Here is a 115,343-nt window from a genome sequence, read left to right as displayed (position 1 = left end):
CCAAGCCAACACTAGGGCCGGATGCAACCGGTGTGGGCTGGGTTTACAGCTACGTGTTGCAAGACAAAACTGGTCAGCATGACTTGGCCGAACTTCGTAGTTTGCAAGATTGGTTCTTAAAGTATGAATTGCAAACCGTAGAAGGCGTGTCTGAAGTGGCGACCGTTGGCGGCATGGTGAAGCAGTACCAAGTACAGATTGATCCTGCCAAGTTACGTGCTTACGACCTAACGCTTCAGCAAGTCAACAAGGCAATCCAAGATGGTAATCAAGAAACAGGTGCGTCTGTTGTTGAGATTGCGGAAGCCGAACATATGGTTCGGACTACGGGTTACCTCACAAGCATCGAAGACATTCAATCTCTGCCGCTAAAAGTGACCGATAAGGGAACCCCGCTGTTATTGGGTGATATTGCTGACATTAATCTTGGCCCGCAAATGCGCCGTGGTATCTCTGAGCTGAATGGTGAAGGTGAAGCGGTTGGCGGCGTTATCGTGATGCGCTTTGGTGAAAATGCCAGTGAAGTGATCGACTCGGTGAAATCCAAACTCGCTGAACTGCAAGTGGGATTACCTGATGGTGTCGAGATTGTCGCGACTTATGACCGTTCGACTTTGATTGATTCAGCCGTTGAAAACCTATGGAAGAAGCTGGCTGAAGAGTTCATCGTGGTTGCGATCGTGTGTGCGCTGTTCTTGTTCCATATCCGTTCGTCGTTGGTTATCGCTCTAAGTCTGCCTGTCGGTATCTTGGGTGCATTCATTGTGATGCATTGGCAGGGTATTAACGCCAATATCATGTCTCTTGGAGGGATTGCGATTGCGATTGGCGCCATGGTAGATGGTGCCATAGTAATGATCGAGAACGTTCATAAACACATTGAACGGACTCCGCTCACTGACAAAAACCGTTGGCAGGTAATTGGCAAAGCGGCAGAAGAAGTTGGTGCGCCACTGTTCTTCTCGCTCATCATCATTACCTTGAGTTTTGTGCCTGTGTTCGCGTTAGAAGGACAAGAAGGCAAGATGTTCTCGCCACTTGCGTTTACCAAGACGTATGCGATGGCCGCCGCCGCTGGTTTGGCTATCACGCTTGTGCCTGTGCTAATGGGTTACTTCATTCGCGGCAACGTGCTACCTGAACACAAAAACCCGGTGAACCGCAGCCTAGTGGCGATGTACAAGCCGCTTCTAAACCTCAGCCTAAAATATCCAAAGGTGATGATTGTTATCGCACTTGGCTTAATGGCGTCTGCCTATTACCCAACCAGCAAGCTTGGTAGTGAGTTCATTCCTCCTTTGGACGAAGGGGATTTGATGTACATGCCAACCACGTATCCGGGTATCTCAATAGGTAAGGCTCGTGAGTTGTTGCAACAAACCAACAAGCTCATCAAAACCATTCCAGAAGTCGAAACCACATGGGGCAAAATTGGTCGAGCAGAGACGGCAACCGATCCTGCACCGTTAACCATGATTGAAACCGTGATTCAGCTTAAACCGCGAGATGAGTGGCGTGACGGTGTCACTACGGAGTCGCTGCGTAAAGAGTTTGATGATCTGATTCAGTTCCCCGGTTTAACCAATGCGTGGGTGATGCCAATCAAAACCCGTATCGACATGTTAGCGACTGGTATTAAAACCCCCATTGGTATCAAAATCGCAGGCCCGGATCTGAGCGTGATTGAAGATATTGGTTCGCAACTTGAACCTATCTTGAATGGTGTCAGTGGTACGGCTTCTGTGTATGCCGAACGTGTGGCTGGTGGTCGTTACGTGACGATAGACATTAAACGTCGCTCGGCTGCGCGATATGGCTTGAGCATTAAAGAAGTGCAACAGGTTATCTCGACTGCGGTTGGTGGCATGAATGTGGGTGAAACCGTTGAGGGGCTAGAGCGTTATCCAATCAATGTCCGTTACCCACAAAGCTATCGTGATTCTGTCGTTAAGTTGCAGAACCTGCCGTTAGTGACACCAAATGGAGCGCGAATTGCTTTGTCTGATGTCGCGGATATTCGTTATGAAGATGGTCCACCTATGATCAAAACAGAGAATGCGCGTCCTAATGGTTGGGTGTTCGTTGATATTGATGGTCGCGATCTTGGCTCTTACGTGGCAGAAGCGCAAAAAGTCGTTACAGATCAAATCGTCTTGCCTGCTGGATATTCATTGGCATGGTCTGGTCAATACGAATACATGGAACGTGCGAAGGAGCGTTTGAGTGTCGTAGTGCCAATCACCATCGCCATCATCATGTTGTTGCTCTACCTCAGTTTCCGCCGCGTCGGTGAGGTGATGATGATCATGCTGACATTGCCACTTGCGATGGTTGGTGGCCTATGGCTGATGCATATCCTCAATTACAACTTCTCCATTGCGGTGGGTGTGGGCTTTATCGCCCTTGCCGGGGTTGCTGTTGAGATAGGTGTGATCATGTTGGTCTACCTAAACCAAGCATGGCACTACAAAAAAATGGATGCGGATCAGAACCAACAAGCACTTCAGGGTGAAGACTTAACGGATGCGATTCGTGAGGGCGCAGGACTGCGTGTTCGCCCAGTGATGATGACAGTACTTACGGTGATCATTGGCCTCATTCCAATTATGTATGGCGAGGGAACGGGCTCTGAAGTGATGCAGCGAATTGCAGCGCCGATGATAGGCGGAATGGCGTCTGCACTATTGCTTACCCTACTGGTGTTGCCTGCAATCTTTAAGCTCTGGAAACAGCCTGAGATTACGCATAGCCAAAATGAGACAAACAAATAACGTATTGATTATTAGCCCTTACTGACCAAAACAGAGTGGGTAAGGGCGCACCATATGAACATGTGAAACTAACGAATAAATAACTGAATTAATCTAAGGAACGATCATGAAAAAGACACTTATTGCGATTGCACTGACGTTAACTACTGCAACGGCTTTTGCTGAAATGGACCATTCAGCTGTTGACCATTCAAGTATGGATCATTCAGGCATGGATCACTCAATGATGAAAAATGGAAAGATGGACCATTCGATGATGAATATGGAAGGCATGTCTGAAGTCGGTATGCCTGCGACAGGCGCTAAGCCGGATAAAGTGGTTCATGTTTTGCTAAGTGACGATATGAAAATCACATTTAAGAACAAGGTTGATATTGAGCCGAACGATGTGGTGCAGTTCGTTGTGATGAACACGGGCAAGATTGATCATGAATTCTCGATTGGTTCTGCTTCAGAGCAGTTAGAGCACCGTGAAATGATGAAAAACATGGGTAATCACGCTCACGACTCGGGCAGCACAGTTACAGTTAAGCCGGGTAAAGCGAAGCAATTGCTGTGGCATTTCCATGGTGATAATAACGTAGAGTTCGCGTGTAATATTCCTGGTCACGCTGAAGCGGGAATGCTGAAAAAAATTGAGCTGTAGTATCGATTAATAAAGCGCACCAGACTTATATTGATTAGTTTGGTGCGTTTTCTTGTATTAGACGATTAACTTTAATAAGTAAATAGAAAAATTTTAGTTAGAACAAGTAAGTAGGAGTTTAAGGATGAACAAAACAGTACTAGTCGTTGCCGTATCAAGTGCTTTATTAGCTTGGTCTAATTACAGCATTGCTGCTAAACCTGAGTGGGCTGGTAAAGGTAAGCCCGATTTAGAAGAAGTAAAAACGCTCGCTGAGGCTAAAAAAGTTGAAGGCGAAATTGATGATCGTGAGAAGCAGCTTGATTCAATGATCGCAGAGAAAAAGAAGAAAGCGAAAAAAAGTAAGAACAAAAAAGATAAGCAGAAAATAGATAAAGAACTCGACGATTTGGAAGACGAGAAAGAAGCCCTCGAAGAGAGTAAAGAGAAGCTCAAAGATAAGAAAGAAAAGCTTGAAGATGATATGGATAATGACGAAGAAAAGTCGGGATTAGAAAAGCAGAAAGACAAGAAAGCGGAACAAGAGCGTAAAGAAGAAGGAAAAGGGTCAGAAAAAGGCCAACAGCAGCGTGAAGAAAACAGCAAAAAGTGGTGGAACTTTTGGGAGTAATCCGAGGGCCTTACATCACCTATTCATTTCAACCAATCAGTACAGCTTTGTGTGACCGCTAAGTCATTGATTAAATGCTATGTTCAGTTAAAGATAAGTCTCAACCTGTTCAGGAATACATGAACTAACTTGTATCGGCTGAGGCTTATCTATAGCTAGAATCACTGTAGCAAGATAGAAGTTTCAAGCAGGTGGTGTGCTTCGCCGCTCAGGTGCGGTAACTCTGACATGATCTTTTTCAGTTTGTCGTCGATTGATTCAGCTTCATTTAGCGATCGAAAAGCCAGTACAGCCTGTTCAGGTTCGCTGTTCACATAACCTTTCAATGTATCTAGCTGAATTTTATTGGCATTCTCAACTTTTGCTAGAGCAGTGTTAATTGCTTCGATGTTTATGATCAACTCATTGCTTTTAAACATTTTTATTGTTTTTTGGTTGTTTATAATTGGCGCACATTAACATAACTATTTTTTCGGATATTGACCAAGGTTATTAAATTAGAACAATTTTGAAATCTAATATAAGTATTAGTAGTGCAAAGATGACTGACAGCAGGGGTCAAATGTGGAGCGATATAGGAAGTTAACGGGCTTAATTTTAGGGCAATAGATAATTTTGAAGAGGGGTAGATAGAGCTTTGGCTGTATAAAGCTTAAATAGAATTGGAGCGTGCAGCGGGAATCGAACCCGCATCATCAGCTTGGAAGGCTGAGGTAATAGCCATTATACGATGCACGCACACTGTCTTATGAGTAAGACTGAGGCATTAAGGGACTGGAGCGTGCAGCGGGAATCGAACCCGCATCATCAGCTTGGAAGGCTGAGGTAATAGCCATTATACGATGCACGCACATCGTCTTAACGAGTTTGATAATGCCACATCTAACTGAAAACGAAACCTTTTTCTTTCATTTTTATTCTAAGTGCTCGCATAACCACCACTCCGCTAGTTTTTCCATCATGTTCGGCATTTTCAGAGTGAATAAAGTGTGACTAAACTCTCGTTAAACAGAGGGCGAGAAATAGCAGAACATGCTCCGTTATTTTTGAGACAAATTTGGGCTGATTTATAAACCTGATTGGCGGCACTAGCCTGTAATAAAATCCGTGTAAATTAAGGAATTTGAAGTGTTAACATAAACTGCTTTTTATTCGTGTTTTGGCGTTCACTAATAACAATCTGAATGCATAAATTTAACTTATCAGCCGGTCAAAACATTCAGTAAACTAATCCAAAATGAGTAGAGTTATAGGCACTTCTAAGCCTTTGCAGAAAAAAGTAACGAGTTTAGTTGATAATTTACGCAAAAGTCTCGTCATTCCGTCTATCGTTTGGTACATTTGCCGCACATTTTGTCTCCCCTAAAATACCCATGCCTTCTCAGTTCCGAATTAACAAAATTGTTGAAATTGGTGACACTCTTCACCGCAGTGGCTGTGCTCCTTATAAGCTAGAGAAATACACCCAATTCTATGCAAAAAAGCATGGTGTTGATGTGATGATCCAAGCTACGCCAACGGCGATTAACTATCAATTTCCAGACGATAACAACGCCGTTATTCTTAAGCGTCTAAAGCCTGCGTCAATTAACCTGAGTTTGTTGGCCAATACGATCATTCGTATTAACCAACCGAGTAGTGAACCTGTCCCTGAGCCTGTCGGTTACTCTAAATTTGTAACTGCACTTGCTAATATGGGTATACCGCCTGCGTATTTAATGCTGGTGGGCAGTACGCTGGAAGCGGTTGGCTTTTCTGCGTTATTGGGTTTGATGGTTTGGGTATGTCAGCAAGTTCTTCATTCACGTCGCGCTATCGCGGTTGAGTTTATCTCGGCACTGTTAACGGGTATCTTTGTGGCATTTTTGGCAAGCACAGGGTTACCGATTCCTGTGTGGGCGCTGTGTATCGCCTCGATTGTCTTGTTCGTTCCCGGGTTATCCATAGCCAACGCATTAGAATGTTTGGCGTTTAATGACTTGGTCTCTGGTACCAGTTTGCTCGGGCAGAGCGCCTTAACTCTGATTAAGCTGTTTGTTGGGATAATCATGGGGCTCAATATTGGTGAAGCAATATGGGGACAAGCGGTCTCCATCGACTATACCAATGCGGTACCGATGTGGATGCATATATCTGGCTTGGTGCTGATCTCTGTATCTATCGGTGTGATGTTCAACGCACGCCCTAAAGACATCTTGCTTGGCTTACCAGTTGCGGTTCTCGGTATGTGGGGACCGTTCTATCTAGGTTTTGATAGTGGTTGGGTTGTAGGCACTTGGGTAACCACAGTTCTTATCACTTTATACGGTACTTGGATTGCCAAGAAGATGGAGCTCACGGGCTCTATTTATATCGTGCAAGGGATCATCATCTTGGTTCCGGGTAGCCGAGTATTAGTGAGTGCTAGCCAGTCAGTGTTTGAACAATCGATTTTGCCTATTCCAAGTATTGGTTTGTCTGCGTTATTCATGTTCTCGGCAATCGTGGCAGGGCAAATCACCGCTTACTCCATTTACTCCCCAAAAGTTGAACGCTAAGCTGTTCTGCTTCTCAAACCTTTAAACAAACACAGCTTAGCGGCTGTGTTTGTTCGTTTTGGGTGCTTAAGATAATGAACTCTCAAGGAAACTTGTTAGATTTATGCTCGCTAAGCCTAACAAGAGTCATTAAAATGGAACAAATTCTATTTAAATGAAGTATTAACGTATGTCTTTACCTCCTTGCCCGCAATGCCAATCTGAATATGTCTATCAAGACCAAAATCACTTAATCTGCCCTGAGTGTGCCTACGAATGGAACCCAGAAGAAGAGCGTCTAGAAAGAGAAGCCGCGCGCGTTAAGGACGTTAACAGTGCAGTGTTAGATACCGGCGATAAAGTTACTTTCATTAAAGATCTAAAAGTGAAAGGCAGTTCTAGCGTATTGAAAATCGGTACTAAAGCAGTGATTCGTCGCATCAATGAAGGCAAGGACCACCAGTTAGATTGCAAGCTTGATGGTGGTGGTGAAATGCTCGTTACGGCGAAGTACGTTAAGAAGCAATAACCATTATTTCAAATAATTGTCGTAAACCTTCAATAAGCTTAAGTGGCTTCTCGGCCATACTGATTAGCATATTAAACCGCAATAATTTCAGAGAATTAAGATGATCAGAGAATACCGCCCAGCCGATATTGAATCCGTTTTAGACATTTGGTTAACCGCCTCGATCAAGGCGCATGATTTTGTGGCTCCTGAGTTCTGGGAGTCCCAGGTTGGTAATATGCGCGACCTATATATTCCTGCATCACAAACCTATGTGTACCAAGTCAATGGTGAGGTTCGTGGCTTCTATTCACTTTACGAAGAGATACTAGCGGCGATCTTTGTCAGTACAGAACATCAAGGCAGTGGTATTGGTAAGCAACTAATCCAACACGCAAAGCTTGAATGTCCGAACTTGTCTTTAAATGTATATAAAGAAAACCAAACGACGATTCAGTTCTATTTGTCCCAAGGTTTTTCTATTGTGAGCGAACAATCTGATGAGCATACTGGACACCAAGAATACACCATGCACTTAGCTTAAGCTTGATAGCTAACCCCGGAAGAAAAGTAACTAGGAATCAACATTATATGGACATGGTTAAAGCTGCTCTTTCACATTCAACCGCCTTTCATCACTATGTGAATGCCTGTACTGAAGATGGGTTAGATATTTACACGGGTATTTCTGATGGCAGTGATGCCTATTTGGAAAGACGAATTGCTTATTCAAAAGGTGAGGGATTGCCAGAAGGGTGGACGCCTGCTTCTACTTATTTTTGTTTCGAGTCTGGACGTATTCTTGGAGTGATAAGAGTTCGTCATGGCACCAGTCCGTACATTCACGATGTCATAGGACATATCGGCTACGAGACTTTGCCACAAGCGAGAGGGCGGGGTATCGCAAGTCATATGTTGTCTTGGGTTCAACAGCACGTATTGTCCGAAAGCGCTATTATTACGTGTGAGAGGGGCAATATAGCTTCGCAAAAGGTGATTGAGAAGTGCGGTGGACAATTCCTGAATACCTTTTACTCGGAGCAAGATAAACACGAAGTCTTACGTTACCAACTAGAACGAAAATGAACATTTAAGCGTGGCGTTTTGGGGTTTTATCGGGGTTACTATGTCCCGGTTTAAACGAAAATGAGGCCATAACCAATTATTGTTGGAGGTATTTTGAAGTATTCAACAAGACCTGCTCAGTTATCAGATTATGAATTTCTGTTCGAGCTTAAGAAGGCCGCTGAGTTTGAGGCAATCAAGGCCGTATTTGGCTGGGATGAGCAAACTCAACGAGATATACACGCCGAAGAGTGGGCAGAAGAACGGCCTGAAATCATCGAATATCAAGGTAAAGCGATTGGTAGTGTGTTGTTGCAAGACAAAGGCGGACACTTCTATTTTTGCCGCTTCTTCTTACTGCCTGAGTATCATGGCAAGGGCATTGGTAGCCAAGTATTGAAAGATTGTTTAACTAAGGCTGACAGCCTCAATAAACCCGTCGAACTTTGTTACCTACAAGGTAATCGAGTTGGGGAGTTGTACTTGAGATTTGGCTTTGAAATTACCTCGCAGAACGAACAGTTTGTTTATATGTGGCGCAAATAGACATTCCCCAAAAAGATCACACCATGTCCGTAACTTGATAGGCACCTGACACCCATCTAACGTAAAACCTTGTAAAGCTCCCTATGGAACTAGGTGGGTCACTCACGCCAATCAGGGTGGTGTAAATGGAAGGTTGAGCAACCAACTTAAAACTCTGGATGCAGGATTAAGCCCAAAGGATCTGTATCAAGGGCGAGAATGCGAGGTGTAATTAAAGGTGTACTTGGTCAACACCTATCTATAAAAACGAAGCAGCTAGACACCATCTTCCCTGATAGTGAAATGATAAAGCCACTGGATATCATCTAGTAGGGCGCTTCTATCAACAATTAATGTAACTTGGGAGCAGATTTAATGTCGTTTAACCTTGAAATGAGCTGTTCTTCAGTTTGCTTGAGCCAATCATAGCGTTTTGTGTACAAGCGACGTTTGGTCTTTTTCAATGTGTCAGTGTCTTTACGAAGAGGCTTAATGGGCAAGGAAAACCAATATTTATCGACCAAAGAGGCGCCATTTTCAGTCCATAGCGTGTCGTAATCAAATGTTATAGCCCCACGTTTAGAACCGATATATCGCATCGCTTGATAGATATGACCTTTATTCGAAACGGTTAAAATTTCATTAACTTTCATGTAATTAGCAAACATAGTTGCGAGTTCAACCATAAGTGACTTTGGTCTTAGCCCGTGTAACGAACGCGTCAGTTCTTTGATTTTGTCTTGGCTGTTGGTGATTCGCTTGTTTGTACCCTGTAGGCAGCCGATGTGCATGGTGCGACGCCCATTATTATCAGATATATTGAAGGTGACCGAGTAAATAGTCAGCCCGGTATTGGCCTCGACGAGTCGGATCCCCAAGGAACCTTCACGAGATTCCCCCGAGAAAGTCTCAATCCTGAACTCATTTCCATTTCGGTCAGCAAAGGTCAAAAGCTCAAAGTTAGAAAGGTGCAGATGCACTGTATTTGGACCAAATGTTCGTTCTAAGAGTTCGAAGTGAGAATGCAGTAACGAAGCACGTGTTTTAGGTTTGATGCCAATACAGATGAATGGTTTGAGTGGCTTTTCAAAGATTTTAGGATTCTGCTCAAGAAGGTTTGAGAGATTGCTTTTCTCTTTAAGCTGATGCACTTTGCGAATGACCTTAGGATTCATAACGCCCCATAGTGTAAAGCGCAGATTTTTCTTGATTCGGGTTAAACCTTTGGTGTTTGGGTGCACAGCATTGGAAAGCTCAACGATTTGACGAAAATTTTGCACGTTTACCTCAACTTAGAAAACAAAAAAGCATCGTTGAAAATAAAAAACGATGCTCCATAAAATGATAAGTAGGTGTTAGTGAAAAAATCGTGAAACTTGAATAAGTTGGTTTTTATCAACCACGAAAGTTAAACGCGATTAGGGAGAGCTTGCTTGGAGGGAACGTTAAATAAGAGAATTGTTAGTATTCCTATAAAATAATGCCAACCATATCAATATTTTATGAATTCACGTTTTCGGTTTGATTTTTTAATGATAGGGTCGCCGGATAATTATATTGATAAGAATAAAGGCTTTATATGAATAAGTTTCTGATTGTTGCATTCGCTGCAGCTGTAAGTATTTCGGGCTGCAAAAGTATCCCTACTTCGGCTACCGACACCTTGTCAGAACCAAAAGGTAACGGCGCATTAGCTATCGCGACCAACATCTCTAAGTACGATTCAACTTACCCATGCGTAACGTTTTCGTTTGATATACAAGAAAAAGTCGATGGTAAATTAGTTGATTCTGAACCACAAACCTTACGTGTATTTGTGTATGAAGACACGAAGTACGCACTGTTTGATGGTATCAAACCGGGCAACTATGTATTAACTCAGTTTCGATGCAATATGCGTCGTGGCCTTGTTGCTAACGATGGTAGGTCGTACCTCAGTCTTGACCTAGAAACTGAACATACCATCAAGGCGAACACAATAACGATGTCTTCAAATTTTATTCACGCGACTCAAGATGAAGATCGGTCTTTTGCATTAAACGTTGGTATTTGGCAATCGCAAGATGTTGTGCATTTCCAGAATCTACTAACGAACGAAGTGAGTAATAAATGGGAAGTGGGAGGCTTTGAAGGCTAATTAAGTTCATCACTATGGCAGCTTTTATTGCTGCCATAGTTTGACTCATCGGGTTATTTTAATGCTAGCGCTAAGCCAAAAGATACCAATCCAACTCCACACGCTTGATTGAGCCTTTTCTTGGCTTTCAACAAGTGTTTTTGCAAAGTCGTTGAAGTAAACAACATTGCGACAATTCCAAACCACAATCCATGAAGAACTATCATGTACAACCCATAACTGAGAGCGACATGCTGGTTCTCAGCTTCGGGTGAGATGACTTGGCTGAAAATGCTTAAGAAGAACAACATGGTTTTTGGATTCAGCACGTTACACAAAAATCCTTGTGCTAAATAGCGCCAAACACTGGTGCTTCGCCTTGTTCCTTCCAAAGGTGCAAGCTTGTTGTCCGCACTCAAGATACCTTTTAGTCCTAGATAAATAAGGTAGGCTGCACCTGCGTATCTGATCATGTCAAACAGCTGCTCATTCTGTGAGATTAAGTAACTGATCCCAAGCATTGAATAACTGATGTGAACACAAATCGCTAAACTCACACCTATTGCAGTCCAAATTCCTGCTTGTCGTCCTTGATTGATACTGTTTTTCAAAACTAAAACAAAATCCGCGCCTGGGCTTATAACAATTAATAGTCCCAATACTGCTAGGCTTAACCACTCCATAATGACTCCAACTCTTTATATTTGATGAGCTAGCATTGTATGGTTTTTTATTGCTGTCTATAATCGAAATGAATTCCACCTATCTGTGAGAAAAAATCACACATGAGACATTTGAAAGCATTTCATATTTTCCATGTAGCAGCGCATTCGAGCAGTTACAGTGAAGCGGCGGATAAACTCAATATTACCCATGGCGCGGTGAGTAAGCAGATCAAGGTATTGGAAAATCACTTATCCCAAGTTTTGTTCTACAAACAGGGCAGGAATGTGTGTCTCACCAAAGAAGGGGAATTACTCAAAGGTTACACATTGCAAGCGTTCCAAGCCTTGGAGACAGGAGTCCAAAAACTTAATCAGCTGAATCATCAAGCGTTGGAAGTTTCATGTGAACCCACATTGACCATGCGTTGGTTAATGCCTCGACTCGGTGATTTCTATAACGAATCCGGAATTGATGTTCGCTTGTCTACGGCGGGTGGGCCTGTGACGTTAGGTGAAACTGGATTAGATATGGCAATTCGCCGAGACGACTTTAACGTAACCGAGTACTACAAACAGATTCCGCTAGTCGAAGAATGGGTTGGCCCTGTATTCTCGCCTGGCTATTGGCAACAAGTTAAAGACAAGTTAGCCGATGTGAAATTACTGCACAGCAGCACACGACCAAACGCTTGGAACCATTGGGTATCCATCACCAAAGGTAGTGAATTTGATAGCCGAATGGTGTCGCAAGCTCGTTCAAACCAGACCTTTGCACACTTCTATTTTTGCTTTCAAGCGGCCGTTGATGGGCTAGGAGCCGCTCTAGGGTCTTATCCACTTGTAGCCGACGATATTGAAAGAGGTAACTTGATCGCGCCGTTTGGCTTTGTGCCTTCAGGTCATCAGTACATACTGCTCACACAAGATAGCAACCATGATGAGCCAGAAAGCCCGTTTGTTGTTTGGCTGAAGAATGAGTTATCGCAGTGTGTTCCAACTTTATAGGAACGACATCCGACCTAGAGGTTTGCTTGTCTTATGTCAGACTCTAGTTCATTATTGTGGGAATCACTCAATAGGCAAAGACAGCACGCCACCATTGAGTTCGATTTGGTTCAGCCATTCTGTTGGAATCGCGCCATCTTCTTCGTAGAAACACGCCGCTAAGACTGCTCCAATTACAATCGCACGACCGCAGCTATCACCGCCACATAAGATATTGTCGCGAATGCCTTGTTTATAACTCTGAGCACCCGCGATGATGCGAACCAGTAGTGGGAACGCAGCACTCAATTCACAATGTAATCCGAACTTCTTCGCGGCATCTGTAATCGAAAGCTCCGGATCAGCCAGTGCTTCGTCGATTTGATCATGTATAAATTTGCTACAAGTTTGTCGCACCATTTCTACCGACTGCAGTGGCGAGTTGCCTTGAATTGCCGCTTGAACCAATAAGGTGATGGCTTGTGCCCATTCCACGGCTTTGTCGTTGTTGTTGGTGACTCGCACCGCACTCTCTACCATCGCGGGTAAGGTGTGAGAGGTATAAGTACATGCCACTAATGGAATGATCTTTGAGACTGCGGGAAGTTGTGTATCGTCGGCGCCACATGCAGTAATCGAGGCGTTCTCTAGTTCTAATTGATGGATGTTCAACAAGCTCATACGCGTTGCTTTATCAATGTAGCCTCGCCAACTGCCACCAAAATCAAACCAGAAGCGGAAGTGTTTGATGTAACTTGCTTCATCGTAGTGTTGATTGTCGACTAGGCTATCGACCATCGCCAATAACTGAGCACCGTATTGCGATTGGTCGCCAGCGGTTTTTCCTTGGTGGGCAAAGTAACCTTTGTCTTGATAATCGAACTGGTTTGGTGAACGAAATTCTGGTTCAAAACCAGCCACGTGTAAGATCCTCTCTTGGTCATACAACCAGTGCAGCCCCATGGAAGCGGCGTCTCCAACCAATGCGCCAACGACGGCGTAAAAAGCTCTTTCTTTATGATTGTCCATGTTGAGCGATGTCCTTGAGATGAATCAACGTAGTTCGATACTTTAAGTATAGCGATTGGATAAGTATTTTGCTGTGTTTCGAAGAAGAGATTGGAGGGGATTAATCCTGATTGGTCAATGGCTTAAACCAATCAGGTGGAATTGATAAGGGTGATGAATAGTCTGGTGAATCAATGTATTCAGTTGGTGGTGTTACTCGTTCTATTATTGATGATTAAGGTAGGCACTAGAACGTTGTTCAATCACTTTGAACAGACGCGAAAGTGCAAAGCACAAAGCAAAATATACGAAGCCTACAATCAACCAGATCTCGAAGATCAAACCGGAAGAGTTCGCCATTTCAGTACCAACAAACGTCATTTCTTGAATCGAAATCAGCGACACAATCGAGGTGTCTTTGACTAGCGAAATTGCCTGACCAGCCAAAGGTGGCGTAATTGCTGTTAATACCTGTGGGCCAACCACAAATCGATACTTAGACAATGCAGATAAGCCAAGCGAATCGGCCGCTTCCCATTGGCCTTTAGGAATACCTTCTAAACCCGCTCGAATCACTTCCGCAATATAAGCCGAAGAGAGCAAACCAATACAAATAACACCAGACGCTAAGTTTTCCCAAAGGTTAGCAGGGCCAAATAAGAAGGCTTGAAGTTGATTAATCTCACCATTATGTTCACGTAAAAGACTTTCTAAGCCAAGCAGAGGGATCAGCTGGTTAGAAACAAAGAAATAAAAGATAAACACGAACACCAGTGGAGGAATGTTTCGAACCAATTGGATGAAAATCAGTGCCGGTGTTTTGAAGAAAGTGATCTTAGAGTGTCTTGCTACCCCTAACAGTGTGCCGAAAGTGAGCGCTAATACCATGCTCCATAAGCTCAAACGCAATGTTGCAACCAAACCTTGAAAGAAATAAGGAATACTGCCTTGAGAAGGTGGAATAAAGATTAACGTGAACGCGTCTTCCCAGCGCCACTGATAGTTAATACCGACAGAAGAACGATAATAGAGCCAACCTGCAAACACACAAATAACAGCGAGTAACACGCCATCCAAAAGGTTGAGGCGTTGATACCAAGGCTTCATATGAACGTTGGGCTTAGGTGTTGTCAATGCGCTAGTACTACTCACGTCATTCCTGTTTAAACATTAATTATTATTGGGGTGTTACATGGATCTAAAGCGATTTAAGCTGTCGATGAGAAGGCAGTGCAAACAGTGCACTGCCTTGATTTAGATTCGACAGATTAGCTCATATTAAAAAGTGAGCTCAACTTCAGATTATTGACCTTGAGCAATCTGGTCTTGCCAATCTAAAGTAGAGAACCAGTACTCGTAACGCTCTTTCAACCAACCGTCTTCAGTACGTGCTTTGATCCATTCGTTGAAAAATTCTGCCTTGTCAGTTTCACCTAGGCGAACTGCAAATGCTTCGTTACCTTTGGATAGACGCTCTTCAAATGGAATAAATAGCGTGTCTGCGTTTTTGATCGTTTCGTGTTCTGGTTTCGGGCTAGACGCGATAACCGCGTGTGCGTTGCCGTTCAATACTTCTTGGAATGCTTGAGCATCGTCATCGAACTGCAGAACTTTCGCTTTAGGGAAGGTTTCACGAGCCACTTGAACCGTGAATGCTCCACGACGTGCTGCAATTTTTACGCGGCGAGAATCAAAATCAGAGATCTGAGTAAAACCTTCCGCTAGCTCTTTGTTAGCCGCCAGTTGAACGCCAGAGTGCGAGTAAGGTTCAGTGAACAATACGCTTTTAGCACGAGCTTCAGTGATAGACATACCGCCGATGATCACATCAAACTTCTTCGATAATAGAGAAGGAATAATGCCATCCCATGCCGTCGGTACGAATTCGACTTTCCAGCCTGAATCCTCAGCAAGACGTTTCGCCACATCGATTTCAAAGCCGACAAGATCGCCTTGTTTGTTACGCATCGCCCAAGGAACAAATGTCGACATACCAACGCGCAGTGAGCCACGCTCGTTAATCTTGTCTAGGTTAGGCGTTTCAGAAGCAAGTGCAGGCAAACTCACGGCAAGCGCAAGTAGGGCTGTAATTGCGGTTTTAAATAGCTTCATGCTGATAAATCCTTATTGTGTTCGCCAGTTAGATCCGAGCTTATGCTCAAGCCAAGCAGCAACGGCAGAAAGTGAAAGTGTAAGAGCAAGATAAATGATCGCCACAGAGAACCAAATCTCGAATGGCATCGCGGTTTCAGAAACGATGTTTCTGGCTTCGGTTGTTAGGTCAAAGATAGCCATGACACTCACAATCGAAGAGTTTTTGATAAGAGAGATCACTTCATTAGTTAAAGGCGGCAAGGTACGTTGTACCACCTGAGGAAGAATCACATCCCAGTAAGTATAGGTTTTTGATAAGCCCAAAGATTGTGCCGCTTCAAATTGTCCTCTCGCAATACCGTTTAAACCAGCACGAAATATCTCGGCAGTGTAAGCACCTTGGAAAAGTGCTAAGGCTAAAACGGCAGTGCTAAAACGATCCAGCCCTAATACGGGACCAAATACAAAATAGAGCAAATAAATTTGGACCAATAACGGCGTATTACGAATCAACTCAACATAGCTGGTGGCTAGGGTGCGTCCAACCACTGAGTTGGAGTTTCTCAATAGCGCTGTGGTTAAACCAATGATCAGCGTCGCGACCAAAGAAATCAGAGAAATATTGATGGTAACCAGTAGCCCTTCAACTAATTCTGCAGGCCACCATTCACCATCTTCATAGAAAGCAATATAGTCTGGCACGCGCTCCCATTGCCAGCTGTATCCCATGGTTTGTGCGCCAGAATCGAGGATCCAGACAACCGCAGCCACGAGCACAATAATTTGTACCAAAGCGGATAGGGCGGGTTTAATAATTCGAATCAACATCAATAAGTTAGGATCTGATTTAGGAACGCTTGAGTACGTTCATGTTGCGGGTTTTCAAAAAGCGCTTGAGGCGTATTGGATTCCACAATTTGTCCTTCATCCATGAAGATAACGCGGTCGGCCACTTGTTTCGCAAAGCCCATTTCATGGGTCACACACACCATGGTGATGCCTTCGCTCGCCAGTTCAACCATCACATCGAGCACTTCGTTGATCATCTCCGGATCAAGCGCTGAAGTTGGTTCGTCGAACAAGAGTAACTCGGGTTTCATACACAGAGAGCGGGCGATAGCCACGCGTTGTTGCTGACCGCCAGAGAGTTGCACTGGGTATTTGTTGGCTTGTTCTGCGATGTGCACGCGCTCGAGATAGTGCATTGCGAGCTTCTCGGCTTCTTGTTTACTTTTTTTAAGCGTACGAATCGGGGACAGAGTTAAGTTCTCAAGCACCGTAAGATGGGGGAATAAATGAAAGTGCTGAAACACCATCCCAACTTGGCCTGGGGTGTTGAACTTGCTCGGAAGTACTTGCTCTAGCACAGAAAGCTCGCCACTCTCGAAAGGTTCTAGCTGATTGATACAACGGATCAAGGTTGATTTTCCCGAACCTGATGGCCCGCAAATCACCACTATCTCTCCCTGTTCAATATTTAAATCGATATCCTTTAGGGCATGAAAAGCACCATACCACTTGTTAAGTGACTTAAACTTAACCATTTCCTTGAGATTGTTCAAATCGTTGTTCATACCTAGTAAAGAGACAGGTTTACCTTACCAATATAGAAATCTGAATGCACATAAAATTAAGGACTTATGAGAATTTAATGGCATCTTGTAGGGCAAATTAAAAAGCAGCGCCTGATTTGGACGCTGCTTGAGGATATACGCAAGGGCAAAGAATTTGGTTCAGTTTCACGGAATAAATTTTTAGATTATGGTGATTTTCTTTAGAACCCTGTTTTCCTTGCTCTAATTTTGATCGCTATTGAATCGCAGACTCTAGAATCTCGCGTGTTTTCTCAGGTGTGATTGCTTGGTTTTCGCCTAGTTGCAGGTAGCCATGTGATTCAAGTTGAGCGACAACATTGTCGATCGCAGTTGCTTTGTTTGTTTCGTAACCGTCGAACATCGTTGGAACGTCTAGGCTGTGATAGAAAGCTTCGATTGCAGCAATAGTGCGCTCTGCCAAGTCAGCACCCGCTTCTAGGTCAAATACGTTACGACCCATTTGCTCTAGCTTGCCACGCTTCGCTTCGATTTGATTACGAAGTAGCGAAGGTTGAACAATCGCAAGAGAACGTGCGTGGTCTACGTGCCATAGTGCTGTGAACTCATGGCCAATCATATGTGTTGCCCAATCTTGAGGAACGCCAGTACCAATCAGGCCGTTAAGCGCTTGGTTTGCTGTCCACATTAGGTTTGCACGCCATGCGTCGTTGTCACGCTCGTCGTATTGCTTACCCAGTACAAGTAGGTTTTTAAGTAGTGTTTCTGCGTAACCGTCTTGAACCATCGCGTCTGTTGGCATTGTGATGTATTGCTCACACACGTGAACCCATGCATCAACTAGACCGTTGATCAATTGACGCTCTGGAAGAGACTTCATTACGTCTGGATCCATAACCGCGAACTTAGGTTGTACAGCAGGGTTCATGAACGCCAGTTTCTCTTGAGTCTCTTTACGAGTGATTACAGCACCCATGTTAGATTCAGAACCTGTTGCAGGAAGTGTCAGTACTGCACCAATAGGAGTAGCTTCAGTTACTTGGTGTTTGCCCGCTAGGATATCCCAACCGTCGCCGTCGTATTTAGCCGCTGCAGCAACGTATTTAGAACCGTCGATTACCGAACCACCACCAACAGCGATAATGAATTCTACGTCTTCTTCTTTAACAAGAGCGACTGCTTTATCTAGCGTCTCTTTCGTTGGGTTAGCTTCAACACCAGAAAACTCAATCCAAGCGTGATCTTTAAGAGATTCGACAACTTGGTCGTAAACACCGTTGCTTTTGATTGAACCGCCACCGTAGATGACTAGCACTTTCTTAGAAGTATCAACTGCTTGGCTGATAGCATTGATTTGGCCTTGGCCGAAGTGGATTACAGTAGGGTTAACATAAGTAAATTGCATTGTAGGTTCCTTGTGTAAAGCTAGATTTTTTATTCTGATGTGTTGCTTAATTTCTATATTTGCATATTAGTACAGGAATCTAGGGTGGTGAAGGCCAGTTCCTCCAAATTAATTGCCTATTTCTACAAAATTGATATTCTTCCTTTGCTTTAACTTACTTACTCTTAGCACTTAGAATGGAAAGTCGCCACTTATGCAAACACTCGCGCAGTTATTACAGTCTTATGTAGAACACAAAGGTTGGGATGATCTTGAAGGGATCAGAGAAACTGAAATTGGCGGTGTGTGGTTGTATAGAAGCAGTGGCGGCAACCAGCGTCAGCCATTCACTTATCAGTCGGGTATTATCATGCTCGGGCAGGGCAAAAAGAACATCTACATTGGCGACAGACCCGTTACTTACGCTGCAGGTGATTATCTTGTGGTAGGCGTGCCAATGCCATTGGAGTGTGAAGCCTTGCCTGTTAATGGCGAACCATTACTTGGTTTATCTATCAACATTGACTCTCAACGTTTGCACAGCTTGGTAAAAAAGTTAGAAGACCAAGGTTTTCTTGAGAGCTATTGCAATAAGCACAAACAGAATTCTAGCGGCTTAGAATCGACACCGATGGAAGAGCAAATGCTAGAAAGTTTTACTCGATTGGTGAAAATGCTGCATTGCGACATCGAAGCCAACATATTGGGTGATGCCATGGTCAGCGAAATTGTCTACCGCGCCTTAACCGGTTCAGAAGGGCGAGTGCTGTTTGATTTGGCGCATCATGATGGCCATTACGCACGTGTCGCGAAAGCACTATCTAAAGTGCATGAAGAGTACGACCAAACCATTACTGTTCAATCGCTTGCTGACGAAGCAAACATGAGTGTGTCTGCTTTTCATAATGCTTTCCGCAACGTGACGTTTGAGTCACCACTTCAATATTTGAAGAAGGTAAGGCTCAACAAAGCCAAGGAGCTGATCCAGTTAGAAGGCCTGCGTATTAGTGATGCCGCACGCCGAGTTGGCTATTCTAGTCCATCCCAATTCAGTCGCGAATTTAAGCGTCATTTCAACACAACCCCAAGAGCGGTTTAGTTCTTTATATTGTAGGCTGACGAGAGGAAGTAGAAGGCTTCACTGCACTTCGATACGAGTTAATATCATTTCCTGATAGTAAACATTGAAGCCAAAGACCTCACCGCTACAAAGAGTTTGTTTAGTTTAGCCCCATAAGAATCAATCTCTAGAAAGCCACACCAATAGATACGTTAAACGTGTCCTCATCAATGTCATAAGGTAGCTCCTCACCCTCTGACTCGCCGCTGTCCACTTGGTAGTTTCTCCACTCCATTTTTAGCTCTGCAAATTTCCATTTAGTAGATACACCGAGGGCGTTGAAATAGGTTGCGTCAGGGTTGGCCGCGTCATCAACCTCGTCGCTGACCTGAGCGCCACCGATGCCGAAATTATAATAAGGGCGAACTGTGATACGTTTAAGCGGGAAGCTGTAACCAGCGCCTACCTTTAAAAATGCCATGCCGTCACTGATCGCGTCTTGGTCGTAGTCTTCTAGCTTATCATCACGCTTTCTGTGCTGGTATTCACCGCCAATCTCCAATATGTCACCACGAAGCATCAGGTCGATGTATTGAGATGAGAGTTTGTCTCCCTCCTGATACCCCAAGCCGAACGCAATATCAGCCATAGAGGGAGCAGAAAATCCTGCTAATAGAGCAGCTAACATTCTTTTTTTAATGAACTTTGTCATTGCCGAATCTCCTTAGTTCAGGGCGTTGTATTTCTTATCAATCATGCAGTTTCTCAACACTGTCGCATACATCGCTTTGTTATCTTCTTCAGCCTGAGCCCCTGCTCGTCGGCCGCTAACTCTACCGGAGACTACACCAATCGCCGCGCCAGTCTTGGCAGCGTCAGAGCCTGAGCCACCAGAGATAGCGCCAACAGCAGCGCCAGCGGCCGCCCCTTTAGCTGCGCCTTTTACGCCGCTTCCTTTCTTGGTTTCAGTGGGGGCTGTCAGTGTTGATTCAGCAACACCTTGACATGTTGCGAGCTCTTTCTGAGCAACCTCAAGGGTCACGTTGTCGTAATTGAATGAAATGTGAGTTGTTGGGTCTGTAATGTAGCCACCACCAGCAAGGGCTGAGAGGGAGGTTATAGCTAAGCTCAGGCCTAACAGTTTCGTTCTTTTGTTCACTTTCTAATCCTCAAGTTGATTAAACTAATTAGTTTAATCATTGATATTGAACTTTCTTCTAGGTCGACAAATAGATTTAGACTTAATGAAGCTATAGGTGGTCTTCATGTTGGGGGCATACTATCTTGGCAGGCACATGTTGGATAATGACCTTGAAACATAAGAGTTATTTGTCTTACGCATATCATGGTTCATTTATGGATTGGCCGTTTTGAGTGGTTATGAGAGAGGTTGAATTTAAAAAGAGAGAGTTTGAACGATCACAACCTCCTTGTTAAGTAAGATGAGTAAATGTATCTAATGGTGGGCAATATTAGTGTGCTGGTATTCGATTGTAGAATATATTATTAACGTATTTATATAATTAAATGGCTCTAAAATAATTACTTATCTGGGCTAATAGTTTATGCACAAATCTAAGAGTGTGTTCTTCACAATTCATCTAGTAAGTGATTTTTTCAGGGCTTTAATGTGAACAACCTATCAAATGTTTTCTAAATTTTAAAAGTTATCTATATCTTTATCTGAGTGGGTATTCATGATTTTTGAATATATCAAAAGATAAAGGGGACTTATTACTCGGTTCGCCATCTTATTTGCGGATAATTAGGCGTTTGATGACTAATTATTCTATAAATCACTGGTTTATAGTCAGGTAATAGTCTGATGGATATCACGTTTACCCTAAAACAATTCACTTAATATGGCGCTACTTTAATCATTCTTCCAATACGATTGTTAAATATAAATACGTATATCTTTATTATTAAAAGGATAATTCCGATGAGTAGCGATATCATTAAAATTTCAAGAAATACTGAAAATGCACCAATAAACTCTGTATCTACACAAACGGTCGCTTTTTCTCATTATAATAATTTTTCAGCTCAATTACCTATTGAACCTAAAACAGGTGAAGTCGTGATTGGCGATATTAAAGACCAAGCAGCACAATGCTTAAATAATATTAAAGCCATTGTTGAAAGCATCGACCATGTTATGGATGATGTCGTGAAGATTAATGTTTTCGTTAAGAATATTTCTGATATCGATGCTATTGATGAAGTCTACAAAAGCTTCTTCCACAACACTCTTCCTACGCGTACAGTCGTGGGCGTAACTGCGCTACCGCATAGTGACGCTTTAGTTCAAATGGATGCTCTGATTTCAAACGGCGAAGGCACTAAACCACAAGCACCTTGCGCGCTAGTAAAGGTATCAAGAAATACGGATAATGCGCCTCAAAGTACTGTATCAACTCAGACAGCGGCTTTCTCTCACTACAACAATCTTTCAGCTCAGTTACCGATAGATGTAACTACAGGTGAGTTGGTTGATGGTGGTATCGAGGCGCAAACAGCACAATGCCTATCAAACATTAAAGCTATTCTAGAAAGCATCGGTCATGTAATGAATGATGTGGTTAAAACCACTATTTACCTTAAAAATGTTGAAGATGCAGGCAAGGTAAATGAAGTTTGTGCTAAGTTCTTCCCAAGTTACGTACCAGCGCGAACGGTTGTTAATGCCGCTGAACTGCCAATGGGCGCTTTAATTCAAATCGATACGTCCGTTTCACATGGCGACGGTACACCGCCGCAATTACCAGAAGATACGCGCCTACTGGTTATTGAAGCTAATAATACTGTTGCTGCACCATTCATGCCTTATTCGCACACCGTTGCTTTCTCTCACTATAACCATATTTCAGGTCAACTACCTGTAGATCCGAAAACCAATGCAGTGATTGCTGGTGGTATAAAAGAGCAAACTGAACAGTGTCTTAAGAATATTAAGGCGATCATTGAAAGTGTTGACCATAGCATGGACGATACGGTGAAAATTAATATTCAACTTAAAGATATTTCAGATATTGATGCGGTGAACGAGGTCTACACTACGTTCTTTAATGCTGACTTACCGGCAAGAACGGTGGTGGGGGTTTCAGAGATTCCTATGAATGCACTGATTCAAATTGATGCTGTCGTTTCTAACTGCGAAGGCACACCTCCACAAGACGTTGTTGCTTAATTCACTGAACCCAATTCGATAATCTCGATCTAATGTCGGCTTTAGCTTCTGAATAAGGAGCTAGAGCCGATTCTCTGATTAACGAACCCATCTCAAGACGTAACTCCTTCGTTAAGCCTCACTACATAACTTACTCTAAACAAGCTTCTGCCCGACATATGGTGTTTATTGATGTGAAGTGTTTTAATATGAAAAACAGACGCTTAACGTAAGAAAACCAGTTTATGCAATTTCGAGTTATTTTAATGTTGTGCTTAGCTATGATGGGGTGTTCATCCAATCAAAAGTTAACTCCCGACCCAACAACCATCACGCTATTTTATGGTGATACATCCATCTCCGCGGGTGTTTTAGAAGATAAAACATTTAATTCTGTACTCGCGGATAGGGTTGAAAGTGTTACTTTTTCAGGATTAATACGAAAGCAATACTCTGGCTACTTGGTCGATCTGCTCGTGATTCGAGAAACGAAAGAGCCACGCTCAACTCGACAATTAAACACTTCACTTCATATGGAAACTGGAGAATTAGTGGATGTGGGTGGCGTGAATAATGATGTCTTTAGGGTCATTCTTGAATAATCGTTATAAGACGATAGGTGAGGGAAAGGTTATGCAGCAGAACATTATCACAGAACGATTAATCTTAAGGCCATTTAGGTTGAGTGATAGCGAGCGCGTCGCTGATCTCGCGGGTGAGAAAGTGATAGCGGATATGACAGCTGCCATTCCTCATCCATACAAACCAACGATGGCGGTTGAATGGATTAACTCGCACGAGTCTTTCTTTAATGAAGAAAAGGGTGTGATTTACGCGATAACTCTTAAAGCTAACGATGAAATCATTGGTGCGGTCAGCTTCCCTAGTTTAGTCGATGGCGTTGGTACTCTTGGCTATTGGCTTGGTGTTCCGTTTTGGGGGCAGGGCATCGCGTTTGAAGCTTCTTCTGCGCTAGTAGAATACGGTAAAGCTCATTTGGGACTCACTGAGTTGGAAGTGATGCACTTGTCTGAAAATAAACGCTCAGAGTCTGTTATCCGAAAACTCGGTGTTGAGTTCGTTGAGAAACAGGTACGCAAAATTCATGGTGAAGATCGTGAGTTGTGTGTGTACCGATCTCTGCTCTAGTCTTCTTGTCTGTCGTTTACATTCCTACACTTACAAACATTAAAAGGTCGAGCGAAATAAAGTGTTCAATTAATCTGATTTTTTGCTTTACCTCAACCTAACTTCAAGTCTTAAGCTTCTCTTAACCATTGAAAAGGAGCTTATTATGCAAAATAACTACGTAAAAGAACTCGCCGTCAAAACTTATCAAGAAGAGCTTCAGATAGAGTACGTAAAATCTAAAGCTCGCCCATTTCATGCGCCTAGCTTTATAGGTGGGGTACTGATGTCAGTCGTGTTGGTTGGGCTGTTTTAGTTATCAGACTCATGGAATCTTTGATCCACTACCAACTCTCTTTCTTACAATTTGCTTGTACTTAATTGCTTACGGCACAATTGTTTAGATTGATATATGGTGTTGATCTTAGAGGAAGCATGGCAAGCCCTAGAGTTTTAAAAGCACAGATTACTGATATTACCTGTGGTGAGAATGTCACTATCATCGAGCCAAGCAACGTTTATGGCTGTGAGCTTAAAGATGATGTATTCATTGGCCCCTTTGTTGAGATTCAAAAGAACTCGGTGATAGGCGCGAGAAGTAAGATTCAATCTCATACTTTTATTTGCGAGTATGTGACTATCGGCAGTGACTGCTTTGTTGGTCACGGAGTCATGTTTGCCAACGACTTATTCAAAGAGGGCAAACCAGATCCCAATCCTGAAAGCTGGGGTCGTACCTTGATAGCTGACAACGTCATGATTGGTTCTAACGCCACGGTTCTGTCTGTGAGCATTTGTGAAGGTGCAGTAATCGGTGCGGGCAGTGTGGTAACGAAAGACATTACTGAGAAAGGTATCTACGCAGGTAACCCGGCTAAGAAGTTAAGGGATTTACCTTAAATTCAGAAAAAGCCGTGTTGTATGAATCATCAGGCGCGGCTTTTTAGATAAGCGACAGAGTATTGATTATGGATGTATTTTTACACTTACTTCACTTAGGCGATGTCAGTGCATTATTGGAGTTTGAAGTCGAAAATAGAGAGTGGTTTGAGCAATTTGTCCCAGCTCGGGAGGACAGTTTCTATTCTTATGCGGGCGTTGCTGAGCAAGTCACGAGCTTCCTCACAGAGTATGACAATGGCGAGATGATTCCTATGTTGATAAAAGACGCTAATGGCAATATTTGTGGGCGAATCAACGTTCGCGATATCGACCAGATCGCTGGAAGTGGAGAGCTAGGCTATCGAGTTGGTCACTCCTTTGGCTCTAAGGGTATTGCGTCTAACGCGGTGAAGAAGTTACTTGTCTACTTGGCTGAGCACTCTTCCATTAAATATGTTGATGCCTATGCGTTAGTGGGTAATGTTGGTTCCAACAAGATCTTATCCAAGGCCAGTTTTGACCTAGTTGAACGTGTAGAAAACTACGCAGTATTCAAAGGGCAACATCAAGACGCCAATTATTATCGAAAGGCGATATCTGCTTAAGTGAATGTTAGATATCTATTATTTGTTCTATGATCAATGAGATAATAAATTTAGACAAGATGAGCTCACACCAATATTGGTGCGAAACAATACAGAGATCAGTTTATGAACATTGTGACAGTCTATAGCGGTAATCAACAGGTATACGCGAATTTGTATCAGGGGTATGCGGCCGAGTTTTCAAAGATCATTGGAGATAAACCAGACGAGTACGGCTTGTTTGAGATCTATCCGACGCTTGGTGATAGCGTTACGGGTTACTTACTCTACATTGATGGAGTTCCTGCCGCATTGACAGCCATTGAAACCAAAGCGCCAAACGAGTTTGAGATTTGCGACTTCTATGTAGTGCCTTATTTTCGAAAAAATAAAGTAGGAAAACAGTTTATTTCTGAACTGTTTGAACACCTAAAGGGCAGTTGGGAGATCAAGCAAGTACTAGGTGCAGAGCATGCTGTTAAATTCTGGAGAGAGGTGGTCAATGACTACACTTCAGGCAACTACGTTGAAGACCAGTATCAGGACGAAAAATGGGGCTTAGTAACGAGACAGTGCTTTAATCACGATGGTATTGCCAAGTAAAACCTTATACATCAGAAGCTGGCAGCGTCCTTCTAGCCAGCTTCGAGCCTTTTTATTTAAAGGTTTACGTTACGGTTACTTCTGAGGTTTGTTACGTTCGATTACACTAATCGCGATAGCCAAAAACAGGATGTCTTTCACGAGGAAGAAGTTAGTGACTAAGATACCATCTGATACTTTCCAAGCGTTTGGCGTTGTAATAAGGAAACTGAGTGTCACAACAAAGATAGCCGCTGCTGCAATGCCTGAGTAGAAGGCAACCGTCGGTTTCTTAAATCCAACTATCAGTCCAATCGCTACAATGATCTCCGTGCCACCCACCATGTTAGACACAGCTTGTACCGAGAACAGACTGTAAAGCCAGTTCATTGCAGGATGATTTGCGATTAGCGGTTCTATAAGCATTGCTTCGGTTGGCGTAAACTTATAAATACCAATCCAAGCTAGCACTAATGCCACGCCAACCACACCAAGGTTATATCCCACATTACTCTGTTTTAAATCATAGGTTTGAACATGCATAAAAGTACTCCATTTAATAAAATCCCTGAATATGACCGCAAGAGTTCAGATTAAATTTCGCGTCGAGAATAATAATTAATATATTTATCTAGGGATTTAACAGGTGGCGACTAATTGTCTCGATATGAACCGAAAGACTAGTGGTGTTGAGAACTGAAGCAATAGGTAGGCGATCGTGCTGTTCAAAAGGAGCTACGAGTTTTCCAATTTTTGTTTTCAATATTTGCGATTTGGATTAAATTACGCTGATGTTCCCCCTAATTATAAGAAGAGTATAACCAGTGAAAATTCATAGAATTAACCCGACCAAGCGTTGGTCAGATGTCACTGTTTTCAACGGTATCGCAAGTTTTGTGGAAGTTGCTGAAGCGGATACAACGGCAGGTATCAAAAGTCAGGTTCAGCAAATTTTTGGTCAAGCTGAAGAAATGATGAGCTTAGTAGGCAGTGACAAATCTCGCGTGTTGTCCGTAACGATTTACCTAACGGATTTCGCTAACTTTGATGCACTAAATGAAGTTTGGGAAGCGTGGTTCCCTGAAGGCTGCGCGCCAAGCCGAGCATGCGTGAAAGCAGAACTTGCTAATCCTGAGCTATTGGTTGAAATGTCATTCATGGTTGCTGCGGGTGAACAGTTTCAATAAACCGAACTATCGGTAGAAATAAGCTTCGTCGATACATTTAACGAGCAGATAAAACAAAGCCACTCAGGTGAATCACTTGAGTGGCTTTTTAGTGTCTACGCTATCTGAAACTAAATCGGATTAGGTATTAAGCGATACCTTGATCTCTTGCCATCTGTTTCGCGATCTTTGGTGCGTGCCATAAACACGGCAGCAAGATGAACGATACAGGAACGGCTGTGATTACAATGAACGACTGTAGGGCAGAGATGCCGCCTGAGCCCATCGAGATAAGTGCAATGGCTACCGCACCCATGATGATACCCCAAAAGGTACGTACGGCTGCGTTCGGCTCTGTCGTGCCTGTCATTACCACACTGATTGTGTAAGTCATTGAGTCACCTGTTGTCACGATGAACGTGGTCGTCAGGATCAGGAACAGAATCGCAATCAGAGTAGGGAACGGCAGTTGCGCAGTAATGGCCAGTAGCACAGCAGGAAGATTAAAGCCTTCAAACGCGTTAGAAATGACACCTGGGTTCTCTAGTTCAAACGCTAAACCACTGCCACCAACGATGCTGAACCAGAAACACGTTACAAGCGGTGCAACGATGCTGATAGAAACGATCATTTGGCGAATAGTACGGCCGCGTGAGATGCGAGCAATGAAGATAGCCATCATTGGACCATAACCTAAGAACCAACCCCAGAAGAACACAGTCCAGCCACCTAGCCACGCTGTATCTTGGCGGTATAGCGCCATTGGGATGAAGTTATCAACCATTTCACCCATACCTTGCAGGTAGCCATCAACAATGAAGCTCGTTGGGCCAACAAGAAGGATGTAGCCGATTAGACACACAGACAAGATGATGTTGTAACGGCTTACCAGTTGGATACCTTTGTTCACGCCGCTCAAAGCAGAAAGCGTGTACATAGCGATAGCAAAGATAATAACAACACTTTGCGTTGCGAATGTATCTGAAATGCCAAACAGTTCGCTCAGCGCGTAGCTGATTTGTAGGCCAAGGAAACCAATCGGGCCGATAGTACCAGCAGCCACTGCCACAATACTACATGCATCGACTACATTGCCAACCCAGCTGTTAATCGCTTTGTCGCCAAGTACTGGGTAAAGCAGAGTACGGGGCTTAAGAGGAAGGCCTTTGTCGTAATGCAGGTGCATTAACACGATGGAAGATAAACCACCTAAGATTGCCCATGCAAGGAAACCCCAGTGCATGAAAGATTGTGATAGGGCGTTGAATGCCATCGCTTGAGGATCTGCGTTGCCATACAGTGGCGGAGCTGAAACAAAGTGAGCAATAGGCTCTGCAGCTGCCCAGAATACACCGCCACCCGCTAGCAGCGTACATAGGACGATAGACATCCATTTAAATGTGGTCATTTCTGGTAGGGCAAGTGTTCCTAAGCGAACATGGCCTGTACGACCTAGTGCAAGCACTAAACCGATAATGAAGTTGAGAAGTAGTAGGACTTGCCAGAAAGCACCGAACCACTTAGTTGAATAACTAAAGCCGATGTTAACAAGTTCGGACAACACGGAGGTGTTGGTGAAAGCGAGGATGACAAAGAGGGTTAAAAAACTGCCACTAAGCCAAAAGACTGGGTTTCCGAGTTCCAGTTTTTCACCCAAAGATTGAGCTTTATTGAAATCGATAGAAGTAGATTCTGCGTTGATGTTTTCGTTGGCGACTTGCGTCAAGTTGGACATTATTTCTTCGCTATATTTGGCTCTTTCAAGCCTATGTATTTCTCCCACACTTGCATAGAAATGTGAGGTTCGTCAAAAAAGCCGCCGATACTAACACATTTGTTATAAAAAAGTGGGCGAATTCCCAAATGAATCCTAAATCGCCTTTAAATCACTACTTTTTGGCTAGTTTTGATACGAATTTTTTCTCGAATCCAAATCACATTTCTGATTTTTGAGACGTTATTTTTTAGCTTTCCGAAATAAATTAATATTAGTTGTTGGTGCAAAATAAGTGTCGACTCATTGCATGCTATAAACAAATTAATGCGAGTCATTTTATAAATACTGAATATTTTAGGTGTTAAATTAGCGCTGTTACCTACAGTTGTTTTGCGAAGAGATTTAAGTGGCGAGGAAAATCCCATTTAAATTAAACATCTTGAAACAACAACTTAAGGGATAGCTAACATGCACCTAAATCAAGGAAGAGTGGCTAAGAAGGTTTTTACACTCAGTACGCTCACCGCATCATGCTTAATGGCGTTCAACAGCTATGCGGCTGTGGATTGCTCAACGTTAGAAACGTGGGATTCTGCCACTGTATACACAGGAGGTGATCAGGTTTCACATGACGGCAGTGCTTATACGGCAAATTACTGGAATCAAAATAACAACCCAAGCCAATTTGAAGGCGACTACGCACAATGGAAGAAAGTCGATGTGTGTAGCGGCGACGGAGGTGGTGGTACGCCTAATGAAGTACCAACAGCTTCATTAACGGCACCCTCTGCTTCTGACGTGATTACTGAAGGCGACAATATTGTATTGAGTGCAACAGCACTAGACGCTGATGGCAGTGTGGCTTCGGTTGAGTTCTTTGTTGATGGCGTATCTGTTGCGGTAGTCACAGCGGCACCTTTCGAAGCGACTTGGGCTGCAACGTCTGGTAACCATCAGGTTTCTGTTGTTGCAACGGATAATGAAGGTGCGGTAAGTCTAGCAAGCGCGGTTTCTGTCTCTGTCGATTCCGTTACACCTGGAAATGAAGCACCGACAGTTTCGGTTGCGCTTTCAGCAGCTTCGGTTGATGTTGGTGGTGTGGTAACACTTACCGCAACAGCAACAGACAGCGATGGCATTGTCGATAAGGTTGATTTCTACGTGGCTGGTGCTCTTGTTGGCACAGCTGCAACTAGCCCGTACACGTTAGATTACACAACAACTCAAGCAGGTTCTTTAGCGGTTTACGCGAGAGCAACAGACGACCAAGGTGCGACGGCAGATTCAGCACTGGCTTCTTTGACGGTGAATGGTGCTCCAACGGTGAGCACTTGTCGTCCTGATGGTTTGTATCAAACTCAAGGTGTCAATGTACCTTATTGTACGATTTACGATGATGAAGGCCGTGAGAAAATGGGCGCGGATCACCCTCGTCGTGTGATTGGTTACTTCACAAGTTGGCGTGCAGGGGATGACCCACAAGCTGCATATTTAGTAAATGACATTCCTTGGGAACAACTCACACACATCAACTACGCTTTCGTGAGTATCGGTTCAGATGGCAAGGTGAACGTAGGTGACGTAAATGATCCAAATAACGCTGCCGTTGGTAAAGAGTGGCCGGGTGTGGAAGTTGACCCTGCATTAGGATTTAAAGGTCACTTTGGTGCACTAGCAACAGCGAAGAAAAAACACGGTGTTAAAACGTTAATCTCAATCGGTGGTTGGGCTGAAACTGGCGGCCACTTCGCGACTGACGGAAGCCGAGTTGCTGATGGTGGTTTCTACACTATGACGACCAATGCCGATGGCTCTATCAACCATCAAGGTATCGAAACATTCGCGACTTCAGCGGTTGAAATGCTGCGTAAGTATCAATTCGATGGTCTAGATATCGATTATGAGTACCCAACCTCAATGGCAGGCGCGGGTAACCCATACGATAAAGACTTCATGGAACCGCGTCGTCAGTACCTATGGGCTTCATACCAAGTACTGATGAAAGTACTGCGTGAGAAGCTTGATGTGGCATCTGCTGAAGATGGCAATCACTACATGTTAACTATCGCGGCACCTTCTTCTGGCTACCTATTGCGCGGTATGGAAACATTTGATGTTACCAAGTACCTCGATTACGTGAATATCATGTCTTACGACCTTCACGGTGCGTGGAACGATCATGTTGGTCATAACGCTGCCTTGTTTGATACAGGTAAAGATTCAGAGTTAGCACAGTGGAACGTTTACGGCACTGCGGCTTACGGTGGTATCGGTTACTTGAACACGGATTGGGCTTACCATTACTTCCGTGGTTCTATGCCAGCAGGTCGTATTAACATCGGTGTGCCTTACTACACGCGTGGTTGGCAAGGTGTAACTGGTGGCGAAAATGGCCTTTGGGGGCGAGCTGCGCTACCAAATCAATCTGAATGTGCGGCGGGTACAGGCGAAGGCGAGAAGAACAACTGTGGTCATGGCGCTATTGGTATCGACAACATGTGGCACGATACCGATCCGAAAGGCAACGAGATGGGTGCGGGTTCAAACCCAATGTGGCACGCGAAGAACCTAGAAAAAGGAATTTGGGGCTCATATGCAGAAGCTTACAAGCTTGATCCTATGAATGATCCTTCAGATGTTCTAACGGGAACTTACACGCGTAACTACGACAGTGTGGCAGTTGCCCCTTGGCTGTGGAATGCAGAGAAGGGCGTATTCCTTTCAACGGAAGATAAACAGTCTATCGACGTGAAAGCTGACTACGTTATCGACAAAGAGATCGGCGGCATCATGTTCTGGGAACTTGCAGGGGATTACAACTGTTATGTACTCGATGCGAATGGCAACCGAACGTCTATCGATACGACTGAACAAGCGTGTAATAGTGGTAACGGTGAGTTCCATATGGGTAACACCATGACTAAAGCTATCTACGATAAGTTTAAGTCTGCGACGCCATACGGAAACAAAGTAGCGACGGGTGTTATTCCAACAGAAGCATTAGATATCGCGGTATCGGTTGGTGGCTTCAAAGTCGGTGACCAAAACTACCCAATCAATCCTAAGATCACGTTCACAAACAACACTGGTCAAGCACTTCCGGGGGGAACTGAGTTCCAATTCGATATCCCAGTATCAGCACCTGATAACGCGAAAGATCAATCGGGCGGCGGTTTGTCTGTGATTGCTTCGGGTCATACTCGTGCGGATAACATCGGCGGATTAGACGGTACTATGCACCGCGTAGCGTTCACGTTACCTGCATGGGAAGATCTTCCTGCTGGTGGTGTGTATGAGCTAGATATGGTGTATTACTTACCAATTTCAGGCCCTGCAAACTATGCGGTGAGTGTGAATGGCGTCGACTATGCCTTTAGCTTTGAGCAACCGGATCTACCACTAGGTGATATCAGTTCTGGTGGTGGTAACCCTGGCGATGGTGGTACAAACCCTGGTACGTGTGATACTGCAGGTTTAATTGTTTACCCAGATCTACCTCAGAAAGATTGGGCAGGTAATCCAAGCCATGCAAACACGGGTGACCAAGTCGTTCACAACGGTAGTATTTACCAAGCTAACTGGTGGACAAGTTCTGAGCCGGGCAGTGACGGTAGCTGGACCAAATTGTGTTCATAGTATTGATTTGTTGATAGAGGTGAGAGCTTTCTATCCCCACCTCCTTAAACAAACCACTTAACGTAGAGTCAAACGCCGAACTCAATCCTGTTCGGCGTTTTTTATTCATGGTCTTACTATGTTTTACGCCCGCTATGTCCGAACGGTGAAAAAGTAGAAGGTAGTGAGCGTGTAGAGGAATAACAGATAGAAAAAAGCCCAAATAGATCACTTTATTTGGGCTTTTTCAGAATTATTTGAAATGCTAATCGCTAATTTAAGCTTTCGCTGCTTTCATCGCTTCCGTTTTTTTTTCCTTTTGCATTTTTGCAAGAAAGTAGATGTTTACACAAGCGATGAAACCGTTGGTCGCGACAACTGGCCATGCGTCAATCATAACGCCGTATGCTGTAAAGAGTGTACAGCCAATAAAGTTAAGGACACGCAGACGAACGATATCTTTCATTGTTAATGAAATTGCGACCATAATAGACGCAGCGTAACCTAAAATTTCAACCATATTGAATTCCATTGTTTGACCCTCTTAAATTTGCCGATACTTTGTCGGTACCAATTCTTCTCTTCATGAGATGATTGAGGAAGCTCCGTGCCTCGAATGGTCTGGTTTTGTTTAACGGGGTAAACTATACCAACTCTGTTTTTGTGATAAAACCCCCAAAATGGACAGAAGTGAAGGTTAGCGATTACGCAAACGTTTAATGACCTTTCTATTAACATAATTACTATTTATGTTGGAGGTTGAATTGATAGTTATTCTTATATGGGTAAGGGAGTCACGAATGATAAAACGATCCATTTGTGCAACAAAAAGCATAAAAAAAGTAGCACTGTTGGCTTTGATGGCTATTGGGCTGACCGCATGTACTACGCAAGAAATACCACCCACGCATAATTATGGTGTGGTCACTAGCGGTGATTTTGATTTCATGAAACACGGCGTGCTGACGTATTCATGGCATCCTGAGTCAGAACAGGTTTACCTTTCTCAAAAATACGATGAAACCGTGGTTACTGATCTGGTGCGTGACGCGATTCAAGAACAGCTCTCTAGTAAGGGTTATCAGTTAAAACAGGATGGTGTCGGCGATGTTGTTGTAGGCTTTGGATTAGCGGAAGAATCGGAACTGAACGATGAGTCTATCTTCGATGCGATTAAGCTATCTACTGGTGTGCCATTTTACGATGGTGAAGGTAAAGTAGCGGAGAAAGGGTCTTTGTACATTGCCTTTTTCGTTCCTGAATCTGAAGTCGTATTGTGGCAAGCTCTAGCTCAGTCTGGTATCCAGCCTGACTTAGAGCCAAGCGAAAGCAAACAGCGCATTACTGGCTTTATAGATATGCTATTTAGACGTATGCCCGAACGCTAGAATTAAGCGATGTACACATTCATTGAATCAATATTTCCTGTTGAAAAAATGGTCAGATCGCAGATTCTGCTTTTTTATTTGTAACGAACGGTACAAATACGTAAAGCAACGTAAAGTTCGCGCTTCTTTTGCTAGCATTTGTCTATACTGCACAAAACGTTAACTTAGGTTTGATTCAATGAAACTCTTCTCCAAATACTCTCTCCCTCTATTAAGTATATTCATTGTAAGTAACGCAGCGATGGTAAGTAATGCAGCGATCGCAGCACCTTCTATAGTACCAAGCCCACCTAGCCTAGGCGCAAAAGGGTATGTGTTAATTGATTTTAATTCTGGTGATGTGCTGGTCGAAAAAAATGCACACACTAAGTTAAATCCAGCGAGTTTGACCAAACTGATGACTAGCTATGTGGCTGGACAAGAGATGAAGCGAGGCAATATCTCTGCTGACGATCAGGTACGAATCAGCGAAAATGCGTGGGCTAAGAATTTCCCTGACTCTTCAAAAATGTTTATAGAAGTAAACACTGATGTAGCTATGATGGATCTTTACCGTGGCTTGATTATTCAATCGGGCAACGATGCGAGTGTTGCGATTGCGGAACACGTTGCGGGCTCACAAGATGCATTTGTGGATTTAATGAACTCTTGGGCTGCATCTCTTAAACTAGAAAACACCCATTTTGCCAATGCACATGGTTTAGACGCTGACGATCTCTATTCGACTCCTTACGATATCGCGCTGCTCGGTCGAGCCATAATTCGTGACTTACCAGATGTGTATGGCTTATACAGCGAACGTTCTTTTAGTTATAACGGCATCACACAACACAACCGTAATGGCTTGCTACGTGATAGAAGCTTAACCGTTGATGGCATGAAAACGGGCTACACCTCTGGTGCAGGCTATAGTTTGGCGAGCTCAGCGACACAAGGTGAGATGAGGCTTATCGCGGTTGTGATGGGCGCATCAAGTGTTAAGAGCCGTGAATCAGACAGCAAACAGCTATTGAGTTATGGTTTCCGCTTCTTCGACACACTAAACCCGCACCAAGGCGGCGATCAAGTTGCTGAAGAGAAGGTATGGTTTGGTGAGCAAGACACATTGAAGTTAGGTGTAGCAGAAGACACGTTTATTACGCTGCCTAAGTCAGACAGCAAAAAGTTGACTGCATCTATCGAGCTTAACTCTGAACTGAAAGCACCGATTGCTGAAGGGCAAACTTTAGGTGTGGTTCACTACACAGTCGATGGCGAAGATGTTCAAACCCAACCTTTGATTGCGCTTGAAGCAGTCGAGCAGGGTGGTTTGTTCAAGCGTTTAATGGATTACGTTAAGTTGTTCTTCGCGAGTCTATTCTAGATAGCGCTTCTAGTTAATTAAACGAAAAATCTAACGGGCGTTGTGAGTCAATCACAACGCCCGTTTCTATTCTTGCCTGTATGAAAACAGTATTGGCAGCTTTCTTTATTAGCCGTAGCGAGCGGTTTCGATTACTATACGCAAAATTTAGCAGTGTAGTCACTTATGACCATAGAGATAAAGAACATCACCGAACCTGAAGTAACTTGTGCCAATTGTCAGGCGTGCTGTTGTCGTTTAGAGGTTATGATCATCACAGATACGGGCGTACCTGAAGAGCATATCGCTTACGACGAGTGGGGCGGTGAAACCATGAAACGTTTAGATGATGGTTGGTGCTCAGCGGTAGATAGGGAAACACTAATGTGTACTATCTACGAAAACCGACCATGGATCTGCCGTGAGTTCGAAATGGGCTCTTATGAATGCGTTGATCAGCGCAAGGATGTAATGGGCTAAGACTTTATCTTAGCTATCGATCTCAGTTGAGCTCTAGCTGTTCTTAGAGCTTTAACTATTCGTTGAGCTCAAATGCTCTGCAAGAAAATCGATAAACACTCGGATTCTTTGGGGCAAATAGTCGCTCGCATGATACACCGCATACATTGGTAACTGGTCATTACTCCAGTCTACCAATAACCGTGTTAATTCCCTTTTCTCAACAAATTCCTTACCCATCCAATTCGGCAAAGCGACAATACCTAAACCTTGACGAGCCATCTTAAGCAGCATTTCCGGGCTGTCTGAAGTGAATATTTGATTTACTTTAATACTGCTGGCTTTGTGGCTCTGGTCGGTAAAACGCCATTCATTCGCAGGCGTCATCAGTGAGTAGGTTAAGCATTGGTGTTTGCTCAGTTCTTGTGGCTGTTGCGGTGCTCCGTGTTTCTCTAGGTATTCAGGTGATGCGAAGTAGTGAACTTTGTTATTAAACAACAAGCGTGCTTTTAGCCCTGAGTCTTTAAGCTGTGATGCGCGGATGGCGACATCAATATTGTGTTCATTGAGATTAACGATGTGGTCGTCAACGCTGAGGTTAATACGTATCCCTGGGTGTTGTTCAATGAATGCTTGAAGCGGTTCACTGAGTAACATGGTTGCAAAGGCACTTGGAGCGGATATTTTTAATTCACCTTCTACGGACTCAGTTTCTCGCTTGAGCTGACTTTCTATTGCGGACATTTCTTCTAGGAAGCGGACACAATAAGTCAAGTAGTCTTTGCCTGCATGGGTTAGGGATATTTTGCGACTGTTTCGCTGAAACAACGTCATTCCTAAATCACTTTCTAACCACGCAATCTTTTTACTGACGGCACTTTGTGTCATATCGAGCTTATTGGCAGTAGCAGTAAAACTGTTCAGCTGTGCAGTTTCCACGAAGATACGAATACACTCAATTTTATCCATTCTACTTGCCTTATGTCTGCTATCTAAACTTAATCATTCCAAATTGGAATCTTAACTATCATAAAATTAGCATTTATCGTTCGATTTATGAATGATTAAATAATCCCATTGACGTTAATAACTCTTAAGAAAGGTGACAATATGATTACAGTGGTGAGTGTATTACTGGTGGTGTTCTTTTTATTGGCAAGCTCAATCAAGACACTTGCTTGGCAGCGTAAAGTGTTTGAAATTCAACTTGGCTTTTTTAAAAGCTATGGATTAAACCGAGTGATCATGTTTCTAGTTGGCATGGTTGAGTTTACTGGAGCTGTATTGTTGCTCTGTGCTTTGGTTGGTTTAGCACCTGAACATACGCAACTGATGGGAGGTTTGATATTAGCAAGTACTTCACTAGGGGCGATTTACTTTCATTTGAGATTCGATACGTGGAAGGATGGTATTCCCGCGATGGTGACACTGTTGGGTTCTGGCTTCTTGGTCATTGCATCGTACTAAGTTTATTCGTCTGCAGCGATAGAGATGAGAGCTAAAGAAAATAAGAGTAGGGCACGAAGCCCTACTAAACCGAAACCATTTAGAACTCAGAAGGGACTTCAAATTCCATCCATTCACCGGTTGTTGGGTGAATGAGTTTTAGGTAGCCCGCATGAAGGTGCAGACGTTCACGTTTGTAGCCATATAGGTCATCACCTCTAATCGGTACGCCAAGCCCTTGCGGATGAGCACAGTGAACACGCAGCTGGTGGGTACGGCCTGTTTTAGGGTACAAGTGAACCTTAGTTTTTCCGTTATTGGTGCTGACGGCTTGCCAATGCGTTTCAGCGTTACGCCCATGTTCATGGCAAACTAACTGTCTTGGTCTGTCGGTGATGTCACCGCGTAACGGCAAGCTAATATCTCCAGAATCACCGTGGATTTCACCATCAAGCAGAGCGGTGTAACGTTTCTCGACTGTTCTATCTATGAACTGCTTTTGGATGTGTTTGTTGGACTCGGCTGTCAGCGCTAAGATCAACAATCCAGATGTCGACATGTCTAATCTATGGATAATCAACGGCCCTGTGGCATCTGGGTAGCGTGCTTTAATACGAGTATAAACAGAGTCTTCAATGAACTTACCCGGAACAGACAAGAACTCCTCTGGCTTATTCACAACCACGATCTCGTCATCTTCGTAGACAATATCAAACGACTTACCCACCGCAGGGTTTACGATAAGCGGATTATCTTCTAGCTCAATGCCACTGAGTTGATGCTCAAGGATCTCAAAGCTCTTACTTTGGCAAACCGGGTAAAGGTTTCCGTGTTGTCGAATGATATCTGTTGGCGGCAATCCCCACCAAAACTCAGATAAAGCTAATGGTTTAAAGCCGTGCTCAAAGGCAAAGTTAAGCAGCTTGGGTAGGCAGCAGTCACCTGAACCTTCAAGCGCGTCTTTACCATCCAATAATTCAAGCAGGCTCTTTGGCTCTGCTGCTTGGTTGATAAAGCGATAATGAGACAAACGCTGCGTTTCTAACTCTGCAGAAATTGTTTGGTAGTCTTGCTTGCGACTTTTGAGATCGCTTTCTATGGCATCAACTTGTGACTGACGTTCTGCGATCTTTTGCTTCCACTCAATTCGAAGTGCTTTTAAGTCTCGCTTCTCTTGGCTGCTTTGGTTGCCCAACTGTTTAAGCAGGTCAGCCGCAGAGTCTAGGTTCCCCAGTTCTTTCTCTTGGTTAGCTTGCTCTCTAAGCTCATTACGCTGTGCTTTGTTGGCAGCCATAGTGAACTGAAATGCTTCGATTGCTTTGCTCGCGTCGTTTTTAAGTTCGCTCAGCGTTGCAGTCAGTTCATCTAGGTTGTGAGTTTTCTCTAGGTTCGCAATGTCGTTAGCTAATGTTGTTTTTTGGGCTAAGCCTTGCGTGTTCAGAACCTGAAACTGCTGCTTATCAAAAGCAGAAGGAACGAAGGCGATACTCGATAGCTGAGGTTCCAAAGACGAATCTAGCTGCAAACCTGAAAACGCAGAAAGGTAGCCCAACTCTTGAGTTTGAGGATGTTGAACCAGAAGAACGGCATAGAGGCTTCCTTGCGATGTTTCATTCACACCACAGTCAAGCAGAGACTGTTGAAGCTGCTGCATCGCTAATTCACACAAAGGATGCGGAGTATAGTAATACGGGAATGTAAAACGCTCTGGCAATGATAACGCTTGATTCGCTGTTTGGTTTAACGTGCGCAGTGGTGTGTATTGAGCAAGGTTTGCTGACATGAAGATCAAACTCTATGGGTATTCGGTTAGAGCTCGGTATTGTTGTCGAAATGGAGGCAAATGAGAAGCCAAAGCGGAAGATAAATCAGCTTTGGCTTCATTTAGATTGTTATGTTCATGCTATGGAAGCATTGGATGGAACAATCTTGATTAGTTAGAGTGTTCTAACTCTAATTGCTCCGCTTTTTGGTAAGCAGGGTGACTCGCTAAAAGATCACCGTATTTAGCAATGTTAGGGTAGAGTGCAGTCGCGCCAAAGTTACCCACGATTTCTACGATGAACGACATCATGAAATCGGCACCAGTGAGTGTTTCGCCTACAAGATAAGTTTTGCCTTCAAGTGCTTCGTTAACGAAGGTTAAGATCTTTTGATTTTCGTCGTCTGCGTAACCACCAAGGAAGTTTGTCTCGCAGCCGTCTTTCATCACGAAGATCTTAAGCAGCATTGGTAAAATGCCCGAGCTTTCAGCGAAGTGTAGCCACTGTGAATATTCAACATATTCAGCTGTGCCGCGCACTGGTGCGAATTTACCTTGCCCAAACTTGTCGATTAGGTACTCAGTAATTGCGCCAGATTCACTGATCACAATGCCATCATCTTCAATGACTGGAGATTTACCAAGAGGGTGAACAGACTTCAGTTCTGGCGGTGCTAAAAACGTGACACTGTCTCGTTGGTAAGGTTTGATTTGATAATCGACACCAAGCTCTTCCAGTAGCCAGATGATACGTTTAGAACGCGATTTATTCAGGTGATGTAAAGTAATCATAATTCTGCCTATTCTATCTTTGAGCTATTTTGGTTCGTTAGTTTTGATAACAAGTTTGCCGAAGTTCTGACCTTCTAATAGACCCATGAATGCTTGTGGGGCTTCGTCTAGACCTTCAATTAGGTGCTCTCGGTAGTGCATTTTTCCTTGAGACAGCCATTCGGTCATTTGAGTCGCAAACTCGTTGTAACGGTGTGCGTAGTCATCAAAGATGATGAAGCCTTGCATCTTAATGCGTTTAACTAGAAGAGTACCCATTAGGCTAGACATGCGGTCTGGCCCTTCAGGAAGTGATGTTGCGTTGTATTGAGATATAAGGCCGCAAACAGGGATACGAGCGCCTGTGTTTAGAAGAGGCATTACTGCATCAAATACCTTGCCACCAACGTTTTCAAAGTAAACATCGATGCCTTTGTCACACGCTTTCGCCAGTTGTTCTGCGAAGTCGTCTGCCTTGTGGTCGATACATTCATCAAAGCCAAGAACCTCTTTTGCGTACTGGCATTTCTCTTGACCTCCAGCCACGCCAATGACACGACAGCCTTTCAGTTTACCGATTTGTCCAACAGTTGCGCCTACAGGGCCTGTCGCCGCCGCCACAACTAACGTATCGCCTTCTTTCGGTTGGCCGATATCCAATAAACCCATGTAAGCGGTAAAGCCTGGCATACCCATGATGCCTAGTGCGTAAGAAGGGTGGCTTGGCTCTTTACCTAGCTTGATAAGACCTTCACCGTTAGAAACACCGTAATCTTGCCAACCTGTGTACGCCAATACCCATTCGCCCACTTCAAAGTCTTTGTTGTTTGACGCTTCAACCTGACACACGGTTGCACCAACCATTACATCATCGATTGCAACTGGGTCTGCGTAAGACTTCGCATCGCTCATTCGACCACGCATATAAGGGTCAAGAGAGAGGTAAACCGAGCGAAGTAACATCTCGCCGTCACTAATTGTAGGTGCATCCATTGTCTCTAAGCGGAAGTTATCTTGAGTCGGTGCGCCAACTGGGCGAGAAGCCAATACGATGCGGCGATTGTCTTGTTGAGTCATTGGATGTCCTTAATTTTATACTATGTTCATTTAGAATTAGACCAGTCGTCTAGTCTTGTTGTCTAAAAATCCCGCCGTCATCAAATTGATAAGAGGGCGGGTGATTTCTTTTAAGCTAAAGCAGTAAATGCCAAGAAGGCGCAGTGCGCGTTAGTGGCTTTCACCTCTTAAAATTTGTTCGGTAAGGCTTAATGCCGATTCCAAGCTCTGTGGGTTCTGGCTTAACTTACTCAATAAGCTGGCGCCTAACCACATTGAGTATAGATTCTGAGCTGCTTCTCGGCTGTCTTCAACCTTTATAGAGCCATCTGCAATACCGCCGACAATGCACTGTTCGATGGTATTCGTCACTTTCTCAGCACCTTTTAACAGCGCTTGGCGCATAGGATCAGAGAGATCAGAAACTTCCGCGCTGAGTTTAACGACTAAGCATTTATGAGCATTACAGGTACCGTTTTCGGTCTTCGCCCATAGCGAGAAATAGCTCAAGATTCGCTGATAATGATTACCTTCACCGTGTACTAAAATAGCTTCAATCTTAGTGATGTAGTTTTCAAAATAGTGCTGAATCAATGCCTCACCAAATTGCTCTTTAGATTTAAAGTAGTGGTAAAACGATCCTTTCGGCACGTCCGCTTCTTTAAGCAATTGCGATAGGCCAACGCCGTTAAAGCCGTTGTTTACTATTAGTTGATAGCCAACATCTAAAACATGTAGGCGTGTGTCATTCGTTTTTTCGTTCATGGGCGGTACTATAAGTTAAATTAGACCAGTCGTCTAGTTAGCGGTTTTCTAAGTTATATGCGGTCTTTGCGAAAGTGGTCAAAGTGCTTTTAAATGTTCAGATATCAAAAAGCCCCAACATAGCGCGTATGTTGGGGCTTAATCAGTCACTTCGATTATTTGATAGAGATGAGTTCTACATCAAAAATCAGAGTCGATGATGGTGGGATAGGGCCTGAACCGCCTTTACCGTAAGCTAGAGTGCTTGGAATGAATAGACGAACTTTTTGGCCTTCAACCATGTAAGTCAAACCTTCTTGCCAGCCTTTGATTACTTGCTTAAGGGCAAATGAGATTGGCTCGCCACGCTCAACAGAGCTGTCGAAAACAGTGCCATCGATCAGCGTACCATGGTAGTGAACTGTTACTTTGCTGTTCTTAGTTGGGTGTTCTGTGCCTGTACCTTCTTCAAGAACAAGGTATTGAAGACCGCTTTCAGTCGTAATCACGCCTTCTTTAGTGCCGTTTTCAATTAGAAATTGCTGGCCTTGTTCGAAGTTTTCTCCGCCAGACTTATGATTCGTCCAAGTACGGTAAATCATGAAACCCGCCAAAAGAAAGACAATGACCGGGATGACAAATTTAGACATAGTAAAACCTATTTATATTGAGTGCTGAATTTCGTAGTTAATGCAGAATGTGTTAATCCGCTGGCAAAGCAGCGATTATGGTTGAGTCAAAAGGTAGTTGATCGTTTTTGCGATACCAGCAACGTCTTGGTGACCTGCTGTTAGTACTTGGTATTTACCGTTGATGATAAAGGTTGGTACTGAGTTGATCTGACCTTTTACTGAGATCTCTTCTGCTTTTTTAACGTAGTCGAAAAGAGCGACTTGTTGTTCTTTGTTCAGCTGGTATGGGCTAATCAAACCACGAGCAGTAAACGCTGTCTCTAGTGCTTGTTGACGCTGCTCTGGTGTTGCATCTGCACCCATTTGAACGGCACCAAATAGGTCGTCCATAAACGCGTGGTCAGGCGTCGCATCAAGCTGCATCACTGCTGTGTAGTAGATCATTGCGCTGATTTGAGCGCTTTCGTTGAACGTCACGTGCATCTTGCCAATAGTTTGGTCTGTTAGAGATTCAATCTCTGGAATAGCACTTTCCATTTGACGGCAGTGACCACAGTTAAGAGAGAAGATTTCAGTGATCGGAGACAAGTTAAATTCTGTTAGAGCAGTTGGAAGCGCTTCGTATTGAACGCCTTTTTGTGGCTCGTCTGTTTCACTACAACCCGCGATAATAAGTACGGCAGCGAGTGCTGTGATGAATTTAGTAAATGGTTTAAACATAATGTTTGCTCTAGCGTTGAGAAGTCGTGAGATTCTAACTATTTAGTACGCATTGGAAAACAATTATAAGGTAAATAAATGCAAACAGTTGGAACTAGCGGGTGACGGCAGGCTAGTTGACGGTTAATTGTGATCAACAGCACTTTTTTTGTCTGGTTTCTTTTGGTATAAAGTTTTCGTCTAAAGTTTTTCCCTCGGTGCCGATATAGACATTAATGAATGGTTTATATGCATGAGTGGTTGGTGAAGTAATGAGATATTTAGCGATAATGTTAAGCATAGCTTTGGCAGGGTGTGAAACGACATTACCAACGGGCATGTTGGGCGATGATATGCTAGAAACTGCACCGCAAACCGATTACGACTTGATGCATCCTGAATGGGGTGTGGTTCAAACGACTCATGTAGTAAGCAATCGTGGATACTCGATTCAGAGCAGCACCCATCAACAAAGCACCATCACTACCAACTACGGACGTGGCGTATCGACTAACGATCCACTGGAAGTCTTTCTAAGACAAAACCGCATCGATTTTGAAGTATTGCCGGGTAACCATGTGATGGTAAAGCTTGAGCAGCACGTGAACTTTAAAACAGGTTCTGCTTTCCCTGAACCAGCTTATAACCAATGGCTAGATACGTTGGGCAGCTACCTTGCTCAGCGCCAAGATATTGATGTGGTGATTGAAGGTCACACCGATAATACGGGCACAGATCGAATCAACGATCCGCTATCAGAGCAGCGTGCAAAAGAAGTGAAGGCTCGATTAGAGAGTAACTACGTGTCAAGCCGCTCCATTTATACACGAGGCTTTGGCGAGTATGTACCAGCTTGTACGAACGCCTCTGCGCAAGGCAAGGCGTGTAACCGCCGTGTGGAATTGATGCTGATTGTCGCCAAATAGCCTCTGGCGTTTTTGCTCCAAACTAGACGAATTCACAAATAACAGACATAAAAAATCCCTCACATTCGAGGGATTTTTTATGTCTGGCTTTCGCTTAGCTTGTGAGCTTATGCGAATTGTTTTTCCAAGTAAGCAACGATGTCTGAAGACTCGTACATCCACTCAGTTTTGCCGTCTTTTTCAATACGTAGACAAGGCACTTTCACACGACCGCCGCCAGCTTCAAGTTCTGCGCGGTGTTGCTCGTTGTTTTTTGCATCACGAAGTTCAAATTGAACCGATTGACGTTTCATCGCGCGGCGCACTTTCACACAAAACGGGCATGCTTCGAATTGGTATAACGTGTGCGTTTTTGCTTGCTCATTCACTTTGCTTTGCTCTTCTTGAGAACGCTTCACACCACGTGGGCTGAAAACAAAGTTCAATAACAAGATGACACGACCTAAGAACCAACGGATAAACTTCATAACTCTCTCTACATATTTAAAATTAGCGTTACAATTTGCAGCATTATATACACAAGTTTTGTCAGATGCTCGCAACAAACCGCTAATATCTATTTTGTCCGTTCGATCGTGTGAGACTTAGCCACATTTAGCCCTAAACGCTTAGACAGTCGAGTCAGGTTTGCTCGGTCTGTTTTCAGAACACGGCCTGCTTGTGCCCAGTTAAAATTGGCATCTTCCAATACCTCAGTAATGATACTGCGTTGAAAATCATCCGTTGCACCACGTAACCCTGCAGAGAGGTCGATCGTTGGTGTTGATAATGGCGTGTTCTTCACCTGTGTAGTCGCAATCGGCTGATCTTGGTCGAGTGGACCACAATCTTCTTTAGTGATTGTCACGAGGTTTTTATTGGTGCTACGCGCCAATGCTTTCAATGCTGAACGACTGATCACGTGCTCAAGTTCACGAACGTTACCTGGCCAACCATAACGGTTTAGGAAAGAAAGAACGTCAGAGCGGAACTTAACTTGGTTGATACCAAGCTTACGACGCGCTTGTTCTAAGAAGAAACCAGCTAATAGGCTGATGTCGTCACCACGATCTTTCAGTGCAGGCACCGCGATAGGGTACACACTCAGTCGATGGTATAAATCGGCTCTGAATCGACCGTCTTCAACTTCTTGCTTTAAGTCTCGGTTGGTTGCAGCCAGAACACGAACATCAATGGTTTGAATATTGTCTTGGCCAACAGGTTGGATTTCGTTGTTTTGCAGCGCACGCAGTAACTTACTTTGCGCAGCTAAGGGTAATTCACCAATTTCATCTAAGAACAGTGTGCCACCATCGGCTAGAGCAAACTTACCTAAGCGGTTTTTGTCTGCGCCAGTAAACGCACCACGAACGTGACCAAACAATTCACTCTCTACTAAGTTTTCAGGAATTGCAGCACAGTTTACGTAGACGAGTGGGTTACGTTTACGCTGCGATTGGTGGTGCAGGGTACGAGCAACGAGCTCTTTACCAACACCAGTATCCCCATGAATCAAGATATTAAATTCAGACGGTGCGACAACCGCGATGTCGTTCTTGAGCGCGACCATGGTATCACTGTTACCAATCAACTCGCCGCCGTCACGCTCCCACGCTTCAACGTTTAACTCTTCTAATAGTTGCTTAGACTGTTTGGCTTGATGTTCAAGCTGAGAAAAGGTCAATGCCATCTGCATGCTTGAAGCCGCAATCGCTGCTAGTACTTCAAGGTTACGTGCTGGAATATTAGCGAAGACATCAGGTTTTAGGCTGTCTAGGGTTAGCACTCCTAATAATTTGTCACCAAACAGCAGAGGTAAACCCATGCAGGCGTGCATTGGCAGATCGCCATCATGATCGATCAGCAGACCATCAAAAGGATCAGGGAGTGAACTATCAGAATCGAAACGAACAGGAGAGCGAGATGCACATATCTCCGCAAAACGTGGGTGCTCTGAAATGATGAAACGACGACCGAACGTGTCTCGACTGAGCCCTTGCATTGCGATAGGTACTAGTGTGTCACCTTGAAGGCTTAAAAGCGCGACACAATCACACGTAATGGTTTTACGGATGGCATCGATAAGGCGATTAAAACGATCTTGATCGTTCACACCACTTGCAAGGCCAATGGTCATTTCCATGAGGGTAGATGCGGAGATATCTTGCATAAAAAACTCTAACTCTGTGTGTTTATATACATAATAGAGTCTTATTGACCTAAAAAAAAGGTCTTTTTGACATTTTTATAAGATGGGTTTTGAGATTAAAACCAGTAATGACGGGGATTGATAAACTTGGCATCGATTGTGCAAAAGAGTCATCGAAGCCCGATTATAACTCTGATTAAAAAGAGTATTCTTGATCTCAATCAATCAGGTGGCATTAATCAGGTTTTGCGATTTTTTGAAACGAAAACGAGTCAAAATAACTCAGTTTCTAAAAATAACTAAGGCTTCAGAAAATCGATAAGTCATTCTTAATTTTTCAAGTAGTCAAAATGACATATAGGTCATAAGACTCAGTGTTCGGAGTAAATTCATGCTTAACAACGCACATATCGAAATCATCAAATCTACTATCCCGCTACTTGAGAGCGCAGGCCCGGCTTTAACTCAGCACTTTTATCAACGTATGTTCACGCATAACCCTGAGTTGAAAGATATCTTCAATATGACTCACCAAAGAACAGGTCGCCAAGGCGTTGCACTGTTTGAAGCTATCGCGGCTTATGCAAAGAACATTGAAAACCTAGCAGCGTTAACAACAGCCGTTGAACGTATTGCTCAGAAACACACAAGCTTTAACATTCAACCAGAGCACTACCAAATTGTTGGTTTGCACCTGATTGAAACACTGCGTGAATTGGCAACAGAAGCGTTCACTCCAGAAGTGGAAGAGGCGTGGACAGCGGCTTACCTTTTCTTAGCTCAAGTATTCATCGACCGTGAAGCAGAGCTTTACCTACAGCGCAAGCAAGCGGTAGGTGGGTGGGAAGCAGCACGTACGTTCGTGATTGCAGATAAGATTGAAGAATCAGCTCTAGTAACTAGCTTTATTCTTCAGCCAAAAGATGGCGGTGACGTTCTGGATTACACACCAGGTCAATACATCGGTATCGAAGTGAAACCGGAAGGCTCTCAATACAGCGAGATTCGTCAATACTCACTGTCTGATAAGCCAAACGGCAAGCAATACCGCATCTCTGTTAAACGTGAAGGACAAGGTCAAGAGACACAAGGCGTTGTATCTAACCACCTACACGATACGGTTGCTGTTGGTGATGAGGTTAGTCTGTACGCACCAGCGGGTGACTTCATGTATCAAGAACGCAGCAAGCCGGTAACGCTTATCTCTGCAGGTGTGGGAGTTACACCAATGCAGTCTATGCTTGAGTTCCTAAGCACGGAAGATAAAAACGAACCAGTACTTTACCTTCACGCTTGTGAAAACGTAGGTCAACACTCGTTCACAAACCGTGTTAAAGACATTGTTGCCGACAAAGGTTGGGAAGCGAAAACGTGGTACATGAACAAAGATGAGTCTGCATGTGAAAATACGCATCAAGGTCAAATGGATCTAGCGTCTATCGCTGATGCAAAAGGCTTTGAAGAAAGCGACTTCTATATCTGTGGACCTGTAGGTTTCATGAAGAACATCGTAGAGCAGCTAGATGCATTGAAAGTTGACCGTTCACGCGTTCACTACGAAGTATTCGGCCCTCACGCTAACTTCTAAGATCTCCCGGCTGTTCTATTAACACCTGCCCGATCTATTAAAAACCTTGCCTATTCAAAAGGCCTCACAGTGTGAGGCCTTTTTTGTTTGGTGTAGCGCTGAATAGATATGTCTCTAGCAAAGAGGGCGCTCTTGATTAAGAGCGCTTCGTCTTTTTCGACATATAGTGAGTATCAAAAAACTCAGGCCAGTACATTTTCACGTAACCGCCTGCAACCCAAATCACTAGGATGGTTGCGATAGTTAGCTCAAAGAATCCGAATTTGTGCAGCCAATACCATTGTGGGTATTCCTCGCCGAAAAACGTGGTTAATCGATGCATGGCAATAGCGCTGATCACGGATGGGAAGGTGACGGCAGCAATTGAAGGTTGGAACTTCAGACGCATTAGGCGGATATAACACAAGTAGATCAGCAGTGTCATGGTGATAGCAATGCCAGCCAATGCGCCTGTCAGAATCGGGTCTGGGTTGTCGAAGTTAACCAAGTAAGCGGCTAAAGATAAGTTAACCGGAGCCGCCATGATAGCGAGTGTTGGTCTTGCTCTGCGAGGAAGATTACCTTCGAACACCAAGCGGTACAACACTACTGGCAGCATAAGGAAATAGATACCAATACAAGTGGCCGCAAGTGTTTCTGAAAAGACGGTGTGCCCGAACTGTGTACCTGCTAAAGAACTACTGATCAAACCCACCGGATATAGAAACCAACTCGGTACAATGTTCGACATTTTGAAGTTGATGATTTGAAAGCTAAAGAACAATACCATCATGGTAAAGTGCAGCAATAGCGCACAGAACCAAACTGGGTAGGCGATGACTGGCGATATCTCGGCTAAATAGTCGCACAGAATCAGAAGTGCCATACTCATTGGTGCCATTAAGCTACCCACTAGTGGGTGGCGTATGTCATTAAGGAAGGTATTAAAGCTCGTTAGATAACGGAGTAAAACAGGCAGCAATAATAGCGCGCCGAATGAAGCGAGGTAGGGGCGAATGATCTCACCAATGCCCGGGATATATAATGCCCAAGCTTGTCCTAACCCAATAACGCCAAGTGCTAAAGACGCCTGAGATGGCGGCACATTTTTTACTTGGGTCAATCTTCTCCAGTTCAACGACTTACTCCGACTTAGTTAATTACAGAATATTGCATTTTTTGCTTTAGTTAGAGTGTGTAGGTCACCCATCAATAGATTTTGAGGGAACTCAACTAATTTTGAGTGGATGATATCAAGTTTAACGTTTGCTTTTTTGATTTTGATACAGAATCGGGAGATTAAGCACGTTGAATGTGTGCTTTTGTTTCATGAGTCATTTGTAATTAACGCACTTCCTCTTGTTGAGGGAGGTCTTGTTGTCTTAGCTTCTCATTTTTCAGCGTACGGTTGAGTAATTGGCTGTAAATTGGCTGCCCACCAAACATTTGAGCAATGATTACCGCACCTAAGCAGGTGATGATCAACGGCAGTATTAGGTAGTAGTTATTGGTCATTTCAATAACCAATAGAATACCAGTGATAGGTGCTCGCACGGTGGCGGCAAATAACGCGCCCATACCAGCAATCGCAAACATGCCCGGCTCAATATTCAGTTCAGGGAAGAATGCCGCAGCGATAAGCCCGAACGCATAACCAAAGAGTGTTCCTAGAGCAAGCATTGGTGCAAAGATACCACCCGGTGCACCAGAGCCGAAACAAAGTAGCGTGGTGAGCACGCGCCCTAAGAAGATTAACAGCAGCACGTTTGCGCTGTAGTTGCCATTAGTGATGTTCGGGATGATACCAATACCACCCCCAGTCAACTCCGGTATATAGAGCAGCAATAAGCCAAAGCAACCGCCCAGCAGGGAACCTGTCATTAAGTAGCGTTTACGGTCATTCTTGTGTATTGCCACAAACAGGTCTTGCGAAAGTGTAATCAGTTTATTGAAAATCACACCAAACAGGCCGAACAATACGCCTAACAACAAGAATAACCACAGAGCATCCAGTTCAGGCGGTTGGTATTGAGGCATTGTGATAACGGCAGATTGGCCATTGATAGAACGAAACACAATGTTGGCTGAAATCGCTGAGATGATGACGGCTTTGATCGATATGAGTGAGTAGCGAAACTGTGGTCTCATCTCCTCGACTACAAACATGATGCCAGCCAGTGGTGCATTGAATGCGGCGGCTAAACCACCTGCGGCACCGGAAGCTAATAGTGAGTGGCGAGTGTCGTCATCTTTGACTCGAAAGATATCGGTGACCATGCGACCAATACTGCCGCCCATTTGAACGGTTGGTCCTTCTCGACCTAAAACCATCCCAGAACCTAATGCGCCCATACCGCCAAAGAATTTTACTGGCAATACTCTCCACCATCGAACAGGGCGCATACCGTCCATCGCCCCTTCAATTTCAGGGATGCCTGAGCCTGCAGCCTCTGGAGCAAAGCGATGAACGAGGAAGTAACCAATAAAGGCAAATGCAGCACTAATAAGGAAAGCGGCTAGCCAAAGGGGTAAATAGCTGCCGATTTCATCTTTAAGCCAATCGGTACGAGTTTCTGTGATGAAATGAACCGCGACTTCGAAATAGGTACCCACCACGCCAGCAAGTACACCTACAATACAAGAAAGAAAGAGAACGGAAGCTGGGGTTTTATCCCTTGAGAGAAATTGATTCATAGCATCCCTTGGCATTTTGGCTAGTAGGGACTGCTTAATTTTCTCTCTTCTGGTCATTGAGATAAGGCTCCTGAATAGGTTGAGGCGGGCTTGCCGTAAATTATACGCTTCCTCTGCATATCCTATAGCAACAAAGATGGAAAGTTGAATTTCATTTATGGAATGTGCGTGTTACATAAATGGAATCTATGGGCAATAGTGGAATCGCCGTCACAATTTTGATCGTTTCTCTGGTGGCGGCTTGAATATCCCCAAAAATGAACCATAGTTAAATCGTAAAGCAACATAACGAACCGCAAGGAGAAGTGAGGTTTTACACACAATTTGGATGGATTCAGAAACAAAGTTTTAGTTCCTCGTTAAATGTTCAGGTCGATATTTAAGGCTTCCTGATTCGCGAACTCACGATTGAGTAACGAGGGTGAGGCGTACTGAGTAAGTACGCCTTTAGTCTGTCTGGAGCATCCCATTTCCGCATTCTGCCTCTACTGTCTATCTCTTCTGATTATTTTCGCGCTAACCTTTATCAACGAATCTCAGTGTAAACAATCGATTGGGGTCAACTTTTTAGTGATTGAGTATATACTCCCTTAAAAAGGAGAACTGATATGACTAAAAAAGTTCCTACAAATATTATTACGGGTTTCTTGGGTGTTGGTAAAACGACAGCCATTTTGAACCTGTTAAAAAATAAACCTGAAAATGAAAACTGGGCTGTTCTGGTTAATGAGTTCGGGGAAATTGGTATTGATGGTGCATTGATGACAGATCAAGGCGCTTTGATTAAAGAAGTACCGGGTGGTTGCATGTGTTGTACAGCAGGCGTTCCTATGTCGGTGGGCATTAATGCCTTACTTCGCCAAAAGCCAGATCGTTTATTGATTGAGCCAACAGGGCTTGGTCACCCTAAACAAGTGATTGCAACGTTAACTTCAGAACAATACACACCTTATGTTGATTTAAAAGCGACGCTTGGTTTGGTAGACCCACGAAATCTATCTAATGAAAAGTACACGTCGAATCAGAATTTCAATGATCAACTAAACAGTGCAGATGTGATTCTTGGTACTAAGGTAGACCTTGTTCATTCTGAAGATATCGATGTGTTTAATGATTGGGTGACTGATCAAACGCCAGCAAAAGTCTTCCATAAGCTAATCCATGACGGCGAAGTGCCACTGGAAGTGTTGGACATTGAAAGAGTGTATGGCAGTGCTTCATCTCATATTGAAGCGCACCATCACGATCACGCTGAACAAGAACCTCAATTCCAACTTCCTCCCGGTGAAGCTTTCATCCGTAAAGAGAATAAAGGACAGGGTTATTTTAGTTGTGGATGGTTGTTTGGTGCAGAGCATAAGTTCGACTTTGATGCACTATTCTCAATGTTGTCTGATTTGACGGCTGAACGTGTAAAAGCCGTGGTGAATACAGACCAAGGTTGCTACGCGTTTAACGTGGCGAATCAAGTCGTGTCAGTCAATGAAATCACACTCGATGGCTTTGAATCTCGACTGGAAGTGATCGACTCACAGCTAATGCCATGGGGCGATCTCGAAAAGATTCTGCTCAAGCTGTGTGGCATCAAATAGCGCTATTTTTTCTGTTTTAACTAAGGATCTTGGTGTTTACTTCGTTTTAAGCGGTGCAAACACCAGATTAAATGAGAAAGTTTGCGTTATATCACGATAAATGTGAGATAAATCACTCTAATTACTTTATAGTGCTCGGCTGAAATAAGAATGTAGGCTGTCTGCTTAAGGAACCCGTAACAATGTCATTTTCCTCTCAAGGTTTTGCTCCTGAATTAGTCAAAGCGTTGACTGAGTGTGGTTATGAAAAACTCACTCCAATTCAACAAAAAGCGATTCCAATGGCTCGTAAAGGCCATGATATTTTTGCTACTGCTCAAACCGGTACGGGTAAAACAGCGGCATTCTCATTGCCTGTTATTCAGCACCTACTGAACAGCGGTAAAAAAGCATCTCGAGGAACGGCTCGCGGCCTTATTCTTGCTCCAACTCGTGAGCTTGCTGCGCAGATCGCTCAAAACATCAAAGACTACGTTAAATACACTGAACTAAGCGTTTCAGCGGTTTACGGTGGTAACAAGATGTCTTCACAGGTTCGTCAATTAGAGCTGGGTGTGGATATTCTGGTTGCGACTCCGGGCCGTTTAGAAGAGCACTTAGAAGCGGGTAACGTGTCTATTGCTAACCTAGAGTTCCTAGTGTTTGATGAAGCTGACCGTATCCTAGATATGGGTTTCATCAATGCTGTTCGTAAAATCATGCTGGATGTAGAAACATCGCCACAAATCATGATGTTCTCGGCGACAACATCGACTCAGTTGAATCAACTGTCAGTAGATATTTTACGTAAACCAAAACGTATTAGTGTTGAGCGTGAAAACTCAACGGCTGCTACTGTCGGCCACGTGGTTTACCCAGTGGATCAAGAACGTAAAACAGAACTGCTTTCTGAACTGATTGGTCGTAAAAACTGGCGCCAAGTGCTTGTTTTTGTGAACTACAAAGAAACAGCGAACGATGTAGTTAAAGAGCTTAAGCTAGATGGCATTAAAGCAGTATTGTGTCACGGTGATAAAGCGCAAAGTGCTCGTCGTCGTGCTCTAGACGATTTTAAAGAAGGTAAAGCGCGTGTAATGGTAGCAACAGACGTTGCGGCTCGTGGTCTTGATATCGAAGACTTACCACACGTAATCAACTACGACATGCCTTTCCTAGCAGAAGACTATGTTCACCGTATTGGACGTACTGGTCGTGCAGGTAAGCAAGGTCATGCTGTGTCTTTCGTTAACCGCGAAGAAGAGTTAACCGTGGTTCAGGTTGAGAAATTGATTCAACAACGTATTCGTCGTGTTGAACAACCAGGTTACGAACCGAAGAAGCGCGACGCTTACATTGAAAAGCTGAACACCAAGTCGGCTTACAAAAACCGCCAAGGTCGTAAGAACAACGCGAACGAAGAGCCTCAAGATCAAGCGAGTGCGGAACGTCGTTTGACTATGATGAAGCGAATTAAAAACCGTCGTAAGTAAAATTACGGTTGGTAATGAAAAAGAGCCACTGTATTGTGGCTCTTTTTCGTTGTGTCGCTAAATACAAGGTCGCTCCTTACAAAGACAGTTCAACAAGCTAAAACACTCAAATAAAAATAAGTCGATAAGGTAATAATATGGATAGCGCGCTACTTTGGGCTTTTATTCCCACGTTTTTCTTTGTGTCAATCACACCTGGCATGTGTATGACCTTGGCGTTAACGTTGGGCATGAGCATCGGTTACAAGCGTACATTATGGATGATGATCGGTGAACTGGCTGGCGTCGCGGTAGTTTCAGTGGCCGCAGTATTGGGTATAGCTTCGATCATGCTGAATTACCCATGGTTATTTACAGGCTTCAAGTTTGTGGGCGCAGGGTACTTGTTCTATTTAGGCGTTCAGATGTGGCGTTCAAGAGGCAAACTGGCGATCAGTACTGATAATCAAGAAGCTCAAGTGAACAATGATTGGGACTTGGTGGTTCAAGGCTTCGTGACTGCAATTGCGAACCCGAAGGGGTGGGCATTTATGATCTCTCTGCTTCCTCCTTTTATCAACAGCAGTAAAGATTTAGCGCCTCAACTGATGATTTTGGTGTCTATTATCTTGGCTTCTGAATTTGTTTGTATGACTCTGTACGCGACAGGCGGTAAGAGCCTTAAACACATGCTCGGCAAGGCTGACAATGTGAAGTTGATGAACCGTATTGCCGGCACGCTAATGATGGGCGTGGGTGTATGGTTGTTCGTGAGTTAATTCTGCTTTAACGACAACGGGTAGAGAGATCCTCGACTCAGTCGTTCCTCCTTCTCGAGGATGACGCGTGCTTGGGATGATGAGTACTTAGGATTACGGTGAGTTTTGAAAATTCGGATTCTTACTTAAACCAAAGAATGAATAGAATATAAAAAGAGCGATAGGGCAATTAGCCTTATCGCTCTTTTTGATTTTACTTAGCTAGCGAACAGAAACTAGATAGCAGTAAGATTGCTGACCTTAGCTAGATTTGCTTATTAAACCGCGATTTCACCACCGTCTTCACGGCGAATGACAACTGTCGATGCTCTCGGGCGAACATTGCCTTGAGTTTGAGCCGTTGCATCTTCAGACGATGGCCAGTTTGCTGGGTGTTGAATGTTGACGAACAGTGATTTGAAGTCTGGGCTGATAGTAAAGCCAGTCACTTCACAACCGTTTGGACCAACAAAAAAGCGCTTAAGTTGTGCTTGGTTGTTAGCATCGATCACCGTGCTGTTGCCTTTATCATCCGTTAACTGAGACGGAACCACAGCCAGCATTTGGTCGTTGGTGTAGCCCGTTACTTCGTCTGCGCCGTTATCAGTTTGAATCCACAGGATGCCACGAGCATCAAACGCTAAGCCGTCAGGGCTCGCGAATTGGTTCATGTCTGTTAGACCAGAGCGGTTGATAGATTTGTCTTCCACGGCTGGAGAGCCGAATACAAAGATATCCCAATCAAATTCGCCTGCCGTTTTGCCTTCGTCCCAACGGATAACATGACCAAACTTATTGTTTACGCGAGGGTTCGCTGAATTGGCTTCTTTACGCTTGTTGTTATTAGTTAGCGTTAGGTAAGCGGTACCTGTCATTGGGTCAACAGAGCACCATTCAGGACGGTCCATAGGGGTTGCGCCTACAAGGTCGGCTGCACCTGCGGTATTAACGATAAGTGCTGCTTGAGAGTCAAACGTATCACCTAGCTTGCCACCGTTGGTGGTTTTGCTGTTTAGTGTTAGCGGTAACCATGTGCCCGAACCATCATCGTTGAACTTAGCTACGTAAAGCGTGCCTTTGTCCATGTATTTGTCGCCCGCACTTAGTCGGTTGCTTGGCTCAGCGTCACGCGGGTCCCATTTCGCTTCAGAAACAAATTTGTATAGGTATTCGAAACGAGAATCGTGGCCAGAGTAGAATACGATCGGCTCGCCTTCGGTTAGCTTACCAAACGTACAACCTTCGTGACGGAAACAACCCAGAGCAGATCGCTTCTTAGCACGTGAGTTTGCTGTGTATGGGTCGATCTCAACAATGTAGCCGTGACCGTGTGCTTCGTTACGGTAATCGTCCATTGGAGAATCAGCGGTTGGTGTCACGTCAAAACGTGCAAACTCATCCAAGCGTTCTTGTTTGTCACCAGAAAGCGTGTCCCAACCGTAGCGAGTTTTGTCAGTAGCGATGCCGATACGTTCTTGAGCCGGTGTAGTTGCACCTTTATTGACAAAGTAACCCGGCCAGTTCTCTTCACAAGTTAGGTAAGTGCCCCAAGGTGTGTAGCCGTTGCCACAGTTATTTAATGTGCCGCGAGCTTGGCTGCCGTCTTGTGAGAATCTGGTTTTGGTAAACTCACTGTGAGCGACAGGGCCAGATAGATCCATGACTGTCGCGCCTGTGTAGCGGCGGTTAAGCGGATCGTCGTCGACCATTACCCATTGGTTGCCTTCAAGCTTAACGCGAACAACACTCACGCCGTGTGCGTTAATCTCTTTGCGTACTTCATCAATGTTAGGACGAGCGCCTTCATTGTATGTCGGGCCGTTAGCGTGCAGGGCTTTTTGGTCAATGTATTCGTGGTTGATCACCAACAAACCATCATTGCTGTTGCCATCAAGCGGGAAGAAGTGCATGCCATCGTGGTGCATTCCCAGTGCATTAGCTTGGTCTTGTGCGTTGTTTGTACCGTCTTTTAACCAAGCATTACCTTGCTTGTTAAGTGGCGTGCCCCAAGGAACGAGCACTTGTGCTGTGTAGCCTTTCGGTACGACAACACTGTCAGTCAATGAGCCTTTAACCGATTCAAACGCTAGAGTTGCGGTGCTTTTCTGCGCGCCCGTTGCTTGCATTGTGGCGGCGTTTGCTGTGCTGTGACCCGCTAAACCAAACGCGCCAAAAGCGGTCATTGCACTGATGCCTAATCCGCCTTTTAACACGTTTCTTCTTGAAAGGTTTGCATCTAGAACTTCTTCGAAGGGTTTGTTTTTACTCTTATTAAAACGAGTGCTATCAAATGTTTCCTTGCTCATTGCGACTGCTTCCTATTGGCTGGCTTTATTATTCGTTATTTATGACTTACCCGCGTACTAATGAATTGGTTAATAACTTGGGTAAAGTGTGTGACCAATCGTGAAGCAGTTAAGTGACAGATTTTTATAGTTTTTATTAAGCTTTTGTTTCTGTAGCACGATTTTTGCCATAACACTTCTCATGCAAGACAAAACACTTGGGGATTGGGTTAGAACTGTGTATAAATGCTTAATCAAATGAAAAGAGAGACAGTTATGAAATTAGATAAAATCGAAAACAAAAATCGTCGCCTACGCAAAAAGCTATACCTAGGTGAATTCGCGATTCTGGGTTTTGAAGTAAGCTGCAAGACATCGATTGCTGATTTTGACCAATACGATGTGTTCATTGACGAGTTCATCGATTTCATCGACAGCATCGGCTTATGCTTTGGTGGCGGTGGCCTTGAGCTGTTTGAAGGTTTCTTGTGTTCTATCGAGCGATACCGTTCAGTAACTGAAGCAGAGCAGCTGCAAGTTGCACAATGGCTTGAAGCGCGTGCTGAAGTGACGAAAGTTGAAGTCAGCGAGCTTATTGACGCAAACTACGCGTTCTAAATTGATGTTGTATTGTTAGCTTTGCTTAGAGGTCTACACGGCTTTTAGAACGAGCAACAATACACAAAAACAGAGGCCGAATCGGTATGTCGATTCGGCCTTTTTGTGTTTTCTTCCTTTCTTATTCTCTTTTTAATGTTTCCCTCTTGCTTTGTGAATCGATCAATTTCTCTTAGATATCAGCGTTCTATGGCTACTTGTCTGGGCTGTAATAAGTTTGGATAAACTTGTGAGACTTTTATGAGAATTCAATGAAGTTACTGATAGATTCGATCGCCATTCTTAGAGTCAACAACACCACAGTTCGTGGCTGACTAGATAACACGTATTTCGATGTTATTGATTCGCCAGTCACGAAAGGACTCGATAAAGGATGGAATCAATATGAATAAACGTACTCAAATCAGCTTAGTGATCAGCTCGGCTATGCTGGCCTTCGGAGCGGCTCAAGTTCAGGCTGCTGAGCTTGAAGTCACTGTCACTAATGCAACGAAAGGGATCTACTTTACGCCAATCTTGGCAGCGGCTCATGATTCAAGCTTGTTCATGTTTAGAACAGGGGAAACCGCTTCTGCTGAGTTGGAATCCATGGCGGAAGGTGGAGACATCTCGGGATTATCTGGTGTAATCGCTAATGCAGGTGGTGTCGTCGTTGATAACCCTGCTAGTGGCATTCTTGACCCAGGTGTCGCGACCACATTCGATATTGATACGGGTGATTTAGCTTACTTGTCACTAGGCGCGATGTTGTTGCCGACCAACGATGGTTTTGTTGGATTAGACAGCTGGAAAATCCCAACTCAAGCCGGTACCTATAAAGCCACACTGAATGGTTATGATGCAGGTACTGAAGCCAATGATGAGTTGGCTGGTAGTATGCCAAATCCGCCTTTCATTACGTTTGGCGCTGGTGGTACAGGTGTAGAAACTGCCGTGTCTAACGCTAAGGTTCATATTCATCCGGGTAACATTGGTGATAGTGATGCTGCAGGCGGTATTAGTGACCTCGATAGCAGTAGCCATCGCTGGTTAAACCCTGTGGCAACCATCACTATCGTCGTGAAGTAAGGGGGATGTATGAAAGCTAGAATTTTATTTATCGCTGCTTCAGTCGCCGTATTGGCCGGTTGTCCTGATGATGGCGATGATTACTACCGTTACGATGTGAGTGTTACTAACCTCACGCCCAACCAACCCATGTCGCCACTCGCAGTGCTGACGCACAACACCAGTTTTGATCTGTTTGAAATCGGCCAAAGTGCTTCCGTTGACCTTGAATACTTAGCTGAAGGCGGCAGTAATGCTGAACTCCTAGCGCTCAGCGACAGCGACGCTAATGTTTATCAGGGCATCTCAGGAAATGGGCTGATTCTTTCCGGAGAACAAGACATGGTGTCTATTCGTGTCGATCTAAATCAAGAAGGGTACATCTCCGTTGCTTCAATGCTAGTCAACACCAATGATGCGTTTGTTGGTGAATCTGGTTTATCGCTGAAATCGTTAGCGGTGGGTGACACGTTCACGATGAATATGAATGTGTGGGATTCAGGAACGGAGCTCAACGACGAGCTTGCAGAAACCATTCCTGGGCCTGCTGGTGGTGGGGAAGGTTTTAACAGTGATAGAAACGACACCGATGTCGTCAGCTTCCACTCTGGTGTCATCAGCCAAGATGATGGTCTAGCTACCTCTGCATTAAGTGGCAATCATCGTTTCCTTAACCCCGGTGCGCGAATCACTATTACTCGCACTGAGTAACTGGTTGAACACACGATGAAAGAATTCCTGCTCTGTTCCGGTCAATTGAAAGGTGGGCAGACTCCGAATAGAGCAGGGATAATGAACAGTGCTGCGGTAAATTTGATGGCAAACATATTGTTAGTTGAAGACGATGACGACTTGGCCGAGCTAGTGCAGATGCACCTCAAGTTCCAAGGGCATGACGTTGTAAGAACCAACTCAATTGAAAAGGCTCAAGCGCTATATCAGGGAAGCCAGTTTGATTTGATCGTGCTTGATCGAGGCTTACCTGATGGCGATGGTCTCGATTTCTGTCGATTGTTACGTCAGCAAGAAGACTGGAGGCCTGTTCTAATGCTTACAGCAAGAGATACTGAGCTAGATAAGGTGTCGGGTTTAGAAGCTGGGGTTGATGACTACATAACCAAGCCTTTCAGTGTGCTCGAGTTTCAAGCTCGAGTAAGGAACGTACTGCGTCGCTTAAGTCACTCTGAAGCAACAGTGAAAGATCCGCAATCACCCGAATCCGTAATGAACTTTGGTGGGCTTACCATCCAACCTGAGCGTCATCAGGTTTCTTTGAATAATCAAGATGTCCCACTGACAGCAACCGAGTTTACGTTACTGCACTTTTTAGCCACCCGACCGGGACGTGTCTATAGCAAAGACGAACTGCTCAATCACGTTTGGAATACCGATCATTCTGGATATCACCACACGGTGTGTAGCACGGTTAACCGCTTGAGAACTAAGTTGGCCATGCCGAATAGCGACGATGATTTCATTAAAACCGTTTGGGGTGTTGGTTATAAGTTCGAGTCGAAAGTTTAGACCTATGTGTCGCGTCCTAAGCTTAAGAGCCATCGAGGAGAGAACATGAGTTTCAAATCGCGTTTAGTGTTGTTTACCAGTTTGTGGTTTCTGCTCGTGAGTGTGGTGATTGCCTACACGTATCATTGGCAAAAAGAGACCATAGAACAAAGAACTAAACAAAGCTTACACAAAGAGCTCGCGGTTCACATGCGCGATGATAACCCTCTGATGATTGGGACTGACTACAACCCCAAAGCCCTTAAATCCATATTTCATACATTGATGTTGATTGGTCCCGATTTCGACATTTATTTTCTCGACAGCCAAGGAAATATCACGACGCACGCTGCGCCAGAAGGCACTGTGTTGGCAAGCCAGATAGACTTAGCACCCATTAGACAATTTTTAAATGACGAGCCTTATCCGATTCTTGGCGAAGACCCGATCAATCCTGATTCTCGTAAGGTATTTTCCGTTGCTGCGATTGAAGAGTTGGGTTCAACAGTTGGGTATCTGTATGTGTTGATTGGCAGTAATCGCCATACCGTGATTGCTAATTCGCAAGTCGACACACCTTATATGGCGCTAGCAGGACTTATGCTGATCTCTATCTTAGGTTTTGCGATTGGGGCTTACCTGCTCGTGAAACGCAGCCTCTTAAACCCTATCGAAGAAGTTACAAACAAACTGCAGCAGCAAGCAGAACAAGATTTCCGTCTTGACCCCAACTTCATTCATCAAGTACCGGAGTTGGTGCCGATTGCACGCTCTTATCAGTTGATGGCGAAACACATTCAACAGCAATTCTTACAGCTTGAATATCAGTCATCACATCGCAGACAAAGCTTATTGCAGCTCAGTCATGATTTGAAAACGCCATTGTCGAGCGTGTTGGGTTATCTAGAAACGTGGAAGATTCAAAACCCGCAATCAGACCCATTAATTGACGTTGCTTATCGCAATGGCAATAAACTGTCTGAACAACTTCACTCATTACTTGATAGTGCCAAACATGACAATCCTGTCCCGACTTATCAATACGCGTCGATAGATTTGAATGGGTTACTGAGTGAATGTTTAGACACGATTCAAAGTCAGTATCGCCATAAAGATGTCGAACTTAAGGTAGACATGCCTGATGGAGTAAAAGCGGCTGGTGACAGTGACTTGCTTGAAAGGTTGATTTTGAACTTATTAGATAATGCGTTGAGGCATAGCCCAAGTGGGACAGCAGTTTCACTGAGTGTGGATTTAGAACCGGATTCGAAGCGGGTGAGAGTCGTGATTCACAATGAGGTGGAGCAGGAAGCGCCGAATGGTTCATTGGGAATAGGAACCAAGATCGCTCAATCGATACTGATGTTGCATCACAGTGTGCTAGAAACAACAAAGGCAGAGAACTCATTTCAGCAAAGTTTTTATTTGCCTTCGATATAGCTCTTTCTGCCTTTGGTATTCGCTGGGCTGTTTTTGAATTGCAGCCAGCTAAAGATTAAGCAAGGTTACGCGTCTTTCTTATCTTCGTTGCCTTCATTTACTTTTGCGTAGAAGTGAAGCAACTCAGTTAACTCTTTAACCCAACCGAATGCATCTTTAGGTGCGTTCTTTAAGATCTTCTCTACTTTCTCGCAGTGCACTTCAATCGCAATAGCTTCTTCAAGGTTGAAAGAGATTGAGTAGAAGTGCCAAAGCAGTAGGCGAGTCATGCGCTCGATGTTTTGTTGTGAGTTATCCGACTCAGAAAACGCTAGGTTAACTTCGCCAAGTGCAATAGCCGTCATTCGTAGCATCGCATCGAATTTTGCTGACTGCATGCGCTCTTCGCTGGTCACTTCTTCTTGTTCGAACGTGAACAATTCTGTCATTGCGTCTTCAGGAACAAGGCGATGGATCATTCTTAAACTAAATTCTTCTAGTTCATGACGAGGCATGGTGATTAAACAATTTAAGGTGTAGTCGCGTTGCATGGTGTTCTCTTGAATCTGCAAAAAGGTCAGACAGTTTAATGGAGAAGCGAGCTTAGAAAAAGCAGATTTTAGATAAGCCTTCCTTTGTAGGCTTATCTAGATGTCGCATACCTGAAAAGTCGCCATCGAACTGCTTGAAATGGTGAACATTAAAAGCAATTACGCTTTGCTATGACTTGGTGGCTGATATTGCATGGATTGGTCGTTTCTCATGAAGATATTGCTCGCGACTAAGCTACCGATGCAAATAGAACCAAGGGCAAGCCAAGTCATTGCATCTGGTACTTCGTTAAACAGTGGAATTGCCAATAGTGTTGCGACGGCAGGTGTCGCGCTTCCAAACGCAGCAGAACGCTCTGCCCCTAAGGTATTAACCGCATATAGGTAAGTGAATGCGGCAATCAAACCCGCTCCAACACCTTGTACCATTGAATGAATGGCTAGCTCTGTAAAAGGCCAGTGAGCGATAGGGGTATCCATTAAATGGCTAGGGAGCTTTCCGGTGAGGATAAGCAGCACTAACAACAAAGTAGAGCAGAGAGAAATAAACCCTGCACTGACCAAAGCATCTAGGTTGGCGACACGGGCAGAGATAGTGAAGGTTGCCCACATCAAGCTCCCGCACAGGAACAGTAAGTGACCTTTGGTGTATTCAAAATTGAAGCTACTCAAACTGCTCCCCAAGAACAGCACAATACCAAGTAGCACCAAAGCTAGGCCAACGATTCGGTGTCGGCTGAGTGGTTGCTTAAAAAAGAGTACTGCAATTCCTGTGACGAACAGCGGAAGTGTCCCCGGAACTAACGCACTGCCATGTGATACGGGGACAAACTGCATGGCCGTTCCGGCAACAAGTAGATAAGGCAATCCGCTACCCACAAACATACCCGTTAGATATCGTTTAGGGACGACTGCAATGGCGCAGCGTGCTTTCCACATCAACGGTAATAGCACCAAAGCCGGTATGAGAAATCTTGTGAGAGCGATATCTGCAGGTGTTAAATCTGAATTCGCGCCGCCTTTAAGAGAAAGGAAAAAGCTCGCCCAGATCAGCAGAGTGACGGTAATTGATAGATAGCCAAGGTTCATAATAAACAATGAAAGTGAATGATGACTAATTATGGAGGAGAGCTCGTGCCTCAAGTTGGCAAGTTTCGTTCTAACTTGACCTATCATTGAGGATTTCTGCTAACATTCTTTCAATTGTTAACGAATTGAACTAATGAATGGCTTTCACTATGGACAGAATTGATAGACATCTTCTCGAGTTGCTGCAAAAGGACGGTAGATTGACCACAGCAGAGTTAGCTGATGAAGTCGGCTTATCCCCGTCACCTTGTGCTAGACGTATCAAAAGGCTTGAAGAAAAAGGCATTATCGACGGTTACCGCGTGAGCTTATCTCGAGAGAAGGTGGGTGTGGCGATGAGTGTGTTTGTCGAAGTGAGCCTAAACAACCACCAAGAAGTGTCGATCGATAAGTTCGAAGGTGCCATTGTCGAGATGGAGGAGGTGATCAGCTGCCATGTCGTTTCTGGCGCTTATGATTATCTGTTAGAAGTCGTTAGCCCGAACCTGATGGCCTATGAAGCGTTTACCAGAAAGCTTCAGCGTCTCTCTAACGTTAAAGACATCCATACTCATCTAGCGATAAGACAAGTGAAAGGCAATGCGCCGCTTCCTGTTTACACCGACTAAGCAGAGGGAAAGTGTGAGTGTTATCGAGTATAGTGAGCTGAAAACGAAATGGTTTGATCTTTGGATAACAATGCGAAGGTGACAAAAGATCTTCCACAAAATGACAAAATCACGGCAATAAAAAACGGAGCACCTCGTGAAAGGTACTCCGTATATGATAGGTGCAAAACTTAGTGATACTTAAAGTGAGAGATTGAACAATCCCCAGTTTGTGCATTAATTCTGAATGAAAAAGCATGTGAATGGTAATCCACACCATCATTCCAAATTGTTTCTCCAAATATCTTACATAGCTCTAGCTCACTTACTGAACCGAACTCTTCCATGTGTTTAGCTACAGATAAAAGTTTACCTCTTATCTCTGCAGTCCATTCCGTGTTACTCAAGCAGTTGAAAGCCATAGTCTTTTGCATATTACCTAGCCAAAATGTTTCTTGTTATTAAGTTATATGAAGATTCATGATAACAATTTTCTGGCGTTTGTAAATCTATTTTGTGATGAATATCTCACATACTCGCTTGCATTGGTCGGAAATTGAACTTCATTGTTGATAGTTAGCACATTAGTTTTACAACTTATTGATAAAACTTTGATTAGCGAGCTCTTAGAATATTATGAACTGGGTAGAACATATTTATCGGAAAAGTCCAGTCGAACAGTGAGGTGATCTAATGGTTTCTTCAGTTTGATACATCGCTTACCGGTTGGTTTGTGTGGCGTGCTTCATCAAGCATCGTAGCTTCTGTACGGTATATTGTAGACAGCTGCCGAAATTTTTCACTGAGTGTATAGAGATCTCGAGAGAGTGATTGTGAGCTTTGTACGTGCACCTGCGCGCTTTCTGTTTGTCTCGGTAGTTTTGCTCTAGCACAATGTTTAGCGACGGCTTGCCAAGAATGTGTGAGAGACTCTGCCCCATCTAACTCGGTAGACACAACGTATGCCTGTTTTAATAGAACCTCAGAGACATTGTAAGCGGTATTCATATGACTATTGAGCTGTACATTAAACCTTTGTTCGTACTTTGCCCAAAGCTTAATGATCTGCTTTTTGGTGAAATGTTTGGATAACAGCGTTTGTGACTTGTAGGTTGAGAGAACTTGGTTGAATTCTTTGGTGTATTGGTTGTAACGTCCTTCAAATGAGAGCTGGCGATCCAACAGTATTTGCCAGTTTTCACTGCTACATTGGTTTGCTAGCACGACATTAGTACTCAAAGGTACACACACAATGATAACCTTCACCCAAAAACTCATGACTTTCCTCTACTTACCGCGTTCTCTATATAGAGTATAGATGAGCAGCAGCATGAGTTGGTGTACACTTGAACCATACCTAAAACGGAAGAGCTGGTGGATTTGATGAAAAAAGCGCTGATCGCTTTACTTGTGTTGTTAATATTGGGAGGAGGAGCTGCGTATTACTTCTTGATCATGAATAAAGCCCCAATTCCACCAGAGAAAATAGAAGAGCCAGCTGTAGAAGTTACTCAGCAGTCAGAATCTGACCTTGCACCCATAATGGATCTTCAGCCTGAACCAGAACAGACGGAATTTTACGTTTTGGATAGAAAGCTTGAAGTGGTAGAACAGCCTGAAATTGATGGGTTGATAACAGATTATCTCTACAAAGGTGAAAAGATCGAAGTGTTAGAGAAACAAGGCGAATGGGCTCGTATCTCTGATTATATTGTTCTCAAAGAAGGTGGCCCGCAGACAGCTGAATGGGTGTCTATGTCAGGTCTATCTAATGATGAAGTGATTATCTCAGAAAAAGAAAGCAAAGAGATATTAGATTCCTATTTGGTTAAGTCTGATGACCTCAAGATTCATCAAGAGAAATTCCGTAATTCGGTGGCTAAACTGATCTCTGAAGGGGAGTGTGTCCCAAGTGATTTTGAAGAACTCGGCGGGTGGGTGAAATCGGTTAAGTACAGCAATCGAGATGTTTATTTTATTTATTGTGGTGGGTTGTCCCTTGAAAATAAAATTTATCTTGATGTAAATACAAATGAAATATTTATGAGGTAGAACCCCACGCTCTATTTATTAATAATGTTTACTTAAGCCCACTCATAGATTGAGTGGGCTTTTTTTGCCTATTCATAATGTTCAGTTTTCCAATCCAGAACGTTAATTATATTGAGTTTTATATGGAATGATAAGGAACCATTTATTAATGGCTAATAAGAGTTTTATTATTATTACCATGATCAATCGTTTCAAAATCTCACTTTGCATTCTTCTTGAAACAAGCTAAGAAATATGGGTTTATCTCTTGTTAACAATGACTTATCTACTTGGTGATAAAGTTGAAAGTAAATAAATCTTTTTGATATCAGCATCTTGCATTAGTTTACATGTTCGCAACATTTCATTGGTTTTGAGAGGGAAGTCAAGTTTTTAATCATAAGATATAAATATTTTCCATTTGTAATAATATTTTTTGATTTTGAGTTGTAGGGTTTAATTAAAGCAAAACGTAAAGTTTAATTATCAACTAAGACATTATCTTATTAACATCATTGTTATTTAATTGCTTGTAAGGGATGGAACCATTAATGAAAAAGCTTGCTTTAATTACAGGGTCAAAAGGCGGTATCGGCTCAGCAATTTCCTCTAAATTAGTTGCAGACGGTTATCGTGTCATCGCGACTTATTTTACAGGAAACTACCAATGTGCATTGGAATGGTTTAACGAAAAAAAATTCACCGAAGATCAAGTGAGATTGTTTGAATTAGATGTTACCAATACTGCGGAATGTGCGCTGAGCTTAAGCAAGTTGTTAGAAGAAGAAGGCACTGTGGATGTACTGGTCAACAACGCAGGTATTACTCGTGATAGCGTATTTAAAAAGATGGATGCTGAAGCATGGAAAGAGGTTATCGAAACGAACTTAAACAGTTTGTTCAACGTGACTCAACCTTTGTTCGCTCCTATGTGCGAAAAGGGTAATTGTCGAGTCATCAATATCTCTTCCGTCAATGGTCTTAAAGGTCAATTCGGACAAACTAACTACTCGGCAGCGAAAGCTGGAATGATTGGTTTCTCTAAAGCTTTGGCTGCGGAAGGCGCTCGTAGTGGCGTAACAGTGAACGTAATTGCCCCTGGCTACACAGCAACTCCTATGGTTGAGCAAATGAAGCCTGAAGTACTGGATTCAATCAAGAACCAAATCCCGATGAAACGCTTAGCAACACCTGTTGAAATTGCGGACGCAGTGGGCTTTTTAGCGAGTGAATCTGGCGCGTACATTACAGGCGAAACATTGTCTGTGAATGGCGGCTTGTACATGCACTAATTGGCGAAACTGAAGGGAATGGAATGATGGAAAAAGTATTTATTGTTGCAGCTAAGCGCACTCCTATTGGTGCATTCACCGGGTCACTAAAAAACGTATCTGCTGGTGATTTGGCTGGCGTTGCTATCAAAGGCGCACTTGAGTCTGTCGATCTTGCGTTGGATGCGATTGATGAAGTGATTGTCGGCAACGTGATTTCGGCAGGTCAAGGCATGGGGGTTGCTCGTCAGGCTTCCATCTATGCAGGGTTACCTGAGGAAACACCTGCATACGGCGTGAACATGATTTGCGGCAGCGGCATGAAATCAGTGATGGATGCAGCGGCGCACATCAAAGCACAAGATGCTGAAGTCGTTATTGCTGCTGGCGTTGAAGTCATGTCTCAAATTCCTTTTGTGGTACCAGCGAGCGTTCGTAACGGTCACAAAATGGGTGACATCTCAATGAAAGACTTACTGGTTGGTGATGGCTTAACCGATGCGTTTAATCACTACCACATGGGCATGACCGCTGAAAATATCGCGAATACGTTGAATATTTCTCGCCTTGCTCAAGATAACTATGCCCTAGAAAGCCAACAGAAAGCAGTCGCGGCGATTGAAGCGGGTAAGTTTAACGATCAAATTGTGCCTGTAGAAGTTAAGCAGCGTCGACAAACTGTCACTTTTGATACCGATGAGTACCCGAAGTCAGACGCAACCTTCGAAGGTCTACAAAAGCTTCGCCCAGCATTTGACCGTGAAGGGTCTGTCACTGCGGGTAACGCTTCGGGCATCAATGATGGCGCGAGTGCAATCATCTTAGCGTCTGAATCGGCGGTAGTGAAACATGGTCTAACACCTTTAGTGGAACTGACCAGTTACGCACAGTCAGGTCTGGACCCAAAGATTATGGGGTTAGGCCCAGTAGAAGCCGTTTCTAAAACGCTTGATAAGGCGAATCTAACTCTAGAAGAAGTAGATTTGTTTGAATTGAATGAAGCGTTTGCAGCACAAGCTCTTGGCGTAATGTACCAATTGTCAGAGCAGCATGACTTACCGCTTGATGAGTTCAAGCCAAAGGTCAATGTGAATGGTGGTGCAATCGCGCTTGGCCATCCTTTAGGTGCTTCAGGCAATCGAATTATTGTTTCACTCATCCATGAAATGCTTGAACAGAAAACGACTTATGGCGTTGCTTCACTCTGTGTGGGTGGAGGAATGGGAACCGCTGTTTTGCTAAAAGGTATTGAAGGTTAGAGCCTGATATATCGGTAGCAATCTTAAATATCGGATCAGCTTTTCAAAGCATCGTGAGTTAATCGATGAGCGTTGGCTGAAACGATAGTGACACAAATTTATTAAACTATGTATTCATCAGGAGTTACTTATGTACACGGATATTTTCAAAACAATTACTGACCAAACTGAAAAGCAATTTGAACCGTACTTAAAGTTCAACAAGTTGGTTGCAAAGAACGTCCAAACGATGACTGAACTGCAAATGAATGCAATGCAGACTTACACGGACATGGGTCTTGCGCAAATGAAAGCAGTGACTGAAATCAAAGACGTGGCTAGCCTAACGGCGTTCAACAGCCAGCAACTAGCAGCGCTAACTCAACTGTCTCAACAGATGATGAGTGATAGCTCAAAAATGCAAGCTGCTGCAAAAGAGTTCAAAGAAGATGTTGAAACACTAACAACTGAAAACTTGAAAACAGTTACACCTGCATAAATTTAATCGCCGTCGAGTTAGCGCAGTGTTTACTGTGAGGCTCGGTGGCGATTTTCCGATTATTGGAGTCATGTTATGTTTCAACACTTCTTTTCGGACTACCTTGTTAAACTTCAACAAACGAACCAGCAATGGTGGGAAAGCTTTGAACAAAACAAGGAAGCCGCGCAATCTCCCCTAAACCAAGCGATGCAAGAATTGAACTTTGATGATGCATCAAAAATCTTCGAGCAAGCCGCTAGCCAACCCGCCGTTCTACTTCAGTTACAATCTCAATGGTGGGAACAGCAACTTAAGATCTGGCAGAATGCCGCGCTGATGGGCAACACCGAGAGTGTTATCTCAGAAGACCGCAGCGACAAGCGCTTTATTGATGAAGCGTGGAAAAACGACCCGTTCTACAGCTTTATAAAACAATCCTATTTGTTATTCAGTAAAAGCTATATTGACACCATCAACTCGATCGAAGGTATTGACGAAAAAACCAAAGAGCGAGTGGCGTTCTTTTCTCGTCAGGCAATCAATGCACTTTCTCCAAGCAACTTTATTGCAACGAATCCAGAGTTGATGAAACTGACGCTTGAGCGAAATGGTGAAAACCTCCTCGATGGATTAGAGCAGTTACAAGCAGACGTTGAAGCAAGCGCCGATATACTCAAGATCCGCATGACCAACAACAACGCTTTCCGATTGGGTGTGGATGTTGCGAACACCGAAGGTGATGTTGTCTTTCAAAACGAGCTGTTTGAGCTGATTCAGTACCATCCAAAGACACCGCAGGTTAACGCGACGCCTTTGTTGATCGTTCCGCCGTTCATCAATAAGTACTACATTCTTGACCTTCGTGAGAAGAACTCGATGGTTCGCTGGTTACTTGAGCAAGGACATAGCGTATTCATGATGTCTTGGCGCAACCCTGGTGAAGCGCAGAAAGACACTGAGTTTGGTGATTATGTTACGGAAGGCGTGGTTAAAGCCGTTGCTGCGATTGAAGACATTACCGGTAAAGAGCAGATTAATGCAGCAGGTTACTGTATTGGCGGCACGGTGTTGGCTTCGACGGTGGCTTACTACGCTGCAAAACGCATGAAGAAACGTATTAAAACCGCGACGTTCTTTACCACCTTGTTGGATTTCTCGCAGCCGGGTGAGGTGGGCGCGTATATCAATGAGACAATCATCAACGCGATTGAGAAGCAGAACGATGGCAAGGGCTATATGGATGGTCGTTCGTTGAGTGTGACGTTCAGTTTGCTTCGTGAAAACAGTCTGTACTGGAACTATTACATTGATAACTACCTCAAAGGCAGCAGCCCGATGGAGTTTGATCTTCTGTACTGGAACAGTGACAGCACAAACGTGGCGGCTAAGTGTCATAACTTCTTGTTGCGAGAGCTTTATTTAGAAAACAAACTGGTTCAAGACAAAGGCGTGAAAGTGGGCGGTGTTTGGATTGATCTCAATAAGATAAAAATACCAAGCTACTTCATTTCAGCCAAAGAAGATCATATCGCTCTTTGGCAGGGGACTTACCGTGGTGCCTTGAATACCGGTGGCAACAAGACGTTCGTGCTGGGCGAGTCTGGTCATATTGCGGGTATTGTTAATCACCCAGACAAGAAGAAGTATGGATTCTGGCTTAACGATAGCTTAGATGATTCTGCAGACGAGTGGTTATCGAATGCGACTCACAATGAAGGTTCATGGTGGACACACTGGAATCAGTGGCTCCAAGGTTTTGAAACTGAAGAAAAAATCGAACCTTTCAATCAAGGCTCAGAGCTTAATCCTGTGATTGGCAAGGCTCCAGGTAACTATGTAAAACAGGTACTTCCTATCGTCGATAAAGAAAACGTTGATACAGAAGTTGCTAAGAAAGACGTACCGGAAAGTGAAGCTTAGAGTACGTATACGTATTTGAAAGTAAAAGTACAGAGTGTCAGATAATAAAAAAGCCACTGAAATCAGTGGCTTTTCCTATCAACGCATTATCAGAAGTAACTGGTAGACGTTGATGCAATCTCGATTATTAATCGATTTCTTTGTCTTTACCCATAGATAAAATCCAAAGAGAAACGGCTGCAACACCTGCGAAGCCGCCAAGAATGATAACTGGCATAGCGCTGTAACCTAGGATGTGCCAAATTACGCTTTCTAAAGTACTCATTCAATCGCTCCTTATTGCCAGCCTTCAACGCCGTGCATGTCTGGTAGTTTGTGTGCAATACCTTTGTGACAGTCTACACACGTTTTTTCACCAGAAGCTAGCGCAGTCGAGTGTTGTTTCGCGCTACGAGGGCTCTGCTCTGAGAAGTCCATGTAATCGAACTGGTGACAGTTACGACACTCAAGTGAATCGTTCTTTTTCAATCGAGCCCATTCGCGTTCCGCTAGGTGAGCACGACGTGCTTTGAACTTTTCTTCAGTATTGATGGTTTTCGCAATAAAGTGTGCGTATAGCTCTTTAGATGCTTGAACCTTACGAACAATTTTATCTGTCCATTCATGAGGTACGTGACAGTCTGAACAGATAGCACGAACACCAGAACGGTTAGAGTAGTGAATTGTCTCTTGGATTTCAGCAACGATAGGTGCGTGACAGCCAGAACAGAACTCTTCCGTGTTAGTTGCCTCCATACCCGTGTTGAATGCACCCCAGAACAAAAGACCACCCGAGAAACCCAAGAACAAAACAACGCCTACGGCTGCTTTACTTGGTGTCGCGAGTCTTTTCCAAAACGCTTTAAGTAATTTTATCATATATAGCCTCTCTTACAGTCCGGCTACGATTAACGCAGTGAATCTACAGGTTTGAACTCGTTCTCAACTAGTGGCTTAGCATTAGCTTGAGGTACGTGACACTGTAGACAGAAGTAACGACGAGGTGATACGTCTGCAAGTACCGCATCTTCACGGTTCATGTAGTGAGTTACACTCACTTTAGTAGCACCCATTTCTTTTGCGTTTTTCCAGCTGTGGCAAGAAAGACACTTGTTAGCGTTAAGAGAAACTTCATAGCTACGAATAGTATGAGGCACTAGAGGTGGTTGGTATACGTAGTCACTCTCAAGTACTTGGTCACGAGGGAACTTTTTGAAGTCATCTGCTGCGCGAGTTGCTTCAAGTTCACTTGCACCACGTAGAGATTCTACGCCACCAATGCCGCCTGGGTTATCCAGTTCAGCTTGAGCTTGAACTGCACCAGCTAGCAAAAGACCAGCTGATAGTAGAGCAGTAATCAGTTTTTTCATGGTTAATTTCTCCGCCTAAAGGCTAATTCTTTGAGAGGACTACTTTTTTCAAAAGCGTGAAAAAAGTAGCCGCAATATTAGATACTTAAGATCGTCTCTCTAAGCCTAGGGCTTAAGCGACTTTAGTGATCTTAACTGGACACTTCTTGTAGTCCGTCTGTTTAGACAGAGGATCCGTTGCATCCAAGATCAACTTGTTGATCAGAATTCTTGCATCAAAGAATGGTACGAATACCAAGCCTTGTGGTGGACGGTTACGGCCGCGAGTTTCAACACGCACACGAACTTCACCACGTTTGTTTTCGATAAGAACTTCATCACCACGGCGAAGACCACGAGCTTTAGCGTCAGCAGGGTGGATGTAACAAAGTGCATCCGGTACTGCTTTGTAAAGCTCTGGTACACGACGAGTCATAGTACCTGTATGCCAGTGCTCAAGAACACGGCCTGTACATAGCCACATATCGTATTCTTCGTTTGGTACTTCTGGTGGAGCTTCATATGGAGCATTGATGATCAGCGCTTTACCATCTGGTTTTCCGTAGAAGTCCCAGCCAGAGCCTTTCTTAGCGTATGGATCTGAACCTTCTTTAAAGCGCCATAGTGTTTCTTTACCGTCAACAACTGGCCAACGTAGGCCGCGTACTTTGTGATAAGTATCGTATGGTGCTAAATCGTGACCGTGGTCGCGACCAAATGCAGCGTACTCTTCGAATAGACCTTTTTGAACGTAGAAACCTTGTGCTTGTGCATCGTCGTTAAGCTCTTGAGCTTCAGACAGAGGGAACGCATCAACATTGCCGTTTTTGTAAAGCACGTCGTACATGGTTTTGCCACGGTACTCAGGCATTTTCGCAACCAGTTCTTCCCCCCAAACTTCTTCAATAGTGAAGCGCTTAGAGAACTCCATGATTTGCCATAGGTCAGACTTAGCTTCACCTACTGTTTTCACTTGTTGGTACCAAGCTTGTGTACGACGCTCAGCGTTACCGTAAGCACCTTCTTTCTCAATCCACATTGCGGTAGGAAGGATAAGGTCAGCAGCTTGAGCTGTTGCTGTTGGGTACGGGTCTGAACAAACAATGAAGTTGTCTGGGTTACGGTAACCAGGTAGACGCTCAGTGTTGATGTTTGGACCAGCTTGCATGTTGTTGTTACACATTACCCAGTAAGCGTTGATCGTACCGTCTTTCAATGCTCGGTCTTGAGCAACAGCGTGTTTACCCGGTTTTGCTGGGATAGTGCCTTCTGGAAGTTTCCAGATGTCTTCTGCAATCTTACGGTGTTTAGGGTTAGCAACCACCATATCTGCAGGTAGACGGTGAGAGAACGTACCTACTTCACGAGCTGTACCACACGCAGATGGCTGACCAGTTAGTGAGAATGGGCTGTTACCTGGAGTAGAAATCTTACCTGTTAGAAGGTGGATGTTGTACACAAGGCTGTTCATCCATACACCACGAGTATGTTGGTTCATACCCATTGTCCATAGAGACATCACTTTGATGTTTGGATCCGCGTATTGCTTAGCAAGCTTGATCAGGTTCTCTTCAGATACGCCTGACATTTCAGATGCTTTTTCTACTGTGTACTCAGCAACCGATGCTTTGTAATCTTCGAAAGAGATTGCAGTCATTGCGCCTGAGTTAGGGTTTGCTGCTGCTTTCTGTAGAGGATCATCATCACGAAGACCGTAACCGATGTCTGTTGTTGCTTGCTTGAAGTTCGTGTGTTTGTTCACGAAGTCCCAGTTAACTGCATCGTTTTGGATGATGTAGTTTGCGATGAAGTTTGCAATCGCAAGGTCAGACTGAGGGTTGAAGATGTAACCAGTGTCTGCAAGCTCAAAAGAACGGTGGTAGTAAGTAGACAGTACGTTTACTTGAACGTGTGGGTGGCTTAGACGACGGTCTGTAATACGAGTCCATAGTACTGGGTGCATTTCTGCCATGTTTGAACCCCACAGTACAAATGCGTCTGCGTGTTCAAAGTCATCGTAACAACCCATTGGCTCATCGATACCGAAGGTACGCATGAATGCACCTACCGCAGAAGCCATACAGTGACGAGCGTTTGGATCGATGTTGTTTGAACGGAAACCCGCTTTCATCATCTTAACGGCTGCGTAGCCTTCCATTACTGTCCACTGACCAGAACCGAACATACCAACACCTGTTGGGCCGTTCTTCTTAAGAGATGCTTTCCATTTCTCAGCCATCACGTCGAACGCTTTGTCCCAAGATACTGGTGCGAAATCACCATCTTTATGGAACTCGCCATCTTTCATACGAAGAAGAGGCTGTTCTAGACGGTCTTTGCCGTACATGATTTTTGAAAGGAAGTAGCCTTTGATACAGTTAAGGCCTTTGTTTACCGGTGCTTCTGGGTCGCCTTGAGTCGCAACCACTTTGCCGTTTTGAGTACCTACTAGTACCGAACAGCCCGTACCACAAAAACGACAAGGCGCTTTATCCCACGTGATTTTTGTTTGATCAGAGCTAGCAATCAGATTGGTTGCTGTTGCTGGTAGTGTCACACCTGCAACGGCTGCCGCTGATGCAGCTGCGTTTGCTTTCACAAACGCACGTCTTGTCATTTTCATACTTCACCCTCAAGTTGAGAATTGTTGCTTCCAGTTTCTAAATCCGTTTCTTCTAGTCCAGTTTCGATTTGGTGATAAACCAAAGCTGTCCCTAAAACGTTCTTAATGTTGTTTATTGCTTCGATGGTGTCCGTTACAAAACCTTGGTTTTCGGTTTCTAGGACCACGATGATTTTGCCTTCAGGGCTATCTCCGTAGATTTCAGCGTTATCGAATTGCTCGATCTCTGCTTTGATCTCATTGAGATGCTCTGGGCTCACATGCACGACTAAACTTGATATATGCACTTCATTTAGTGCCATAAATTGCTCTCGTTATTTTTATTTATGCATTACTCACAAGAATAGCTGAAGTAGGGCAAACTGCTACGCAGGCTCCACAACCGTTACACTCATTTAACTCGATTTTTGGTAGAGCAACACTGCCTGCTCTAAGTTGAAATTGAATGGCCATAGGTTCACACATGTCACCACAGCTTCGGCATTCAACATTTTGTTGCGCTAAACACTTATCAGAGATACTTGCTTTTGCTTGCCAAGGCTCTCCTTGCTTTGGCGTAAAAATGGGTTCAGGACAAACGTCTGCGCATTGATAGCAGAACGTACATTCATCAATTGAGAAATCGACAGTAGGAAACCCACCATCGCCTACAATGATTATCTCAGTCTCACAACTCTCGATGCATTTACCGCAACGAGTGCAGTCATCTGCAAAGCTTTCTAGGTTTTTAATCCAAGGCAAACGAATCTGGCTTGAATCAACTTTTTGCCTAGAAAATAGACGGCGTTTTGATAGATCTACCACTAGATACCCATAGATGTTGCTAAGATGTTGTAATTGTAGGTCATTATTCCATTAATATCTTGTAATTTGTCCTCACAAGTAGTGTAGTTTTAGAAACAATTGTATAAATACCCCCTTAGGGCTAATTGGGGGCATATATTGTCTCAGATCAATAAATTACGAAGCGAGTGATCACATATTGAATGGAGCTATGATTTTTGATGTGTGACAATACGATCTTGCTGGCAAGTCATTTATCAATAGGAAGGCTCTTTTGCTTATAAAACCGGTTTCATCTGTAACGAGTACGATAGCTAAGTCACTGCTATCTATACTGCTGTTGTCGGTTACTACGACTGGCTTTGCTATCTTTACATTGGCTTCAAGTCTGAATGATGCAGAAGCGGTGAATGTCGCAGGTTCGATGCGAATGCAGAGTTACCGTCTAGCCCATGATATTCAAATAGAATCAGTTGATTATGATTCTCATATCCGTGAATTCGAAAGCTCTCTTTACTCACCGTCGATGACCAATTTGGTAAGTTGGGAAGTTCCGACAGACATCACAGAAGACTACTATCTAATCATTGGCCGTTGGCATGAGCTGAAACGTGTATTGAACAGTGAAGATCGCAAACACTATCTCGTGTTAGTTGAAAACTTCGTGACTGAAATCGATGGCTTCGTTTTTAAGCTGCAAGAGTTCTCTGAAGATAAGCTGATAAAACTGGCGTGGGCTGGTGGTATTGGTTTAGGCGGAATTCTCGTCATATCTCTTTTTGTTGTTCACTTTGTACGTAAACAAGTTGTTAAACCGCTACATGCCTTAGTTGGAGCCAGCCAGCGAATTAAGAACAGTGATTTTGAAGTAGAACTCAAAGTGACCAGTAGCAACGAAATGGGCATTTTGACTAAAACCTTTAACTCGATGGCGAAAGATCTCGGCGTGCTTTATCGCAATCTTGAAGATGTAGTAGATGCTAAGACGGTAGAACTACAAAATGCTAACCAGTCACTGCAGGCACTTTATCACTCGTCACAAGAACTTACGGTTACACGTATCGCCCCAGAAAACTTCCGAGCTATTCTGCAGCACCTAGTCAGTCTAGAAGGAATAGAGTCGTTAAGGCTTGAGATAGCTGATAACTCGGGTCGTTCATTGATTATGGATGAAGGCTACGATTCGAATTTAGATTACGAAAAGTTCGAGATGAAGCTAGATGATAACGAACTCATTCTCGGTTACTTGTACTGTTCGTATCACCATGGGCATTCTACCAAGGCGTTGATCGAGAGCTTTATTCAACTGTTATCTCGAGCTATTTATTATAATCGTGCCCAAAAGAAAGCCGAACAGCTTATTATTATGGAAGAACGAGCGACGATCGCACGTGAGTTGCACGATTCACTGGCTCAATCACTATCCTACTTGAAAATCCAAGTTACATTATTAAAGCGTGTGATTGGTAAGTTACCAGAGCAGCAACACAGAGAGCAGTCAGAACAAATAGCGTCGGAAATCGGTAACGGTTTAGCAGACGCCTATACTCAGTTAAGAGAGCTACTCACCACATTCAGGTTGACCATAAAAGAGGGCAACTTCGGAGATGCTTTGAGCACCATGCTTGAAGAGCTCAGCGAAAGAACAGATGCAAAGATTAACCTAACCAATAATCTTTCATCCATAGAGCTTGATGCACACAGTCAGGTTCACTTGCTTCAGTTGATTCGTGAGGCAACAATAAATGCAATAAAACACGCCAATGCCGACTTGATAGATGTATGCTGTATCGATGAGGACGGTGAAGTATTAGTCGTGATTAAAGATAATGGAGATGGCTTTGACTCAAGTAGTTCCAAGACGAACCACTACGGGATGAGCATTATGCAGGAGCGTGCGGCAAGACTGAATGGCGACTTAACGATTGAAGCAGCTCAAGGTGAAGGCTGTACAGTCATATTGAAATATAAAAGTTTGAAGGAAGTTAAAGTTGACGATTTGTAAAGTAATGCTGGTTGATGATCATCCATTGATGCGTAGAGGTATAAGTCAATTACTGAGCTTTGAAGATGAATTCGAAGTGATTGCAGAAGCAAGTAACGGTACTGAAGCAGTCGCTCTTGCCCATGAAGAAGAACCTGATTTGATCTTATTGGATCTTAATATGAAAGGTATGTCTGGACTTGATACGCTGAAAGCACTTCGTACTGACGGCTCAAGCGCAAACATTGTAATCCTGACTGTCTCTGATAGCCCTGCAGACATTGAAGCGATTGTAAAAGCGGGTGCTGATGGTTACTTGTTGAAAGACACAGAACCCGATGAGTTAATCGAACTGCTTAAGCAAGCACACAGTGGTGACAAGGCATACAGCAGTGTGGTTGCTCGTTACTTAAATGACGCAGGTAGCCGTAATGATATCTTCGACCAACTGACTGAACGCGAAATGCAAATCCTTCAAGAAGTTGCGAAAGGTTACCGCAACAAACAGATCGCTGATCACCTGTTTATTTCTGAATCGACAGTTAAGGTACATATGAAAAGCTTGCTGAAAAAGCTGCAAGTGCCTTCACGTACTGCTGCCACGGTTCTGTATCTAGAACGCTATGGTGAAATGAAGTAGGGCTTGTTCCTTTGAAATAAAACTATTTCAAGCCTGACTGCTTATACGTGTCTCGATAGTCTTAACGATGTTGAGACAGTGATATTAAAAAGGCGCTGAACTTATTAAGTTCAGCGCCTTTTGTTTAAGCATTTTATATCGATATTGGTGTTACTAAGTAGCTGTGCTTACTAACGTTGGCTTACGCTGCCATAGGAACCAATACAAGCGTACCAAAGATAACCGTAATAAGACCACAGATTACAGGTACAGACGTACGTTTTACTACTTCAAATGGGCTGATTTTGCCCATACCAGATGTCGCTACAATTACACCAGATACTGGCGAAATGGTACGGCCTAGGTTCGATGCTTGAAGCATTGGGATGATTAGGAACGCTGGGTTCAAGCCCATTTTCGCAGCCAGTGATGGAGCCAGTTCTACGAATGCATAGAATGGCGCGTTACCAGAACCTGTCGCGATAGCTGCAGCCACCGTTAGACCCGTCAGGATAAGCATCAATGCGATACCGCCTGCGCCTGCAGATTCAGCAAGACCGATTAGGTTATCAATCGCACCAATAGACATTAGACCTTGAGCAAATACGCCTGCCGCAACCAACAGCATTACCACGCCTTTGAACGCGTCAGCCATACCTTGGTAGCAAGAGTCTAAATCTTCTAATGTTTTCTCGCCGTCAAACTTCTTAACAACGTAATCGATGACCGCGCCCACGAAGATAGAACCTACCACAATGGTGTAGATATCAAGTGAAAGCCCTGGAATCGTACGACCGTTGAATAGGAAAACGCCGATGATAGGTAGAAATGGAAGTGCAGCGTAGAAAGCTGGTGCCGTTGTTTCGATTTCAGAAACGTCAACTTTTTCCATTGGTGTGTTTTCTTTCTTATCTAGGTATTTGTTCCAGAAGAAAGCCGCACCCGCCATCACGATGATCGCACAGATAGAAACAGGCAGTACCGTTTGAACAGCAAACACATCAAGAGACATGCCTGACTTTTCTGCCGCGATTACCACATCACCAGAGGTTGGTGAAAGAATGATGGCTGCAGGTGATGCACAAACCGCAACTGCCGCTGGGCGAGAAATACCCATTGCCGTCATCATTGGGAATAGGGTTGCCATCAATAGTACACCGAGACCCGTTGCAGAACTTACTGCTAGAGACATTAGACACGCTACGATGTAAGCCGCAACAAGAAGTACATAGGGAGATTTGATCGCAGCAAGTGGTTTTGAGAACTGTTTCACTACCACATTGTTAGCACCAATGTGCGTCATGTAAGAAGCAAAACCACAAAGAAGCATGATTTGCATGCCTAGGCCGCCCCCGCGGTACTGAAGCATGTATTTAACAAATTCTAGTGAGTCGGTAACCATGTTACCTGTTGAAGCGACTTTAGCTGGTAAGACTGTGTGACCAATAAGGCCGGTGATAAGAAGTAGGGCAAGGCCAGCAGTTAGTAATACACCCGCCGCTTTATAGCCTTTTACAATAAAGTAACCAACAGCAATAGTAATCACTAATCCGATCAAGAGCTCTAACATAGAAATCTCCACAAAGTTTAAAAAATATAAGAAAGTGTTTCAGAATATGACAATGAATGTACAGAAAACTGCACTGTGGCACGAGGCATAGTTGAGGTTGATATGATCTAAGACAAACATTTTTTTCGATGTTAATTGTGGTTGTAAATCGTGATTAACTACTGTTATTCAGATGTTAATAAACAAATTTTGTAGCTTGTTAGAATATAACTTGGATCACTTTTGGTTGTTCTAGTTGCATATGTAGGCGTTGTTTTATAAACCATGAGTGTTTTTTGTACTTTGGAAGGAAACGTGTAACGAAGTGGGTATTTATCGGAGTAAAGAGGTGAAAATCTTAGCTTTGAAGATTACTTATGTTTAAAGATTACTTATGTTTAACGCCTACTTACTTCCCATAAGTAAGCGCTAAAACACAAGTTATAATTAAGCTTAAAATAGCCGAGCGAGTTTAGTTTATATCAACGTCAGGAGTGTCATTTGAATACGTTGACAGCTCAGAGCAGACTACCTTCTTACAAAAATGAATCATCCCATAACGCGTCACCAGTAAAAACTCTTCTCTATTCAATGGAATGTAAGGCATGGCGTCAGACGATAGTGTAGAACCTTCACTTATCATGACTTTTTCGTAAAACGATAACTCGCGATTCGGGATGATTTGCTGGTGTTGGTTCTCATCCAGTGAGATGTCGTGTTGAGTGACAGAGTAAGATCCTGATGACGTAAAACCGACTTGCTTGGTCGACACGTATAATAGGTCATAACTGTCATTCTTCTTAAATTCGATGTTAATAGAAGACTGGTTATGAATCATATTATTGGACGGGTTAATAATTGATGCTGTATTTGCTAAATAATGCCCTTCAAGGTGTGATTTAGGAATAAAAGTAGAAAGCCAGCCGACTAATACGCCAAGCAGTACCACAAAAATTGCTGTATTCGTTTTGTTATTCACAAGTCACTCCTTTAAATCCTGCTGGAAAGCTCAGAGATTTTCCTGAATTATCGATGATTATTTTTCGTCCCTTATATTCATAAAGCGTGACGTTGAATAACTCGTTAAAAGTGAATTCGTCGGATTCAATTTTACAAGAGATAAAATGCTGGCCCACGAGATCTTCGCCTAGGCTATTTCTATCTAAATAAGAAAACAAATAGTGGGATAACCCCGCAGTCACGACAAATAATGCAATCAGTGCTAACACACTGTTTGTTTTTTTTGGTGCGGCAGTTGTCTCGGTTGTTGAGCTTTCAGGCGCTGTATTGTCTTCAGGTTGTTTCGTTTCTTGTTTTGGTTGAGATTGAATTTTACGCAGCGCGTGTTCCTTGTCTTGTGTCACTTGTCCTGCAAATCGGTAGCCTTTACCGCGCTCAGTGACGATGATCATCCCGCTCTTATCTTCTAATGCTTTTCGGCAAATCGAGATGGTCTGCATTAGGCTGCCATCTTCAACGTAGATACCTTTAGACACCCACACTTGTTCAATCAGAACTTGGCGAGTGATCACCTCATTGGGTCTCGAGATAAAAAACTTAAGCAGCTCTGATTCATTAGAACCTATTGGGTAGGTACGGCCCGTCTTAAAGTGATGGATTTCACTCTCTTCTAAATTGACCTGTATATCATCATTGATAATAAATTCAGCAGACATCTGCGTTCTCATTGTTATAAGCGTTCTAACCTAAATATAACAAATCTTACAACAAACATAAACTTACTGATTTCATCGTCTTTGATATTTAAGTAACTGAATTTATGTTGATTATTAACCTAATTAGATTTCCTTATATACCTTTTTGAGGTTGTTTAATGCGGTTTCAGGTGCCTGCCGTTAGTAGCTATTGGATCATTAACAGGTGACGCTGATTTAGTGGGTGTGGGTTAAATGCTCAAATTTCTTACGTAGTTTTATCAACGTGTCATTCCAACTTGTGTTGCCTTGCTCTCTGCGAATAACAGTCGAACTTACCTCCGACTCAACCGGCAACTCAAATAACGATAAATCGCACGACCACACCAGTTAAATGCGAAAACTACGAAGGAGCTGTTTTGAACGAATTCAATAAGCCATATCTATGTGGACTAATTACGCTTGCCTTACTCGGCTGTCAGTCTGAAGACTCGACTCAAGAACCTGTTTCAGTATTGGTTCCTTACAACATTAATGAACTACCAAAACCGAACGACGGATATGGGTACGACGACGATGGCACCATTACCGGAGTCGGTGAGCCCGCTGCCGCGATGTCATCGACCAATGATGCTTATTATCAGGACTATAACAATTCATACGCAGCCCTAGACGGTTGGGGGCTTTGTGCGGAACCGATTTTAATTCCTTTACAAAGTGTTAATTCTGATAAGCGTTTTCCACTGAATAATGAAACTTTATCGGGGAACGTGGTGTTAATTAATGAGTCAACTGGTGAGGAAGTTGGCACTCAAATATCAGCTGATGGTTCTAATATTATTATTCAGTGTAAATCAGGATTAAAAGAAGATACGACTTATTCGATCGTTGTGACTGATGGAGTTAAAACTGAATTTGACGAACCTTTAAAAGCAGACGCTAGCTTTGATCAATTAATATACTCCGAGGCACAATTTAATAACGACAAAGAACAAGATCTCCACACTCAAGTTATCAGCGCTATAAGCTCATATGAAGAGATATATCCGGGTAAAGGAATTCCTGTATATGCCGCACAGTTTAAAACTCAGAGTTCTTATGCTCCCTTGGATGCGATGAAATATAACCATGAGGTATTTGGAAGTTCTTTTACTAGTCAGTTAAATCCGATTACAGAACGGAAGAAAGATTACGATCTCTATACCAAACAGCTTAAGATTCCTTCCTATTTACCTTTTACTAAAGCAAGAGAATCAGAATGTATCATTGATGAGTTTGAACCGAAGGATAACTGTCCTCCACTTTACGAATGGATTACAAACATCGATGGTGGTTTCCCTACGGAAAGAGTCCCAACTCCGAAGATAACCGAAGAGTTAGATATAACTGCAGATATTTATGTTCCTAATGGATGGGACAAAAGTAGTCAGTTACCTACAGCAATATTTATTCATGGTGTTACGGCTGAACGCGGTACCGCTTCTTTGATGGCTGCGGAATATACAAAAAAAGGTTACGCCGTCGTTGCGATCGACATGCCATATCATGGTGAGCGAATGCGGTATGACATTAGCGACCCAGAAAATCCAATAGAAATCAGTGCTCGAGCAAACAAGGCGTTCTTCATCAATATTGATTCCCCTTTAGCACTGCGTTCTAACCTTCAGCAATCAGTGTCTGACTTTTTAGGTCTTCGTTATGCGCTAAGCCAAGAAGCTTGGGTGAAAAAAGATGACGTTCACTTAATTGGACAATCGCTGGGTGGAATTATGTCGGTAATGGTGAGTGAGTTTAGCCAAGCAAGCCCTGATTTTCACTCGGATACTAATTCTAATTTCGAATTCAATACGGTGAACTTTGTTGTTCCGGGGCAGGGGCTAACCAATTTGGTTTTGTCTTCTCAAACCTTAGGTCCTGAAATGTCAGAAGGGGTTAAGAAATCCCCAGATGTTCAGCGCGGTATTGCTGAAACTGTGATACCAGATACATGTACAACAGAAGCAACGAATCAGCAGTGCATTGAAGCGCTTCGGGAGTTTGTCGCACTTTCAACAGATAACGCGCTGCTTGTGAGTCAGCTGGAGAATGACATATTTGATCTTGTTGTAACTGACCTTAAACAAGGGGTTCAAGCAACAATTGATAGTGCTGACCCTGCTAGCTTTATCTCTCGCCAAGTAGCTGCTGAGCAACCAACTCTTTTGTTAGCTGCCGTTGGAGATTGCGGGGAAACCTGTGACGTTGGTGTTGATTATGTCCCAGATAGCGTAATTCCGAATACCGCGCCAGATAACATTCGTACTGGTACTGAACCACTGATTACTGCGCTTGGCTTAGACCCAATAACGGGTACAAAGCGTGATCAGATCGAACTCGGTGGAGTCATAAGAACGACAACAGGTGGACACGGTACGTATTTGTTTCCTTATGAAGGGCCTGTTGATGAAAATGGATTGCCGGGCACACCAGGTGAAAACATGTCAGACGTTCGTGAAGCGGTGGGCACTCAACAAATTGCCGTTGCTTCAATGGTAATGAGTGACGGCTCAGTCGTAGTTATAAACAACGAAGATCATATCGAAACTGAGGTGCCTTAAGATGAAGAATAAACTCATATTGGGCACTGCAGCAGCTCTTGTTCCTTGCTTGACCAACGCGGCTGGATTTCAACTTAACGCGCAGTCTGCAACGGGTTTAGGTCGAGCATTTGCCGGGGATGCTGTAATAGCTGACAGTGCTGCGATCGTCGCTAAGAACAGCGCTGCAATGGCATATATTGAACGACCTATGTTGTCTGTAGGTTCTGTTTATATCGATAGTGGTATCGATGTTTCTAATGTGAGTTACACGCCGATGATAGGCAATACAGAAACACTCGATGATCAATCTCTCGATGCGGGAACATTGGTTCCAAACCTTCACTATGTTCATCCGATTCAAGGCTCTAAATTTACCTTAGGTGCCACTGTGCATTCTAACTTCGGTACCGATGTTGAGTTTGATGAGTCGTTTGAAGCGGATGAGTTTGGTGGAAAAACGGCACTCTCAAGTATCAATGTCGGCTTTGCTGTCGCTTATGAGCTCTCTGAAAAGATCAATTTAGGTGCAGGGCTAGATGTCATCTATGGGGAAGGCGAAATTCATAGAAAAAACCTGCTGGACGTTGATGCTGATGGTTTTGGGCTGGGCGCCAATGTAGGTGCTACTTACCAAGTTAATGAAAACAACAGGTTCGGAATTACTTATCGATATAGCCCGGATATCGAAGTTGAAGGGGATATTACTAAAGGTGGAGTGCCTGCCGACAAGATGAATGTACCACTGCCAGATACATTGGAGTTTTCTGGTTGGCATCAGCTTAACGAGCAATGGGCATTCCATTACAGTCTGCAATGGGTAAATTGGTCTGAGTTTGATTCGCTGACTTCAGACTCTTATGACGACTCAATTAAAGAGTATCAATGGAAGGATGCAGGACATGTTTCTGTCGGTGGTACATACACCATGTCAAAAGACATCGTTCTACGAGCGGGCTACATGTACGACATTTCCCCGACTGACGAACTCACATCGCTCTCTATTCCTGATGTTAACCGTCATTGGCTTACAGTCGGAGGGACGTATAACTTCACGGCTGCCAGTTCTGTGGACATTGGTGTCGGCTTTATCATCGGAGAATCACAAAATATTGACGAAAGCCTGACGACGATTCCAGGAACGAGTTCCAATATAACTGCAGATGTGAGCGCTGACGCTGTTTTACTTGGTGTTCAATATCAACATCGTTTTTAACTTTTACTTTGGAGTTTAGAACGAAAACTTTAGGAATCATATAAACATTGCTGGGCTCGACAGTGAGTTGAGCCCAATTCTCATTATTAGCTGTTTTAGCATTATTTAAATAGCTGGAAGCTCATTAAGTAAAAAATAGCTGCTTAGAAAAACGTTTAATTCATTTGAATTTGACGGTTATGGTTATTAAAAATGAAATTTACAAAGCTTAGCAAAACAATCTGTTTGGCACTGTTTGCCTTACATATCTCTCCATCGTTTGCCCAAGACTCAAACTTGATTCCTGTGACTATCGAAAAAGCGCACAAACAAGCATTCACATCTTCAATCAACGAGGTTGGCAAAATCAGGGCAACGGATTCTGCTGCATTGACATTCAGTGCCTCCGACAAAATTCTCAATATCCATTTCAAAGATGGAGATTCAGTTAAAAAAGGCGAGTTGATCGCTCAACTGGACAATACCAAAGCGAAAGCCGATTTAGACAAAGCAAGAAGCTCTCTAGCGTTAGCAAAGTCGAAATTAAAGCGAGTACAAGAATTACTAAAGAAACAGCCTGACTCTATGTCTCAACAAGATGTTGAAGAACTGGGAGAGCAGGCGAATTTAGCTGCGGCTGATTTCCGTCAGAAAGAAGCGCTAATGAATGACTATTTGTTGGTTGCGCCATTTGATGGGCAGCTAACAAATTTTACTCACTCAGTGGGTAGTAAGATTGATAGCTCAACTGCGTTGGTGAGTTTGATCAAACTCGATCCTGTCGAAGTTCAGTATTCAATTGGACAGTCTGACTTGGGTAACGCAAAACTAGGTCAGAATGTTTCCATCCAAGTTGATGCATTTGTCGATAAAGCCTTTTCTGGCGTGGTGGATTACATTGCGCCGGCGGTGGACGAAAGTTCAGGCCGTGTAGAAGTACACGCGCGCGTGACTAACCCAGAACATCGCTTGGTTCCGGGTATGTTTGCCAAAGTAAGTCAGATGACGAGCGAAGACTCGACGCAGATGGTGGTTTCTCAAAATTCCGTTCAAGCAAGAGATGCGGAGCGCTTTGTTTGGGTAGTGAATGGTGAAAAAATCGAGCAACGCATTGTGGAATTAGGCGTAAATACTAACGATGGTTACGTTGTTGTAGAAAAGGGCTTAAAACTAGGTGATAACGTCGTTGTGACGGGGCAACAGAATCTCAAGAAAGCCTCACTAGTTAAGGTAATGAATCCAAATGCTGAACAAAAAACGGTTGAGTTAATCACAGAGCCGACAGACAAAGAGAACACTCAGCAGACTGCTGAGCCTCAAGTAGAAAAGACCGTAACACAGGTGGATGAACCACATCCGATTGAGCCTTCGGTTGATTGGACTGAAGCATCAAAAGGTGTAGACGAAACGATCCGCGAAAACAGCGAGCAAGCAGAAACAAGCTCGACTGTTGAGAAATCAGTAAGCGAAACTCAAAGCAAGGAAGCCGCAACGAAGGAGAATTTGAATGAAGCTTCCTGAGATCTGTATTAAGCACCCGGTGTTTGCTTCTGTACTGAGCATCACCATTGTTTTGCTTGGGCTTCTCTCGTTTCAAAAGCTCTCAATCCAATACTTTCCTGAACATAAAACACCGTCAGCAACGGTAACAGCAGCGGTCAATGGCGCCAGTGCAGAGTTCATGTCGCGCAATGTGGCAGATAAGCTAATTACCGCCGCAACTGGCCTCGACAGCGTGAAAACCATGACGACGGACTGTCAGGAAGGAACATGTAATCTAAAAATTATCTTTGAAGATGACATTGATGACGTCGAATACACCAGCTTGATGAACAACCTGCGCAGCAGTGTCGAAGCGATTGGTGATTTCCCGCCGAGTATGACGGATAAGCCAACGGTAACGGATGATTCTTCTGACACCAGTATGCCGAGTAACATCATCACGTTTGTGAATACAGGCAAGATGTCTAAGCAAGATATGTACGACTACATTAGTCAGCAAGTCGTGCCTCAATTTAAACACATCCAAGGTGTGGGCGGTATTTGGGGGCCGTATGGGGGTAGTGAAAAAGCGGTGCGTGTTTGGCTACAACCCGATCGCATGATGGCGCTCAAGATGAGTGCATCCGATGTGGTTGCAACATTGAGCTCATACAACGCGACATTTACTGCGGGTACTATCAAGGGGCAGGTAAGAGACTTCTCAATCAACCCCGTAAACCAAGTGACCAGCGTTGATGACGTGCGAGACTTGGTGGTTCGTGTCGATAACGGCAAGATTATTCGTATAGGTGATATCGCTGAAGTTAAAATGGGTGAAGAGAGCCTAACGCCAAGTATTCTTCGTGTAGATGACAACCTAGCGATGTCGATTCAGGTATTGCCACTGAAAAGTGAAAACCCAGTAACCGTCGCCAATAAAGTTAAGAAACAGATTGATGTGATTCAGCCTCAGTTGCCAGAAGGCATTGAGATGAAGATGGTTTATAACCAAGCTGATTTCATTAAAACGGCAATTGACGAAGGCTTTATGACTTTAGTTGAGGCGATTGTTCTGGTTTCAGCGGTTGTGGTTCTGTTCCTTGGCTCTTTTCGAGTCGCTTCTATCCCGATCATCACCATCCCGGTGTGTGTGATAGGTGTGTTTGCTGTAATGCACTTGCTTGGTTTTAGCATCAACGTACTGACGATTTTGGCGATCATTCTTGCCATTGGTTTGGTAGTCGATGATGCGATTGTTGTTGCTGAAAACTGCTACCGACATATTGAAGAGGGTGAAACCCCATTTGATGCAGCAATTAAAGGATGTCGAGAGATCGTATTCCCAGTGATTGCGATGACGTTGACTCTAGCGGTTGTTTACTTACCAATAGGCTTGATGGCTGGTTTAACCGCTGATCTATTTAGGCAGTTCGCGTTCACACTTGCGGCAGCGGTGATCATATCTGGATTTGTGGCGTTAACGCTCTCACCAATGATGAGTGCTTATTTAATGAAGCCAGTATCAACCCCGGCGAAGTGGTATCAGAAGGTTGATGCAAAACTGAATGTGCTATCGGACTTATACACCGATGAACTGGGCAAATGGTTTGATCGTAAGGCTCTGATGAGTGGTATCGCTTTGATGCTGATTGCTCTGTCTGCTTTGGCGGTTTGGAAAATGCCTCAAGTGTTGCTTCCAACGGAAGATACTGGCTTTGTTGAGGTGAGTTCTACGCCGCCAACAGGGGTTGGTCGTCAGTACCATCTAGATAACAATGAGCAACTTAACAGTGTATTCAAAGGTGATACTTCAGTAGAAGCGAACTTATCTTACATTGAAGGTACACCGACTAATCACGTTCTATTGAAACCATGGGGCGAACGTGACCAGTCTGCCGATGAATTAGTGAATGAATTTATCGCTAAAGCACAAAGTTCGGTCTCTGCTTACGGCATGTCTTTCAAGGTGCGCTCAGCAGATAACTTAAACATTGCAACCAACATGATCCTTGAACTGACTACCGTTAACCGTGATACCACGGTGCTGTCTGAAACCGCAAGTGAGGTCGTCAATACGCTAGAGGATTACGAGGGTGTGACCAACATTAAGAACTCAATGTTGCGTGACCAATTACGTTATGACTTGTCGATTGACCGCAATGCGATTGTGCTATCTGGTGTTGATTACGGTAATGTAACCAATGCGTTATCGACGTTCCTTGGTTCTGTCAAAGCGGCAGATTTGCAAGCGGACGACGGTTATACTTACCCAATTCAAGTGCAAGTGAACCGAAGTGACCTTGGTGATTTCAAGGTGTTCGATAAGCTGTATGTGGATTCACAGTCGGGTCAAAGGCTTCCTTTATCTCAGTTTGTATCAATCAAACAAGTGACATCAGAATCCAACTTCAAGACGTTCATGGGTAAAGATAGTGCTGAAATTACCGCGGACTTGATGCCCGGATACACGGCAAGTGATGTGAAGGCCTACATTGATGGCACAGTACCAAGCTTATTGAAACCTGCTCAGAGCTACGAGTTCAATGGCATTGTAAAAGACTTGGTCGATTCAACAGCCGGTGCACAGGTGTTGTTCGTATTGGCGTTGATTTTCATCTTCCTGATTTTGGCGGCGCAGTTTGAAAGCTTTGTCGACCCGATGATTATCTTACTGACGGTTCCATTGTGTATTGTGGGTGCGATTTTGACGCTTTCAGTATTTGGACAAAGCCTGAATATCTATTCAAAGATAGGATTGCTGACGCTGGTTGGCCTAGTGACCAAACACGGTATTTTGCTGGTGGAGTTTGCCAACGAGAAACGTAAATCTGGCGCAAGTGTGAAAGAAGCGGCGATAAGCAGTGCGCGTTCAAGGTTACGTCCCATTTTGATGACGTCACTGACGATGATCCTCGGTTCATTGCCATTAGCGTTGGCGGATGGTCCCGGTTCATTAGGCCGAATCAATATTGGTTTGGTGTTAGTCGGAGGTTTGACAGCAGGAACTTTCTTCTCACTGTTCTTAGTGCCTGTCGCGTACGTTGGTATGGCGAATCTAAAACAGATGGACATACTGACTCGGTTAAGAGCGAAAACAGCGTAGCGAGATGCTTTAGATTTAGCTAGATACTTCAAGGCCCTCATTGTGAGGGCCTTTTGCTATTGTGGGCTAGATTAAGTGAAGAAAGCAGTGAGGGCGGTTAGAAATCGTAGTTTAGATTCATTGAGCTGTAGATTTCGGCGTTACTTTGGTCAGATGCAACAGTGGTGTTGTAGATATATTCGGTATCAAAGGTTAGCGCCAAATTACCCATCAGAATATTCTTTAGATAGCCTTTGAGGTTGTAGTTGGTGTTTTCCTCACCGTAAGCCATGTTAGCGGTTGCGCCCATAGAAAACGTTTCTGTGAGCGTTAATGAGCCATCAACACTGGCATTAACGATCAATTCATAGTTTTCTTTGTTGGGGAACTCTTCATCGGAGGATTGTCGTTTACTGATTCGGTAACCCGGACCAGCGGAGCCTTGGAGTTTAATTCTTTCAGTATCATAAAAGTGACGACCTAGTCCGGTAGCAGCAATGAACTGCTTACGATAGGTACCAAAGTGGTCGTGTTCAAAACGTGTTGTCGCAACCAAATAGGTGACTTCGTTTAAGTCATAGCTGATGCCATAGTTGGTGGTATAGCGATTAGTGCCGTCTTCATCATTTTCAGCATTGGTATAGTACGTATCGAATTGGACACGTTGACCCCAGTTCTCTTTTTTGTATCCAACAGAGATTCCAGAGTTGATTGATAAAGATGAGCTGGTGTTTTGAGAGTAGATAAACCCGAGCTTGGTCAGGGTCGTAAAAGGAGATTCTTCAGCTTCTTCGTTTAACTCAGAACCTTCATTTAATACGACTTCGTCCTCGAGTACCACTTCTTCAACTTCTTCTGCGAATAGGGGCATAGAGAAAGCGATTAGAACGAAAGTTAGCTTTGGTAGGAATCGTGTGTATGAAATTGTATTTGCTAATGGGTGCGATGTTCGTGAGATAGTGTGTTTCGACATAATGGTTTTGTATATAAAGTGATTTAACACGACGAACTGAGTGTTAGTCTGATGAGTAGACAGTGATCGAATCGAACCGTTGGCATTGCCGGCGCAGCTTTCATCGTAATCGACTCCCAATTCATTTTTGGGGTCGGAATGGTATGCACGGATTGGATTAAGTGGAGGTGCTGATTGAATAAACTTACTTCACTTACAGCGTTCTCAAGTTGTTTGGTATTCATCTACATTCCTGTCGACTGTTGTTCTTGTAATTTGGCGCTTAGTTTATGGTCAAAGCGCGCGAACAGTATTTAAATGAATGTGAATGATCTTTCGTGAGGTTGCTTGATATTCGTTTAGGAATATTTCGACTGTGGATAGGTTAGGCTCTGTTTATGAGGGAGGAAGTGGCACATCGAGCCGGGTGCAAAATGAACTCGAAAAAGTATGACAGGCAAGAAAAGCGAAACCCTGCGTTAAGAGCAGGGTTTTTTATTGAATTAGGATTGAGTCGTTCGGCTATGCAATATGCGTCATTTTGTTCATCACAAAGCTTTCAATACAATCTTCGGTCGCAGCTACGTACTCAGCGATGTGCTGGCTTGCTAAGTGCTGCTCTAGGTGAGCTTCAGACTCCCAGTTTTCATGAAAAACGAAGTGAGCCGGATTATCGTTATCTTGGTGTAGATCGTAGTTAATACAGCCATCTTCAATACGGGTTTTATCGATCAATTTAATCATCTCGGATTTAACTAACTCAATCTTACTTCCTTTAGAGACGATTGTTGCAATAATGGTTAGCTTACTCATTCTAATTCCTTGGTTTTTAACTCAATAAGTGCAAGTAATATAGTTATAAATTCAGATTCAAGAAAGAGTTCTGAAATCCAATAACTATGGTTCTTGGCGTCCACAATTCAAACTCGAGAGCATAAAGCTAGTGGTAATCGGTTACGCTTATTAAAAAGCCCTCATAGTAATATGGGGGCTTCTTAGGGTTCAATTGAGTGGGTTAGTTACTGAAATCTGCTTTGACCCAAACCATACGGTGATCTGAAGAAACATCTTTTCCGTTACCATAATCACCAATTCGTGAGTCATTGAATAGCTTGCGTCCTTCTTCGTACGAAGCTGACCAATAAACACCAGATTCAACAATGTTTAATGAAGCGGACGGCAGTGCGTAATCTACAGCAAGTCCAAATGTCGAAGTGATACGGTTTGGCTGTGGGTGAGACGATGATTTATCTACCGCATGTTCAGCTGCACCATAACTTGTTGGGTACAAGCTGCCATTGGTGACATCTTGGTTAACTAATACATCATTGTGCAAGTCCTGCATTACAGAACTAATACCGTCGCCATCTACTGGGTCTAGGTTTTGATCGCCCATCATGACAAAGTGTTTACCTTGCTCTAAGCCGCCAGTTTTTCCTGAGTCGTCATAGATGAATGATTTGTTTTGGATGTACTGGTGCCAGAAGTCGACTTCTGCTGCGTTCTGTTCAATGTTCTTACCTACATCGAAAGTGGGCGGAGTAGGGTGTGACATCAGTAAGTGAACGGTTTCTGTGCCATCTTTGGTTGGGATGAGGATCGGCGCATCAACGTGGTTCTTTGAAGATAAACGAACTTCTGCCCATTCTTCGGCCGTGTACCACTCATCGCCGCAAACCATACCTGTTGGGAACTTACTAGGGTCGTCGCAAACAGTGATTGTTGGAATAGTGGCACCTTCGAGATCTTTCCATTTGAACTCTTGGAATGTACGAGTGTTGGCTGTATCGATTTCATATTTTGACATTAGAGCAAATGCGTATTGCCCATGATACAAACCGAAGCCCCACGCATCTCCTGGCAATGTTCCAGCGTTACCATCATTATCTAAATCAAAACCAAATTCGTTCAGTAAACCTGTATTAGTTGAGTAGCTTTCAAAGTATGGGTATGAGATTGGCTCTAGGTTCGCGTCGCCACCTGCACCTTCAATACTTTGAGCAACAGAAAGGTAGTTCTTTTGAAAACCTTCAAGCGCTGATTTATCAGCACCTGTTCCGTCATTGTTAAACTCAGCCATCATAAGCACATCAGGACGATTCTTTTGAATCACAGCTGCGACGTTACGGATCTGAATAACTTTTGCTGCCTTTTCTTTGTCAGCGGCGCTAATTGTATTGTCCAAATAATCGGACACCAACCTCGCTTGAACGCTAGGTTCGATTTGCATTTCAGTGACGAGATCTTGGAATGTCGCACGATCAAAAGACAAGTTATAAGTAGCGATCTTTACTTCTTCAGGTTGAACGTAATCAGTGTCGCTGCTGCAACCAATTAAAAGCGCAGAAGAGATAGCGAAAGCGATAGAGGTTTTTAACATTTTCATAAAATGGGTCCGCTGATTGCTGAAAGAATTTTGGGACGCGCATGTTATGAGATGGATGTCATTCTGTAAGTGACATTACTCACAGGTATGATTCTGGAATGACATTTTGTTGCATTGAAAATGTGACATTTGGAACTGGTGTCTGTTATTAGAATAAATACTTAAATTTCATGAATTTAATTAGATCTGTGAAATAAAAAAGCCCTCATGGCAAGATGAGGGCTTTTGAATAAGAAATAAACTGAGTTGTTATTGGTGTGTTAAGTGTACTACTCCACCTTAAGCATATTGTTCCACTGTCATCACCCAATTTTTCTTCTGTTGTTCGAAATTCATTTTGATTTGCTGGTAACGAACTTTAAGAACTGAGTGTTCGTACTTCTTCACAACGTCTTCACGTTTACTTTCAAGTAGTTGCTTTTTGACTTCGTAGTACTCGTTCATGTTTGATACTAGAGCATCGAACTCTTGTTGAAGCTTGTCTGCGATTTGTTGCTTGTCGGCACGGTGCATAATTTTTTGCTGCGTGCGTTTAAGTAGCATAGACGCTTCGGCTTTCTCGATACGAGCTTGAGGGGTTTTCTTTAGCTTACTTGCCAGTCCCATCAGCGAAGCACTCTTGATCAACCACTTTGTTGGATCGTATTGCCACCAGTAGATTCCGTTACGGTAGTCGTTCTCAAAGATGTGGTGGAAGTTGTGGTAGCCTTCGCCGAAAGTGAGTACTGCTAACACACCGTTATCACGCGCTGTGTTTTTGTCAGTAAAAGGTTGGCTCCCCCAGATGTGAGCAAGAGAGTTAATGAAGAATGTTGTGTGGTGGTTAAGTACCAAACGAACCGCACCTACGATTAACAACATGCCAAGCACGTCACCGTAAATAACACCTAAAGCGATAGGAACACCGAAGTTCATCAGCAATGCCAACAGAACATAGTGTTTGTGCTGCCACATAACAATCTTGTCTTTTTTAAGATCACGACAGTTTTCATAGTTTTCATACATTGAGGTACTGTAATTACGAATCATCCAGCCTATGTGTGAGTACCAAAACCCTCGTTTTGCAGAGTATGGGTCTTTGTCATTATTATCGACATGCTTGTGGTGTACTCGGTGATCAGAAGACCAGTGTAGCGCGCTGTTCTGCAGGGCAAATGCACCACCTAATGCAAATAAGAATCTTAGGCTTGAATGCGCTTCAAAAGCTTTGTGTGACCATAAACGGTGATAACCTGTCGTGATTGAAAGGTTACAGAACGTAAAACAGATCGCTAGCCATATCCAGTGCTCCATACCATAGCCAAAAAAGTAGCCATAAACAGGGGCCGCAACAACAGCAAGCAGCATACTAAAAGAGAATATAAAAATATTGAGCCAGATTAATGGCGGCTTTTTTGTTGATGGGTTATCGGCACTATTCATTAGCAAATTTCCATTGAGCTTACATCTGTGCGCTAGAATATCAGCGTACACGTGTAAGTCAAGATTGAAAGTGTAAACGTGTATTAGTATGTTTTACTTAAATATTGTATAAAGGTAGTGTGAAATGTAGTAGCAAGTCATAAATGGAAGTACTAAGGGCTAATAAATGGAAATTAAGGTAGCTGAATATAAAGATTATGAGCGGATTGCCCAATTACATGCGGATAGCTGGAAGCTATATTACCGCGGCATTCTTGCTGATGATTACTTAGAGAATGATGTTTTGGAGGACAGATCTGTTATTTGGCAGACTCGTTTGATTAATCCTCCTTTCAACCAACATGTTTTATTGCTTGAAGAAGGCGGTTTACTGGTTGGTTTCGTCTGCGCGTTTGGTAATCACAACTTTGAGCGTGGCACGTTCATTGATGCGTTACATGTAGACAATAATTATCGCGGTAGAGGTATTGGTAAGCGTCTACTGTCTGAATTATCAAAATGGTTGCAGCAATACTATTCGGACTCAGGGCTTTACCTAGAGGTGATGTCTGAGAACCACCAAGCGATAGCTTTTTATGAGGCGATTGGCGGCAAAGAAGAACTTGAGCAAGTTTGGAACGCACCATGCGGTAGTCAAGTGAACGAGAAAGTGATTTCTTGGAACTCTCCTGTTGAACTTGAACAGAAAACAGCAAGCGTCGTGTATTCTTAGTTGATTCTTGTTTAATACTGGTTTTTTGCTAATTAACAACTTCTGACCGAAGTTACTTTAAAGCCGAAGAACAAAGACAAAAGCCCCGAGCATTAAATTGTTCGGGGCTTTTTTGATTGGATTCGTGGCCGTTTTAATGATTCGCTAAGACGCGTGAAATACTGGGCGATTAATCACACCATGTGATCTTATTCCTACCGCCTTTCTTCGAAATGTAGAGTGCTTGGTCGGCGTCGTCGATAAGTTGCTCTACAGAACCAAGGGCCTGCGGTGCATGTTTCACACCGATTGAAATCGTTACTTCTAACCTAAGGCGAGAAGGGGATTCTAAAAGGGAATTAACTAGCGATTCAATTGAAGCCTCGGTTTCTCCTTGAACCATCACCAAAAACTCTTCACCACCGTATCGAAAGCAGTTACTGCTGGTCGGTAGTCGTTTTTGAATTTCATCGGCCAATTCTTTGATCACCATATCGCCCATTTGGTGGCCGTAGGTGTCGTTAATCAATTTGAAATGATCAATATCTATCATGATCGATGTAATGGATAGCTGACGGTTTATGCTCGGTTCTATCACCTGATGAAGATAAAGGCGGTTGTAGCAGCCCGTTAGCGCGTCTTGATAAGAAAGCGCCTCAAACATATTGGATTGTTTGCGAAGCTGAATCGCTTGTTTACGCAGTTGCTCGGATTGAGCGAAACGTTTGTGTACTTCTAAATTACGTCTTATACAGGCCGCTGAGATTAGGATGTAAGCCGAAATATAAACAGAAATTGTGTCGATCTCATGCTTTGGCTCAGCTTCATAAAGCAGTGGCGCAAGGCCGATGAGATAAGCCAAAAAGATAAACGACAGGGTAGAGATACTGTACTTGGCTGACAACCTTGAAAACGTACCAATGTAGATCATCACTAAAATGATACCGCCTTGGTAATCGAAGTTGTTCAGCTCAATAGCAAGTCGACCGACATAGACCAAGAAAAGTGAGCTAATTACAAGGAAAGTACTTTCTACGAGTTCCAAAACGTTGGGTTTGCTTGTAATGCAGTATCTGGCGACAGCCATCATCAATAGAAAAAGTATGACTCTGAAAATGATAGGTGTAAGACACTCACTCCCAAAGTGTATGTAGTCGGTAACGAGGAAAGCACAGAATATTGAGATCGGGATGTAGATGAAATTTATGTACGGCAAATAAATTTCATTATCGAAATAGGTTTTAAATCTTTGATTCTTGAACCCAGAATAAGAGCGCATTGAGAAATTAGCCGAGATTGATACACAATAATTTGCGTAGTATGTCACAGTCTTTGGGATTGTAAACGACCATTTCTATATATTTGTCAGTATGTTAGCTAGATCAACAAACCGTATCAGGCAATATTCATGTTCTATGGGGAATAGAACATGAATACTTTAGAGGCTGATGTAAAAATGATTAAGAGAGATTAACGTTTGTTCTTCAAGTAACGCTTACGACGCTCCTCTTTCTTCTTAATCTGTTGTTCGGCTTTCAGAGCAGCAGCTTCTTCAACTTCGATCAGCTCTTGTGTGATCATTTCTGGCAACTCAAGCGTTACCTTACCTAAAGTGCCGTTACGCAATTCGTGAAGTAGGATTTCCGAACATTTGTGAATGTCGATATGACCACCGGCACGAAGTGCGCCACGCTTACGACCAATCGCTTCCATCAATTCGATGTCAGACTCTGGCAGCTCTTCAATTTGGTAACGTTCTTGCAAAAGGTTAGGGTACTGCTTTGCTAGGTATTCTACTGTGTAGAATGCCACTTCATCGTATTCCATTGCCGTATCTTTTACAGCACCTGTTGCAGCCAAGCGGAAGCCACTGTGTGGGTTTTCTACTTTAGGCCAAAGGATTCCAGGAGTGTCTGAAAGGATCACGCCATTTTGCAGATTGATACGTTGTTGGCGACGAGTTACCGCAGGTTGGTTACCTGTAACCGCAATCGTACGTCCAGCCAAGCAGTTGATGATGGTCGATTTGCCTACGTTCGGGATCCCCATGATCATTGTGCGAATGTTCTTGCCCATCTGTTCACGGTGTGGCGCCAGCTTACGTACTAGCTCCATAACGTGGTTAACTTCTTCTTTTACGCTAGTAGTAATCGCAATCGCTTTAACGCCTTGCTCTTTCTCGAAGTGCTCAATCCAACGTTGAGTCAGTTCAGGATCTGCAAGGTCACGCTTGTTCAACACTTTTACACAAGGCTTATCGCCGCGCAGTGAAGAGATCATTGGGTTTTCGCTACTGAACGGGATACGAGCGTCCAATACTTCGATGATCACATCAACTTGTGGGATAACTTCTTCGATTTCTTTGCGGGCTTTATGCATGTGACCCGGAAACCATTGAATAGACATAGAGACAAACCTTGATAAATATATTTGCTGCACATTGTAAGGGTTCGCTAGGGCGTGTAAAGCGCTATGTTGTACCTGAAGCCATGTCTTTACAGTGTTATCTAGGAGCTATGGATGTCGCCTGACTAGATATGGCAGGAGTTTCCCTGCCATTTAACAACACTTAGTAACAATGGATGAGAGTGTAGGAACGACAGAAAGTTCTGGTTTGACGGATTATTTCCTAGATCGAGACTCTAAGAAATAGGTCATAAATAGCATGTATAGCAAGACTAAAAATAGCTGGAAAATGCGAACGTAGAATTTGTCATCCAATGCGCCGCTGCTTATTGATGTTCCCATAAGTACATTGAACCCGGTAAAGGCCGTAATATATATAGGCGCCTTTTGTGGTTCGGTATAAATCTTTATTCCGAAAAGCGTAATGACACTGAGTACAACCATCATATATACATACATATTAGGTGCTAAAGATATGATGAGAAAAGCGACGAATGTAATTAGACCTGCGAGGATGTTACTTGCTGTGAAAAATAACGCGGTCTTACCGGACGTTTCACTGCTAGCCATTAACGATAATAACATTACAAATGCAACGGTAAGCAGTATCTGAGAAAGTTGAAAATAGAAGTAAAAGCATACGAGCGGAAACGAAATCACCCATGCGCGCACAGCGGCTGTCCACCGCATTTCTTTGGTCAGTAGGGATGCGGGAAACCCTTCAAAGTCCGTCTTCTCTTCTTCTGGAAAATAAACGTGCGAAAGGGCGTACAAAGCGACGGCCAAAGTGCCTGAAAACGCAAAACCGATTCCTACATTAAGCGCGGATGCTTGATCGATTATCGTTATAGATGGAAGTAATATCAGTTCGATCATTAGGAATGTTGCGAACATGACCCATTTAGGGTCGGTAAACAAATAGTATGCCCAAAGCATCCCGAGTGTGAGTGTAGAAAGAAAGGCAATTTTATACTCAGGTAGCCCTGTTGATACTGCGAATCCAATAGCAGCGGTGGATAGAAGCGCGTAGGCCAACTGTTTGACATGGAGAATATGAAATTGAGGCTTATCAGCGATAAATTTTGCGGTCAGAAGTGGCGTGCAAAAAGCTAATGGCCAGTTAAACCATAGTGCAAGGAATGTTGCTAGGCCGACTGCCGTGACGTAGCGAAAAATCCTACGCTCTTGTGCTTGCTCTATTTTATCGAACATAAGAGAACAAGCTCACTATATTAATCCAGGTTTTTCCAAGCAGGTTAAATAGAGTGTTTTCGCCAGTATAAACGATGACATCTGCTTGGCCTCCAATTCGCATTGAGTGGATCGCCGATGGCTCGTTTATTTTAATCGTAACTGGAATACGTTGTGTGTCTCTTAACCATCCATTTTGGTTTTGTACATTCGCAAGGTCACCAAGTTGTTCGTTTTTACCCCATGTGACCCCCAAGTCGATTGAAGAAACTGTGCCTTTGAATGTCGTGCCTGGAGCAAGATCTAATGCAATTTCAACGTCATCGCCTGGTTTTATGTTACCGAGACTATTTTCTCTAAAATAAGCTTCAAGCCATAAATTGTCGCTTTCGACGAAGGTGATCAATGGAGAGCCTGAAGAAGCGTAAGAACCTTCTGATAAGCTCAAGTTGGTTACCGCACCATCTGAAGGCGCTGATAGGGTTGTGCGCGATAAGTCCAATTGGGCTTTTTGTAATTCAAGTAGTGCTGATTGTATTTGGGCATTTTCCTCTCCCTCAGGACCCACTTGAGCTTTGGCTTTTTCTAGATTAGCGCGAGCGTTCATGACTTCAGCATTAGCTTTATCAATCGTGGCACGTGTTGTATCGGCATCAGACTTTGATACGACCCCTTTGTCTGCCATAGCCAATACTCGTTGACCCTGACGCTGAGCATTTTGTTGTGCAACTAACGATGTTGTGAGTTGTGCTTGAGCGGAAATAATACTGGCCATTTGCGCCCCAACTTGCTGCCCGGCGATCTTCAATTTTGCTTCTGCTTGTTTAACGGCTATTTCATAGTCGGTAGAGACAATTTTGAGTAACACGTCGTTTTTTTCAACGTTAGTGTTTGCAGTAATATTAATTCTCTCTATTTGTCCTGATACTTGCGGTTTTAAGGAAATGACGTTTCCTTCAACCCTAACGTTGTCGGTAGTTGGAATAATTCTGTCTGAAACTACAGCGATGCCGATGGAAAGGATGGTGAATGCCAATAAACTGTTTGTTGTTATTTTAACCTTATTAATTGGTTTCTTTTTTTGCGTTTCGGTGTCGACTTTTTTTATTTCTGACATGCGAGGCTCTCAACTTAAGATTCTGATATGTAGGGATTTAGGTGTTCTACTCCCGTCAATGAACCATTAGATTATTAATGAGGGAGAGAACTGTTTTTAAGACGAACATAAGGTCAAATATCTTGATTTAATGGCCATATCGTGACATTGAAATTTTTATTGACGTGATGAAATTGAAATCTATTCTCAGGAAGAGTCCAATCGGCATCAATTAAAGTAGTTATTTTTGATGTGTCACCAAATGGCAAGCATGGCGTTAGATGAATGATTAACATCACTTTTTGAATATTAATTGCAGTTAGTTTAATAGCTCGATAACTGCAATTTATATAAGACTAACGTTAAATGGAACTGGATATGAAACTGATAAAGACTCTCGCGTTATCTATGATTGTGTTGACTGCCAACGCGTATGCAATCACAGATGCCAGTAAGATTGGCGCAAACTCAGGTGCTATGAATTACTGCTACGATAACTTTTCTGACCTTAGCCAAAATTCTAAATACAAAATTCTAAAAATGAAAACCTATGAAAAATATCGAGATCTACCTAGTGATGAGCGTGCACGAGCGTTATTAATGAAAACGGCAGCAGAAGAAGGCGAGTATTTAGGGGATCCTCTGGATAAGAATCGATGCAATAGCCTAAGAAAGATGCTTTATATTCAGTACAACTAAATAGTATGAATTTAGCCCCTTATTCAATTTACTAATAAGGGGCTTTCTAATTCTTAGGCAGGATTTTCAACATATCAACGTGAAGTGAATAAGGTCGGAAGGTGAAAGCATATGAATAGAGGAGTACCACTTGTTCGCACAGATTGTATTCATGATCTAGCTGAACTCTTTAGTGAAAAAGATATTAATGTCCATTCTTTGATTACTGGCGTAAAAGCACCGGTTGACATACAAACATGTGCATTCCCGTTTATACCTGAGACTGTTTTACTCAACATAATCAGAATGTTTGGTGAAAGTGTTTCGCTGGATACATTTGTGACTCGTGTTTGGTTAATGTGTAAGAACACCTATATACCTGGCGTGATTGCTCATTTGGTTAAAGCAAGGGAGGGCACTGTAAAAGAAGCACTAGAAGAATTCTGTGAAATCATTCGATATTACTCAAGCGGAGTTAGAATATCTTTAAAGCTCCATAATGATTGTTACTGGTTAGTTCGTGAAAAAGAGGGCGCTACACAAGACTGGTTTAAGTACGCCGAGATATTCTCGATCATTTTTCTGGATGAGTTGGTAACAGCTTTGACAAAACAAAACAGCAAAGAAAAGTATGTGACAATTGTTAGCCCACATACGGAGTGCTTTTTTGAATGTTCAAAGTTAGCACATGTTCAGTTTTTCACACTCCGTTCAGTCACAGGTATTCGCCTAAATAACGAACTTTTGAATCAGAAAGTTAACTCACTAAAAAAGTCAGAACGAAGAGTACTCACAGATCGAGAAGGTATCCCTAGTGATTTCTTGTGCTCATTCAAATATGCCATGCAACCATACTTGTCGATGGGAAAGTTACCTATATCAACGGCTGCGAACATATTGGGAATGAGTCCTAGGACTATCCAGAGGCGCTTACTCGGCGCAAGTTTAACTTATCGCGAAGTGTTAGATGATCTTATTTTAAATGAGGCTCAGGTTCGACTGAAGCACTCGGATGACTCAATAACGTCAATAGCTACCAATATCGGCTATGGTGAGTCTGCTAACTTCACTCGTTTCTTTAAACGCAAAACCGGTTTTACTCCCTCACAGTTCCGCAGTAGACATCAGTGCTTATAGGTTGGTGTTTATGGGGAAGCATTATATTTGATTCAATACTCGATATCTTGTTTTTAGAAGTGACACTTTGCTTTCTTTTTCTTGCCATAAGAACTTTAGCAAATCGTATTCGCGTGGCGTGATATGACAATTCCTCAAAGCCCAGATCCAATAACATTATTGGGTAGACAACAAATAGAGGAATCATCATGTCACACCGTTTTAATGAATATCGCTTACCACTTGAAAGCTCTCTGAAACATGCAGTTTCTTACCTAGAATCTTTAGCAGATAGACCGGTAGATAAAGGTACAACCTCACAAGCTTTACGTGAATCTATCGGCGGAGATTTACCATTGCGACCAACAGACCCATCACGAGTGATTGATGAAATGGTAAAGAATGTCGATGCTGGTTTAATGGCATCGGGTGGTGCACGTTTTTTTGGGTACGCGATTGGCAGTTCGTTTCCTGCTTCACTAGCAGCAGATTGGCTAGTGAGTGCTTGGGACCAAAATGTGCCTTATTACGTTTCTAGCCCTGCTATGTCTGTTGTTGAAGAAACAGCGGCAGAGTGGATGGTTGAGCTATTAGGTTTAAATCAAGGTACGGCGGTAGGTTTCACTTCTGGTGCGCAAGAAGCTATATACACCGGTTTGATAACCGCCCGCAATACACTGCTTGAACGTGCTGGTTGGGATGTAGTCACCAAAGGCTTGTTTGGAGCTCCTCGTATTAACGTTGTTGTCAGTGACCAAATCCACTCAACGATAAAGCGCGCACTGTCAATGATTGGTATCGGTCTAGAAACAATCGTCAAAGTGCCAACAGACGATAACTTACGCATAATTCCAGACAACCTCAAAGCGACTATTTCTGCGCTAGAAGGTCCAACTCTCGTTTGCGCACAGGCTGGCTGTATTGATTCAGGTGCATTCGACCCATTTAATGAACTGGCTGATGCCGTAGAAATGCATGGTAATGCATGGCTACACGTAGATGGTGCAATTGGTTTATGGGCAGCAGCTAGTGATAAACAAAAATACCTGTTGAAAGGGATTGAGAGAGCAGATTCTATTGATACGGATGGCCATAAATGGTTCAACATGCCGTATGACAGTGGAATGATCATCGTAAAAGACGCCGCAGCGCTATCTAAGGCTATGGGTGGAGGTAATATGGGTGATTACCTTAACGATGCAATGGAAAAACCAGATCGAAACGCAATTAACTTTGGTATTTCTGCATCAAGAAGAGCACGTGGCGTTCCTGTGTATGCAGCGTTTAAATCATTAGGTAAAGAAGGGATTGTTGAGCACATTGATCGTTGTACTGAACTAGCACAGCGTATGGCGAAAAAACTTTCTGCAGTAGAAGGCATCACGATTCTGAACGATGTTGTATCCAATCGTTTCTCAGCTCAATTTGGTCAAGGTGATGATATCTACCGCAATGAACTCACGGATCGAGTTGTTCACCGTTTGCAGGAAGAAGGAACGCTATATCCATCAACTTCGGGCTACAAAGGCTTAAAGACGATGCTGTTCTCGGTTTTGAGTTGCCATACTTCGATGGAAGATATTGACCTTTCTGCTGAAAAGATCATTGAAGCATACCAGACGGAGAAAGAATTGATGGATAATGCAGCATCTTAATTCATCTTTCAGAGAGTAAGTCCCAATTGAATATTGGGGCTTTTTATTAATTTTCATCTAATACATGAGTTATGGAATCCTCTACTTATAGGGTTTTGAAAAATAATTATGGAGTTAATTATGAAATTTAAAGCTACGGTTTACCTATTGTTTTCATTAATATTAGTGGGTTGTTCTGGTTCATTTATCGTTGATGAGCACGTTATCTCTACAGATGGTGAACATCGATTATTTGAAATTGATAGAGGTTTCGAGTTCGTTGGCTATTTTGATTATACTAAGGTTAATAGTAATAATAACAGCGTGTTAAGTACAAATCATACAAAGGTTAAAGTGTTTTTAAGTAACAGTGGTGAGACTATACTTACACAGATTTCGAATTGTAGTAACTGTGATTTTGATTTAAACCGTAAAGGCAATAAAATATTAAGCTACGCGAATACAAATCGAAATACGTTGATGGTTAACAGAAAAAACATTAGTGATTTATACAAGCTACATCCTAGTTATATTTCCAAATTAAATAAGTTGCTACCGTTGGGAGATCAAGTCAATAACATTAATAACTATTGTTTTGACTATTATGAGCTTCCTCAAAGAAGAAGCAATATTAAAGTCGGAAAGCTTGAGTCTTGTGATATTCCTGTCTCGACAATATCAATAAAACACATTAAAGTAATATGATGTGTTTCATTTAAGCAATGCTAAACGCATCAGCTATTCACTATCTTGAGATGAATAAAATGCGGTTATGTCTTTCAAATCTTGATCATTGAGCTTACTCAGTTGTGCTCGCATCATATCTGCGTAGTCGCCTTGTCTGTCTCCGTTTTGATACGCTTTCATTGCATTAAAGAGATAGAGGGGATCTTGACCTGAAAGGTTTGGGTAGGTGCTATTAGTTGATGGGCTGGTGGGGTTATGGCAAAACACACAGCTTGGAGATTTCATTTTACCTAGAGCAGAGTTTCCAAAATCAGCAGCATAAAGGCTAGGCGAAAGGGTAAGCAAGATCAAAGCGAAGGGATGGTAAGTCACGGTTTTACTCCAGTAAAAGCATGACAATAAAGCTTCCCCTTAGGGGAAGCTCAAGGATTATTTGTTCTAGATGAACACTTAATATGGTTTATGGTGCTATTGGTGATTTCTTAGGCAAGTCGTGAGTCAATCGGATCACCTAAACTTTTTGAAAACAGTTTTTCGCCGACTAGAAGAGTGCAGGGAGATTTAGGTTTTCTGAGATCGGCTGTTGTTGAATTTTAGTATAGAAAATTACTAAGGGGAGCGGGGATCAAGCTTTGAATTGAATATTCATGTTTTGAATTTCATGTCTGGTTGTATAATGTTCTCTAAACTATTGATAAAATTTGCTTTTCTTATTGCTTCTTTTCGGTTATTGACGTTTATTTTTTTATATATGTTGTATACGTGTGTTTTTACCGTACTTTCTGAAATAAATAGTTCGTTTGATATTTCTAAATTTGAATCTCCTCTTATCACTCGCTTGAATATTTGAACTTCTCTTTTCGTAAGGCTAGATAGTATTACCTTCGACTTGAAAGTGTAATCGTGTCTATTAGTTAAAATATGTGACATTAACTTTCTCGGCAACCACAAATCGTCGTCACACACTGTTTTTAAACAACGGGTAAGGTGATCAATAGGAGCGTCCTGATAGATGATTCCTTTTATATTAAACAAGTTGAATAGTTGCATTACAGTAATACTCTGTCCGGTAATGTCTGCAGGAACATCATAGACTACCCATTTATTAGATTCTATTCTTGATAAGATGATGCTGATATCTTCGATCTTTGCCAAGAGTAAGTAGCTAATAAGGACGACATCGAAAGTTTTATGGTTACTCGAGCGCCCAATGCTTGTCATACATGCTCTGCTAAAAGAAAAGTCACTGTATTTTTCTATTTCACGCTGAATAAACTGGTTGTTAATACCATTGTCACCAATTAGGAGCATGTGCTTTAAATTATCTTTACGCATAACTTATTCCGAGCCTGGCAAATCATGTTTTGATTCTATGACGTTGTGTTTTATAAAATTGAGCTCTACGGCTTAATTTTTACATAATTGCATAATTACGGTTGCTGTGAAAGTCGAGGTTCAATAGAAATTTGTAATGTATCGTTATATTGTCCTCCTGGTTTGTTCTCTGTTTCACCTATAACAAAGCTTAAAGGAATCGGTTGACCAATCGTAGCCGAAAGACGTTGAATTCTTACATCCAGTTGCTCAAGGTTTACTCTGTCGTTATCGAGGGATAATTGATATGGAATGTCCCATTTGGTCTCATTAGATTCATGACGTAGCATTCCTTGGTGGGATGATTCCAATACGATGGTATAAGCTGTATTGCTTTGAACCCATAGGTTAGGTGCAGAACGAATAACTTTGTTTGAATATAATGTTCCAAGATCAAGGTCATAATGTTGTTGGGTTAATCCATAAAAATGAATTTTTGCAGCAGGCGGAACGTTAACAGAGACCGGGATGGAGCTAGGGCTAATTTCTATTTGTTTACTATTTGATATATAAGAAGGTGAGACTTCCAATAACCCCCGATAGGTTCCTGATGCTAACCATTGCTTGCTCGGGAATCGCATTTGTATCGTTGCCGAAGGATGGCTATCGGTTAATGATAAGTGCCATTGATTAGCCACCGGTATGCCAATCTGCCCTGACCACTCAAAGTTGAGTTTGTCTTGGCTAGACCCTTTTAACGAGCGACTGGTATCGTTAAGCTGCAAAATTAAGGTTAACTCGCAGGGCTCGCCAATTATGTTCGCATCTATTCGGTAAGTGTTTATTGTTGCGAATGTGCCTGCGCTGAAAACATCATATTGTGATTTAGATGAGACGGGTTGAATAGTTAACGCACTGGCTTCACACGCCAATGCCGAAGGTACATGGTTTATGGCGATGAGGAACAAGGATCCCCAAAGAACTTGTTTATTCCACATAAACATCTCCTAGTCTTATCAAGTTGTCACTGCGTTCACTGAGGGTAATGATGACTGACTCTTGTTCTTTAGTGTCGAGTACCAATTGATATTTACCTGGCTTTAATCCAGAGATAGCAAATATGCCGTTACGGTTGGTAAAGAAGTCAATTGGCAACTGTTTTGCTTCACCAAGGTAATGTGCTACACCAGCGACAAGTGAAATAGGGTTGTTACTTTGACGATCGAATAGCTTGCCAATAACGGTTAATACTGCATCAGATCCAATTTGGAGTTGGAAGCCCCGTTTATAACCAGGCTTAATCCAAAAAGCGCCGTCACCTAAGTCATACCCTGGCGGCAAGTTATCGACCTCGTAACTGACTACTTGACTGTTGTAAGCAACAAGGTCAGGAACCATGGCACTTGCATCTCCTTTAAGATAAACGCGTGCGTATTCACCATCTTTTGTTGGGTCGACAGCCACGTCATTTTTTGCGAGGCTTTCGTGCTTGCTAACAATAGCAAAGGCTTCGCGCACCGGTCTGCCGATCGTCACAGATGAACCTGCAAAAGCAAGGGCACTACTTATAGTCACGTCAGTACTGTGGTTTCGTGTTTCACCACTAATATCTTCAAGCCGTGAAGCGTGGGTCGCATTCAACTCATAGCGGTTTGCCGTGTAGTTAATTCCGGTATCCATATCGGCATCCGTTTCTTCGTTATTAATGACACTCGCAAACGCTGATATCCCCCCTGTGTTACCAATATTATTTTGATAGCTGTAATCTAAGGCGGCTTCATTGAGTTCTGTGGTGTATCGACCGACGACACGAGTTTGTCGACTAAGAGGCCAGCTAACGGTGACTGTAGTGCTGATATCATCGTCTTCGGTTGCGTTATGCCGATAGTTAACGCGTGCACTCCAGGTGGCGGGAGTATCAAACAGTCCGTCCGATAAACTCGGGCTAATCAGCCAATAATCGTTCTCTTTGTCTACTCCTGAGCGATAATTGAGGGTCATGGCGGCACGTAAAGATTGACTAAGGTAAATAGAGCTGAATGCAGATACATAATGAGTGGTTAAATTGATATCGATATCGGAAGCATTAAACCCTGAGACCCCAGTAAAATTGTTGGCCAGATATTCATAACTGAAACTCAGTTGTGGAGACAGAGTGTTCGTATTGGAGAACTCCGCATCGAATGCAAATTTGTATGCGTCGCCAGTTCCAAATGTAGGGTGTTCGCTACGCGAAGCATTGAGCTCAGTGACGCCCCATGTAGAAGCGAGTAACGCGGTGGCACCATATTGGTAAAGATCTTTACGGCTTTGAAAGTTTGTACCCAACGTTAACCAAGGGTTAATACCCACATCGACATAACCATGGAAAATACGCTCATCGGTAAGGTATTCTAGTTGTCCATTTTGTAATTCAGAAGGCGCTCCATACATGATGCTATATTCAAACTCACCGCTATTTAGCAAATCGTTACCGGTTGCAATAGAAAACTCGATGCGTTCTTCATTACCTGAGCGGTCGGTGATGACGAGTACAATATCATTGCTACCTTGCGCCAGGGGTATATCACTAAGGTTATAGCTACCAGCGCCTAGGGTTAATCTTTGGACTGCAATCCCATCTATATAGACATCGACATTTGATGCCCTTTGAAGGGTGAATGATTGATTGGCTCGTGGTCGCGCATTTCTGGTTGGAATGAGTGTGAAATCTCGAGTTAAGCCAATACCAAGTATGTCGGTACTGTCCTGAAAAGATTGACCACTGTTGTACATATCGCCGAGCACAAGTCGTGTGCCTTGTTCTGCAAAGTCAATATTAAGGCGAGATCCTTCTCTCACGTATCGCGAATCTTGTGATGAGCTGTTTTCTAAGTAGGATTCATACTCAAAGTTTAGAAAACCAATGTTAAGTGCTGAGTCGAATTGACTGCGATAGAGATCCTGCCTTGACGAATTCTGATCGACATATTGGGTCTCATTGGCTGAAAGGGCAAAGTTAACGTATCCACTTAACAAATTTGGCTCAACATAGTTATAAAAATCATCTGCGCCGTTCATAGACAGTTGTTGGGTTAAGCTAAATTCAGGCGGTACCATCACGATGCATTCTAATGAAGAGAAATCGAAACTCAGACCTAATCCTACACTCTCAAAATGGTGCTGAGACAGCATCTCATCGTCTGTCGTGCCATTGAGTCTCCCAATACCTTCTTGAGTTACGACGGATGAAAGGAGTGAAAGCGTACTTTCCTTCGGTAACAAAATTTCGTTGTTTGCGGTAATGATAATGTCTGCTTCCCCCAGTATGGTGTCACTTATCCTTAGCAAAGAGGTAAGTTGAATATCTCGCCCTGTTGGGTTCAAGACCATTTTCTTGCCCCAAGCTGCGGGGCTTAAGGCGGCACAATAAAAAAGTACTAATCCCAAGACATATAAAACTTGCCACATCTTGTGATGGTTTTCAGTTTTCATGCCCACGGTAAGTGCCCATTGGTAAGTAACTTAAAGAAGAAGGGAAAGTAATAGTGGAGCGTGGTGGAATAAACTGCTCACCTAAAGCCTCATGTACTTTTTGGCTCTGAGATTCGAGCCCTGCAAAATGAAGTAACGACGTATAGGTAAATCGCGATCCTGAATTAGTGAGTGTTAGCTTGCCTTGTTCGTCTATGCGCAATTTCACGTCAGGCTCTAACGACGATGAGTGAATGTGCAGCAACGCATTGTAGTGAACTTGTAAGTTGATACCGGTTGTCAAACCGATGGGTTTATCTATTCTCGCGTTGTTCTGTCCAATATTCACGGTACTGAAACGGATGAAATAACTCTGAGAGGTTTCGAGAGTTCTGTTTCCCAACCATTGTATACGGAATACTTGACGTTCTCCGGGGGCTAACATCGCGGCAGGTGGAAACACAAACACCTCTTCACTCGCTAGCTCCGATGTCTCGAATGTACCATCAGATAAGAATTTTAATCGACGAACGTTAGCTTCAAGTGGGAGAGCTTGTGTTGAGTTGTTAGTCACAACCAGTTGAGATGATGCCCGGTGATCTGTGTTGAGCTCAATGACGGTTGGAAACAGTGTTATGCCCAACGTTTGTGCACACAGAAAGCAATAGATGATCGTTCCCCAAATATAACGTCTCATGGCTATTGATCCTGCTCTATTTCAATCGTTAGTTTATTCACGTTGTAATTTTTAAGAGGCTGCATTTCAAAATAACGAGTGGAGTAGGGAAGGACTAAAGTTCCCGGAATACGCTTAGCGATTTCTACACCTTTTAAATAGGTTGAGTTTTTACCATCAGATATTTTCCATGTTGTATTGGTTAATCGACCATAACTATTGCCACTGTTGAGTACTTCGAGAACCCATTTGTTCGTTTTGTCATTTTGTTCGATACTTTTGATTTCTAGCTGAGAGGCTGTGTTCTGAGGTCGGACGTTGATAAGCGTATTAAACTGAAGCAAAAGACTTACTTGCCCTTGGTTGCTGCTTGCTCTTTGAACTTTCACTTGCTTCACAGCAATTCGATACGCTTTAGATTCTGTGATGGAAGGATCGCCTAAATAGCGCACCATAATGGATTGTGATCGTCCAGGTTCAATAATCGCGGTCACAGGAATAACTAATAGCTCGTCATCAGCAGGAGTGGTGGTCTCTTTGCCATATTTGTCCATTGTCATATATACCGGAGACAACTCAACCGTGAGTGGTTCTTGAGAAGAGTTCTCAACCCTCATGGTCATTTGAGCTCTTTTTCCAAGCGGCGTCATTTCCATAGACATCGGTTCTACTTTGAACGCATGAGCGGACAAACAAGTGAATGACAATAGGAAAAGAACGATCCATTTATGCATGATCCATTGATACATAGCGAAGAGCTCCAAATTAAACTTACGTCGTTGAGATTGAGGCTGAGATTAAGTCGGAGGCCAATTAATAGCCCCCGACTTATTAGCCTCTAATTTGAGGTGATATTTACGGTTAATGTATCTGAGTAGCCACCTGCCCATGGGGAGGTTTCTGTCGTCACAATATCAATAGATGCGGCAACACCTGTCGCTAATGCGCCAGAACCGCCATAAGAATTACTGACTGAAACGTCATTTAGACCTGGGCCTCCTGGTGCATTAAGCGTGAAAGGAGCTAAGCCTGAAGGATTAAATGTTGCATCGTATGTAAGAGCGTAGTCTTCGCTATCATCTGACTCTAGACCACCTTCAGCACTTGTCAGTGTCACCGTTGCACCATCGACGTCATTACACTTCATGTTAAGACCACTAACAGAAAGGTTTTGAATTTGAGATACGTTACCAAAGTCCATCAGTTGCGTTGAAAGACCAGTAACCTCACATACAGGTGAAACAAATCCCACTAACTGGACATCACCAGGAGCGGCTTGGACTTGAGCACCAAAAATAGCTGTGACTGTTGCTACGTAGAGTGTTAGCTTTTTCATTAGAAATTCCTTTATCTTAAATGATTGGCTCGAATACTGCTGAGCGTATGTTTTTCTGCAGATACATTGCAGAGTTTTCACTTCGTCACGCTATGAATCGAAGGGTAAACTTCGATCTCAATAACGTCTTGATAATAACCTGCGTAACGCAAGCTATTTTCGAGTGCTACCCTAAGATTCCCATGTTGAGAGAACGGAATAACACCAGAACTGTCTATCATTACTGGTGAAGTAAGTTGGCTGCTGTGCCTACTTTCATAAAGACGAATTTCGTCTATTTGTAATGACAAATTGTAACTCTCAATAATATCAACCCCTTGATGTTGATATTTTAATCCGCCATGTTTTGAGTTGATCGTTATACCCAATGGACGGTTACAATAAAGATTAAAAGGCAACGATTGCACATCACGGTGTTCCGTAAAATTCATAACGTTGCCAGAAAAGAAATTTATTTCGCATCGATCTTTGATCTGACCACTAATTCCTAACGTTAAGTTGTTAGCGCTGACATAGCATGAAAGTGACAGGCTACAAATAAACGTGGCTACGATGAAGTTATGAAGAATCAAAAATACTCTAATCATAATTTCACCTCTCAACGATTGAATGTAACTTGTTGCTTAACTTTGAAAACTATATGTGCTTTGAAAAATGATGAAGTAGTAAAAAAAGTTTATTATTTAAGGAAAGTATGAGTTTTGGTATGATTTTAGCCTGATAGGTAGCGGCTAAATTACGAGGTATTAATATTATATTCAATTAGATAGAGGGATTTCACCCCAAATTTGGTTTGACGAGGAAATTTTATTTCATTGATAATAATAGAAGTATGGTCTACGTCGAGTGTGTTGAGTTTTGCGATGGGCTACTGTCATCACAATTATGGCAGTGTTATTAACGGAAATACTAACTTGAAAATTTGATTTATAAGTTGATTGTAGCGGTTATAAATTGTAATGGCGGAGAGTGACTATCTACTATTTTTTTATTTAAATTAGTTGTTTAAATAAATGATATAGGACAGATTTATTCTATTTTTAATTACCTTGTGCGTGGTAATTAAAAACTTTAAATGTTATCACTAAGTTATTTACCTTTAGCGACCATTCAATGTTTTATATCACTAATGCAAGTCAAACGTAAGCGATAATAGAATGCTGAAATGTGGTGGATGATTCTTAGAAGGTATTCACATAGGCCAAAACGAGATTGCGTTCTGTTCCAGTCAATCTAGTGTGTTTTTTAGAAAACCAGCAGGTGTTGAAGGCTATTTTGGCTGTGGGAATGTTTAACGAATTTGTTAGAAAAATTAAAGCTTCCTAAGGGAAGCTTTAGTCTTAATTGCGATAGAGGCTCTTCTCGTTAAGAGTTAAAGCGCATTTTCTAGCTTTGTTAGGAAAGTACTGATGTCTTCTGAACTGATATCTCTATGAGTAACAAAGCGAACAGGATTCCCTGGTGACATCGTAATGCCTTGTTTGCCCAGTTCGCGAGCGATTCGGTTGATATCCACGGACTCATCTAACTTAGCAAACACAATGTTAGTTTGAATGAAATCAGGGTTAACCGAAAAACCTTCTAGCTTACTTAAACCAATCGCTAGGTTTTTTGCGTTCGCATGGTCTGCTTTAAGCTGAGTCACGTTCTCTGTTAGAGCCATCTTACCAGCTGCGGCGAGAATACCTGCTTGGCGCATACCACCGCCGACCATTTTACGTAGTCGACGTGCTTTAGCGATGTACTCTTTGCTGCCAAGAAGTAGTGAACCGATTGGAGCGCCTAAACCTTTCGATAAGCAAATCGTCATAGAATCGAAGTGTTGTGCGATCTCTTTAATGTGAACATCTAACGCGACTGCCGCATTGTAGACGCGCGCTCCATCTAGGTGCATTTGCAAGCCATGTTGGTTTACGAACTCACGAGCTTCCGCTAAATAAGACATTGGAAGTACTTTACCATTAATCGTATTTTCTAAACTAAGCAGCTTAGTACGTGCAAAGTGGCTATCGTCTGGCTTAATCGCAGCAGCAAGTTTTTTAAAGTCTAGTGTGCCGTCTGCGTTGTTCTCAATGGGCTGAGGTTGAATAGAACCAAGTACCGCAGCGCCGCCAGCTTCGTACTTGTAGTTGTGCGCTTGTTGGCCACAAAGGTATTCGTCACCACGCTCACAGTGCGCCATTAAACCAAGTAGGTTAGCTTGCGTGCCAGAAGACGTGAACATAGCGGCTTCAAAGCCTGTTTCGTCTGCTGCCCACTGCTCAAGCTCGTTTACTGTTGGGTCGTCACCATATACATCATCGCCGACTTCTGCGTTTGCCATTACATCGCGCATTGCTTGTGAGGGTTTAGTTACGGTATCAGAACGAAAGTCCATGTTTCTCTCCTAGAGTATTATAGGTAGCCGCAGAGTTGGGCTTTACTTAAACAAGCGATAGTTTTTGTATCGGTGATTTGATCGTGTCGTATTTTGTTGTGTAGTTCTTCTAAGCTCAGCTCGATCACTTCTATGACTTCATCTTCATCACATTCAAAGCGGGTAGTGAGGCTTAGGTCTTTTGCGACGAATAGATGCTGTATCTCATCGCAGAAGCCAGCTAAAGGCGTAACTTGCCCTAAACTTTGAAAAGAAGTTGCACTGTAACCTGTTTCTTCTTCCAGTTCGCGCTGCGCGCATTCAAGAGGTGTCTCATCAATTTCCATAGTGCCTGCAGGTAACTCTAGAAGCCACTTTTTGAGAGAAGGGCGAAATTGGTTAATGAGGATAATCTTTCCAGACGAAGTGATAGGAAGAATAACGGCCGCGCCAGGGTGGTTGATTGTTGTATGTTTTACCACGACGTTCGTAGGGAGCGTCACGTTCTCTTCTATAAGAGAAATACTTTTCCATTGATGGATAACTTTACTCATGCAGTCTGGCCACATTCCTTGCCAATTTATCGATAACTGAAGACGTGCACCACCATAACGTCTATGGTGTCGAAAATAAAAGAAAAATTGGGTTTAGTTATAGATTTCGTTTTGCGCCGTTCGTGATGTTACCCTCATATTTGGAATCTATGATTACACGAAAATTACGACCCTAACCATCTGATATAAATGCAACTCAATAATAAAATACACTTGTAACAAAGTGCTAACAAATGTATAAAAACATATCTACACTCTCAACAGTTAAAAGATTTCCGGAGTAACGCATGAACCCTTCTATTTCCTCACATGCTGACAAAGCGCTACTCTCTGAAAGAATCAATAAATTAGCGCATGCTCTATCCGATGGTGTCTATGAAAGAGAAGACACGATTAAGCTCTGTTTACTGGCGGCTCTCGCCGGCGAAAGTGTATTCCTATTAGGCCCTCCGGGCATCGCAAAAAGTCTTATTGCTAAACGCTTGATCCAAGCTTTTGACAATAGCAGCTATTTCGAATATTTGATGACACGTTTCTCTACACCAGAGGAAGTGTTCGGCCCGCTAAGTATCCAAGAATTAAAAGACAACGGTCGTTATGTACGACTGACCGAAGGCTACCTACCAACTGCACAAGTTGTGTTCCTTGATGAGATCTGGAAAGCAGGCCCTGCAATCTTGAATACGCTGCTGACTGTAGTGAATGAAAAGACATTTAAAAATGGCGCGGACATCGAGCGTGTTCCTATGCGTCTATTGGTTTCAGCATCTAACGAACTTCCAGACGAAGACAGCGGCTTAGAAGCACTTTATGACCGTATGTTGGTTCGCGTGTTTGTAAACCGTATTCAGAACAAACAAAACTTCAAATCAATGCTGACGACAGGCACATCTCAAGAAGCGGTGATCCCTAAAGGCTTGGCGATCACTGATATTGAATACCATCAATGGCAAAAAGAGCTCGACAAGTTAGAGCTAACAGATAACTCGTTTAACAAGCTGTATGAACTGAAAACCATGCTTGAGGAAACAGTTAAGAAGCAAGGTTCTGCATCAGAGTCTGATTTGTATGTATCCGACAGACGTTGGAAGAAAGCCGTTAAGCTATTGAAAGCGAGCGCCTTCTTTAGCGGGCGAGATAGCGTGAACCCGCTAGATATCATGCTTCTGCAAGATTGTTTATGGCATAGCCCAGAATCACGAGATGTGGTTCGTAGCGTGGTTAAAGACTTTGCATTGAACCGTGCGTTCGATCAGCAAGAGTCAAAAGCGCAAATCGAAATGTCTCGTGAAGAGTTAGAAGAGATTCAAGACGATGTTGAATCGACGCTATCTGTTTCGCTTTCTATGGAATCAACCAGCGGCTTGTTGCGAAAAGACGTTTACCAGAATGATATCAAGAACGCGAAAATGTACAGCGTGGGCAGTGCATACAATCTAGTGAAACTGGTTATGCTACAAAGCAACATGTCGGTGTCTGAATCAGAGAAAGGCGATAGCCGTTGGGTATACGTAGCCAAAGACGATTTTGATCGTGTTCTTAAAGAAGGTCACGGCGATATTTACGGTTACGTAAACGAAAATAAAAATCTATGCCGTTTAAAACTCGACTTAGATGCATCGAACCAATTAGTGATTAAAGACATTGCTAATCGCTCTGTCTTGGTGAGCGTTGTTACCACAGATGGTTTGGATCAAGAACTGTATAACAAGTGGTTAAGTGGCGCTGAAAGAGCGCTAGAACAGTTAACCGAAGCGGAATTCAAGTTAAAACGCGTTCGCACTGAATTCCATGATGCGTTACCTCATAACTATATTGACCCTGATTTACCGAAAGCGATGGAAGCAAGTTTGCAAGCGGTAACGCAAGATCTTGAAACAACCAAAGTGAAGAGCAGTAAGATTGCTCAGCGTATTAAGTTTATGAGCCAGTACTTCGAGTAAGGGGAGAGCATATGTTAGGAGCAGACGGCTTAAACCTCGCTTTGATGGTGGCTGATTCAGGAATCATTGATACAGCGATGAATGATCTCATCGCTCGTTCTCAAGTCATGATGGCTGCAGAGAACAAAGGTGTGAAGACATCAGTGAAAAACCACTTAGTGAAATGGCGTGGTAAAGTAAAAAAACGCGTCACTAAAGTGTGTGAAACTGATCGATTCCAAGAGGAGATCGCCCTTTACCAAAAAGTGATTTACTGGGATGAACCTCAGTTCTTTGATGAGATAGACAGTGTTATCAAAAAGCTTGAGTGGCACTCAGCGTTTTATCTACAAGCTAGACGCCTTATGGAGAACAATAAGGGCGTTTATAACGCGATGTTTCCACACTACTTTTGCGACCAGTGGTACCAATCACTATCAGATGCGATCAAGCAAGCTCAAGTAACCGAACTTGAAACGAGCAAAGAAAAAGTCTTAGCCGATCTTTACCAGCGCATGGAAACCATGAAAAACATGGACAAAGTGACGGAGTCGGGTGATGAAGGCAGTGTAGGGCGCTTGTGGGATATGGCATCTGCCAAGTTAAGCAAAACAGACCTTACCATCATGAAGCGTCATGCTGAATTCTTGAATAAGCACAAGGGCTTGCAAGAGATCGCTGAAAAGCTGGGCCGTATGGCTGGTGAAGAAGATGATCCTTCGCTTCACAAAGCCCCTGTAGAAGAATTGCAGATGGTTGAAGAGAAGAGCGATGAGGCAGTCGATGATATTGTTGGG

The 115,343-nt window shown here is 43.3% G+C and carries 111 protein-coding genes, 2 tRNA genes and 1 pseudogene (2 of these 114 cut by a window edge); 54 read left to right on the top strand and 60 right to left on the bottom strand.

Features of this window, described 5'->3' with window-relative positions; all coding sequences use genetic code 11:
* The 3 genes from L4C44_RS06665 to L4C44_RS06655 form a co-directional block, all read left to right on the top strand.
* Positions 1 to 2,771, top strand: partial view of an efflux RND transporter permease subunit gene (locus L4C44_RS06665; RefSeq protein ID WP_428804650.1) — the 3' portion only. It extends 373 nt beyond the left edge of the window; 2,771 of the gene's 3,144 nt are visible here — the last part of the coding sequence; its start codon lies beyond the left edge, outside the window; its stop codon occupies positions 2,769 to 2,771.
* A 106-nt stretch (positions 2,772 to 2,877) separates the two neighbouring features.
* The gene (gene copI, locus L4C44_RS06660) at positions 2,878 to 3,417 is read left to right on the top strand and encodes a copper-resistant cuproprotein CopI (protein WP_428804649.1); all 540 of its coding nucleotides are present in this window, start codon (positions 2,878 to 2,880) and stop codon (positions 3,415 to 3,417) included.
* Between the two features lie 124 nt (positions 3,418 to 3,541).
* Complete coding sequence (locus tag L4C44_RS06655; RefSeq protein ID WP_428804648.1) at positions 3,542 to 4,027, top strand: hypothetical protein; 486 nt, start codon at positions 3,542 to 3,544, stop codon at positions 4,025 to 4,027.
* Between the two features lie 161 nt (positions 4,028 to 4,188).
* Here the strand turns inward: L4C44_RS06655 and L4C44_RS06650 are convergent, their stop codons facing one another.
* The 3 genes from L4C44_RS06650 to L4C44_RS06640 form a co-directional block, all read right to left on the bottom strand.
* Complete coding sequence (locus L4C44_RS06650; RefSeq protein WP_048660017.1) at positions 4,189 to 4,446, bottom strand: hypothetical protein; 258 nt, start codon at positions 4,444 to 4,446, stop codon at positions 4,189 to 4,191.
* A 244-nt stretch (positions 4,447 to 4,690) separates the two neighbouring features.
* A tRNA-Gly gene (locus L4C44_RS06645) sits at positions 4,691 to 4,765 on the bottom strand.
* A gap of 37 nt (positions 4,766 to 4,802) precedes the next feature.
* Positions 4,803 to 4,877, bottom strand: a tRNA-Gly gene (locus L4C44_RS06640).
* A 523-nt stretch (positions 4,878 to 5,400) separates the two neighbouring features.
* Here L4C44_RS06640 and L4C44_RS06635 point away from each other — a divergent pair.
* The 6 genes and pseudogenes from L4C44_RS06635 to L4C44_RS06610 form a co-directional block, all read left to right on the top strand.
* Entirely contained in the window at positions 5,401 to 6,564 is a 1,164-nt protein-coding gene (locus L4C44_RS06635) for a threonine/serine exporter family protein (protein WP_004731486.1), read from the top strand.
* Positions 6,565 to 6,733: 169 nt separating this feature from the next.
* Complete coding sequence (locus tag L4C44_RS06630) at positions 6,734 to 7,072, top strand: zinc ribbon domain-containing protein YjdM (RefSeq protein WP_428804647.1); 339 nt, start codon at positions 6,734 to 6,736, stop codon at positions 7,070 to 7,072.
* 100 nt (positions 7,073 to 7,172) lie between these two features.
* A complete protein-coding gene (locus L4C44_RS06625) occupies positions 7,173 to 7,595 on the top strand; it encodes an N-acetyltransferase (RefSeq protein WP_372384992.1) in 423 nt (140 codons plus the stop codon).
* Between the two features lie 47 nt (positions 7,596 to 7,642).
* Positions 7,643 to 8,137, top strand: a complete 495-nt coding sequence (locus tag L4C44_RS06620; RefSeq protein ID WP_285953602.1) for a GNAT family N-acetyltransferase — start codon at positions 7,643 to 7,645, stop codon at positions 8,135 to 8,137.
* A 93-nt stretch (positions 8,138 to 8,230) separates the two neighbouring features.
* Positions 8,231 to 8,662, top strand: a complete 432-nt coding sequence (locus L4C44_RS06615; protein WP_146490769.1) for a GNAT family N-acetyltransferase — start codon at positions 8,231 to 8,233, stop codon at positions 8,660 to 8,662.
* A 94-nt stretch (positions 8,663 to 8,756) separates the two neighbouring features.
* Positions 8,757 to 8,971 (top strand): annotated as a pseudogene (locus L4C44_RS06610) (DUF1501 domain-containing protein); the annotation flags it as partial.
* A 20-nt stretch (positions 8,972 to 8,991) separates the two neighbouring features.
* Here the strand turns inward: L4C44_RS06610 and L4C44_RS06605 are convergent.
* Positions 8,992 to 9,921, bottom strand: coding sequence for a VirK/YbjX family protein (locus L4C44_RS06605; protein WP_428804646.1), 930 nt, complete (start codon positions 9,919 to 9,921; stop codon positions 8,992 to 8,994).
* A 299-nt stretch (positions 9,922 to 10,220) separates the two neighbouring features.
* Between L4C44_RS06605 and L4C44_RS06600 the strand changes: the two genes are divergently transcribed.
* Positions 10,221 to 10,778 (top strand): hypothetical protein, encoded by a 558-nt coding sequence (locus tag L4C44_RS06600; protein ID WP_146490767.1) that lies wholly within the window; start codon positions 10,221 to 10,223, stop codon positions 10,776 to 10,778.
* 53 nt (positions 10,779 to 10,831) lie between these two features.
* Here the strand turns inward: L4C44_RS06600 and L4C44_RS06595 are convergent, their stop codons facing one another.
* Positions 10,832 to 11,440, bottom strand: coding sequence for a LysE family translocator (locus tag L4C44_RS06595; RefSeq protein WP_428804645.1), 609 nt, complete (start codon positions 11,438 to 11,440; stop codon positions 10,832 to 10,834).
* A gap of 102 nt (positions 11,441 to 11,542) precedes the next feature.
* Here L4C44_RS06595 and L4C44_RS06590 point away from each other — a divergent pair, with 102 nt between their 5' ends.
* Complete coding sequence (locus tag L4C44_RS06590; protein ID WP_428804644.1) at positions 11,543 to 12,427, top strand: LysR family transcriptional regulator; 885 nt, start codon at positions 11,543 to 11,545, stop codon at positions 12,425 to 12,427.
* A 63-nt stretch (positions 12,428 to 12,490) separates the two neighbouring features.
* Here the strand turns inward: L4C44_RS06590 and L4C44_RS06585 are convergent, their stop codons facing one another.
* From L4C44_RS06585 to L4C44_RS06560, 6 genes are all read right to left on the bottom strand, one after another.
* On the bottom strand, positions 12,491 to 13,435 hold the full coding sequence (locus tag L4C44_RS06585; RefSeq protein ID WP_428804643.1) for an ADP-ribosylglycohydrolase family protein: 945 nt from the start codon (positions 13,433 to 13,435) through the stop codon (positions 12,491 to 12,493).
* A gap of 204 nt (positions 13,436 to 13,639) precedes the next feature.
* On the bottom strand, positions 13,640 to 14,566 hold the full coding sequence (locus L4C44_RS06580) for an amino acid ABC transporter permease (protein ID WP_428804642.1): 927 nt from the start codon (positions 14,564 to 14,566) through the stop codon (positions 13,640 to 13,642).
* Positions 14,567 to 14,716: 150 nt separating this feature from the next.
* Complete coding sequence (locus L4C44_RS06575; RefSeq protein ID WP_012600468.1) at positions 14,717 to 15,526, bottom strand: transporter substrate-binding domain-containing protein; 810 nt, start codon at positions 15,524 to 15,526, stop codon at positions 14,717 to 14,719.
* 12 nt (positions 15,527 to 15,538) lie between these two features.
* Positions 15,539 to 16,336 (bottom strand): amino acid ABC transporter permease, encoded by a 798-nt coding sequence (locus tag L4C44_RS06570; protein ID WP_146490762.1) that lies wholly within the window; start codon positions 16,334 to 16,336, stop codon positions 15,539 to 15,541.
* Positions 16,336 to 17,082, bottom strand: a complete 747-nt coding sequence (locus tag L4C44_RS06565) for an amino acid ABC transporter ATP-binding protein (protein ID WP_146490761.1) — start codon at positions 17,080 to 17,082, stop codon at positions 16,336 to 16,338. The genes L4C44_RS06570 and L4C44_RS06565 overlap by 1 nt, the downstream gene beginning before the upstream one ends.
* A 235-nt stretch (positions 17,083 to 17,317) precedes the next feature.
* Positions 17,318 to 18,466 carry an iron-containing alcohol dehydrogenase gene (locus tag L4C44_RS06560; RefSeq protein WP_372385001.1) on the bottom strand — a complete coding sequence of 383 codons (1,149 nt, stop codon included), beginning with the start codon at positions 18,464 to 18,466 and terminating at the stop codon, positions 17,318 to 17,320.
* A gap of 193 nt (positions 18,467 to 18,659) precedes the next feature.
* Here L4C44_RS06560 and L4C44_RS06555 point away from each other — a divergent pair, with 193 nt between their 5' ends.
* Positions 18,660 to 19,544 carry an AraC family transcriptional regulator gene (locus L4C44_RS06555; RefSeq protein ID WP_146490759.1) on the top strand — a complete coding sequence of 295 codons (885 nt, stop codon included), beginning with the start codon at positions 18,660 to 18,662 and terminating at the stop codon, positions 19,542 to 19,544.
* 148 nt (positions 19,545 to 19,692) lie between these two features.
* Here the strand turns inward: L4C44_RS06555 and L4C44_RS06550 are convergent, their stop codons facing one another.
* Positions 19,693 to 20,217 (bottom strand): porin family protein, encoded by a 525-nt coding sequence (locus L4C44_RS06550; RefSeq protein ID WP_146490758.1) that lies wholly within the window; start codon positions 20,215 to 20,217, stop codon positions 19,693 to 19,695.
* Between the two features lie 12 nt (positions 20,218 to 20,229).
* Positions 20,230 to 20,664 carry a glycine zipper family protein gene (locus L4C44_RS06545; RefSeq protein WP_060981192.1) on the bottom strand — a complete coding sequence of 145 codons (435 nt, stop codon included), beginning with the start codon at positions 20,662 to 20,664 and terminating at the stop codon, positions 20,230 to 20,232.
* Positions 20,665 to 21,447: 783 nt separating this feature from the next.
* Here L4C44_RS06545 and L4C44_RS06540 point away from each other — a divergent pair.
* The 7 genes from L4C44_RS06540 (at position 21,448) to L4C44_RS06510 (ending at position 25,871) form a co-directional block, all read left to right on the top strand.
* Positions 21,448 to 22,695, top strand: coding sequence for a RidA family protein (locus L4C44_RS06540; RefSeq protein ID WP_428804641.1), 1,248 nt, complete (start codon positions 21,448 to 21,450; stop codon positions 22,693 to 22,695).
* A 224-nt stretch (positions 22,696 to 22,919) separates the two neighbouring features.
* Complete coding sequence (locus tag L4C44_RS06535) at positions 22,920 to 23,276, top strand: hypothetical protein (protein WP_285953594.1); 357 nt, start codon at positions 22,920 to 22,922, stop codon at positions 23,274 to 23,276.
* Positions 23,277 to 23,307: 31 nt separating this feature from the next.
* Positions 23,308 to 23,823, top strand: coding sequence for a GNAT family N-acetyltransferase (locus L4C44_RS06530; protein ID WP_146490755.1), 516 nt, complete (start codon positions 23,308 to 23,310; stop codon positions 23,821 to 23,823).
* Positions 23,824 to 23,968: 145 nt separating this feature from the next.
* Positions 23,969 to 24,118 (top strand): hypothetical protein, encoded by a 150-nt coding sequence (locus L4C44_RS06525; protein WP_186728044.1) that lies wholly within the window; start codon positions 23,969 to 23,971, stop codon positions 24,116 to 24,118.
* 119 nt (positions 24,119 to 24,237) lie between these two features.
* A complete protein-coding gene (locus L4C44_RS06520) occupies positions 24,238 to 24,702 on the top strand; it encodes an acyltransferase (protein ID WP_428804640.1) in 465 nt (154 codons plus the stop codon).
* A gap of 68 nt (positions 24,703 to 24,770) precedes the next feature.
* Positions 24,771 to 25,289 (top strand): GNAT family N-acetyltransferase, encoded by a 519-nt coding sequence (locus L4C44_RS06515; protein WP_428804639.1) that lies wholly within the window; start codon positions 24,771 to 24,773, stop codon positions 25,287 to 25,289.
* A gap of 105 nt (positions 25,290 to 25,394) precedes the next feature.
* Positions 25,395 to 25,871 (top strand): GNAT family N-acetyltransferase, encoded by a 477-nt coding sequence (locus L4C44_RS06510; protein WP_285953590.1) that lies wholly within the window; start codon positions 25,395 to 25,397, stop codon positions 25,869 to 25,871.
* Between the two features lie 75 nt (positions 25,872 to 25,946).
* On the opposite strand, the gene L4C44_RS06505 is transcribed toward L4C44_RS06510, so the two are convergent.
* Positions 25,947 to 26,393 carry a DUF417 family protein gene (locus tag L4C44_RS06505; protein WP_146490752.1) on the bottom strand — a complete coding sequence of 149 codons (447 nt, stop codon included), beginning with the start codon at positions 26,391 to 26,393 and terminating at the stop codon, positions 25,947 to 25,949.
* 281 nt (positions 26,394 to 26,674) lie between these two features.
* Between L4C44_RS06505 and L4C44_RS06500 the strand changes: the two genes are divergently transcribed.
* On the top strand, positions 26,675 to 27,037 hold the full coding sequence (locus L4C44_RS06500; protein ID WP_285953588.1) for a RidA family protein: 363 nt from the start codon (positions 26,675 to 26,677) through the stop codon (positions 27,035 to 27,037).
* Positions 27,038 to 27,164: 127 nt separating this feature from the next.
* Here L4C44_RS06500 and L4C44_RS06495 read toward each other — a convergent pair whose 3' ends face one another.
* Positions 27,165 to 28,751, bottom strand: a complete 1,587-nt coding sequence (locus L4C44_RS06495) for a BCCT family transporter (RefSeq protein ID WP_428804638.1) — start codon at positions 28,749 to 28,751, stop codon at positions 27,165 to 27,167.
* A 450-nt stretch (positions 28,752 to 29,201) separates the two neighbouring features.
* Between L4C44_RS06495 and L4C44_RS06490 the strand changes: the two genes are divergently transcribed.
* Positions 29,202 to 32,369, top strand: coding sequence for a chitinase C-terminal domain-containing protein (locus L4C44_RS06490; protein WP_428804637.1), 3,168 nt, complete (start codon positions 29,202 to 29,204; stop codon positions 32,367 to 32,369).
* Between the two features lie 256 nt (positions 32,370 to 32,625).
* Here L4C44_RS06490 and L4C44_RS06485 read toward each other — a convergent pair whose 3' ends face one another.
* Entirely contained in the window at positions 32,626 to 32,880 is a 255-nt protein-coding gene (locus L4C44_RS06485) for a YgjV family protein (protein ID WP_010430226.1), read from the bottom strand.
* Between the two features lie 268 nt (positions 32,881 to 33,148).
* Between L4C44_RS06485 and L4C44_RS06480 the strand changes: the two genes are divergently transcribed.
* The 3 genes from L4C44_RS06480 to L4C44_RS06470 all read left to right on the top strand — a co-directional run bounded on the left by L4C44_RS06480 (position 33,149) and on the right by L4C44_RS06470 (position 35,558).
* Complete coding sequence (locus L4C44_RS06480; RefSeq protein WP_146490748.1) at positions 33,149 to 33,736, top strand: DUF4136 domain-containing protein; 588 nt, start codon at positions 33,149 to 33,151, stop codon at positions 33,734 to 33,736.
* Positions 33,737 to 33,914: 178 nt separating this feature from the next.
* Entirely contained in the window at positions 33,915 to 35,099 is a 1,185-nt protein-coding gene (locus L4C44_RS06475) for a D-alanyl-D-alanine carboxypeptidase family protein (protein ID WP_239718213.1), read from the top strand.
* A 165-nt stretch (positions 35,100 to 35,264) separates the two neighbouring features.
* Complete coding sequence (locus L4C44_RS06470; protein WP_248382441.1) at positions 35,265 to 35,558, top strand: YkgJ family cysteine cluster protein; 294 nt, start codon at positions 35,265 to 35,267, stop codon at positions 35,556 to 35,558.
* Positions 35,559 to 35,609: 51 nt separating this feature from the next.
* Here the strand turns inward: L4C44_RS06470 and L4C44_RS06465 are convergent, their stop codons facing one another.
* Positions 35,610 to 36,506, bottom strand: coding sequence for a LysR family transcriptional regulator (locus L4C44_RS06465; RefSeq protein WP_146490745.1), 897 nt, complete (start codon positions 36,504 to 36,506; stop codon positions 35,610 to 35,612).
* A gap of 117 nt (positions 36,507 to 36,623) precedes the next feature.
* On the opposite strand from L4C44_RS06465, the gene L4C44_RS06460 reads away from it, so the two are divergent.
* On the top strand, positions 36,624 to 37,004 hold the full coding sequence (locus L4C44_RS06460) for a DoxX family protein (RefSeq protein WP_146490879.1): 381 nt from the start codon (positions 36,624 to 36,626) through the stop codon (positions 37,002 to 37,004).
* Positions 37,005 to 37,083: 79 nt separating this feature from the next.
* Here the strand turns inward: L4C44_RS06460 and L4C44_RS06455 are convergent, their stop codons facing one another.
* From L4C44_RS06455 to L4C44_RS06430, 6 genes are all read right to left on the bottom strand, one after another.
* Positions 37,084 to 38,766: an RluA family pseudouridine synthase gene (locus L4C44_RS06455; RefSeq protein ID WP_428804636.1), complete on the bottom strand. Its 1,683-nt coding sequence runs from the start codon at positions 38,764 to 38,766 to the stop codon at positions 37,084 to 37,086.
* Positions 38,767 to 38,916: 150 nt separating this feature from the next.
* Positions 38,917 to 39,537 (bottom strand): glutathione S-transferase family protein, encoded by a 621-nt coding sequence (locus tag L4C44_RS06450; RefSeq protein WP_428804635.1) that lies wholly within the window; start codon positions 39,535 to 39,537, stop codon positions 38,917 to 38,919.
* Between the two features lie 24 nt (positions 39,538 to 39,561).
* A complete protein-coding gene (locus L4C44_RS06445) occupies positions 39,562 to 40,593 on the bottom strand; it encodes an NADP-dependent oxidoreductase (RefSeq protein ID WP_428804634.1) in 1,032 nt (343 codons plus the stop codon).
* Between the two features lie 150 nt (positions 40,594 to 40,743).
* A complete protein-coding gene (locus L4C44_RS06440; protein WP_428804633.1) occupies positions 40,744 to 41,337 on the bottom strand; it encodes a TetR/AcrR family transcriptional regulator in 594 nt (197 codons plus the stop codon).
* 155 nt (positions 41,338 to 41,492) lie between these two features.
* Positions 41,493 to 41,966, bottom strand: coding sequence for a BamJ family beta-barrel-assembly machinery protein (gene bamJ / locus L4C44_RS06435; RefSeq protein ID WP_017062642.1), 474 nt, complete (start codon positions 41,964 to 41,966; stop codon positions 41,493 to 41,495).
* A 75-nt stretch (positions 41,967 to 42,041) separates the two neighbouring features.
* Positions 42,042 to 42,668 carry a thioredoxin domain-containing protein gene (locus L4C44_RS06430; protein ID WP_428804632.1) on the bottom strand — a complete coding sequence of 209 codons (627 nt, stop codon included), beginning with the start codon at positions 42,666 to 42,668 and terminating at the stop codon, positions 42,042 to 42,044.
* 269 nt (positions 42,669 to 42,937) lie between these two features.
* Here L4C44_RS06430 and L4C44_RS06425 point away from each other — a divergent pair, with 269 nt between their 5' ends.
* Complete coding sequence (locus L4C44_RS06425; protein ID WP_146490739.1) at positions 42,938 to 43,573, top strand: OmpA family protein; 636 nt, start codon at positions 42,938 to 42,940, stop codon at positions 43,571 to 43,573.
* A gap of 107 nt (positions 43,574 to 43,680) precedes the next feature.
* Here the strand turns inward: L4C44_RS06425 and L4C44_RS06420 are convergent, their stop codons facing one another.
* Both L4C44_RS06420 and norR read right to left on the bottom strand, forming a co-directional pair.
* Complete coding sequence (locus L4C44_RS06420; protein ID WP_086714140.1) at positions 43,681 to 44,040, bottom strand: glutaredoxin family protein; 360 nt, start codon at positions 44,038 to 44,040, stop codon at positions 43,681 to 43,683.
* 89 nt (positions 44,041 to 44,129) lie between these two features.
* Complete coding sequence (gene norR, locus L4C44_RS06415; protein WP_146490738.1) at positions 44,130 to 45,722, bottom strand: nitric oxide reductase transcriptional regulator NorR; 1,593 nt, start codon at positions 45,720 to 45,722, stop codon at positions 44,130 to 44,132.
* Between the two features lie 370 nt (positions 45,723 to 46,092).
* Here norR and hmpA point away from each other — a divergent pair, with 370 nt between their 5' ends.
* The gene (gene hmpA, locus L4C44_RS06410; RefSeq protein WP_285953581.1) at positions 46,093 to 47,289 is read left to right on the top strand and encodes an NO-inducible flavohemoprotein; all 1,197 of its coding nucleotides are present in this window, start codon (positions 46,093 to 46,095) and stop codon (positions 47,287 to 47,289) included.
* A 136-nt stretch (positions 47,290 to 47,425) separates the two neighbouring features.
* Here the strand turns inward: hmpA and L4C44_RS06405 are convergent, their stop codons facing one another.
* Both L4C44_RS06405 and clcA read right to left on the bottom strand, forming a co-directional pair.
* Positions 47,426 to 48,406, bottom strand: a complete 981-nt coding sequence (locus tag L4C44_RS06405) for a TDT family transporter (RefSeq protein ID WP_186728043.1) — start codon at positions 48,404 to 48,406, stop codon at positions 47,426 to 47,428.
* Positions 48,407 to 48,612: 206 nt separating this feature from the next.
* Positions 48,613 to 50,019 (bottom strand): H(+)/Cl(-) exchange transporter ClcA, encoded by a 1,407-nt coding sequence (gene clcA / locus L4C44_RS06400; RefSeq protein WP_146490736.1) that lies wholly within the window; start codon positions 50,017 to 50,019, stop codon positions 48,613 to 48,615.
* Positions 50,020 to 50,570: 551 nt separating this feature from the next.
* Between clcA and L4C44_RS06395 the strand changes: the two genes are divergently transcribed.
* The 3 genes from L4C44_RS06395 (at position 50,571) to L4C44_RS06385 (ending at position 53,781) form a co-directional block, all read left to right on the top strand.
* A complete protein-coding gene (locus L4C44_RS06395) occupies positions 50,571 to 51,554 on the top strand; it encodes a CobW family GTP-binding protein (RefSeq protein ID WP_428804631.1) in 984 nt (327 codons plus the stop codon).
* A 182-nt stretch (positions 51,555 to 51,736) separates the two neighbouring features.
* Entirely contained in the window at positions 51,737 to 53,023 is a 1,287-nt protein-coding gene (locus L4C44_RS06390) for a DEAD/DEAH box helicase (RefSeq protein WP_017631840.1), read from the top strand.
* A gap of 137 nt (positions 53,024 to 53,160) precedes the next feature.
* On the top strand, positions 53,161 to 53,781 hold the full coding sequence (locus tag L4C44_RS06385; protein ID WP_146490734.1) for a LysE family translocator: 621 nt from the start codon (positions 53,161 to 53,163) through the stop codon (positions 53,779 to 53,781).
* Between the two features lie 257 nt (positions 53,782 to 54,038).
* On the opposite strand, the gene L4C44_RS06380 is transcribed toward L4C44_RS06385, so the two are convergent.
* Positions 54,039 to 56,066, bottom strand: a complete 2,028-nt coding sequence (locus tag L4C44_RS06380; protein ID WP_428804630.1) for a PhoX family protein — start codon at positions 56,064 to 56,066, stop codon at positions 54,039 to 54,041.
* A gap of 255 nt (positions 56,067 to 56,321) precedes the next feature.
* Here L4C44_RS06380 and L4C44_RS06375 point away from each other — a divergent pair, with 255 nt between their 5' ends.
* The 5 genes from L4C44_RS06375 (at position 56,322) to L4C44_RS06355 (ending at position 60,653) form a co-directional block, all read left to right on the top strand.
* Positions 56,322 to 56,663: a YggL 50S ribosome-binding family protein gene (locus tag L4C44_RS06375; protein ID WP_008219317.1), complete on the top strand. Its 342-nt coding sequence runs from the start codon at positions 56,322 to 56,324 to the stop codon at positions 56,661 to 56,663.
* Between the two features lie 384 nt (positions 56,664 to 57,047).
* Positions 57,048 to 57,731 (top strand): spondin domain-containing protein, encoded by a 684-nt coding sequence (locus L4C44_RS06370; RefSeq protein WP_428804629.1) that lies wholly within the window; start codon positions 57,048 to 57,050, stop codon positions 57,729 to 57,731.
* 9 nt (positions 57,732 to 57,740) lie between these two features.
* Entirely contained in the window at positions 57,741 to 58,421 is a 681-nt protein-coding gene (locus tag L4C44_RS06365) for a spondin domain-containing protein (RefSeq protein ID WP_428804628.1), read from the top strand.
* Positions 58,422 to 58,502: 81 nt separating this feature from the next.
* Positions 58,503 to 59,234, top strand: a complete 732-nt coding sequence (locus L4C44_RS06360; RefSeq protein ID WP_428804627.1) for a response regulator transcription factor — start codon at positions 58,503 to 58,505, stop codon at positions 59,232 to 59,234.
* A 45-nt stretch (positions 59,235 to 59,279) separates the two neighbouring features.
* A complete protein-coding gene (locus L4C44_RS06355; RefSeq protein WP_428804626.1) occupies positions 59,280 to 60,653 on the top strand; it encodes a sensor histidine kinase in 1,374 nt (457 codons plus the stop codon).
* 65 nt (positions 60,654 to 60,718) lie between these two features.
* Here the strand turns inward: L4C44_RS06355 and L4C44_RS06350 are convergent, their stop codons facing one another.
* Together L4C44_RS06350 and L4C44_RS06345 are read right to left on the bottom strand one after the other, a co-directional pair.
* The gene (locus L4C44_RS06350) at positions 60,719 to 61,183 is read right to left on the bottom strand and encodes an exoribonuclease R (protein ID WP_428804625.1); all 465 of its coding nucleotides are present in this window, start codon (positions 61,181 to 61,183) and stop codon (positions 60,719 to 60,721) included.
* A gap of 159 nt (positions 61,184 to 61,342) precedes the next feature.
* On the bottom strand, positions 61,343 to 62,272 hold the full coding sequence (locus tag L4C44_RS06345; protein WP_428804624.1) for a DMT family transporter: 930 nt from the start codon (positions 62,270 to 62,272) through the stop codon (positions 61,343 to 61,345).
* A gap of 149 nt (positions 62,273 to 62,421) precedes the next feature.
* Between L4C44_RS06345 and L4C44_RS06340 the strand changes: the two genes are divergently transcribed.
* Entirely contained in the window at positions 62,422 to 62,880 is a 459-nt protein-coding gene (locus L4C44_RS06340; RefSeq protein WP_102423585.1) for an Lrp/AsnC family transcriptional regulator, read from the top strand.
* Between the two features lie 170 nt (positions 62,881 to 63,050).
* Here the strand turns inward: L4C44_RS06340 and L4C44_RS06335 are convergent, their stop codons facing one another.
* Positions 63,051 to 63,293 (bottom strand): hypothetical protein, encoded by a 243-nt coding sequence (locus L4C44_RS06335; protein WP_146490726.1) that lies wholly within the window; start codon positions 63,291 to 63,293, stop codon positions 63,051 to 63,053.
* Positions 63,294 to 63,561: 268 nt separating this feature from the next.
* On the bottom strand, positions 63,562 to 64,137 hold the full coding sequence (locus tag L4C44_RS06330; RefSeq protein WP_146490725.1) for a hypothetical protein: 576 nt from the start codon (positions 64,135 to 64,137) through the stop codon (positions 63,562 to 63,564).
* A gap of 96 nt (positions 64,138 to 64,233) precedes the next feature.
* Here L4C44_RS06330 and L4C44_RS06325 point away from each other — a divergent pair, with 96 nt between their 5' ends.
* From L4C44_RS06325 to phaC, 5 genes are all read left to right on the top strand, one after another.
* Positions 64,234 to 64,911, top strand: coding sequence for an SH3 domain-containing protein (locus tag L4C44_RS06325; RefSeq protein ID WP_285953575.1), 678 nt, complete (start codon positions 64,234 to 64,236; stop codon positions 64,909 to 64,911).
* Positions 64,912 to 65,441: 530 nt separating this feature from the next.
* Positions 65,442 to 66,182 carry an SDR family oxidoreductase gene (locus tag L4C44_RS06320; RefSeq protein WP_146490723.1) on the top strand — a complete coding sequence of 247 codons (741 nt, stop codon included), beginning with the start codon at positions 65,442 to 65,444 and terminating at the stop codon, positions 66,180 to 66,182.
* Positions 66,183 to 66,208: 26 nt separating this feature from the next.
* Entirely contained in the window at positions 66,209 to 67,420 is a 1,212-nt protein-coding gene (locus L4C44_RS06315; RefSeq protein ID WP_146490722.1) for an acetyl-CoA C-acetyltransferase, read from the top strand.
* Positions 67,421 to 67,550: 130 nt separating this feature from the next.
* A complete protein-coding gene (locus tag L4C44_RS06310) occupies positions 67,551 to 67,898 on the top strand; it encodes a phasin family protein (protein ID WP_055318901.1) in 348 nt (115 codons plus the stop codon).
* 75 nt (positions 67,899 to 67,973) lie between these two features.
* The gene (phaC, locus tag L4C44_RS06305; protein WP_428804623.1) at positions 67,974 to 69,800 is read left to right on the top strand and encodes a class I poly(R)-hydroxyalkanoic acid synthase; all 1,827 of its coding nucleotides are present in this window, start codon (positions 67,974 to 67,976) and stop codon (positions 69,798 to 69,800) included.
* Positions 69,801 to 69,927: 127 nt separating this feature from the next.
* Here the strand turns inward: phaC and L4C44_RS06300 are convergent, their stop codons facing one another.
* The 6 genes from L4C44_RS06300 to napF form a co-directional block, all read right to left on the bottom strand.
* The gene (locus tag L4C44_RS06300) at positions 69,928 to 70,065 is read right to left on the bottom strand and encodes a TIGR02808 family protein (RefSeq protein WP_010430103.1); all 138 of its coding nucleotides are present in this window, start codon (positions 70,063 to 70,065) and stop codon (positions 69,928 to 69,930) included.
* 11 nt (positions 70,066 to 70,076) lie between these two features.
* Positions 70,077 to 70,658, bottom strand: a complete 582-nt coding sequence (locus L4C44_RS06295) for a NapC/NirT family cytochrome c (protein WP_009845456.1) — start codon at positions 70,656 to 70,658, stop codon at positions 70,077 to 70,079.
* A 29-nt stretch (positions 70,659 to 70,687) separates the two neighbouring features.
* Entirely contained in the window at positions 70,688 to 71,149 is a 462-nt protein-coding gene (locus L4C44_RS06290; protein ID WP_004731324.1) for a nitrate reductase cytochrome c-type subunit, read from the bottom strand.
* A 112-nt stretch (positions 71,150 to 71,261) separates the two neighbouring features.
* Positions 71,262 to 73,751 (bottom strand): periplasmic nitrate reductase subunit alpha, encoded by a 2,490-nt coding sequence (napA, locus tag L4C44_RS06285; protein ID WP_048660077.1) that lies wholly within the window; start codon positions 73,749 to 73,751, stop codon positions 71,262 to 71,264.
* Positions 73,748 to 74,053, bottom strand: a complete 306-nt coding sequence (locus L4C44_RS06280; RefSeq protein ID WP_017058194.1) for a chaperone NapD — start codon at positions 74,051 to 74,053, stop codon at positions 73,748 to 73,750. Before L4C44_RS06280 ends, napA begins: the two co-directional genes overlap by 4 nt.
* A gap of 22 nt (positions 74,054 to 74,075) precedes the next feature.
* Positions 74,076 to 74,555, bottom strand: a complete 480-nt coding sequence (gene napF, locus L4C44_RS06275; RefSeq protein ID WP_048660078.1) for a ferredoxin-type protein NapF — start codon at positions 74,553 to 74,555, stop codon at positions 74,076 to 74,078.
* Between the two features lie 253 nt (positions 74,556 to 74,808).
* On the opposite strand from napF, the gene narQ reads away from it, so the two are divergent.
* Complete coding sequence (narQ, locus tag L4C44_RS06270) at positions 74,809 to 76,539, top strand: nitrate/nitrite two-component system sensor histidine kinase NarQ (protein WP_146490720.1); 1,731 nt, start codon at positions 74,809 to 74,811, stop codon at positions 76,537 to 76,539.
* Positions 76,526 to 77,158, top strand: coding sequence for a response regulator (locus tag L4C44_RS06265; RefSeq protein WP_008219279.1), 633 nt, complete (start codon positions 76,526 to 76,528; stop codon positions 77,156 to 77,158). The genes narQ and L4C44_RS06265 overlap by 14 nt, the downstream gene beginning before the upstream one ends.
* A gap of 181 nt (positions 77,159 to 77,339) precedes the next feature.
* Here L4C44_RS06265 and dcuC read toward each other — a convergent pair whose 3' ends face one another.
* The 3 genes from dcuC to L4C44_RS06250 all read right to left on the bottom strand — a co-directional run bounded on the left by dcuC (position 77,340) and on the right by L4C44_RS06250 (position 80,362).
* Entirely contained in the window at positions 77,340 to 78,707 is a 1,368-nt protein-coding gene (gene dcuC, locus L4C44_RS06260) for an anaerobic C4-dicarboxylate transporter DcuC (protein WP_009845449.1), read from the bottom strand.
* A 451-nt stretch (positions 78,708 to 79,158) separates the two neighbouring features.
* The gene (locus tag L4C44_RS06255) at positions 79,159 to 79,665 is read right to left on the bottom strand and encodes a hypothetical protein (protein WP_428804622.1); all 507 of its coding nucleotides are present in this window, start codon (positions 79,663 to 79,665) and stop codon (positions 79,159 to 79,161) included.
* Entirely contained in the window at positions 79,658 to 80,362 is a 705-nt protein-coding gene (locus L4C44_RS06250; protein ID WP_428804621.1) for a winged helix-turn-helix domain-containing protein, read from the bottom strand. Before L4C44_RS06250 ends, L4C44_RS06255 begins: the two co-directional genes overlap by 8 nt.
* Before the next feature lie 347 nt (positions 80,363 to 80,709).
* On the opposite strand from L4C44_RS06250, the gene L4C44_RS06245 reads away from it, so the two are divergent.
* From L4C44_RS06245 to L4C44_RS06230, 4 genes are all read left to right on the top strand, one after another.
* The gene (locus L4C44_RS06245) at positions 80,710 to 82,938 is read left to right on the top strand and encodes a lipase (RefSeq protein ID WP_428804746.1); all 2,229 of its coding nucleotides are present in this window, start codon (positions 80,710 to 80,712) and stop codon (positions 82,936 to 82,938) included.
* 1 nt (position 82,939) lies between these two features.
* Entirely contained in the window at positions 82,940 to 84,133 is a 1,194-nt protein-coding gene (locus L4C44_RS06240) for an outer membrane protein transport protein (protein WP_428804620.1), read from the top strand.
* Positions 84,134 to 84,325: 192 nt separating this feature from the next.
* Positions 84,326 to 85,633 (top strand): efflux RND transporter periplasmic adaptor subunit, encoded by a 1,308-nt coding sequence (locus L4C44_RS06235; RefSeq protein WP_428804619.1) that lies wholly within the window; start codon positions 84,326 to 84,328, stop codon positions 85,631 to 85,633.
* The gene (locus L4C44_RS06230; RefSeq protein ID WP_428804618.1) at positions 85,620 to 88,697 is read left to right on the top strand and encodes an efflux RND transporter permease subunit; all 3,078 of its coding nucleotides are present in this window, start codon (positions 85,620 to 85,622) and stop codon (positions 88,695 to 88,697) included. The genes L4C44_RS06235 and L4C44_RS06230 overlap by 14 nt, the downstream gene beginning before the upstream one ends.
* Before the next feature lie 97 nt (positions 88,698 to 88,794).
* On the opposite strand, the gene L4C44_RS06225 is transcribed toward L4C44_RS06230, so the two are convergent.
* From L4C44_RS06225 to L4C44_RS06205, 5 genes are all read right to left on the bottom strand, one after another.
* A complete protein-coding gene (locus L4C44_RS06225; protein ID WP_428804745.1) occupies positions 88,795 to 89,547 on the bottom strand; it encodes a DUF481 domain-containing protein in 753 nt (250 codons plus the stop codon).
* Positions 89,548 to 89,672: 125 nt separating this feature from the next.
* Positions 89,673 to 89,873: a hypothetical protein gene (locus tag L4C44_RS06220; protein WP_428804751.1), complete on the bottom strand. Its 201-nt coding sequence runs from the start codon at positions 89,871 to 89,873 to the stop codon at positions 89,673 to 89,675.
* 277 nt (positions 89,874 to 90,150) lie between these two features.
* Complete coding sequence (locus L4C44_RS06215; RefSeq protein ID WP_146490713.1) at positions 90,151 to 90,441, bottom strand: putative quinol monooxygenase; 291 nt, start codon at positions 90,439 to 90,441, stop codon at positions 90,151 to 90,153.
* Between the two features lie 202 nt (positions 90,442 to 90,643).
* Positions 90,644 to 92,014, bottom strand: a complete 1,371-nt coding sequence (locus tag L4C44_RS06210; protein ID WP_428804617.1) for an endonuclease/exonuclease/phosphatase family protein — start codon at positions 92,012 to 92,014, stop codon at positions 90,644 to 90,646.
* Between the two features lie 279 nt (positions 92,015 to 92,293).
* The gene (locus L4C44_RS06205; protein WP_146490711.1) at positions 92,294 to 93,436 is read right to left on the bottom strand and encodes an acyl-CoA desaturase; all 1,143 of its coding nucleotides are present in this window, start codon (positions 93,434 to 93,436) and stop codon (positions 92,294 to 92,296) included.
* A 166-nt stretch (positions 93,437 to 93,602) separates the two neighbouring features.
* Between L4C44_RS06205 and L4C44_RS06200 the strand changes: the two genes are divergently transcribed.
* The gene (locus L4C44_RS06200) at positions 93,603 to 94,148 is read left to right on the top strand and encodes a GNAT family N-acetyltransferase (protein ID WP_060981238.1); all 546 of its coding nucleotides are present in this window, start codon (positions 93,603 to 93,605) and stop codon (positions 94,146 to 94,148) included.
* Between the two features lie 169 nt (positions 94,149 to 94,317).
* On the opposite strand, the gene L4C44_RS06195 is transcribed toward L4C44_RS06200, so the two are convergent.
* From L4C44_RS06195 to L4C44_RS06180, 4 genes are all read right to left on the bottom strand, one after another.
* Positions 94,318 to 95,343, bottom strand: coding sequence for a GGDEF domain-containing protein (locus tag L4C44_RS06195; RefSeq protein ID WP_285953572.1), 1,026 nt, complete (start codon positions 95,341 to 95,343; stop codon positions 94,318 to 94,320).
* A gap of 254 nt (positions 95,344 to 95,597) precedes the next feature.
* Positions 95,598 to 96,533, bottom strand: coding sequence for a ribosome biogenesis GTPase YlqF (gene ylqF / locus L4C44_RS06190; protein ID WP_029405588.1), 936 nt, complete (start codon positions 96,531 to 96,533; stop codon positions 95,598 to 95,600).
* A 216-nt stretch (positions 96,534 to 96,749) separates the two neighbouring features.
* Positions 96,750 to 97,745 (bottom strand): DUF2955 domain-containing protein, encoded by a 996-nt coding sequence (locus tag L4C44_RS06185; protein WP_146492507.1) that lies wholly within the window; start codon positions 97,743 to 97,745, stop codon positions 96,750 to 96,752.
* Positions 97,735 to 98,841, bottom strand: coding sequence for an HlyD family secretion protein (locus tag L4C44_RS06180; protein ID WP_146492506.1), 1,107 nt, complete (start codon positions 98,839 to 98,841; stop codon positions 97,735 to 97,737). Before L4C44_RS06180 ends, L4C44_RS06185 begins: the two co-directional genes overlap by 11 nt.
* Positions 98,842 to 99,198: 357 nt before the next feature.
* On the opposite strand from L4C44_RS06180, the gene L4C44_RS06175 reads away from it, so the two are divergent.
* The 4 genes from L4C44_RS06175 (at position 99,199) to L4C44_RS06160 (ending at position 102,953) form a co-directional block, all read left to right on the top strand.
* A complete protein-coding gene (locus tag L4C44_RS06175) occupies positions 99,199 to 99,519 on the top strand; it encodes a hypothetical protein (RefSeq protein ID WP_261383511.1) in 321 nt (106 codons plus the stop codon).
* Positions 99,520 to 99,630: 111 nt separating this feature from the next.
* Entirely contained in the window at positions 99,631 to 100,635 is a 1,005-nt protein-coding gene (locus L4C44_RS06170) for a helix-turn-helix domain-containing protein (protein ID WP_146492505.1), read from the top strand.
* Between the two features lie 188 nt (positions 100,636 to 100,823).
* Entirely contained in the window at positions 100,824 to 102,269 is a 1,446-nt protein-coding gene (locus L4C44_RS06165) for a pyridoxal phosphate-dependent decarboxylase family protein (RefSeq protein ID WP_428804616.1), read from the top strand.
* Between the two features lie 120 nt (positions 102,270 to 102,389).
* Complete coding sequence (locus tag L4C44_RS06160) at positions 102,390 to 102,953, top strand: hypothetical protein (protein WP_146492503.1); 564 nt, start codon at positions 102,390 to 102,392, stop codon at positions 102,951 to 102,953.
* A 33-nt stretch (positions 102,954 to 102,986) separates the two neighbouring features.
* On the opposite strand, the gene L4C44_RS06155 is transcribed toward L4C44_RS06160, so the two are convergent.
* The 10 genes from L4C44_RS06155 to L4C44_RS06110 all read right to left on the bottom strand — a co-directional run bounded on the left by L4C44_RS06155 (position 102,987) and on the right by L4C44_RS06110 (position 112,624).
* Positions 102,987 to 103,307, bottom strand: coding sequence for a c-type cytochrome (locus L4C44_RS06155; RefSeq protein ID WP_327784909.1), 321 nt, complete (start codon positions 103,305 to 103,307; stop codon positions 102,987 to 102,989).
* Positions 103,308 to 103,580: 273 nt separating this feature from the next.
* Positions 103,581 to 104,270 carry a helix-turn-helix domain-containing protein gene (locus L4C44_RS06150; RefSeq protein ID WP_146492501.1) on the bottom strand — a complete coding sequence of 230 codons (690 nt, stop codon included), beginning with the start codon at positions 104,268 to 104,270 and terminating at the stop codon, positions 103,581 to 103,583.
* 95 nt (positions 104,271 to 104,365) lie between these two features.
* Positions 104,366 to 105,247, bottom strand: a complete 882-nt coding sequence (locus L4C44_RS06145; protein WP_146492500.1) for a hypothetical protein — start codon at positions 105,245 to 105,247, stop codon at positions 104,366 to 104,368.
* Positions 105,237 to 107,621: a fimbria/pilus outer membrane usher protein gene (locus L4C44_RS06140; RefSeq protein ID WP_428804744.1), complete on the bottom strand. Its 2,385-nt coding sequence runs from the start codon at positions 107,619 to 107,621 to the stop codon at positions 105,237 to 105,239. The genes L4C44_RS06145 and L4C44_RS06140 overlap by 11 nt, the downstream gene beginning before the upstream one ends.
* 91 nt (positions 107,622 to 107,712) lie before the next feature.
* A complete protein-coding gene (locus tag L4C44_RS06135) occupies positions 107,713 to 108,399 on the bottom strand; it encodes a fimbrial biogenesis chaperone (protein ID WP_428804615.1) in 687 nt (228 codons plus the stop codon).
* 2 nt (positions 108,400 to 108,401) lie between these two features.
* Positions 108,402 to 109,127: a fimbrial biogenesis chaperone gene (locus L4C44_RS06130; RefSeq protein ID WP_428804614.1), complete on the bottom strand. Its 726-nt coding sequence runs from the start codon at positions 109,125 to 109,127 to the stop codon at positions 108,402 to 108,404.
* Positions 109,128 to 109,216: 89 nt separating this feature from the next.
* On the bottom strand, positions 109,217 to 109,714 hold the full coding sequence (locus tag L4C44_RS06125; protein WP_428804613.1) for a hypothetical protein: 498 nt from the start codon (positions 109,712 to 109,714) through the stop codon (positions 109,217 to 109,219).
* Between the two features lie 77 nt (positions 109,715 to 109,791).
* Entirely contained in the window at positions 109,792 to 110,316 is a 525-nt protein-coding gene (locus L4C44_RS06120; protein ID WP_428804612.1) for a hypothetical protein, read from the bottom strand.
* A 770-nt stretch (positions 110,317 to 111,086) separates the two neighbouring features.
* Entirely contained in the window at positions 111,087 to 112,091 is a 1,005-nt protein-coding gene (gene ltaE, locus L4C44_RS06115) for a low-specificity L-threonine aldolase (RefSeq protein ID WP_428804611.1), read from the bottom strand.
* A gap of 17 nt (positions 112,092 to 112,108) precedes the next feature.
* A complete protein-coding gene (locus tag L4C44_RS06110; RefSeq protein WP_146492494.1) occupies positions 112,109 to 112,624 on the bottom strand; it encodes an NUDIX hydrolase in 516 nt (171 codons plus the stop codon).
* A 287-nt stretch (positions 112,625 to 112,911) separates the two neighbouring features.
* Between L4C44_RS06110 and L4C44_RS06105 the strand changes: the two genes are divergently transcribed.
* Positions 112,912 to 114,567, top strand: coding sequence for an ATPase RavA domain-containing protein (locus L4C44_RS06105; RefSeq protein WP_428804610.1), 1,656 nt, complete (start codon positions 112,912 to 112,914; stop codon positions 114,565 to 114,567).
* Between the two features lie 11 nt (positions 114,568 to 114,578).
* Positions 114,579 to 115,343, top strand: partial view of an ATPase RavA stimulator ViaA gene (viaA, locus tag L4C44_RS06100; protein ID WP_146492492.1) — the 5' portion only. It continues 681 nt past the right edge of the window; the window shows 765 of its 1,446 coding nt (coding positions 1–765); its start codon is at positions 114,579 to 114,581; its stop codon lies off the right edge, out of view.

Source organism: Vibrio satsumensis, from assembly GCF_050337435.1.
Lineage (GTDB): Bacteria > Pseudomonadota > Gammaproteobacteria > Enterobacterales > Vibrionaceae > Vibrio > Vibrio satsumensis.
The sequence above is the reverse complement of the archived record's forward strand: the minus strand, read 5'-3'. Positions and strand labels throughout refer to the sequence as shown.

Bases quoted from the DNA above. Each gene is read 5' to 3' on its own strand.
- L4C44_RS06590 (WP_428804644.1), top strand. From the start codon at position 11,543: ATGAGACATTTGAAAGCATTTCATATTTTCCATGTAGCAGCGCATTCG.
- L4C44_RS06215 (WP_146490713.1), bottom strand. From the start codon at position 90,441: ATGAGTAAGCTAACCATTATTGCAACAATCGTCTCTAAAGGAAGTAAG.
- L4C44_RS06105 (WP_428804610.1), top strand. From the start codon at position 112,912: ATGAACCCTTCTATTTCCTCACATGCTGACAAAGCGCTACTCTCTGAA.
- L4C44_RS06145 (WP_146492500.1), bottom strand. From the start codon at position 105,247: ATGTGGAATAAACAAGTTCTTTGGGGATCCTTGTTCCTCATCGCCATA.
- L4C44_RS06180 (WP_146492506.1), bottom strand. From the start codon at position 98,841: ATGTCAGAAATAAAAAAAGTCGACACCGAAACGCAAAAAAAGAAACCA.
- L4C44_RS06600 (WP_146490767.1), top strand. From the start codon at position 10,221: ATGAATAAGTTTCTGATTGTTGCATTCGCTGCAGCTGTAAGTATTTCG.
- bamJ (WP_017062642.1), bottom strand. From the start codon at position 41,966: ATGTCTAAATTTGTCATCCCGGTCATTGTCTTTCTTTTGGCGGGTTTC.
- L4C44_RS06340 (WP_102423585.1), top strand. From the start codon at position 62,422: ATGGACAGAATTGATAGACATCTTCTCGAGTTGCTGCAAAAGGACGGT.
- L4C44_RS06560 (WP_372385001.1), bottom strand. From the start codon at position 18,466: ATGCAATTTACTTATGTTAACCCTACTGTAATCCACTTCGGCCAAGGC.
- L4C44_RS06345 (WP_428804624.1), bottom strand. From the start codon at position 62,272: ATGAACCTTGGCTATCTATCAATTACCGTCACTCTGCTGATCTGGGCG.
- L4C44_RS06470 (WP_248382441.1), top strand. From the start codon at position 35,265: ATGACCATAGAGATAAAGAACATCACCGAACCTGAAGTAACTTGTGCC.
- L4C44_RS06525 (WP_186728044.1), top strand. From the start codon at position 23,969: ATGCAAAATAACTACGTAAAAGAACTCGCCGTCAAAACTTATCAAGAA.
- ylqF (WP_029405588.1), bottom strand. From the start codon at position 96,533: ATGTCTATTCAATGGTTTCCGGGTCACATGCATAAAGCCCGCAAAGAA.
- L4C44_RS06300 (WP_010430103.1), bottom strand. From the start codon at position 70,065: ATGAGTACTTTAGAAAGCGTAATTTGGCACATCCTAGGTTACAGCGCT.
- L4C44_RS06625 (WP_372384992.1), top strand. From the start codon at position 7,173: ATGATCAGAGAATACCGCCCAGCCGATATTGAATCCGTTTTAGACATT.
- L4C44_RS06550 (WP_146490758.1), bottom strand. From the start codon at position 20,217: ATGACAAAGTTCATTAAAAAAAGAATGTTAGCTGCTCTATTAGCAGGA.
- L4C44_RS06390 (WP_017631840.1), top strand. From the start codon at position 51,737: ATGTCATTTTCCTCTCAAGGTTTTGCTCCTGAATTAGTCAAAGCGTTG.
- L4C44_RS06515 (WP_428804639.1), top strand. From the start codon at position 24,771: ATGGATGTATTTTTACACTTACTTCACTTAGGCGATGTCAGTGCATTA.
- L4C44_RS06130 (WP_428804614.1), bottom strand. From the start codon at position 109,127: ATGTATCAATGGATCATGCATAAATGGATCGTTCTTTTCCTATTGTCA.
- L4C44_RS06620 (WP_285953602.1), top strand. From the start codon at position 7,643: ATGGACATGGTTAAAGCTGCTCTTTCACATTCAACCGCCTTTCATCAC.
- L4C44_RS06370 (WP_428804629.1), top strand. From the start codon at position 57,048: ATGAATAAACGTACTCAAATCAGCTTAGTGATCAGCTCGGCTATGCTG.
- L4C44_RS06520 (WP_428804640.1), top strand. From the start codon at position 24,238: ATGGCAAGCCCTAGAGTTTTAAAAGCACAGATTACTGATATTACCTGT.
- L4C44_RS06490 (WP_428804637.1), top strand. From the start codon at position 29,202: ATGCACCTAAATCAAGGAAGAGTGGCTAAGAAGGTTTTTACACTCAGT.
- L4C44_RS06230 (WP_428804618.1), top strand. From the start codon at position 85,620: ATGAAGCTTCCTGAGATCTGTATTAAGCACCCGGTGTTTGCTTCTGTA.
- L4C44_RS06135 (WP_428804615.1), bottom strand. From the start codon at position 108,399: ATGAGACGTTATATTTGGGGAACGATCATCTATTGCTTTCTGTGTGCA.
- L4C44_RS06315 (WP_146490722.1), top strand. From the start codon at position 66,209: ATGGAAAAAGTATTTATTGTTGCAGCTAAGCGCACTCCTATTGGTGCA.
- L4C44_RS06250 (WP_428804621.1), bottom strand. From the start codon at position 80,362: ATGTCTGCTGAATTTATTATCAATGATGATATACAGGTCAATTTAGAA.
- L4C44_RS06475 (WP_239718213.1), top strand. From the start codon at position 33,915: ATGAAACTCTTCTCCAAATACTCTCTCCCTCTATTAAGTATATTCATT.
- L4C44_RS06125 (WP_428804613.1), bottom strand. From the start codon at position 109,714: ATGAAAAAGCTAACACTCTACGTAGCAACAGTCACAGCTATTTTTGGT.
- ltaE (WP_428804611.1), bottom strand. From the start codon at position 112,091: ATGGACTTTCGTTCTGATACCGTAACTAAACCCTCACAAGCAATGCGC.
- L4C44_RS06440 (WP_428804633.1), bottom strand. From the start codon at position 41,337: ATGAACGAAAAAACGAATGACACACGCCTACATGTTTTAGATGTTGGC.
- L4C44_RS06200 (WP_060981238.1), top strand. From the start codon at position 93,603: ATGGAAATTAAGGTAGCTGAATATAAAGATTATGAGCGGATTGCCCAA.
- clcA (WP_146490736.1), bottom strand. From the start codon at position 50,019: ATGACCAGAAGAGAGAAAATTAAGCAGTCCCTACTAGCCAAAATGCCA.
- L4C44_RS06565 (WP_146490761.1), bottom strand. From the start codon at position 17,082: ATGAACAACGATTTGAACAATCTCAAGGAAATGGTTAAGTTTAAGTCA.
- napA (WP_048660077.1), bottom strand. From the start codon at position 73,751: ATGAAAATGACAAGACGTGCGTTTGTGAAAGCAAACGCAGCTGCATCA.
- L4C44_RS06235 (WP_428804619.1), top strand. From the start codon at position 84,326: ATGAAATTTACAAAGCTTAGCAAAACAATCTGTTTGGCACTGTTTGCC.
- L4C44_RS06295 (WP_009845456.1), bottom strand. From the start codon at position 70,658: ATGATAAAATTACTTAAAGCGTTTTGGAAAAGACTCGCGACACCAAGT.
- L4C44_RS06495 (WP_428804638.1), bottom strand. From the start codon at position 28,751: ATGTCCAACTTGACGCAAGTCGCCAACGAAAACATCAACGCAGAATCT.
- L4C44_RS06240 (WP_428804620.1), top strand. From the start codon at position 82,940: ATGAAGAATAAACTCATATTGGGCACTGCAGCAGCTCTTGTTCCTTGC.
- L4C44_RS06425 (WP_146490739.1), top strand. From the start codon at position 42,938: ATGTTAAGCATAGCTTTGGCAGGGTGTGAAACGACATTACCAACGGGC.
- L4C44_RS06655 (WP_428804648.1), top strand. From the start codon at position 3,542: ATGAACAAAACAGTACTAGTCGTTGCCGTATCAAGTGCTTTATTAGCT.
- phaC (WP_428804623.1), top strand. From the start codon at position 67,974: ATGTTTCAACACTTCTTTTCGGACTACCTTGTTAAACTTCAACAAACG.
- L4C44_RS06530 (WP_146490755.1), top strand. From the start codon at position 23,308: ATGCAGCAGAACATTATCACAGAACGATTAATCTTAAGGCCATTTAGG.
- L4C44_RS06355 (WP_428804626.1), top strand. From the start codon at position 59,280: ATGAGTTTCAAATCGCGTTTAGTGTTGTTTACCAGTTTGTGGTTTCTG.
- L4C44_RS06430 (WP_428804632.1), bottom strand. From the start codon at position 42,668: ATGTTTAAACCATTTACTAAATTCATCACAGCACTCGCTGCCGTACTT.
- L4C44_RS06350 (WP_428804625.1), bottom strand. From the start codon at position 61,183: ATGCAACGCGACTACACCTTAAATTGTTTAATCACCATGCCTCGTCAT.
- L4C44_RS06595 (WP_428804645.1), bottom strand. From the start codon at position 11,440: ATGGAGTGGTTAAGCCTAGCAGTATTGGGACTATTAATTGTTATAAGC.
- L4C44_RS06170 (WP_146492505.1), top strand. From the start codon at position 99,631: ATGAATAGAGGAGTACCACTTGTTCGCACAGATTGTATTCATGATCTA.
- L4C44_RS06330 (WP_146490725.1), bottom strand. From the start codon at position 64,137: ATGAGTTTTTGGGTGAAGGTTATCATTGTGTGTGTACCTTTGAGTACT.
- L4C44_RS06505 (WP_146490752.1), bottom strand. From the start codon at position 26,393: ATGCATGTTCAAACCTATGATTTAAAACAGAGTAATGTGGGATATAAC.
- L4C44_RS06310 (WP_055318901.1), top strand. From the start codon at position 67,551: ATGTACACGGATATTTTCAAAACAATTACTGACCAAACTGAAAAGCAA.
- L4C44_RS06455 (WP_428804636.1), bottom strand. From the start codon at position 38,766: ATGTCAGCAAACCTTGCTCAATACACACCACTGCGCACGTTAAACCAA.
- L4C44_RS06140 (WP_428804744.1), bottom strand. From the start codon at position 107,621: ATGGTCTTGAACCCAACAGGGCGAGATATTCAACTTACCTCTTTGCTA.
- L4C44_RS06540 (WP_428804641.1), top strand. From the start codon at position 21,448: ATGAGTAGCGATATCATTAAAATTTCAAGAAATACTGAAAATGCACCA.
- L4C44_RS06220 (WP_428804751.1), bottom strand. From the start codon at position 89,873: ATGAATACCAAACAACTTGAGAACGCTGTAAGTGAAGTAAGTTTATTC.
- L4C44_RS06185 (WP_146492507.1), bottom strand. From the start codon at position 97,745: ATGTTCGATAAAATAGAGCAAGCACAAGAGCGTAGGATTTTTCGCTAC.
- L4C44_RS06485 (WP_010430226.1), bottom strand. From the start codon at position 32,880: ATGGAATTCAATATGGTTGAAATTTTAGGTTACGCTGCGTCTATTATG.
- copI (WP_428804649.1), top strand. From the start codon at position 2,878: ATGAAAAAGACACTTATTGCGATTGCACTGACGTTAACTACTGCAACG.
- L4C44_RS06150 (WP_146492501.1), bottom strand. From the start codon at position 104,270: ATGCGTAAAGATAATTTAAAGCACATGCTCCTAATTGGTGACAATGGT.
- hmpA (WP_285953581.1), top strand. From the start codon at position 46,093: ATGCTTAACAACGCACATATCGAAATCATCAAATCTACTATCCCGCTA.
- L4C44_RS06575 (WP_012600468.1), bottom strand. From the start codon at position 15,526: ATGAAGCTATTTAAAACCGCAATTACAGCCCTACTTGCGCTTGCCGTG.
- L4C44_RS06395 (WP_428804631.1), top strand. From the start codon at position 50,571: ATGACTAAAAAAGTTCCTACAAATATTATTACGGGTTTCTTGGGTGTT.
- norR (WP_146490738.1), bottom strand. From the start codon at position 45,722: ATGCAAGATATCTCCGCATCTACCCTCATGGAAATGACCATTGGCCTT.
- L4C44_RS06160 (WP_146492503.1), top strand. From the start codon at position 102,390: ATGAAATTTAAAGCTACGGTTTACCTATTGTTTTCATTAATATTAGTG.
- L4C44_RS06385 (WP_146490734.1), top strand. From the start codon at position 53,161: ATGGATAGCGCGCTACTTTGGGCTTTTATTCCCACGTTTTTCTTTGTG.
- L4C44_RS06535 (WP_285953594.1), top strand. From the start codon at position 22,920: ATGCAATTTCGAGTTATTTTAATGTTGTGCTTAGCTATGATGGGGTGT.
- L4C44_RS06365 (WP_428804628.1), top strand. From the start codon at position 57,741: ATGAAAGCTAGAATTTTATTTATCGCTGCTTCAGTCGCCGTATTGGCC.
- L4C44_RS06570 (WP_146490762.1), bottom strand. From the start codon at position 16,336: ATGTTGATTCGAATTATTAAACCCGCCCTATCCGCTTTGGTACAAATT.
- L4C44_RS06445 (WP_428804634.1), bottom strand. From the start codon at position 40,593: ATGACTCAACAAGACAATCGCCGCATCGTATTGGCTTCTCGCCCAGTT.
- L4C44_RS06360 (WP_428804627.1), top strand. From the start codon at position 58,503: ATGAACAGTGCTGCGGTAAATTTGATGGCAAACATATTGTTAGTTGAA.
- L4C44_RS06450 (WP_428804635.1), bottom strand. From the start codon at position 39,537: ATGATTACTTTACATCACCTGAATAAATCGCGTTCTAAACGTATCATC.
- L4C44_RS06290 (WP_004731324.1), bottom strand. From the start codon at position 71,149: ATGAAAAAACTGATTACTGCTCTACTATCAGCTGGTCTTTTGCTAGCT.
- L4C44_RS06165 (WP_428804616.1), top strand. From the start codon at position 100,824: ATGTCACACCGTTTTAATGAATATCGCTTACCACTTGAAAGCTCTCTG.
- L4C44_RS06210 (WP_428804617.1), bottom strand. From the start codon at position 92,014: ATGAAAATGTTAAAAACCTCTATCGCTTTCGCTATCTCTTCTGCGCTT.
- L4C44_RS06335 (WP_146490726.1), bottom strand. From the start codon at position 63,293: ATGCAAAAGACTATGGCTTTCAACTGCTTGAGTAACACGGAATGGACT.
- L4C44_RS06280 (WP_017058194.1), bottom strand. From the start codon at position 74,053: ATGGCACTAAATGAAGTGCATATATCAAGTTTAGTCGTGCATGTGAGC.
- dcuC (WP_009845449.1), bottom strand. From the start codon at position 78,707: ATGTTAGAGCTCTTGATCGGATTAGTGATTACTATTGCTGTTGGTTAC.
- L4C44_RS06465 (WP_146490745.1), bottom strand. From the start codon at position 36,506: ATGGATAAAATTGAGTGTATTCGTATCTTCGTGGAAACTGCACAGCTG.
- L4C44_RS06380 (WP_428804630.1), bottom strand. From the start codon at position 56,066: ATGAGCAAGGAAACATTTGATAGCACTCGTTTTAATAAGAGTAAAAAC.
- L4C44_RS06420 (WP_086714140.1), bottom strand. From the start codon at position 44,040: ATGAAGTTTATCCGTTGGTTCTTAGGTCGTGTCATCTTGTTATTGAAC.
- L4C44_RS06585 (WP_428804643.1), bottom strand. From the start codon at position 13,435: ATGGACAATCATAAAGAAAGAGCTTTTTACGCCGTCGTTGGCGCATTG.
- L4C44_RS06630 (WP_428804647.1), top strand. From the start codon at position 6,734: ATGTCTTTACCTCCTTGCCCGCAATGCCAATCTGAATATGTCTATCAA.
- L4C44_RS06225 (WP_428804745.1), bottom strand. From the start codon at position 89,547: ATGCCCCTATTCGCAGAAGAAGTTGAAGAAGTGGTACTCGAGGACGAA.
- L4C44_RS06320 (WP_146490723.1), top strand. From the start codon at position 65,442: ATGAAAAAGCTTGCTTTAATTACAGGGTCAAAAGGCGGTATCGGCTCA.
- L4C44_RS06110 (WP_146492494.1), bottom strand. From the start codon at position 112,624: ATGAGTAAAGTTATCCATCAATGGAAAAGTATTTCTCTTATAGAAGAG.
- L4C44_RS06555 (WP_146490759.1), top strand. From the start codon at position 18,660: ATGCAAACACTCGCGCAGTTATTACAGTCTTATGTAGAACACAAAGGT.
- L4C44_RS06205 (WP_146490711.1), bottom strand. From the start codon at position 93,436: ATGAATAGTGCCGATAACCCATCAACAAAAAAGCCGCCATTAATCTGG.
- L4C44_RS06650 (WP_048660017.1), bottom strand. From the start codon at position 4,446: ATGTTTAAAAGCAATGAGTTGATCATAAACATCGAAGCAATTAACACT.
- L4C44_RS06175 (WP_261383511.1), top strand. From the start codon at position 99,199: ATGAAACTGATAAAGACTCTCGCGTTATCTATGATTGTGTTGACTGCC.
- L4C44_RS06635 (WP_004731486.1), top strand. From the start codon at position 5,401: ATGCCTTCTCAGTTCCGAATTAACAAAATTGTTGAAATTGGTGACACT.
- L4C44_RS06375 (WP_008219317.1), top strand. From the start codon at position 56,322: ATGAAATTAGATAAAATCGAAAACAAAAATCGTCGCCTACGCAAAAAG.
- L4C44_RS06510 (WP_285953590.1), top strand. From the start codon at position 25,395: ATGAACATTGTGACAGTCTATAGCGGTAATCAACAGGTATACGCGAAT.
- L4C44_RS06480 (WP_146490748.1), top strand. From the start codon at position 33,149: ATGATAAAACGATCCATTTGTGCAACAAAAAGCATAAAAAAAGTAGCA.